The sequence below is a fragment of the Streptomyces sp. NPDC047917 genome (assembly GCF_043204345.1).
Lineage (GTDB): Bacteria > Actinomycetota > Actinomycetes > Streptomycetales > Streptomycetaceae > Streptomyces > Streptomyces sanglieri.
In genome coordinates this window covers 349,037-462,815 of record NZ_JBIDCA010000002.1, presented here as the reverse complement: position 1 = coordinate 462,815, position 113,779 = coordinate 349,037, and the positions used below count along the sequence as shown (strand labels likewise).

Here is a 113,779-nt window from a genome sequence, read left to right as displayed (position 1 = left end):
GTCGATCGGCAGTCGGACGGACACCGCGAAGCCGCCCTCCGGGCGGGGGCCCGCATCGAAGCTGCCCCCGTACATCATGGCCCGTTCCCGCATCCCCAACAGGCCGTGCCCGCCGGGCAGTTCGCTTCCGGGCCGCCTGCGGCCCGCCGGTGGGCCCTCATCGACGACATCGATACGGACCTCGCGCGCGTCCGCCGCGACCGTGACCCGGCAGCGGGTCGGGGAGGCGTGCCGTACGACGTTGGTGACGGATTCCTGGACGATCCGGTGGACGGTCGCCCGCACCCCCTCGGCCAACCCCTCCGTACCGTGGACCGCGAAGCTGATGTCCGTCCCCGCCCGCCCGGCCTCGACGCCCAGCTCGTCCAGGCTGCCGAGGTCAGGAACCGGGCCGAGCGGCGCGTCCGGCCCGGGAGACGCGCCCCGGCCGGGAGACGCGCCCCGGCCGGGAGACGCGCCCCGGCCGGGAGTCGCATCCGCTCCGAAAGGCGCTCCCTGGCCGCGCAGTACGCCTAGTGTGCGCCGCATCTCGGCCAGCGCGGATCGGCTCGTCTCCTCGATGATCTTCAGCGCGTCCTTCGCCTCCTGCGGATCGGCGTCCGCGACATGTCCGGCGACACCCGCCTTGACGGCTATGAGGCTCAGGTTGTGCGAGACGATGTCGTGCAGCTCACGGGCGATCCTGAGCCGTTCCTCCTCCACAGCGCGCTCCGAGCGGCGCCGCTCGTGCCGCAGGGCCTCCGCCCGGCGCCCGCGCATCGTGGAGCCCGCGCCCCAGGAACCGCCGATCACCAGCACCACCAGCCCGGCCACTCCCACGGCCCCCCACGGGCCCTCGGCCGGGGTGACCACCGCTTCGCCGAGGTAGACGGCGCCGCCCGCCACCGTCAGCGCGACGGCCAGCGCGGGTACGGAGCGCCGGGCGGGTTCGGCCAGGCCGACCAGGTAGGCGGCGAATCCGGCCGCCGCGTACGGCTCCCGGACGATGTCCAGGAGTGAGGCGGCGGCCAGCGCGGCGACGACGACGGCCAGCACGAGGAGCGGGCGGCGACGGCGTACGGCTACGGGCAGGCCCACCGCGGCGGCGATCAGGTACCCCGTCCAGAGCGGCCCGGCGTAGTGCGCCTGACCGTCGCCGGGGCCCATCCGCACGAAGCCGGCATAGACGGCGGTCAGCGACAACGCCACGGCGAAGTCTACGAGTTGGAGTTGCAGACGGCGGCGGCCGGCCGTGGTGATCATGGTTCGACGGTATCCGTACGGGCACACTCAGCCGGCCTGTCCGATCAGCGCCATGGACACGATCGTCACCGCCGTCAGCCCGGCCCAGCGCAGCACCACCGCCGGGCCCGGCCGCGGCGCCTCGCGCAGCAGGCCGAGACCGGACGGCACCAGCGCGACGCACAGCCCGGCCAGGGCCACCAGCGACATCGGCGTGGTGCCCTTGAGAACACCCAGCGGCAGCGCCGCCGTCAGGCCGAGGGCGACCGCCCGCACCGGCCCGAGCACCCCGGTGCGCCACGCGCCGAGCGCGAGTACGACCCAGCCCGCGAGTACGGCGAGGTTCAGCGCGGCGAAGACGTGGAAGGCGCCGTAGCCGGCGGTCACGGCCTCGGTGGCGGCATCGGCGCCACGGGAGCGCACCAGTTGGAAGGCCAGGTGGTCCACCCCCGCGTGGAAGGCACGGGCGAACAGCCCGAGGACGACCAGGACTCCGCCCCACAGACCCCATCCCGGGCTGCGGCTCCCGATCCGGGTGGCGAGCACGGCCACGGCGGGCCAGAGCAGCACGCCCCCGGCGGCGAACAGCCCGTACGCCGTGGCCATCAGTGCGGGGTGCCGTTCGTACGCGGCGAGTTGGTCGGGGTAGAAGAAGTGGAAGCGGACGCGCAGCAGCGCTCCGGCCAGCATCAGGACCGGGCCGAGCACCATGGCGGCGCCGCCCGTCCAGCGTCCGGTGAATCCGGCTGTGCCCATCGGCTCCACCGGCAGCAGGGCGCGCAGCCGGGAGTCGACGGCGGTTGCGGTTGCGGTTTCGGCTGCGGCTGCGGCTGCGGCTGCGGTTTCGGCTGCGGGGGTGCTTCTGTGGGCCGTTCGGTTCGTCATGCCCCGACGATGCCGCCCCTCCCCCGGTGGGGGCATCGGACCAGGACCCGGACCTCGGGGTCGGACCTGGGTATGACATCCGGACGAAAGACCCAGGTGTGCGGTGCAGCCGTGTCGCCGAGGCGATTTCGAGCCATCCACAGGGACCATATGAAGTCGGCCGACACCCGCCCCCCTTGGGTTACCCCCAGTACAGCGATGAGTTCTCGGGATGGGGTCGGTCGGTATGGGTGGACCTGCGCAGGCGACGGGGCTGCGTACACGAGGGGAGACAGCGATGACCACCGAGGGCTTCACCACATGTCTGTGGTTCGACGGACAGGCAGAGGAGGCGGCGGAGTACTACGTCTCGGTCTTCAAGAACTCCCGCCTCGGCGGGATCGCCCGCTACAACGAGGCGGGGCCGGGGCCCGCCGGATCCGTGATGACGGTCGAGTTCGAGCTCAACGGCCAGAAGTTCGTCGGGCTGAACGGCGGTCCGGAGTTCACGTTCGACGAGGCCGTCTCGTTCCAGATCCGCTGCGCGGACCAGGCCGAGGTGGACTACTACTGGGGCGCTCTCACCGACGGGGGCGAGGAGGGGCCCTGCGGCTGGGTGAAGGACCGGTACGGCCTCTCCTGGCAGGTCGTACCCGAGGTGCTGCTGGCACTGGCCACCGATCCGGACGGGACGAAGGCCGCCAGGACCACGCGGGCGATGCTGACCATGAAGAAGCTGGACATCGCCGCGCTGCGCAAGGCCCACGACGAGGGCTGAGACACGCTGGGAAGCGGAGAACGGGGATACGGGAGTTGCGGGGGATACGGGAAATACGGGGATACGGGAAGCAGGACGCGGGACGCGGGCAGCGGTGATGCCGGGCAGGGGGTCCGTCGGATCCCTGCCCAGCATCACCGCTGCCCGTTGCCCGGCATCACCGCTGCCCGGCATCACCACTGCCCGTTGCCCGGCATCACCACTGCCCGTTGCCCGGCATCACCGCTTCCCGCGCGCCGTTCCTCACCGGGGCGTCCCTGCCCCCGCCCGCCGCGGCCCGAGGAAGGCGCCCGCGAGCAGCGCGCCGGCCAGGACCAGCGCCGAGTTGACCAGGATCGCGACCGAGACCCCCGAGAGAACACCCTCGGGTCCGGCGTCGCCGAGTGCGGACATCCGGGCGGTGGCGACGGCGCTCATGATCGGGATGCCCATGGTGATGCCGACCTGCTGGGTCATGGTGGCGAGGCCGGTGGCCAGGCCCTGTTCCTCGTCGGGAAGGCCGGAGGTCGCGGTGACCATGAAGCCGACGATCATCAGCATGTTGCCGATGCCGCCGACGAAGGTGGCCACCAGCAGGAGCGCGATCCACTCCCCCGACGTTCCGAGCGCCACCAGGGACAGCGTGGCGACGGCCTGGACGACCCCGCCGGCGACGATGGTCCTGCGGTTCCCGAACCGGCCGACGGCACGGCCGCCGAGGGTGCCGCCGATCACGGTGCCGATGCCGAGGACTCCGAAGGCGAGACCGGTGGCGAGCGGTGAGTAGCCGAGGACTTCCTGAAGGTAGAGGGTGAGCAGGAAGACCAGCGAGGTCTCGGTGACGAAGGCGATCAGACCGGCGGTGTTGCCCCAGATGACGCTGCGCCGCTTCAGGATGTGCACGGGGACCAGCGGTGCCGCGGCCCGCTTCTCGACCGCCAGGAAGGCGACGAGGAGTACGAGCCCGGCGAGGAGCGCCGCCAGAGTGGTGGGCCCGGTCCAGCCGGACTCGCCGGCCTGCGTCAGCCCGTAGACGAGGAGGAGCAGACCGCCGGTGACGGTCACGGCGCCGGGGATGTCGAGCCGGGGGCGTACGGCGGGCCGCGAGTCGGTGATGACGGCCGGGGCGAGGAAGACGACCAGGGCGGCCACCGGCACGTTGATGAAGAACGCCCAGCGCCAGGAGAGCAGATCGGTGAGCAGGCCGCCGAGGATGGCCCCGGCGGTGAATCCGGCGGACATCAGTGCCCCGTTGAGCCCCAGGGCCCGATCCCGCAGGGGGCCCTCCTTGAAGGCCGTGGTCAGCAGCGCGAGCCCGGCCGGGGTGACGGCCGCCGTAGCCAGCCCCTGCAACACCCTTGCCACCAGCAGCACTTCGGGCGAGCCGGCGAGACCGCCGAGGGCGGAGGAAAGGCCCAGGACGACCATGCCGACGAGGAACAGCCGCTTGCGGCCGACGAGATCCGCGATGCGGCCGAAGAGCAGCGTGAAGCCGGCGGCGGCGAGCGCGAACGCGGTGGCGATCCACTGGAGATGGGAGAGGGAGAAGCCGAGGCCCGCGCCGACGACCGGCAGTGCGACATTCAGGATCGAGAAGTCCACGGCGATCATGAACTGGGCGCCGAGGAGGAGGGTCAGGACAAGTTTCTGCCGCCCGGTCATACGGATTCCGGACGGGGTGGCGGCGGGAGCGGCGGCCGTGCCGCTCGGAGCCGGGGCCTGGCTGGGTGCGGACATGATGAGGGCCTCCATAGAGAGGTTCTAACGGGACGGTGGTTCCGTTAAGATGGAGTCACCGTAGCAGGGGAAGGGCCATTAATGGAACTGGAGACCCGTTATGACTTCTGAGGGTTCTGAGGGTGCGGAGCCCGGCAACGCGGAGCCCGGCCGCGTGCGGCCCGGTGGCCGTACCGCCCGGGTCCGTGAGTCGGTCCTGCGGGCGGCGGGCGACGCCCTGGCCGAGCACGGCTTCGACCGGCTGGACCTCGCCGATGTCGCACGCCGCGCGGAGGTCGGCAAGACAACCGTCTATCGACGCTGGTCCACCCCCACCGGCCTGATCGCGGACCTGCTCGACGACATGGCCGAACGGTCCTCGCCCCGTACCGCGACGGGCTCGCTGACCGAGGACCTCAGGGCCAACGCCCGGCTGGTGGCCACGACCCTCGCCGACCCGCGGCAGGGCGCGCTCTTCAGGTCCGTGATCGCCGCGGCCACCTGCGATCCGCGCACCGCCGAGGCGCTGCACCGGTTCTACGCGATCCGCATCAAGGAGTGGTCCGGCTGCGTCACCGAGGCCGTCGAGCGGGGCGAACTGCCCGCGGGCACCGACGCCGACGAGGTGATCCGCGCCGTGTCGGCGCCGCTCTACTACCGGCTGCTGGCCAGCGGCCACCCGGTCGACGAGGCGGCGGCGGACCGGGCCGCGGGCGCCGCCGAGGCGGCGGCACGCGCGGGCGCGTACGTGAACTGACGCGCGATCCGGCCGTCCCCGCCCGGCCGTCCCCGCCCGGCGGTTCGCGCCCGGCGGTTCGCGCCCGGCGGTTCGCGCCCGATCAGATCGCCGGGTGGGCGCGCAGGCGGACCGCCCACTGGTGACCGGCGCCCTCGGCCAGGGCGAGGGCCCCGGTCAGCCAGGCACGCTGGTCCGCGTCGAGGACCGGCAGCGCCTCGGCGAAGTCCTGCTCGTCCTTGGGGCGCGGGGTCCCCGCCTTGTACAGGAGCTGCACCTCGGGGCAGAGGTACGGAACGCCGTCCGCGGTGAGGCGGCCGAGCCGGTCCAGCGGCAGGCGGACGCGGGGATCGCGGCGGAACAGCCAGTCGTCGCCCTCCGTGTCGTCGAGCATGAGCTGGATGCGCCAGGGCTCGGCGGGGCCGGGGCGGCACCAGATGTCGTGCACCTGTGGCGGCAGGACCTCGCCCCGGAGCCAGGGGCGCAGGGTGCCCGGCGGGTCCGCGGCCCACCACTCCCAGCCCGCCAGGAGTCGCTGGGCGGCGAGCTGGTCGCGGCGGAGCAGCAGGACGTCGATGTCGGCGTGGTCCCGGAAGGCATGGCCCACGGCGAACTCGACGGCGTGTCCCCCGGCGATCCACCAGGGGACACGCAGCGGCGCGAAGAGGCGGGCGACCTCGTCCGGCGGGGCCGGATCCCAGGGGCCCCACGGAGTCCTGGTACGCATGACCACGCGCCTCTCTTCCTCTCCGGCACCACCCGCCACGGGGTCGGTCCGTCCCGGGCGGTCCACCGATCGAAGCCGGCCCACCGGAGTCAGCCGGTCGATGCCGGCCCGCCGGGTCAGCCGGTCGGGGGCAGTCCGCCGGGGTCGGTCCGCCGAAGCCGGCCCATCGGGGTCAGCCGGTCGTCAGCAGATGCCGGTAGCAGTCCGGGTGTTCCCGCAGGAACGTGGCCAGGCTCGTCGCCGGGTGCCCGGTGAGGTCCGGTACGGCGTCCGAGACCGTGGCCATCTCGCCGGTGGCGATGGCCTCGTACGACGTCACCCAGCCCGCCACCTCCCAGTCCTCGGCGCCGTACTGGGCCCGGGAGGCGTAGGCCTCCTCCCGGGTCTCCGCCACGTAGCTGATGGTCCGGCCGGTGACCCGGCCGAGCTCCTCGGCGGCCTCGGCGAGGGTGAACGCCTCGGGACCGGTGAGGTCGTAGGTGATCCCGTCGTAGCGGGTGTCGGCGCTCTCGGTGTCGGCCAGCAGGACGGCGACCGCGGCGTCCGCGATGTCGTCGTGCGCCACCGCCGCCACCCGGCCGTCGCCACCGGGGCCGCGCAGCACCCCGTCGGCACCGGTCATCGCCGGGATCCCGGCCAGGTACAGGCTGTCGCGCAGGAAGGTGTACCGGACATCGGCGGCACGGATGTGCGCCTCGGTGTGCCAGTGGTCCCGGGCGAAGGTGAACGTGGCGTCCGGCGCGGCGCCCTGGAACGAGACGTACACGATGCGTTCGACGCCCACGGCGACCGCCGCGTCCACGGCCGTCGTGTGCTCACGCACCCGGTACGGGCTCTCGTGCGCCGAGACGAGGAACAGCGTGTGCGCCCCGGCCAGGGCGCGGCGCATCGCCTCGCCGTCGCCGTACGGGGCCGGCGGTGCGGCGACGGCGCCGGGCAGTTCGGGCAGCCGGGACGGGTCGCGACCGAGGAGCCGCACGGGCACGCCGGCCCGCGCCAGACGCTGTGCGACCCGGCCGCCGACGGCGCCGCTCGCACCGGTGACGGCGACGATGGGGGCCTCCGGGGCGGTGGGGGGTGGGTTGTTCATGCGGGATCGCCTTCCTTGCGCAGCCAGGGGCGTACTTCCACGACCGCGTCCACCGGGACGGGGCCGTAGATGTGCGGGAACTCCTCGCCACCGGGCACGACGGGCTCGTACCGTACGGGCGCCGGGAGCCGGTCGGGATCGATGACGAGGACCACGAGTTCCTGGTCGCCGGCCCCGGCCCCGCTCCCGGCGCCGTACAGCATCTCGGCCACGCCGGGGAGCTGGTGCGGCAGCGAGCAGTGGATGAAGCCCTCTTCGTGCAGGGTGCGGCCGCGGGTGGACATCTCGTACGTCCCGATCCCGCGGGCCGCCTCCCACAGGGGGCCTTCGGTGAGGTGCAGCAGCAGTTCGGCCATGGGCCAAAACTAACCGCGCCGGCGGGCCCTCCGGGCCATCAGCGTGGCCGCCGCTCCGACCACGAGCAGAGTGGCGGCGATACCGCCGAGAATCCACTCACCGCCGCGCACGCCCGTGTGCGGGAGCTCCCCTCCGGGACGGGGCTTGTCCGGCCAGGTGCGGGGCGGTGTGGGCTCCGGTCCCGGCGAGTGGCCCGGAGTGGGGTCCGGCGTGCCCGTCGGAGTCGGGGTGGGGGTAGCCGGGCCCGTCGGAGTCGGAGTCGGCGTGGGCGTGTCCGTCGGGGTCGGAGTCGGCATGGGGGTCTCCGTCGGGGTCGGGGTGGGGGTCGGCGTGTCCGTCGGTGTCGGCGTCGGTGTCGGTGTCGGCTCCTCGTCGCAGGCCGGCAGGTCACCGTCGAAGGGGTATGCGTGCAGCTCCTGGCCGCCCGACTGGCCCGCCGAGGTGTGGGTCAGCGAACCGGCCGTGTAGAAACGGCCGTTGGTGCCGCTCATGTCCAGGGTGGCGGTACTGGACCGCCGGCCGATCAGCACGCTGCCCTGGAACTGCCCGGTGCCGTGCAGCCCGACCTCGGTGGCGTCCGGGAAGTTCCACAACAGGTGCTCGCGGAGTCCGGCCTGCGGCAGCGAACCCATCAGCGTGCTGATCTCGCGGCTGCTCCCGTAGACGTTGACGAGCACCGTCGCGCCGTCCGGAATCGCGTGGAACGTGATGTCCTGCTGGCCGCCCCGGGCCGAGACCAGATCGGCGTCCACGGCGAACACCTGGAGCGGCGAGGTGCCGTCACCGGTGAAGACGGTGCCGGAACCGGAGTCGACCACGGTGCCCGTGGCGGGGCGGCGGTGGTCCTGATTGTCGTCGTACGCGTAGCAGCGGCTGGCCGCGGTCAGCGCGTCACGCAGTGCCGTGTACGGGCCGGTGGCGTCCGGGTCGTGGACAGGCGCCGGGATCACCGTTCCGCCGACGGACACGGCGTACTTGACCACACCGTGGTTCGTCCCCTCCTCGGCGAGCAGCCGCTGTCCGTTCGCGACGGTCAGCGGTCCGCCCACGGTCAGGTAGTCGGAGTCGCCGGGAGGCGGCACCCGTGAACCCACGCCCGCCACGCCGACGTTGTAGATCTGCGAGGCGCCCTCGCGCTTGTTCATGTCGAACCGTCCGAGGGTGACGATCTTCCCCTCGGCCTCGGCGGCGGCCTCCCGGACCAGGAAGTCTCCGCCGACGAAGACATTGATGTTGCTGTCGTGATGAGTCACCGGCCCGTTGTTCGGATCGGGCCAGGTCGTCGGGCAGTCGCCGCCCGGACACGGGCCGAGCCCGCCGGGCAGTGGGTCGGCGAGAGCGGTGGACGCCATCGCGCCCACCATCGCCGCGGCGGCCGTCATCGCCACCGTCGCCCGGATACCGTTTCCACGCTTGCGCGCACGTGTTGCCATAAAGGGCAATATGCAGCTTTACCTACTAAATGACAGGAATGCCACGCCCGAAACACCCGGACGGCCCCGAATACGCGGGGCGGCACCGGGGCGGCGCGTCAGCGACGGCCCTGGCGGCGCGTCAGATCTCGCCCGCCAGCAGCTCCGCCTCCTTCGCCGGATCCAGGCCGACCGCGGGCCGGTCCGGCCGCTGCGGGGCCACTCCGCCCAGCTCCTCCAGCCACTTCCAGGTGTCGGCGACGGTCTCCTCGACCGGGCGGCAGCGCAGTCCGGTCGCGCACGCCCTGCTGACGTCGCCCCCGTGGATCGCCTCGTACAGCTCGCCCGGCGGCAGCCAGACCGGCAGATCGGTCCATGGCTCCACGCCGGCCGCGAGGATCTTCTCCGCGGGGGTCCAGCGCAGTTCGGCGTCGGATCCGGTGGCACGTACACAGGCGTCCAGCAGTTGCCCCATGGTGGCGTGGCCCGCCCGGCCGACCAGGTCGTACGGCCCGTGCAGACCGCTGCCGGCCGCGTCCAGCAGCCAGTTCGCGAGGTCGCGGGCGTCGATGTACTGAAGCGCCACGTCCGGTGTGCCCGGGGCGAGTACGGGTCCGCCGCGGGCGATCCGCCCCAGCCACCAGGGCAGCCTGCCGATGTTCTCCCAGGGGCCCAGGATCAGCCCCGCGCGGGCGAACAGGGCCCGGTCGCCGAAGGCGTCGAGCGCGGCCAGCTCACCGCCGCGCTTGGCCAGCGGGTACGAGACCTCCCCGCCCGCGTCGGGCGAGGCACCGGCCACCAGCCGGTCCTCCTCCGCGGCACCGGCCGGGACCGAGTGGTCGTACACGGAGCGGCTGGAGACGTACGCGTACCGGGCGGCCCGGTCCACCAGCAGACGGGCCGCGTCGCGTACGGCCGAGGGGGCACCGCTCCAGGTGTCGACCACCAGGTCCCAGGCGTACCCGCCGCCAGGGACCTCACCGGGGCCGGCCAGCGCGGCGAGACCGCCCTCGGTGGTGCGGTCGCCGAGGAGCTCCGCCGCCCCCGGCAAAGGAGCGTGCCGGCCGCGGTGGAACACCGTGACCTCCCAGCCCCGCGCCAGCGCCGCCTCGGTGACCGCACGCCCCACGAACTCCGTACCGCCCAGCATCAGAAGCCTCATGTGCCCGACTCTGCCCGCCGGGCGGCCCTCTGGGAACCGGTACTCGCTCTCGGCGGAATCGGGAACCCGGGCCTTCAGGGGGTGCGGGCGAGCGGGCTGCGGTTGCGCAGCAGCCACTGGTGGTACCCGGCCGCGCGCCGGGCCGCCTCCCGGTAGGCCGCCTCCAGCTCCTCGTACACCGTCGCCACGTCGGCGCCCGGCCGGGACACCAGCAGCAGCCGTACGGCCAGGGGGTCGTCGCGCAGCGGGCGGATCGCCATGTCGTCGCGCGGCCCGGAAGTGGGCTGGCAGGGGGCGACCGCCTCGCCGAGCACGACGAGGGAGGCGGCGGTGAGGTAGTCGCCGTGCAGGACGGTCGGCGCGAGTCCGGCCTCGCCGAACACCCGGCGCAGCCCGTCCCATTCGCCGTCCACCGTGGGGTCGACCATCCACCGGTCGCCGGCCAGATCGACCAGGTCGACGACGGGCCGGACGGCGGCCGGATGATCCCTGGCCATGGAGATGAACTGCGGTTCACGGTCCAGGAGTACGCGCTGTTCCAGACCGTCCGGGACGGCCAGCGGGCAGCCCTCGACCTCGTGGACGAAAGCGACGTCGAGCCCGCCCGTCGCGATGTCGCGCAGCAGGGCGCGGGCCGAGACGTCGACCCGCAGCGAGATGTCGGTGCCGGGCAGCCGGAGCCGCAGCCTGCGCAGCCAGCCGCCGATGACCCGGCTCGCGGTGCAGCCGATGCGCAACCGCGACCCGGAGGCCCGGACCGCGTCGGCCTCCGCCTTCGCGTCGCTGACCAGCGCGGTCATTCCGTCGACCAGGGGGCGGGCCCGGCTGAGGACGGCGCGGCCGAGCAACGTCGGGCGGCAGCCGGTCCGTTCGCGGCTGAACAGTTCGGCGCCCAGGGTGTTCTCGATCCGGCGCAGCTGGGTGGTCAGGGAGGGCTGGCTCACGCCCAGCCGACGGGCGGCTTGGTGCAGGCTGCCCGAGTCCGCGATGGCGCACAGCGCCCTGAGGTGTCTCACCTCAAGCTCCATGCGGTCGAGCGTAGGGCGGCGGACGACTGTCGCACCAGACTCCCCAATCGCATCAAAGTCCGTTAATTCACCTGGAGTTGGCGGATGCTTCGTCGGCAGTACCGAAGGTGGCGATAGGGCGGTGTTATCGCCGGTTGACATCATCCGCCACGGCTTCCGCTCCCCGACACTCTCTGCGTACCGCACCCGTCCGAGTCCGATCATCGGACGGGTTCATCGGACCGGTTACCGGCAGGAGACCCCCCCATGAAGCACCCCAGGACCGTCATGTCGGCCGTGCTCGGCCTCGGCTTCGGCCTCGCGGCCGCGCTCGGCACGGCACCCGCGATCGCCGCCTCCTCGGCCCCCGCCGCAGCACCCGCCAGCACGGCTTCCGAGGCGCGGGCGGGGTACACCGCCTACGCCGGCTCGCACGAGAACGCCGCCGCGAACAAGGCGTTCTTCGAAGCGGTCGCCAAGTCCGTTGCGGAGAAGCGGGCGGCCAACCCCGGCGCCCAGTCGGTCACCGTCGTCTACAGCACGGCCAACGCGCCGAGCTTCCGTACCCAGATATCCAACAGCGCGCAGATCTGGAACAGCTCCGTATCCACCGTCCGGCTCCAGGAGGGCTCGAACGCCGACTTCACCTACTACGAGGGCAATGACTCCAGGGGCTCGTACGCGAGCACCGACGGGCACGGCAACGGGTACATCTTCCTGGACTACGCGCAGAACCAGCAGTACGACTCGACCCGCGTCACCACGCACGAGACCGGGCACGTGCTCGGCCTTCCGGACACCTACTCCGGCCCGTGCAGCCAGCTGATGTCGGGCGGCGGCCCCGGCCCGTCCTGCACCAACCCGTACCCCGACGCGAACGAGCGCAGCCAGGTCAACTACCTGTGGCAGTACGGCTTCGCGGCCAAGCTCGCGCACAGCGCCTCCTGACCCCCACGGTCCGGAAGCACCGCGCCGAAGGGGCCACCTCGTAGGACGGGGTGGCCCTTTCGGGTCGACCTGCGGGCTGCGGGCCTTCGGTCTCCGAGGCAGCTTACGGACCAACCGGCCTACCGGCCTACCGGTTCGGTACGGGTCAGGGTCAGGCGCAGTCCGACGAACAGCTGGAGTGCGGCGAGCGCGAGCAGTACGGCCAGGGGAAGCACCCAGCCACCGGTGGCCGAGCGCAGCAGCCCGATGCCCAGGGGGCCCACCGAGGCGAGAAGATAGCCGGTGCTCTGCGAGAAGGTCGACAGCGCCGCGGTCTCCTGCGCACTCCGGCCGCTCGCCCCGATGATGGCCAGGACCAGCGGAAACGCGCCCAGCCCGAAGCCGGTCAGCACGGCCCAGAGGACGGGCATGGCCAACGGGGCGCAGAGCAGGCCGAGATATCCGGCCGCCAGCGCGACGCCGACCATGACGAACGCCGACCGCAGCCGCGCCGCCGTCCTGGTGAGCGGCATCAGGACGAAGGTCGAGGGGACGCCCACGATCAGCGCCAGCCCCAGCATGACCCCGGCCCGGTCGGGGCTCATCCCGTGGTCGGACAGGACGGTGGGCAGCCAGCCGATGACCGCGTAGCTGTTGAGGGACTGCAGGGCGAAGAACGCGGTCACCAGCAGCCCGAAGCGGGTGCGCCCGGCGCTCCACGCCGAGACCGTGCCGCGGTCCGCACGCCACGCCGCGGCCCGCCAGGAGTCCGGCCGCAGCGCCCATACGGCCAGGGCGAGCACGGCGGGCAGCGCCCAGGCCGCCAGCCCCGCCGAGGCTCCGCCCGCCAGGTCGGCGACGGGGACCGCAGCGGCAGCCGCGACGGCCGAGCCGAGCGCCATGGTGGTGGTGTACACCCCGGTCATCAGGGCGACCCGGGCAGGAAAGTGCGCCTTGACCACCGCGGGCAGCAGGACGTTGCACAGAGCCAGCCCCGCCGCACCCAGCAGGGTGCCGGCCAGCAGCGCCCCAGTCCGGGGCACCGCGCGCACGGCCAGGCCGGCGGACAGCACCACCAGCGCCAGCAGGACGGCACGCTCGGTGCCCACGCGCCGGGCCAGCATGGCGCTGGTCGCGCCGACCGCCGCGAAACACAGCGTGGGCAGCGCCGGGACCAGGGACGCGACGAGCGGCCCGAATCCCAGCTCGGCCCGGAGCTGTTCCAGCAGCGCGGACGTACTGCTGATGCCGAGCCGCAGATTGAGGGCGATCAGGACGACACCGACGGCGGTCAGCCAGGTCGCGGAGGCACGGGACATCGGTCGGGCGCCACGGGACATCGGCCGGACGGAGGCCGGACGGGGGGCGGTGTTCGGGGGACGGCGGGTGAACAGCATGGAGGAAACATAAAACGTCTGACCTTTAACGTCCAACCTTTAAGGGTTACGATTGCCTCCTGCTCGCTGTCCGGACCGGACCCGCTCTCCATCAGGAAGGACCATCCGTGGCTCTCCCCTCCGTCCGCCGTTCGGTGCTGGTCGACGACGTCATCCAGCGACTGCGCGACGAGATCACCTCGGGAAGATGGCCGGTGGGGGCCCGCATCCCGACCGAGACGGCACTCATCGAGGAGCTCGGGATCGCCCGCGGAACGCTCCGCGAGGCCACTCGCGCACTCATCCACGCGGGGCTTCTGCAGGCACGGCAGGGCGACGGCACCTATGTGCGCGCCACCAGCGAGCTGTCCGGTGCCATCCAGCGCCTCGGCAGCGAACTGGAAGAGGTCCTGGAGGTCCGCCAGGGGCTGGACGCCCAGGCCGCCCGGCTGGCCGCCGCCCGCATCACCCCTGAGGGGCTGGACGGTCTCGACGCACTGCTCGCCCGGCGCGCCACCGCCTGGCGGCAGCGCGACCGGGAGGCGTGGATCGAGGCCGATCACGGCTTCCACCAGGCGGTCGCCGCCGGTGGTGGCAACAGCCTGCTGAACGACCTCTACGCCGCCCTCGGTCCGGCCCTGCGCCGTTCCATGGCGGCCCACTGGGAGGACCCCGGCTTCGACGGCGCGGACCCCCGCGGGCACGAGGACCTCCTCGACGCACTGCGCGCCGGTGACGCCGGCCGCGCTGCCCTCAGCGCCACCTCCAACATCGACGCCACCGGTGACTGGCACGCCACCACGCCGCCCTCCCGGCCCGGAACCTCCCTGCCGGAACCGGGCTGAGCAGGGAGGACGGGGCCGAGGAGAACGCTCAGGCGTGCTGCCCGGGCGGGATGCCCCAGGCGTGCTGCCCGGGCAGTCGGCTCAGGCGTGCTACCCGGGCAGTCGGCTCAGGCGTGCTACCCGGGCAGTCGGCCCAAGCGTGCTACCCGGGCAGTCGGCTCAGGCGTGTTCCAGTGGGAAGGCGCCTCGGTGTCCGGTGCCCGCGCCGGTGTCCGGGCGGGGCTCGTACTCGCGGCAGCTCCAGATCTCCTGGACGAACCCGGTGCGCCGGTCCCACAGCTCCCGGACATCACCCTCGCCTGCCGCCCCACGGTAGGCGTCCTTGGCACCCCGGAAGCAGGCGAGGCCGCCGGACAGTCCGCGCACCGTGGCCGGGGCCGGGAAGTAGTCCGAGAAGGCGCAGGCGATGCAGGTCTGGAGACGTACGCCGGGCGGCAGCGCGCGCTGGATGGTGGCCAGCGCGGACGCGAAGTCGCTCTCGGCACGGTGGGACGCGTAGGCCGCGCCACCGAACTGCAGCTCCAGGCTGAGATGCGAATCGGGCCGGCGCAGCGACAACAGGCAGCTGAGCGTGGCCTGGTGGACGGCTCCGTCCCAGACGACCGGGAGCGGCAGGTCCCACTCCAGGACGCAGTCGCTCAGCGCCCCGTCCACCAGGACGAACCGGTCGTCGGCCGGCGGTGTGCCGACGGCCGGGGTGAGGCCGTCGAAGCTCGCGCCCTCGAAGTCGATGCCCCTTGTCCGGAGGCGTAGTTGCTGTCCATCGGTGGTGAGGACGACGGCGTCGGAACCTTGTCGGTCCCGGTACCACCCTGCCCATGACTCATCTGTCATGGGCACGGACTGTAGCCCGTGCCCCCGACAGTCGCCCGGTCGCCCTCCGTTTCCTGCCACGGGCCTTGTGACCTCGGCACCTCGTTCCCTTCTCCTCGTTCCGTTTGCCTGGCTCCGTTTGCCTGGCTCCGTTCTCCTCGTTCCGATTCCCTTCCTCCGCCCCCTCCCCCCTTCGCCGCTCCGCTCCCTTCGCCGCTCGCGGTCGCCCGTGGTCAGTGCGTGCGCCGGGTGACGAACTCCGCCAGAGTCAGGAGGTCGCCCGCCCGGCCCAGGTCGGGAACCGCCCGGGACAGGTGGTTGACGGCGCGGGCCATCCGGTCGGCCGCACAGATCTGCGCCCAGTCCCGGCCGCCGGCCCGTTCGACCGCGTCGGCGGCGCGGCTCACCTCGCCCGGGGTGTTCATCGATCCCCGGTAGAGCGCGGCGAGTTCGGCCGCGGCCGGGGTGCCGGAGGTCAGCGCGGCGACCACGGGCAGGGACTTCTTGTGGGCGACGAGATCCGCCCCGACCGGCTTCCCGGTCCGTACCGGGTCTCCCCAGATGCCGATCAGGTCGTCGATGAGCTGGAAGGCGAGTCCCGCCTCCCGGCCGAAGCCGTCCATCCCGCGGACCGCCCGCTCCTCGGCGCCCGCGTACAGCGCCCCCAGCGCGCAGGCACAGCCGAGCAGTGCGCCGGTCTTGGCGGTGGCCATGGTCAGGCACTCGTCGAGCGTGACCTCCTCCGGGCCCCGGTCCTCGAAGGCACAGTCGGCCTGCTGGCCCGCGCACAGCTCGATGATGCAGGTGGAGAGCCGCGCCGAGGCACGGGCCGAGGCGGGGTCCGGGTCCTCGGCGAGCAGTCGCTGGGCGAGAGCGAGCACGGCGTCGCCCGCGACGACCGCGTCGGGGATGCCGAAGACCGCCCAGGCCGTGGGCCGGTGACGACGGGTCCGGTCCTCGTCGATGACGTCGTCGTGCAGCAGCGTGAAGTTGTGCGCCAGCTCCACGGCGACGGCCGCCCGCACCGCCCGTACCGGATCGCCGCCCAGTGCGCGGGCGGCGGCGAGGACCAGGGCGGGCCGGATCGCCTTGCCGGCCGGCCCCGAGGACGGGCTGCCGTCGGCCTCCAGCCAGCCGAAGTGGTACATCGCGACGCGGCGGATCGAGCCCGGCAAGGACTCGACGGCGGCGCGCAGTTGAGGATCGACGAGGGCCCGGGTCTCTTCGAGAAGAACCTCGGCCTCCCGGCCCTGCGCCGAAGGGGTGTCCGGACAGATTTCCGGACAGATTTCCGGACGGGTGTCCGGACGGGTGTCCGGACGGGTGTCCGGGCAGGTGCCTGGGCGGGTGTCCAGGCGGGCACCCGGGGCGTCGGCACCCGGTGTCACGGGGGCGGCCGGGGCCTCGTCGCCCGGGGGCCGGGGTGTGGGTGGTTGGGGTGCGTGGTGGGTCTTCACTGGGGCGTCCTCCCTAGGCCGCCCCGGGCGCGGCTGCCCGGTGGCGGAGGTTGACGGGGCCCGGACATCGTCGTCCGAGCCCCCGCAGGGCTACCGCCAGCGGCTGACCTCGACGTTTTCCAGTACGCCCAGGGCGTCCGGCACGAGGATCGCCGCGGAGTAGTAGGCCGTCACCAGGTAGGAGATGATCGCCTGTTCGTCGATCCCCATGAAGCGGACCGAGAGGCTCGGCTCGATCTCGTCGGGGATGCCGGTCTGCTGGAGTCCGATGACGCCCTGCTCGGCCTCACCCGTCCTCATGCAGATGATCGACGTGGTCCGCGCGTCGGTGACCGGGATCTTGTTGCACGGGAAGATCGGCACCCCGCGCCAGGCCGGCATGTGGTGCCCGCCGATGTCGACGCTCTCCGGCGCCAGACCGCGCTTGTTGCACTCGCGGCCGAACGCGGCGATGGCCCTCGGGTGGGCGAGGAAGAGCTTCGAACCGCGGCGGCGCGAGAGCAGTTCGTCCATGTCGTCGGGGCTGGGCGCACCGTCGTGCGGCTGGATGCGCTGCCCGTAGTCGCAGTTGTTGAGCAGCCCGAACTCGCGGTGGTTGATCAGCTCGTGCTCCTGGCGCTCGCGCAGCGCCTCGACCGTGAGCCGCAACTGCTGCTCGGTCTGGTTCATCGGCTGGTTGTAGAGGTCGGCGACCCGGCTGTGGACCTTCAGCACGGTCTGGGCGACGCTCAGTTCGTACTCGCGGGGCGCCGCGTCGTAGTCCACGTACGTGTGCGGGACGACGGCCTCGCCGACATGGCCGGCGGAGAGGTCGATCGCGGCCTCGCCGTACTTGTTGGTGCGCTGGTGCGGGATTTCGAGCAGCCCGGCGAGGTGTTCGCGGAGCGAGTCCGCGCGATCGGCCAGGTTCAGCACATCGGCCCGGCTCAGCGTCAGCACCGTACAGGCGGTGACGGCACGGGCGGTGTAGTCCCAGACGGCCTCGCCGTCGACCAGCGCCCGGTCGCCGAAGTAGGCCCCGTCGGCGTGGACCCCGAGCACCGTCTCGTCCCCGTAGGGACCGGTGCCGATCTTCTCGACCTTGCCGTGCGCCAGCAGATAGACGCTGTCCGCCGCGTCCCCCGAAGCGGCCAGCACCTGTCCCGCCGCGACCTCGCGCTGCTCACACCGCCGGGCGAGCTCGCTCAATACCTCCTCGTCGCCGAAGTCCCTCAGGGCGGGGAGCTCACCGAGCTCGGCGGGAATGACCGCGACCCGGTCACCGGTCTGCACGAAGGTCACCCTGCCGTCCCCGACCGAGTAGCTCAGTCGGCGGTTCACCCGGTAGGTACCACCTTGCACCTGCACCCACGGCAGCGTCTTCAGCAGCCACCGCGAGGTGATCTCCTGCATCTGCGGTGCGGACTTGGTGGTCGTCGCGAGGTTCCGCGCCGCTGCCGTCCCCAGACTCTGCTGCGGCGGCAACGACGCGTTCTGAACCTCTTCACCAACGGACATCTGTCGTCCTCTCGATCCTTCGGCTGACCTTCGAGCAGAAGCCTTTCAGCACGGAGAGCGGTCGCACCATTACACAAAAGAGTGTGACTAATCGGCTTTGGGCTGGGCACAACGCTCAGCGATTTTTTCCGCCCGCACCTTAAGTTGCATCTTCGATGCAACTTATCTACGGTGATTGTCATGCGGCTGACGAGATTCACCGACGTGGCGCTGCGCGTACTGATGCGCCTCGCCGTCGTGGAGAACGAGGATCCGCCGACCACCCGGGAGGTGGCGGCCACCATGCAGGTGCCGTACACCCACGCCGCGAAGGTCGTCGCCAAGCTCCAGCACCTCGGACTCATCGAGGCGCGACGGGGGCGCGGCGGCGGACTCAGCCTCACCGGAGCGGGCCGCTCCGCCTCGATCGGCGGGCTCGTCCGGGAGCTCGAAGGCCCCGGCGACGTCGTCGACTGCGAGGGGACCACCCCCTGCCCCCTGCGCTCGGCCTGCCGGCTGCGCGGCGCGCTGCGCCACGCGGAGGAGGCCTTCTACGCCTCGCTCGATCCGCTCACCGTCACCGAACTCGTCGCGTCCCCCACCGGACCGCTGCTGATCGGCATCAGCAGCGGCCGCCCGGACACCGGCTGAGCCGCCGCACACCGCACACCACGCGAAGCACCACGGGCCCACCCGCCCGGCTTCGCGCTGCCCAAAAATACGAATCTGAAATACCAATTTAACCGCAAGGAGTCCCGATGCTCTCCGAGACGTCGACCGCCACCGTCCGCGCCACCCTCCCCGCCGTGGGCGCGGCCGTCGGGGACATCGCCGATCTCTTCTACCGCAAGCTCTTCGACGCCCACCCCGAGCTGCTGCGCGACCTCTTCAACCGCGGCAACCAGGCGTCCGGCGCCCAGCGGCAGGCCCTCGCGGGCTCCATCGCCGCCTTCGCCACCCAGTTGGTCGAGCACCCGGACTCCCGCCCCGACGTGATGCTCGGCCGGATCGCCCACAAGCACGCCTCGCTCGGCGTCACCCCCGCCCAGTACGAGATCGTGCACACCCATCTCTTCGCCGCCATCGCCGAGGTGCTCGGCGACGCGGTCACCCCGGAGGTCGCCGCCGCCTGGGACGAGGTCTACTGGCTGATGGCCGGCGCCCTGATCTCGATCGAGCAGCGGCTCTACGCGCAGCAGGGCGTCGTCGCCGGTGACGTGTGGCGCGACTGGGAGGTGGTCACCCGGATCGAGGAGACCGCCGACGTCGCCACCTTCCAGCTCCGCCCGGCCGACGGCGCGCCCGCGCCCGCCTTCCGGCCCGGCCAGTACGTCTCCGTACAGGTGGAACTCCCCGACGGGGCCCGGCAGATACGCCAGTACAGCCTCTCCAGCGCCCCCGGCTCGCGGCTCCGCTCGATCACCGTCAAGCGGGTGCGGGACGCCGGCTCGCCCGACGGCGAGGTCTCGCGCCACCTGCACACCGAGGTGGAGGCCGGCGACGTCGTGCGCGTCTCCGCCCCGTACGGCGACCTGGTGCTCGACTCCGCCGACGCACCGCTGCTGCTCGCCTCCGCGGGCATCGGCTGCACCCCGATGCTCTCGATGCTGGAGGACCTCGCGGCGACCGGCCACCGCGCCCCGGTCACCGTCGTGCACGGCGACCGCTCCCCCGACACCCACGCGATGCGCACCGACCACGCCCTGCTCACCGGCAAGCTCCCCGACGCCGCCGCCCACTTCTGGTACGAGGACCCCGAGCCCGGCCACCCCGCCGACCGCACCGGCCGGGTCGACCTGAGCGGCCTCACCGTCGCCCCCGGCACCCACGCCTACCTCTGCGGACCGCTGCCCTTCATGCGCTCCGTACGCACCCAGCTGCTGGCCAAGGGCGTCCCGGCGACCGACATCCACTACGAGGTGTTCGGCCCCGACATGTGGCTGGCGCAGGACTGAACCGGCAGGTGGCCGATGCGGGGCTGAATCCGGCCCCCTGCTCGCGGATGTGACCGGTTCGGATCGCACACCGCCCGAACAACCACCGAAGGCATGGCCCGGAGAGCGACATTCCGGTACAAGCGGATCAAGGCCCGTTCCCCCCACGTACGAAGGAGACGGCCATGTCCTCGCCCATGTCCGCGAGCAGGTTCCTGGAAGTCCTGATGAACGAGGGGCTCACCGTCGTCCAGGTCGGCGACTGGCGCGCCCACAACCGCAACCACAAGGGCCCCTGGGGCCCCGTCAACGGCGTGATGATCCATCACACCGTGACCAGCGGCACCGCCGCCACCGTGCGCATCTGCCGCGACGGTTACCCGGATCTGCCCGGCCCGCTCTGCCACGGCGTGATCGCCAAGGACGGCCGGGTCCACCTGGTCGGCCACGGCCGCGCCAACCACGCCGGACTCGGCGACGACGACGTACTGCGCGCCGTCGTCGCCGAGAAGCGCCTGCCGGGCGACAACGAGGCCAACACCGACGGGAACAGGCACTTCTACGGCTTCGAGTGCGAGAACCTCGGCGACGGCAAGGACCCCTGGCCCGACGCCCAGCTCGAAGCCGTCGAGAAGGCCGCCGCCGCGATCTGCCGCCACCACGACTGGAACTCCCGCTCGGTGATCGGCCACAAGGAGTGGCAGCCGGGCAAGACCGACCCGCGCGGCTTCACGATGGACTCGATGCGGGCCCGCGTCCACGACCGCCTCAAGTGACCGGCGCCGCTCCGGTGCGGCGACAATTGCGCCATGCCCTCAGAAGCACCCGACCTCTCCCGGCTGCAGCCGGTGCTGCCCTCGCCCCTGCAACCGGTGGACGACGAGCGCTTCGCCCGCCACGGCGTCCGGCTGCTGCTCAAGCGTGACGATCTGATCCACCCGGATCTGCCGGGCAACAAATGGCGCAAGCTCTCCCCCAATCTGCGGGCGGCCGCCGGGCGCACCGTGCTCACCTTCGGCGGTGCCTACTCGAACCATCTGCGGGCCACCGCCGCCGCCGGGCGGCTGCTCGGTTTCCCCACCGTCGGGGTGGTGCGCGGGGAGGAACTGGCCGACCGGCCGCTGAACCCCTCGCTCGCCCGGTGCGCCGCCGACGGGATGACCCTGCACTTCATGGACCGTGCGACCTACCGCGCGAAGGACGGTCCGGAGGTCCTGGCGGGGCTGCGACGCCTCTTCGGGGAGTGCTGTGTCGTCCCGGAGGGCGGCAGCAACGCCCTGGCCGCACAGGGGTGCGCGGAGCTGGGGCGGGAGCTGCGCGGCCGGGCCGCCACGGTCGCGGTGGCCTGCGGCACCGGGGGCACCCTCGCCGGCCTCGCGGCCGGGCTGGCCCCGGGGCAGCGCGCCCTCGGCGTCCCGGTGCTGCGCGGCGGCTTCCTGGGGGACGCGGTGCGGGGGCTCCAGGAGGAGGCCTTCGGCGGTCCGGCCGGGGCATGGTCGCTGGACGAGCGTTTCCACTTCGGCGGCTACGCCCGTACGACCCCGGCGCTGCACGCCTTCGCCGACGATTTCGAGCGGCGGCACGGCCTGCCCGTGGAGCGGCTCTACGTCGCCAAGCTGCTGTACGCGCTCACCGAACTGGCCGGGGAGGGCGCGTTCCCCGCGGGCAGCGCGGTCGCCGCGGTCGTCACGGGCAGCCCTCAGGGGGCGTCCGACTCCTCCCGGTAGGCGGCCGCCTCCTCCAGGTCGAGCCGTCTGAGCAGCGTCCGCAGCATCTCGTCGTCGATCCGCCGCTCGTCCCGCAGCGTCACAAAGACCTCCCGCTCGGCTTCGATCATCTCCCTGGCCAGGCGCCGGTAGGTGTCGTCCGCCGACTCCCCGGTCACCGGATTGGCCGCGCCCAGCCGCTCCCAGACGGCGTTGCGGCGGCGTTCCAGTACGGTGCGCAGCCGGTCGGCGAGAGGGCCCGGCAGGCGATTTCGCCGGTCGGCGAGGAGTTCCTCCAGCCGCGCCTCGGCGGCCGCCGAGGCCTCGCTCTGGGCCTGTGCCTCGGCCAGCGTCTCGGCCTTCGCGTCCCGGCCGGGGAGCTTCAGCACCCGCACCAGCAGCGGCAGGCTGAGCCCCTGCACGACCAGGGTGCCGATGACCGTGGTGAACGTCAGGAAGAGCACCAGGTTGCGGGCCGGGAAGGGGCTGCCGTCGGTCGTCAGGAACGGGATGGAGAAGGCGATGGCGAGCGAGACGACCCCACGCATCCCGGCCCAGCCGACGATCAGCGGCGCGGTCCAGTTGGTGTCCGGCTCGCGTTCCCTGATCCGGCGCGACAGCCACCGGGGCAGATACGTCGCCGGATAGACCCAGACGAAGCGGACCACGACGACGGCGAGGAACACGATCACCGCGTACCGGACCGCGTCGCCGACCGCGTACGCGCCGAGCCCCTTCAGCACGAAGGGCAGCTGGAGCCCGATCAGCGCGAAGACCGCGGACTCCAGGATGAACGCGACCATCTTCCAGACGGCCTCCTCCTGGAGCCGGGTCGCGAAGTCGACCTGCCAGGACCGGTGGCCCAGGTAGAGCGCCACCACGACCACGGCGAGCACCCCGGAGGCGTGTACGCGCTCGGCCGCCGCGTACGCCACGAAGGGGATCAGCAACGACAGCGTGTTCTGCAGCAGCGATTCCCTGAGATGGGTACGGAGCCAGTGCAGCGGCACCATCAGCGCCAGGCCGACCACCACTCCGCCGACGGCGGCCAGGAAGAACTCGCCGATCCCCGCGCCCCAGCTCATGCCCTCGCCCACGGCCGCGGCGATCGCCACCTTGTAGGCGGTGATGGCCGTGGCGTCGTTCACCAGGGACTCACCCTGAAGGATCGTCGTGACCCGGCCGGGCAGCCCGACCCGGCGCGCGATCGCCGCGGCCGTGACCGCGTCCGGCGGGGCCACGACCGCGCCGAGCACCAGCGCGGCGGTCAGCGGCAGACCGGGCACCAGCAGGTACGCAAGCCAGCCGACCGCGACGGTCGCGAACAGGACGTAGCCGATCGAGAGCAGCGCGACCGGCCGGAGGTTGGCCCGCAGATCGAGGTACGAGCTGTCGACGGCCGCCGTGTAGAGCAACGGCGGCAGCAGCAGGGGCAGCACGATGTGCGCGTCCAGGGTGTACGTGGGCACCCCCGGCAGATAGGAGGCGATCAGCCCCACCGTGACCAGCAGCAGAGGGGCCGGCACGGGGGTGCGGCGGGCGGCGCCCGCGACCGCCGCACTGGCCGCGACCAGTCCCACCAGCGGCAATACGTCCATTCCACGGTCCTCGCATCCGCAATTCACGGGCCACGTATCCGTCGTAACCTGACAATCATGAGTGACTGCCCACACGTGTCCGCACTGCCGCGCCCCGAACCGGTCCCGCTGGACGTGACCTGTCCGGGCTGTCTGGCGGCGGGCACCCACCCCGTGCAGCTGCGGCTCTGCCTGGTCTGCGGCCACGTCGGCTGCTGCGATTCGTCACCCCTCCAGCACGCCACGGAACACTTCAAGGAGACCGGTCACCCGGTGATGCGGAGCTTCGAACCGGGCGAAAGCTGGCGCTGGTGCTTCGAGGACGGTTCGATCGTCTGACGTCTGGGTACGTCAAACCGGCGCCGGTTGTTCGTAATTGACCGCCGCAGACCTCTACCCACTGTGTGTGCTCATGGGCTTACCATGAGTGACAGTCATGGGCTGGGGCTCTGGCGACACGGCATCATGGATCGCGATAGCGTCGCGGACCAGAACCGAAGACGTACCACATGGCTCCGGGGCACCCTTCCCGGATCCTCGAAAGAGTTTGTGCCACCTTGGAGGTGAGGGTGTCCCAGATCGCAGGCGAGCCCGGGAATCAGGACTTCGTAGAGGTCCGGCTGCCCGCTGCGGGTGCCTACCTGTCAGTGCTGCGTACGGCCACGGCCGGTCTCGCAGCGCGCTTGGACTTCACTCTCGACGAGATCGAGGATCTTCGCATCGCGGTCGACGAGGCCTGCGCGATCCTGCTTCAGCAGGCCGTGCCGGGCTCCGTCCTCAGCTGCGTCTTCCGGCTCGTCGAGGATTCCCTTGAGGTGACGGTGGCCGCCCCGACGACGGACGGCCGGGCACCGGAGCGCGACACCTTCGCCTGGACGGTGCTCTCCGCACTGGCCGGCAAGGTCGACTCCTCGGTGGCCGACGACCGTACGGTCAGCATCAGCCTCTACAAACAGCGCGGCGCGGGACCCGGGCCGGCGTGAGCAACGGGAACGGGGACGGTCCTGTGCGGGACGAAACGATGCGACCAGGGGTGGTGCGCGCAGCAGGCATCCCGGAACAGCAGGCCCTGCCCCATCCGGTGGACGGGGCGGACGGGCCGGTGGGCCGTACGGTCGCGGTGAAGCAGTCGCAGGCGGAGCGGGCAGGCCAGATGAGCGAGCACGGGCACCACGATCCACACGACCGCAGCGGGGCGCGGGCGCTGTTCATCGAACTGCGCGCGCTTCCCGACGGGTCACCCGAGAAGGCGGAGCTGCGCAATCGGCTGGTGCGGATGCATCTGCCGCTGGTGGAGCACCTGGCCCGCCGGTTCCGCAACCGCGGCGAGCCGCTGGACGACCTGACCCAGGTCGCCACGATCGGCCTGATCAAGTCGGTGGACCGGTTCGACCCGGACCGCGGCGTGGAGTTCTCGACGTACGCGACCCCCACGGTCGTGGGCGAGATCAAGCGCCACTTCCGAGACAAGGGCTGGGCGGTCCGGGTGCCGCGCCGGCTCCAGGAGCTGCGGCTCTCGCTGACCACGGCGACCGCCGAGCTGTCCCAGCAGCACGGCCGCTCGCCGACGGTCCACGAGCTGGCGGAGCGGCTGGGCATCTCCGAGGAAGAGGTCCTGGAGGGCCTGGAATCGGCCAATGCGTACAGCACGCTCTCGCTGGACGTGCCGGACACGGACGACGAGTCCCCCGCGGTCGCGGACACACTGGGTTCCGAGGACGAGGCGCTGGAGGGCGTCGAGTACCGGGAGTCGCTCAAGCCGCTGCTGGAGGATCTGCCGCCGCGCGAGAAGCGGATTCTGCTGCTGCGCTTCTTCGGCAACATGACCCAGTCGCAGATCGCGCAGGAGGTCGGCATCTCGCAGATGCACGTCTCGCGGCTGCTGGCCCGCACGCTGGCACAGCTGCGCGAGCGGCTGCTCGTCGAGGAGTAGCCGAGGGGCGGAGGAGTAGCCGAGGGGCGAGGGCGGTGGGCAGCGGGCGGGGCCGCTCGCGGCGCCGCCCCGTCCCCGCACCACGCCCGCAGGCTCAGCCCTCCGGCGTGGTGCCCGGCCGGCGGATGCCGAGTGCCTCGACCGTCGTCGGCCTGACCAGCTGGTAGAGCGCCGTCAGGGTCACCGCGGCGAGGACGATCCCGGCCGGGATCAGCACGCCCTGCGACCTCAGCAGCGTCCACGCCACCGGGAGCGCGATGATCTGCGTGATGAGCGCGGGGCCCCGGCTCCAGCTGCGCCGCCGCAGCAGACCGCGGGCGGCGGCCAGCGGGATCGCGGCGAGCGCGAGCAGCGTCAGCCCGCCCATCTCCGCCTGCTGGGGGCTCTCGGGGCGTCCGAGCAGACCCATCACCAGCATGTAGATCCCGCCGACGGCGAGCGCCGCCCCTTCCAGGGCGGTGAGTCCGGCAACGAGAGTGATCCTGCTCGGCTTCGCCGGTTCGAGCCTCGGCGCGGGCGACGAGTCGGGCGTGTTCTGCTGAGTACTCACCCTTGCAGGTTGGCATCCCGGCGCCACGAAAGCGAAGCCGGGGTCGGAATCGGCAGTGGACCGTCACCGTGCGTAAAGGTCATGGGGCGGGACTTCAGAGTGATACCGCGCGGTAGGTAGTCTGGCGGTCATGCGCGCACTCCTCGTGGTCAATCCAGCTGCTACCACCACCAGTGCGCGGACCCGTGACGTGCTCATCCACGCGCTGGCCAGCGAGATGAAGCTGGAGGCCGTGACCACGGAGTACCGCGGCCACGCCCGGGACCTGGGGCGACGGGCCGCGGACTCCGACGACATCGATCTGGTGGTCGCCCTGGGCGGCGACGGCACGGTCAACGAGGTCGTCAACGGTCTGCTCCACAACGGCCCCGACCCGGAGGGCCTGCCGAGCCTCGCCGTCGTTCCCGGCGGCTCCACCAATGTGTTCGCGCGCGCCCTGGGGCTGCCCAACGACGCGGTGGAGGCGACCGGCGCGATCCTGGACGCGCTCGCCAACCGGACCGAACGCACGGTCGGCCTCGGACTCGCGGCCGGCACCCCCGGCACGGAGGACGAGTCGGTCCCGGAGCGCTGGTTCACCTTCTGCGCCGGACTCGGATTCGACGCGGGCGTGGTCGGCCGGGTCGAACAGCAGCGCGAACGCGGAAAGCGTTCGACACACGCCCTTTATGTACGCCAGGTGGTCCGGCAGTTCATCGACGAGCCGCACCGCAGGCAAGGCGTGATGACATTGGAAACCCCGGGGCAGGATCCGGTCACCGATCTGGCGCTGTCCATAATTTCCAACACCGCCCCCTGGTCCTACCTGGGCAACCGTCCGTTGTACGCGTCCCCGAAGGCCACCTTCGACACCGGACTGGACGTGCTCGGACTGAAGCGGCTCTCCACTCCGGCGGTCGCCCGGTACGGCACCCAGCTGCTCACTTCGAGCCCGGAGAAGGGCCCGTCCGGCAAGCACGCTGTTTCACTTCACGACCTCACGGACTTCACCTTGCATTCAAAGGTTCCACTGCCCTTCCAGATGGATGGCGACCACCTGGGAGTGCGCACAAGTGTGACGTTCACAGGCGTACGCCGTGCACTGCGTGTGATTGTGTGAGTGGAAGGGACCAAAGTCCTTTAACTCGAACGTTTGGGCTGGGCTCCACCCCATAGAAGTACGGCTGTGACCTAGTCGACACCGAGGAATCAAAAAAAAGTTTCCAGAAGGGGTTGTATCCGCCGCTGAGGTTTGCGAATCTCTACATGGCGATCGGGACGGCCCGCAACACCGGCCTCCACTGAGAGCCAGAACCCCTCCTCACTTCACAGGACCACAACCAGTTCATCTGGGCGTCGGCCCGTCATCTGCGGGGGGATTCGTGAAAGCGTTCACATTCACAAGCAACAGTATGTAATATCAAGGAGAGGTAGCAGCCATGGACTGGCGTCACAACGCCGTTTGTCGTGAGGAAGACCCCGAGCTGTTCTTCCCCATCGGCAACACCGGTCCTGCGCTGCTGCAGATCGAGGAAGCCAAGGCCGTCTGCCGTCGCTGCCCCGTCATGGAGCAGTGCCTGCAGTGGGCGCTCGAGTCCGGCCAGGACTCCGGCGTCTGGGGTGGCCTCAGCGAGGACGAGCGCCGCGCGATGAAGCGCCGCGCCGCTCGCAACCGGGCGCGTAACGCAAGCGCCTGACCGACGCCACCGCTACGAGCCTCAGCCAGGCGGCGCGTACAGAGCGTACGCACAACCCCGCCCCCCGAGTCGCAGCGCGCAGTACCCCCGAAGCGCATGCATGACCAGTGAGCCCGGACCGTGAACAACGGTCCGGGCTCACTGCTGTGTCAGGGGCGCCCCGCCCGTACCGGGAGGGGGACGAGGGCTACTTCTCGGACCGGACCGGGATGTCGAGCACCACCTGGGTGCCGCGCTCGGGGGCCGGGACCATGCCGAAGGTCCCGCCCAACTCGCCCTCCACCAGCGTCCTGACGATCTGGAGCCCCAGATTGCCGGCGCGCTGCGGGTCGAAGCCCTCCGGCAGACCGCATCCGTCGTCCTGGACCGTGATCAGCAGCCGCGTCCCGGCGGAGGAACCGCCACGCACGGCGGACACCTCGACGGTGCCGGACTCGGCGAGGGTGAAGGCGTGTTCCAGGGCGTTCTGCAGTACTTCCGTGAGCACCATCGCCAGCGGAGTGGCCACTTCGGCGTCGAGGATGCCGAAACGTCCCGTCCGGCGGCAGGTGACCTTGCCCGGCGAGATCTCGGCGACCATCGCGATGACACGGTCGGCGATCTCGTCGAACTCCACCCGCTCGTCCAGATTCTGGGACAGCGTCTCATGGACGATGGCGATCGAACCGACGCGCCGTACCGCCTCGTTGAGCGCCTCGCGGCCGCGCACCGAGTCCATCCGCCGGGCCTGGAGCCGCAACAGGGCGGCAACGGTCTGGAGGTTGTTCTTCACCCGGTGGTGGATCTCCCGGATGGTGGCGTCCTTGGTGATCAACTCGCGTTCGCGGCGGCGGAGTTCGGTGACGTCACGGAGCAGGACCAGGGAGCCGATGCGCACGCCCTTGGGCTTGAGCGGGATCGCCCGGAGCTGGATCACCCCGCCCGCGCACTCGACTTCGAACTCCCGGGGCGCGTAGCCGCTGGCCAGCTTCTCCAGGGCCTCGTCCACCGGGCCCCGGGAGGGGGCGAGTTCGGCGGTGATGCCGCCCAGGTGCTGGCCGACCAGATCGGAGGCGAGGCCGAGGCGGTGGTAGGCGGAGAGGCCGTTGGGGCTGGCGTACTGCACGACCCCGTCGGCGTCGAGCCTGATCAGCCCGTCGCCGACGCGCGGCGAGGCGTCCATGTCGACCTGCTGCCCGGGGAAGGGGAAGGACCCCGCGGCGATCATCTGGGCCAGGTCGGAGGCCGACTGGAGGTAGGTGAGCTCCAGCCTGGACGGGGTGCGGACGGTGAGCAGGTTGGTGTTGCGGGCGATCACCCCGAGGACCCGGCCCTCCCTGCGTACGGGGATCGACTCGACCCGTACCGGCACCTCCTCGCGCCACTCCGGGTCGCCCTCGCGCACGATCCGGCCCTCGTCCAGCGCCGCGTCCAGCAGCGGGCGGCGGCCGCGCGGCACCAGGTGTCCGACCATGTCGTCCTGGTAGGAGGTGGGGCCGGTGTTGGGGCGCATCTGGGCCACCGACACATAGCGGGTGCCGTCGCGGGTGGGCACCCAGAGCACGAGGTCGGCGAAGGACAGGTCGGAGAGCAGCTGCCACTCCGAGACCAGCAGGTGCAGCCACTCCAGGTCGGTGTCACCGAGGGCTGTGTGCTGGCGGACGAGGTCGTTCATGGAGGGCACGTGTGCGAGCGTACCCGCGGACGGGCATTGGTTCCGAACCGAACGACCGGACCGTACGTGCAAGGTGGGGAGCCCGGAAAATTACGGCGCTCCGATGGATGGACACGGCGAATGGTCTAGTCCACAATGCTCAAGACAGAGCTTCCGCTCTCCCCGCACAGGAGGGCGGATCGAGGTACCGCGCTCTCTGCCCTGACCGCGTCGGTACCTCTCCCCCGGCCGGGGGCACCGCACACCGCCGGCCGGCCCGACCGGCCGTGACGGCCGGTCTTACTCCGGGCTGCGGTGCCGGACGGGCCGAGGGTCCCGTCCCGGCGCCGTGGCCCGCGGGTGTTCCCGGGGGCCGCTCAGCAGGTCCCGGTGACCTCGACCGGCGCGCGCGGCGCGTCCGGGACCCGGCCGCGGGCGATCGTCACCCCGTACGCCGGCATCCGCGGCGGCAGGATCTCCAGCACCGGCCGGCCCTCCTCGGCCACCCCTGCGGTCGGCAGCGCGAAACCCGGGCGGCCACGTCGACCCGGGGCTGCGGGCCAGGATCTCCCGGCCCGGCTCCGACAGGACGGCGCCGGCCGGGCCCCGGTGCGTCGGCAACACCCTTCGGACCGGCCGGCCGCGGACCCCGGGCGGCCGCCGGTGCATCGCGGCCGGACCGGGTGCGTCCGGCCGTGCCCGCGTTACCGGGTTCTGCTAGATTGGAACCCTATTGGTCTATACCACCTGACTCCACTCTTCAGATCGGCAGGCCCAGCGTGGAAGTTGTCATCGTCCCGGACGCCAAGGCAGGCGGCGAACTCATCGCGGAGGCCATCGGTGCCCTGCTGAGCCGCAAGCCCGACGCACTTCTCGGCGTTGCCACCGGCTCGACCCCGCTGCCCATCTACCAGGCGCTGGCGGCCAAGGTCCGCTCCGGCGCCGTCGACGCCTCGCGGGCGCGCATCTGCCAGCTCGACGAGTACGTCGGGCTGCCCGCGGGCCACCCCGAGTCCTACCGCTCGGTGGTGCTGCGCGAGGTCGTCGAACCGCTCGGCCTGTCCGAGGCGTCCTTCATGGGCCCCGACGGCTCCGCCGAGGACGTCCGGGCCGCCTGCCTGGCGTACGACAACGCGCTGGCCGAGGCCGGCGGCGTGGACCTCCAGCTCCTCGGCATCGGCACCGACGGCCACATCGGCTTCAACGAGCCGTGCTCCTCGCTCGCCTCCCGTACCAGGATCAAGACGCTCACCGAGCAGACCCGGATCGACAACGCGCGCTTCTTCGACAACGACATCTCGCAGGTCCCGCACCACGTGATCACCCAGGGCATCGGCACCATCCTGGAGTCCCGCCACCCGATCCTGCTCGCCACCGGTGAGGGCAAGGCGGACGCCGTGGCGCAGACGGTGGAGGGGCCGGTCGCCTCGGTCGTGCCCGCCTCGGCGCTCCAGCTGCACCCGCACGCGACGGTGGTGGTCGACGAGGCCGCCGCGTCGAAGCTGAAACTGGCGGACTACTTCCGCGCCACGTACGCGGCCAAGCCGTCGTGGCAGGGGCTGTAGGACTCCCGGACGCATACGAGAGGGCCGGGGCACCCACGCTGGGTGCCCCGGCCCTCTCGTATGCCACTACGTGCCCGGCCGGGCGTGATGCGGCCCCCGGCCCGCATCACGCCCCGCGCTCAGACCGCCGGGCCCTCCGTGCCCCTGACGACGATCTCCGCCGCCGCGAGGCCGCAGACGCGGGCCGCGCCGTGGGTGGCGATGTGCAGGGCGCCCCTGGGGGCCGCCTGCGGTACGCCCATCTCGACGACGACCGTGCCGGGACGCTCGGCCACCAGGGCGTCGAGTGCCTCGCCCATCCAGGCGTGGCGGTGGACGTCGCGGACCACGACGACGATGCGCCGCTCCCCCGCCGCCCGCAGCACCGCGGCGGCGGGCGCCTCGGTCTCGCTGCTGTACGTGTCGGTCTCCGTGCCCGGCAGCAGCCGGCCCAGCTCCGCGGCGACGCCCCAGGGGGTCTCGTCGCCGACGGCGATGTTCGACGCGGAGGTGAACGCGGCGACGTACGCGGGCTCGGTCAGCGGGGCGGCGGATCCGGTCGTCAGAACCGCCCGGCGGGCGGCGACCAGACCGATGTCGGAACCGATTCCGGCGCCGGGCGCGATCCCCTCCTGCGTTGCCGCACCCGGCCCCGAACCGGTCCCCGCGGCCCCCCGCGTCCACGAAGCGAGGGCACGTACCCGTGCGGCGGCGTCCGCGAGCCGCTCCTCGGGGAGTTCACCGCTGCGCACCGCCCGGACCAGCGCGTCGCGCAGCCGGAGCACCGTGCCGTCGTCCTCCAGACCGCCGCCGACGCAGAGCGCGTCGGCCCCCGCGGCGATCGCCAGGACGGAGCCCTGCTCGATGCCGTACGTCGCGGCGATGGCCTGCATCTCCACGGCGTCGGTGACGATCAGGCCGTCGTAGCCCAGCTCCTGGCGCAGCAGCCCGGTGAGGATCCGCGGGCTCACCGTGGCGGGGCGGTCCGGGTCGAGCGCGGGCAGCAGGATGTGCGCGCTCATCACGCACTTGGAGCCCGCCGCGATGGCGGCCCGGAAGGGCACCAGCTCACGGGCGTGCAGGGTCTCCAGGTCCACGTCGATGCGCGGCATCGCGTGGTGCGAGTCGATCGCGGTGTCGCCGTGCCCCGGGAAGTGCTTGGTGCAGGCGGCGACACCGGCGGCCTGGAGGCCCTCGATGTACGCGGCGGTGTGCCGGGCCACGAGTGCGGTGTCGGCGCCGAAGGACCGTACGCCGATGATCGGGTTGCCCGGGTTGGAGTTGACGTCGGCGGACGGCGCCCAGTTGAGGTTGACGCCGCACTCGGCGAGCCGGCGGCCGAGCTCCTGGGCGACCGCGCGGGTCAGGGCGAGGTCGTCGACGTGCCCGAGGGCGAGGTTGCCGGGGAACGAGGAACCGGTGCGCACCTCCAGGCGGGTGACGTCACCGCCCTCCTCGTCGATCGCGACGAGGAGGTCCTCGCGCTCGGCCCTGAGCTGGGCGGTGAGCGCGGTGACCTGCTCGGGCGTGCGGATGTTGCGGCCGAACAGGGCGACGGAGGCGAGCCCTTCGTCGACCCGGCGCAGCACCCAGTCCGGGGCGGTGGTGCCGGTGAATCCGGGCTGCAGGACGGCGAGCGCGTCGCGGGTGACGGTGTCCGTGGCGGATATGAGGGTGGTCATGGGCTGTGTTATCCCTTCACGGCACCGTCGGTGAGGCCGCTGACGGCCTTGCGCTGCAGGAAGACGAACAGGATGAGGATCGGGATGGCGAAGATCGAGGCCGCCGCCATGGTGGCGCCCCAGTCGTCGCCGAACTGGCTCTGGAACTGGGAGAGCCAGAGCGGGAGCGTCTTGGCCTCGGGGTCCTTGTTGAGGATCAGGACCAGGGGGAATTCGTTCCACGCGGTGATGAAGCCGAAGAGCGAGGTGGCCATCAGGCCGGGCGCGAGCAGCGGCAGGATCACCTTGACGAACGCCTGCGGGCGGGTACAGCCGTCGACCATGGCGGACTCCTCCAGTTCCTTGGGCACCGCGGCAACGTAGCCGCGAAGCGTCAGGACCGTGAAGGGGAGCACCATCACCATGTAGAAGAGCGTCAGCGGGACCAGGCTGTTGAGCATGTCCGCGTCGCGGACCAGCATGTAGATCGCGATGACCATGACTTCCCACGGCGCCATCTGGGCGATCATGAAGACCAGGATCAGGCCCTTGCGGCCCTTGAACCGCATCCGGGCCAGCGCGAACGACGCGAAGAGCGCGATGATCAGCGAGAAGGTCACGGCGAGCAGGGTGACGGTGAGCGAATTGCCGACCAGCTTCAGGAAGTCCGGCGCGTGGTACGCCGTCTTGAAGTGCTCGAACGTCACGTCGGTCGGCAACCAGACCGGCTTCTCGGTGATGATGTCGCCGGTCGGCTTGAACGCCGTGCTGAACATCCAGTAGACGGGGAAGACCAGGCCGGCGAAGAGGATGATCGCCGTCGCGTTGGGCCAGATGCGGCCGAACAGTGAGCGCTTCACAGCTCGTCCTCCTCTTGCTTGAGAACGATGCGGAGGTAGTACGAGGTGAGCCCCAGCATGATCAGGATGGTCAGCAGCGAGATCGCCGCGCCCATGCCGTAGTGCTGGTTGCCGACGCCCTCGACGAAGGCGTAGACCGGCAGCGTCTCGGTGAGGCGGTTGGGGCCGCCCTCACTGATGGTGAAGATCTGCGGGAACGCCTTGAAGACCCAGATGACTTCGAGGAAGGTCGTGGCGTAGAGGAAGGGCCGCAGGAACGGGAACGTCACCGAGGTGAAGCTCTTCCAGACGCCGGCGCCGTCGAGCGAGGCGGCCTCGTAGAGCTCCTTGGCGATCGTCGTGGTCGCCGCGTACAGGTTGATCGCCACGAACGGGATGGACTGCCAGACGATCAGCAGGGTGACCACGAAGAACGTGGAGAACTGCGAGCCGGTCCAGTTGTAGTCGGCCATCGAGTGCCAGCCGAGGTGGTCCAGCACGTAGTTGACCACGCCGAAGCGCGAGGCGAACAGCCACTGGAACACGGTGGAGGCGGCCACGACCGGCATCGCCCAGGCGAGCACCAGGCCGATCATCAGCGTGAACCGCATCCGCTTGCCGAGGCGGGCGAGCAGCAGACCGATCAGGGTGCCGAAGACCATGATCAGGACGACGTTGACGCCGGTGAACACGATCGTGCGGAGCGTGACTCTCCAGAAGTCCTCACCGGTGAGGATCTCCTGGTAGTTCTTGAAGCCGTTCCACTCGGTGACATGCTGGATCAGCTGTCCCATATTGAGGTTCTGGAACGACAGCAGGACGTTCTTCACCAGGGGGTACCCGAGGAAGAGCGCCGTCACCGCTAGTGCGGGGACCATCAACAGGTACGGCGCTGCGCCGATGCCCGGTTTCCGCTTGCTGCCCCCGTGCTGCCCGACGGGTGGTTTCCCGTCCTGCCCGCGGGCTGCGGCCGTCTTGGCCACATCCGAGGGTTCGGTCTGCACTGCCATGCTCGCCATCTCTTCCAACAAAGCCCTACACGGAACGGTGCGTACAGCCGGGGCGGCGGGTCGGGACCCGCCGCCCCGGCGCGGGACGCGCTTCTGCGACTACTGCTGCTGGCTGAGGCGCTTGTTGAGCTCGCCCTCGACCTGCTTGGCGGCGTCGGCCGGCGACTTGCCCTGCAGGACCAGCGTCATGTAGGTCTTGATCGGGTTCGGCGGGTTCTCGACCGGCGCCCACTCCGGGATCAGCGGCGTGGTGCCACCGGACTTGGCGGCGGCCGGACCGGCGGCCTCGGCGGCGGGCTGGCCGACGGTGTACTTCTGCATGGCGTCGTTCTTGGGAGACCAGCCGGCCTCCTTGATGAGCGCGCCGTCGTTCTGCTCGGAGAGCGCGATCTTCAGGAACTCCTTGGCCAGGTCCTGGTTCTTGCTGCCCGCGGCCACGGCGAGGTTCGAGCCGCCGAGGAAGACGCCTTCGGGCTTGTCGGCGGTCTCACCGGGGATGGTGAAGAAGCCGATGTCGTCCTTGAGCTTCGGGTTGGCCTTGAGGGCGGTGCCGGCCTCGTAGCCCATCGCGATGATGGCGCCGGTCTTGCCCTTGGCGAAGACCTCGGCCTGCTGCGGGGTGGCCTCGTCCTTGTCCTTGGGAGCCTTGGAGAAGGCCTGGTACTGCTTGTAGACGTCCATGGCCTCGGCGACCTTCGGGTCGGCCAGGTTGGAGACGTACTTGTCGCCTTCCTTCTTGACCGGCGAGACGTCCTTGCCGACGAGCAGGCCGTCGAAGAAGTACCAGTTCTGGCCGGGCAGGTAGATCGGCTCGGCGTCGCCCTTCTTCTCGATGGCCTCGAAGGCCTTGAAGAGGTCGGCGCGGGTCTTCGGCGTCTCGGTGATACCGGCGTCCTTGAAGACCTTCTTGTTGTACATGACGACGCGGTTGCCCACGTACCACGGCAGGGCGTACTGCTTGCCGTCGTAGATGGAGGGCTGGTTGACGCCGTCGGCCCAGGCGGAGCCGATCTCCTTCTTCAGCTCACCGAGGTCGGCGAGGCCGCCGGTCTTGGCGTACGCCGGGGTCTGGGTGTTGCCGATCTCCAGGACGTCCGGCGGGTTGGACTCGGAGAGGGCGGTGGTGACCTTCTGCTGAATGCCGTTCCAGTCCTGGACCTCGATCTTCAGCTTGGCCTTGGTCTTCTTCTCGAACTCCTCGGTGACCGTCTTGGTCCAACCGTCCGGGTTCGAGCCGGACATCGTCCACACCGTCAGGGTCTGGCCCTTGTACGCGTCCGGACCGGCCTTCTTGCCACTGTCGCCGCCGTCGTCGGACCCACACGCCGCGAGGCCGATCATCATGCCCGCGACGCCGATCGCCGCGATGAGCTTGCGCTTCACGCCAAACCCTCCTCAGGGATACTGCAACCCCGCCCACCGCGAAGACATTCGACGAGTACTGCTGGGGCTGGACCTGGTCTTTAATGGTTTAGACCAGTACGGGGAGCTTGGCCTAGACCTTTAGGGGTGTCAAGGGTGTATAAGAAGTGCACTCGCGTCCGTTATAGGACCGACACCTAAGGGAGGGCGACCAGCCGTGACGGGACCGTGCCACCATGTGAGCCGCGACAGACGGAGGAGCCGGTGACGGCAGCAACGCAAGCGTCGGGAAGGCGGACCATGGGTGCCGACGGGGGCAGTACGGAGAACGAGACGGGCGCGGCCACACGGACGGCACGCGTCCCGAAGTACTACCGGCTGAAGCGACATCTGCTCGACATGACGGACACCATGCCGCCGGGCACTCCCGTGCCGCCGGAGCGGACCCTGGCCGCCGAGTTCGACACCTCGCGCACCACCGTGCGCCAGGCGCTCCAGGAGCTGGTCGTCGAGGGCCGGCTGGAACGCATCCAGGGCAAGGGCACCTTCGTGGCCAAGCCGAAGGTCTCACAGGCGCTGCAACTGACCTCGTACACCGAGGACATGCGCGCCCAGGGCCTGGAGCCGACGTCCCAGCTGCTGGACATCGGCTACGTGACGGCCGACGACACCCTCGCGGGGCTGCTCGACATCACCGCGGGCGGCCGGGTGCTGCGGATCGAGCGGCTGCGGCTCGCCAGCGGCGAGCCGATGGCGATCGAGACCACCCATCTTTCGGCCAAACGCTTTCCGGCGCTGCGCCGTTCGCTGGTGAAGTACACCTCCCTCTACACCGCGCTGGCGGAGGTGTACGACGTCCGGCTGGCCGAGGCGGAGGAGACCATCGAGACCTCGCTGGCCACGCCGCGCGAGGCCGGACTGCTCGGTACGGACGTGGGCCTGCCGATGCTGATGCTCTCCCGGCACTCGATCGACGGCCAGGGCGAACCGGTGGAGTGGGTGCGCTCGGTCTACCGCGGCGACCGGTACAAGTTCGTGGCGCGGCTGAAGCGGCCCACGGACTGAGTCCGCACCACCGGTCGGCCCCCGCGGAACGCATCGCTCCGCGGGGGCCTTTCGCGTGTCTTGGTACGGACCGACCATCGTATGTCCGGCCGGATTTCGAGCACGGATACCCACCTGGCCGACCGTTGCCGGACCGCAATGCGGACAGGGGGTGACGGTGACCGGAAGCCTCCCCTAGATTTCCTGCGCATTACAAGGTGCTCAGCGAGGGGACGGAGTCGCCACATGCCAGCAGAACCAGAAGGAAAACCACCCACCGTCACACCGGTGCGGGTGGTCATCGCCCTCTGTCTCGTCGCGCCGTTCGTGGCGATGCTCTGGGTGAGTTCGTACGCGAAGGTGGACCCCACCTTCATCGGTATTCCGTTCTTCTACTGGTACCAGATGCTCTGGGTGCTGATCTCCACCGCGCTCACGATGACCGCGTACAAGCTGTGGCAGCGTGACCAGCGCGCCCGCAAGGGGGGTGCGTCGGCATGAAGGACGGCGTGAACGGCGTCGCGCTCGGCGTCTTCATCTTCTTCTTCGTGGCCGTCACGGTCATGGGCTTCCTGGCCGCGCGCTGGCGCAAGGCCGAGAACGAGGCCAGCCTCGACGAATGGGGCCTGGGCGGACGGTCCTTCGGCACCTGGGTCACCTGGTTCCTGCTCGGCGGCGACCTGTACACCGCGTACACCTTCGTCGCCGTGCCCGCGCTGATCTACACCGCGGGCGCGGCGGGCTTCTTCGCCGTGCCGTACACGATCCTCGTGTACCCGCTGATCTTCACCTTCCTGCCGCGGCTGTGGTCGGTCTCGCACAAGCACGGGTACGTCACCACCTCGGACTTCGTCCGCGGGCGGTTCGGCTCGAAGGGCCTGTCGCTGGCGGTCGCGATCACCGGCATCCTCGCCACGATGCCGTACATCGCGCTCCAACTGGTCGGGATCCAGGCGGTGCTGGACGTGATGGGCGTCGGCGGCGGCGAGAACACCCACTGGTTCGTCAAGGACCTGCCGCTGCTGATCGCGTTCGCGGTGCTCGCCGCGTACACCTACTCGTCCGGGCTGCGCGCGCCCGCGCTGATCGCCTTCGTCAAGGACGGGCTGATCTACCTGGTCATCGCGGTGGCGATCATCTACATCCCGATCAAGCTCGGCGGCTTCGACGACATCTTCGCCAAGGCCGGCGAGGCGTTCTCGCAGAAGAACGCGGCGGCCGGCAAACCGGTGGCCGGACTCGCGCCGGGCGAGGCGGGCCACTGGGGTTACGCCACCCTGGCACTGGGCTCGGCGCTGGCGCTGTTCATGTACCCGCACTCGATCACGGCGACGCTCTCCAGCCGCAGCCGCAACGTGATCCGGCGCAACACCACGATCCTGCCGCTGTATTCGCTGATGCTGGGTCTGCTGGCGCTGCTCGGCTTCATGGCCATCGCCGCCGGGATCAAGGTGGACAACGGCCAGCTGGCCATTCCGCAGCTGTTCGAGAACATGTTCCCGGACTGGTTCGCGGGCGTCGCGTTCGCCGCCATCGGCATCGGCGCGCTGGTGCCCGCCGCGATCATGTCGATCGCCGCGGCCAACCTGTTCACCCGCAACATCTACAAGGACTTCCTGAAGCCGGACGCGACCCCGGAGCAGGAGACCAAGGTCTCCAAGCTGGTGTCGCTGCTGGTCAAGGTCGGCGCGCTGGCCTTCGTCCTCACCATGGACAAGACGGTCGCGATCAACTTCCAGCTGCTCGGCGGCATCTGGATCCTCCAGACCATGCCGGCCCTGGTCGGCGGCCTGTTCACCCGCTGGTTCCACCGCTGGGCGCTGCTCGCGGGCTGGGCGGTCGGCATGGTGTACGGGACGGTGGCCGCGTACGGGGTCGCCAGCCCGACCCAGGCGCACTTCGGCGGCTCGTCCAAGGAGATCCCGGGGATCGGCGAGATCGGCTACATCGGACTCACCGCGTTCGTGCTGAACGTGGTCGTGGCGGTGGTGCTGACCTTCGTCCTGAACGCCCTGAAGGCACCCGCCGGGATCGACGAGACCGCCCCGTCCGACTACACCGCCGACGCGGGCGACCCGGGTGTCGCCACCGAGCTCCCGCCGGCCACCGCGGGGGCTCCGGGCGGCCACTGACGACCGTCGCCCACGGCCTTCCGGCGGCCCGTCGAGCCCCCTGCAACGGGGCGCGGCGGGCCGTCGGCGTGATCCGGCCGGACGGTCCGGGAACGGGCCGCACGGCCCGTTCTGTGGGCCCGACTCGAACGCACGACACAACATGTGGGGGCTGCCTCATCGGGCAGCCCCCACATGTATGCTCGTCCTCGCTGTCGCCGCAGGGGAATCCGGTGCGAATCCGGAACTGTCCCGCAACGGTGTATTCAGTGCGCTTTTGTGCACCCCCGAGTCAGTCCGATGACCTGCCGGCAGCGCATCCGGCTCGACCGAACCGGATGCCCAGACGTCCGGGCCTCGCGGTTGGGCCGGTGGACGCCGTGCGGAGTGCTGCCCTGTCCCGGGTGTGCTCGCGCAGGGCTGCCCCGTTCCCCGCCGGCCCCGAGCCGAGCGAGGGAGAGCACCACGTGACCATCGCGCCAGCCGATCCGGCTTCAGTCGCCGTGTCCGCAGCAGCCGAGTCCGAGGCCGCCGCACAGGACGGACCGGGAACCGCACTGCTGCGGACCCTGACCGACCTGACCGCCGATCTGCCCGACACCGACCCCGGCCGGGTCGCCGCCGCCGCGCTGCGTGGCCGCAGCGCCCGCGCGGACGAGGCCGAGCTGCGGTCGCTGGCGACCGAGGCCGCCGCGGGGCTGATCTCCGAGGACCCCGCCTACTCCCGGCTCGCCGCCCGGCTGCTGACCCTCGCCATCGCGGACGAGGCGGCCGGCCAGGGCGCGGTCTCCTTCTCCGCCTCGGTCGCCGTCGGCCACCGCGAGGGCCTGATCGCGGACCGTACCGCCGCGTTCGTCGCCACCCACGCGGCCGCCCTCGACGCGCTGGTGGCACGCTCGCTCGCCGACGGCGCGGACGACCGCTTCGGCTACTTCGGGCTGCGGACCCTGCACAGCCGGTACCTGCTGCGCCACCCGCACACCCGTCAGGTCGTCGAGACGCCCCAGCACTTCATGCTGCGGGTCGCGGCCGGGCTGGCCGAGGACGAGTCGCAGCGGGCCGTGGACGAGGTGGCGGCGCTGTACGGGCTGATGAGCCGGCTCGACTACCTGCCGTCCTCCCCCACCCTCTTCAACTCCGGTACCCGGCACCCGCAGATGTCCTCCTGCTACCTGCTGGACTCCCCGCTGGACGAGCTCGACTCGATCTACGACCGCTACCACCAGGTGGCGCGGCTCTCGAAGCACGCGGGCGGCATCGGTCTGTCGTACTCCCGCATCCGCTCCCGCGGTTCGCTGATCCGGGGCACCAACGGGCACTCCAACGGCATCGTGCCGTTCCTGAAGACGCTCGACGCCTCCGTCGCCGCGGTCAACCAGGGGGGCCGCCGCAAGGGCGCCGCCGCCATCTACCTGGAGACCTGGCACGCGGACATCGAGGAGTTCCTGGAGCTGCGCGACAACACGGGTGAGGACCAGCGGCGTACCCACAACCTCAACCTGGCGCACTGGATCCCGGACGAGTTCATGCGCCGGGTCGACGCGGACGGCGACTGGTCGCTGTTCTCGCCCGCCGACGTGCCCGGGCTGGTCGACCTGTGGGGCGACGAGTTCGACGCCGCGTACCGGGCGGCCGAGGCCAGGGGCCTGGCCCGCAAGTCGATGCCGGCGCGCGAGCTGTACGGCCGGATGATGCGCACCCTCGCGCAGACCGGCCAGGGCTGGATGACGTTCAAGGACGCCTCCAACCGGACCGCGAACCAGACCGCCGAGCCGGGCAGCGTCGTCCACTCGTCGAATCTGTGCACCGAGATCCTCGAAGTCACCGACGACGGCGAGACGGCGGTCTGCAACCTGGGCTCGGTCAACCTCGGCGCGTTCGTCGCCGACGGCGGGATCGACTGGGAGCGGCTGGACGCCACCGTCCGCACCGCCGTGACCTTCCTCGACCGGGTCGTCGACATCAACTTCTACCCGACCGAGCAGGCCGGCCGCTCCAACGCGAAGTGGCGCCCCGTGGGCCTGGGCGCCATGGGCCTCCAGGACGTCTTCTTCCAGCTGCGGCTGCCCTTCGACTCCCCCGAGGCGCGGGCGCTGTCCACGAAGATCTCCGAGCGGATCATGCTCGCCGCGTACGAGGCGTCCTGCGAGCTCGCCGAGCGCTCGGGCCCGCTGCCGGCCTGGTCGCGGACGCGGGCGTCGCGCGGGGTGCTGCACCCCGACCACTACGACACCGCGCTGAACTGGCCGGAGCGCTGGGACGCGCTGCGCGCCCGGGTCGCGAAGAGCGGGATGCGCAACTCGCTGCTGCTGGCCATCGCGCCGACGGCGACGATCGCCTCGATCGCGGGCGTGTACGAGTGCATCGAGCCGCAGGTCTCCAACCTCTTCAAGCGCGAGACGCTCAGCGGTGAGTTCCTCCAGGTCAACGCCTATCTGGTGGACGAGCTGAAGAAGCTCGGCGTGTGGGACGCGCGCACCCGTGAGGCGCTGCGCGAGGCCAGCGGCTCGGTGCAGGGCTTCGCCTGGATCCCCGAGGACGTGCGGGCGCTGTACCGCACCGCGTGGGAGATCCCGCAGCGCGGCCTGATCGACATGGCGGCGGCCCGTACGCCGTTCCTGGACCAGAGCCAGTCGCTGAACCTGTTCCTGGAGACGCCGACGATCGGCAAGCTCTCCTCGATGTACGCGTACGCCTGGAAGCAGGGGCTGAAGACGACGTACTACCTGCGTTCACGCCCGGCGACCCGGATCGCCCGCGCCGCCTCCGGCCAGACCGCGGCCACCGCCCCCATTCCCGTACAGCAGGCGTCGGCGCCCGACGCGGACGCGATCGCCTGCTCCCTCGAAAACCCCGAGTCCTGCGAGGCCTGCCAGTAATGAGCACATCCGAGAACAAGAACCTGCTCGACCCGGGGTTCGAACTGACGCTGCGGCCGATGCGCTACCCGGACTTCTACGAGCGCTACCGGGACGCGATCAAGAACACCTGGACGGTGGAGGAGGTCGACCTGCACTCCGACGTCGCCGACCTCGCCAAGCTGTCCCCCGGCGAGCAGCACATGATCGGCCGGCTGGTCGCGTTCTTCGCGACGGGTGACTCGATCGTCTCCAACAACCTCGTGCTGACGCTGTACAAGCACATCAACTCCCCCGAGGCGCGGCTGTATCTGTCGCGGCAGCTCTTCGAGGAGGCCGTGCACGTCCAGTTCTATCTGACGCTGCTGGACACCTACCTGCCCGACCCGGACGACCGGGCGGCGGCGTTCGACGCGGTCGAGGAGATCCCGTCGATCCGTGAGAAGGCGCAGTTCTGCTTCAAGTGGATGGACTCGGTCGAGAAGATCGACCGGCTGGAGACGAAGGCCGACCGCCGCCGCTTCCTGCTGAACCTGATCTGCTTCGCGGCGTGCATCGAGGGGCTGTTCTTCTACGGCGCGTTCGCGTACGTCTACTGGTTCCGCTCGCGGGGTCTGCTGCACGGTCTCGCCACGGGCACCAACTGGGTCTTCCGTGACGAGACGATGCACATGAACTTCGCGTTCGAGGTCGTGGACACCGTCCGCAAGGAGGAGCCGGACCTCTTCGACGACGAGCTCCAGCAGCAGGTCACCGACATGCTCAAGGAGGCCGTGGCCGCGGAGCTGCAGTTCGGCCGCGATCTGTGCGGTGACGGGCTGCCCGGTATGAACACCGAGTCGATGCGGCAGTACCTGGAGTGCGTCGCCGACCAGCGGCTCACCCGCCTCGGCTTCCCGGCGGTCTACGGCTCGGAGAACCCGTTCTCGTTCATGGAGCTCCAGGGTGTCCAGGAGCTGACGAACTTCTTCGAGCGCCGGCCGTCCGCGTACCAGGTGGCGGTGGAGGGCTCGGTCGCCTTCGACGACGACTTCTAGATCCGGTTTCCGGGTCCGGAGGGCCTAGATCCTGGCCCAGCTTCCGAGGTGGGGGCGCCGCGCAGCCGTGACGGGCTGCGCGGCGCCCGTCGTTTGCGGGGGTCCGTCGCTCCGGGCCCGTTCCGCGGCCCGCAGCTCGCGGTCGATGCGGCGCTCACGGGCGAGTCCGGCGAGGGCAGGCAGCAGGACGAGGGCGATAAGTGCGGCTATGCCCAGGACGTTCGTGAATGTGTTCATGGCTCTACTCTCGCCCGCGCGGACACATTGCGGCAGTGGCAGGACTGTCATGGAACATCGAATTACTGCCACACTGTCTCCATGCTGAAAAATGTCGCCGCTCTGCTGCTCGACGAGGTCCACCCCTTCGAACTGGGCGTGCTGTGCGAGGTCTTCGGCCTCGACCGCAGTGACGTGGGCCTGCCGGTCCACGATTTCGCCGTGGTCTCCGCCGAGGGTCCGCAGCTGCGGACCCATGCCGGCTTCACCATCAGCACGCCGTACGGCCTCGACCGCCTGGAGGAGGCCGACCTCATCGCCGTACCGGCCGGCAGCCACTTCATGGACCGGGAGTACCCCGAGGAGGTCCTCGACGCGCTGCGCCGGGCCGTGGACCGGGGGGCCAGAGTCATGAGCGTCTGCTCCGGCGCGTACGTCCTCGGCGCGGCCGGGCTGCTGGACGGGCGCCGCTGCACCACCCACTGGCGCCACGCGGCGGAGCTGGCCCGCCGCTTCCCCCGGGCCGTCGTCGAACCCGACGTGCTGTACGTGGACGACGGCCAGGTCATCACCTCGGCGGGCACGGCGGCCGGGATCGACGCCTGTCTGCATCTGGTCCGGCAGGCGTACGGCCCCGACACCGCCAACGCGATCGCCCGCCGGATGGTGGTGCCGCCGCACCGGGACGGCGGCCAGGCGCAGTACATCGAGCGGCCGCTGCCCCGCACGCCCTGCGACACCGTCGGCGAGACGCTGGTCTGGATGGAGCGCCACCTCGACCAGGAGATGACCGTCGAGCGGCTCGCCGCCCAGGCCCACATGTCGCCGCGCACCTTCGCCCGCCGCTTCCAGCAGGAGACGGGCACCACTCCGTACCGCTGGTTGCTGCGCCAGCGGGTGCTGCTGGCGCAGCACCTGCTGGAGACATCCGATGAAACGGTGGACACGATCGCCGGGCGCACCGGTTTCGGCACCGCCGCCGCCCTGCGCCACCAGTTCGTACGCTCCTTGGGCACCACCCCGAACACGTATCGCCGTACCTTCCGCGGCCCGACCACGATGATCGGAGCGGCCTGACCCGCGCCCGCCAGTCACAGATCTGACGTCGGATCAATCGTCCAACCCTTCGGCACACCTGTCCATGGACCGTGACCCGGCGGAGCCCACAGGGTCGATGGCATGGACATGCAGATGACAAGACGAAGGACCATCGGGGCCGTGGTGGCCGCGCTCGCCGCCGCGCTGCTGCCCTGGCAGAGCGCTTCGGCCGGGGACACCGCCTCCGCCGCGCCCCCGCCCGAAGTACTGCCCTCGCTGCGGCAATGGCGGCCCGGGGAGGGCGAGTTCACGCTGGCCGACCGGGCCCGGATCGTGCTGGACGGGGTACGCGACAGCCGTACGACCGCCGACGCGCGCCGGTTCGCCGGTGAGCTGGCCACCGGCCGGGCCTCGGTGTCACGGGGCCCCGCGGCGGCCCGTACCGGCGACGTCGTGCTGCGCCAGGACCCGTCCCTGAAGGGCTCGCTGGGCGCGGAGGGCTACCGGCTCGACGTCGGCGACCGGGTCACCGTCACGGCCGCGACCTCCACCGGCGTCTTCTACGGCTCCCGGACCGTACTGCAACTGCTGAACGACGACGGCAGGGCCGCGCGCGGTTCGGCGACCGACGTTCCGGCCTACCGGGAGCGCGGCGTCGGCGTCTGCGCCTGCTACATCAACGTGTCGCTCCCGTGGTTCGAGCGGCTGATGAAGGACATGGCGTCCCAGAAGCTCAACCAGCTGTGGATCGAGGCCAAGGTCAGGAGCGACACCGACCCGGCGTCGGCGTTCTGGGGCTACTACACGAAGCCGCAGGTCCGCACCCTGGTCGCGCTGGCGAAGAAGTACCACGTCGAACTGGTGCCGGAGATCAACTCCCCCGGCCACATGGACACCTATCTGGAGAACCACCCGGAGCTCCAGCTCAAGGACAAGGACGGCGTCGCCTCCCCGCCCCGGCTCGACATCTCCCGGCCCGAGGCGCTCGCGTACTACACCTCGATGGTCGACGAGGCGCTGGAGGTGTGGGACACCCGTACCTGGCACATGGGTGCGGACGAGTACATGATCGGCTCCTCGTACCCGAACTATCCGCAGTTGCAGACCGCGGCGACCGCGAAGTTCGGCGCGGACGCCACCCCCGACGACCTCTTCGTCGACTTCATCAACCGGGTCGACGCGCACGTGACGGCCGGCGGCCGGTCGCTGCGGATCTGGAACGACGGTCTGGCGGGCAGGAACGGCGTGGTGCCGCTCGACCGTGACATCACCGTCGAGCACTGGCTGGGCGGTGGCGCCATCCAGAAGCCGTCCTCGCTGCTCGCCGAGGGCCGGCCGGTGATGAACTCCGCCTACGCGCTGTACCTGGTGCGCGGCGGCTACACCACGCAGACCCGGCAGCTCTACGAGAGCGACTGGACCCCGCTGCGCTTCGAGGGCGAGACCCTGCCCGCGAAGACGGCGAACCTCACCGGGGCCAAGATCAGTCTGTGGCCGGACAGCGCCGCGGCCGAGACCGAGAACGAGGTGGAGGCGAAGACCTTCATGCCGCTGCGCTTCCTGGCGCAGTCCGCCTGGGGCGGCCCGAAGCCGAGCCCGACGTACGACGGCTTCGAGGCAATGGCCCGGCGGATCGGCCACGCGCCGGGCTGGTCGAACACCGACCGCGCCCCGCTCGCCGACGGCACGTACCGGCTGACCGCCGGGGACCGGGCCCTCGCCCCCGGGGCGGACCCGGGCGTGGCCCTGGTCCGGGGCAGCACGGCCGCCTGGGAGCTGACGGCGACCGCCGACGGTTACTACACGGTGCGCTCGGCCGGCACGGGCCGGTGCCTGGACGCGGTGCGCGGCAAGAAGTACCTGGGCGCACCGCTGGAGGTGGGTGCGGAGCTGTCGCTCGGCGACTGCTCGGCGACCTCGCGCACCCAGCGCTGGCAGCTGGACCCCGGGGCCGGGGCGCTGATCCTGCGCAACGCCATCTCGCAGCTGCGGCTGACGGAGCGGGCGTCGGACGGCGCCGCGGTCCAGACGACGGCCGGTGCGCGGCTGACGGCGAAGTCCGCCTGACCGTCCCGCGCACGGGTGGGGCCCGCCGGCGCCGGCGGGCCCCACCCGTGTGTCAGATGCCGCAGTTGGGCGCGGACCAGAAGTGGCTGGGCCCCTGGTTCACATGGACGTGGTCGTTGTGGTCCGGGTAGCCAGGGCCGAGGATTCCGTTGAACCCGTGGTTGCGGGCCTGCTGGGCCAGGGTGCAGAAGGCGATCCCGCCCAGGTCGGCCGCGTCGCCGTACAGATGACGGCTGTTCGACGCCCCGCCGACCGCGCTGTTGCAGGGGGTGGAGCGGAAGCCGCTGTTGACGGTGATGGGCCGGTCACCGAGCGCGTGCCGCAGCGCCTCCAGCTTCCACATGGTGCTCAGCGCGTTGGCCTTGGCCGTTCCCGCGGCGACGGCACCACCGGCCCAGGTGCTGTTGCAGTGGTTGAGCTCGGCGTACGTGAAGTGCGCCGGGGTGCAGTCGTTGTCCTGGAGCTCGTAGATCTTGGCCTGGGTGGCCGGGCCCGCGATGCCGTCGGCGGCCAACCCGTAGGCGGCCTGGAAGCGTTTGACGGCGGCGGTGGTGGCCGGTCCGTAGGAGCCGTCGATGGCGAGTACGGAGTTGTAGCCGGGGTATCCGGCCACCCGGATCTGGAGCTGGACGACGTCGTTGCCGGTGGCACCGGGGGACATCGTGCGGGTCCAGGTGTAGCAGCCGTCGGCCTGGGCGGTGCCGGCGGTCACCACGGCACCACCCAAGGCGAAAGCCATGGTCATGACAAGACCGAGCAGGAGTCGTGCGGTTCGTCTGAGCATGTGGGGCTCCCCGCTGTGACGGAAGTGTGGTCAGAGAGCTTGTCGGACGAGTCGACGCGCGTCAACCACCCATGGATGAATGGCAGTTGACGTCCCTCGGGGAGCGAATGCGACGGGCCCGGACCCCTCGCGGGACGCGAGGAGGCCGGGCCCGTCGACAATGGCCGGGTGCGCGCTCAGTCGTTCGGCACGACCTCGTAGCGCGGCGTGTTCTCCGCCATCTGCCGCAGCGCGTCCTTGCGGTCCCGCTTCGAGAGCCGGTCGATGTACAGGTAGCCGTACAGGTGGTCCGTCTCGTGCTGGAGGCAGCGGGCGAAGTAGCCGCTGCCCCGGACCTTGACCGGGTTGCCCTTCGCGTCCTGACCGCGGACCACCGCGTAGTCCGGGCGGGCCAGCGAGGCGTACGCCGTCGGGACGGAGAGGCAGCCCTCGTTGGAGTCGTCCAGGATCCGGTCCTCGGGCGCCAGCTCTTCGAGCACCGGGTTGCAGATCGCGCCCGTGTGCCGCACACCGTCGTCGTCCGGGCAGTCGTAGACGAAGACCTTGAGGTCGACACCGATCTGGTTGGCGGCCAGGCCGACGCCCTCCGCCGTCCGCTGGCTCGCGAACATGTCGTCGATCAGCCGGCCCAGCTCGTCGCCGAACTCGGTGACGTCCTTGCACTCCGTGTGGAGCACCGGGTTGCCCACGACCGTGATCGGACGGGAGGTACCGCGCTCGCGATGTGCCTCCTCGCGCGCCTCACAGTCCTCGGTGTCCACGACGAAACCCTCGTCGTCGACGCTGATCTGCTCGTCCGTCTCCTGCTGCGCCATGTCCGCCGTACGCCTTCCTCAAAACCTGAAACCCGGCCCTGGGCCCGAAGCCCGGCCCTGCCTGAAGCCCGGCCGTCCGACGTGCTCCGGGGCACGGGCACCCGAGCACCGCGACCGGTGCCCGTACAGCCTACGGGCACCGGTCAGCAGACTTCTTCGAGATCCCGCCACTCACGGCTGTCCGGGCTGTCCGCCACCCAGCCGTCCAGCAGACCGCGCACCAGCCCGGCCGGTGCCGCTATCCCGCACTCCCGCTCGGGCACCCACAGCTCACCGGCGGTGCGGTGGCCCAGCGGGCCCGGATGCCCCGGCTCGCTGTGGTCGTGCGGGTCGAGGTGCTCGCCGTCGCCCTCGTCGCTCTCCATCCGGCTCTCCGAGCAGGCCCGGCAGAGCAGCCGTACGGAGGACGACCAGTCCTCGGCCGCGAACCCGGCGTCGGAGGCCAGCTGCTCCAGCGCGTCCCGGTCCTCCTCGGTGGCCGCTTCGAGCAGCACCACCCAGGTCGGCACCGGGGACGGCGCCCACAGCTCGATCTCGTCGAAGACGGGGTAGGAGGGCCCCGCCGCGGTGACCCGCTCGCCGTGCGGCACCCCGTCGTGCAGGACGACCTCGCCCCAGCGGCGGCCGGACGACGGCAGCGGGATGGAGAGCACCTCCATCCGGGCCGGATCGAGCCTGCGGCCCCAGACGACCTCGGCCTCGCCCTCCGGCGACAGCCGTACCGCGGCGCTGCCCAGCTCCATGCCGACCGGCTCGCTGTTGGCCGCCGAGGTGTGCTGACCGGCGCCCGGCACCTTCAGGCCGTACGCCTGCCAGGCCCGGCGGGCCAGCGGCCAGTCCTGGAGCGCGGTGGCGGCGATCCCGACGTTCCACCAGTCGGGAGCGCCGGACTCCTTGTCGAGCAGCGCGACGGCCCGCAGGCCGGCGGCTCTCGCCTGTTCCCAGTCATGCCGGAACTTGTGCAGCAGCGCCAGGTTGAACCACGACTCGGAGAGCCAGGGTTCCAGATCCGCCGCACGTGTCAGCAGTGCGCCCGCGTCCTCGTACCGGCCGTCGCCGATCAGCGTGAACGCGCGGTCCGTGGCCTGCCGCCAAGAGGCGGAGGGCCGATGCCGTACCTTCCCGAAGATCCTCACGATTCCCGCCTGTCCCGACTGGACACCCTCGTTTTCCGCTCTTCTTCGCATCCAACCATGCCGGACCGGACGCTCGCTCATTACCCATGGGTTACCCGGGCAGGACCGGGGCCGGACCGCCCCGGGCGAGGACCCTGGCCAGTGATTCCACGACTTCGGGCGAAAAGTCGTGGGCGGTACCGAGCCTGAGCTGTTCCAGCGCTCCCAGCGGCCCGATGAGACTTTCCCCGCACAGGTCGTCGTATGCGTTGACGGCCCTGACGATCCTGGCGGACAACGGCTGCTCGCGGTAGGGGTCGGCCTGCCGTTCCACGACGACGGCGACCTCGGGGTCCACCCCGGTCTGCCGGACCACCGCACCGCCGAGCAGCGCGATGCGGCGCTGCTCGGCGGCCGGCAGGGTGGCCGTCGCCCCGTCCGGGACCGGGTCGACGAGCGAGAGCTGGCCGATGTCGTGCATCAGGGCGGCGTGCTCCAGCACCGTCAGCCGGTTCCCGGAGAGCCCCAGCTCACGGCCGACGGCCCGGCAGAGCACCGCGACCCGGCGGGCGTGCCCGTGCGGGGTGTATCCGGCGATCTCGGTGGACCTGGCGAGCGAGGCGATCGTCTGCCGGTAGGTGGTGCGCACCGCGACGAACCGGCGGAACGAGACATGGGTCAGCAGCAGCGGCACGCACAGGACCGGCAGCGCCCACAGCCCGGCGACGGCCACCCCGAGGGCCATCACGACCCCGGTCGCGCAGACCGCCGATCCGATGCCGAGCAGCCCGCGCAGCTCGTCCCGCAGCAGCGGCGGATAGGGGTGGCGGGTGCGCGAGCGCAGCAGCAGGGCCGCGAGCACCGCGTCGCACAGCGCGGTCAGGACGAGGATCCCGAGCAGGACGAGCACGTAGTACGGGCCCTCGCCGGACCAGCTCGCGGTGCGGCTGCTGTTGTACAGCGGCTGGAAGCACACGGCGGCGAAGGTGACGGTCAGCACGCGGCGGGCCACCTGGTCCGGGGCGGGCCCCGTGCCACGGGCCACATGGGGCACACAGGCGACGAGGTGCGCCGCGACGAGCACGGCGACCACCTGGAGGGACCCGTGATGGGTGGGTTCGCCGCCGCTGCGACCGAGGAGGGCGTACGCGAGGGCCCCGGCGGCACCGAGCGGCGCGGGCTCCCGCTCGCCGGGCAGCGCGCCCCAGCGGGCCAGCTCGCCGACGGTGATGAGCACCCCGAAGGCAAGGGCGTGGCCGGGGTCGTGGACACCGGTCCGGAGGGTGTGGCCGAGCCCGGCGACGGCGAGCAGGGCCGCGGCCACACGGACGGTGAGGACGGCGGTCGGCAGCCGGGTCCCGCCCCCGGCTCCGGGCCCGCCTCCGGATCTGTCCACGCCGCCGGCGCCTGCACGGGTTCCGGCCCTGGCTCCGGTCCGGATCATCTTCGGCGGTCCGCGGGCGACTGCGGCGCGGACACCGGGGACTGCGGCGGCGGTACGTGGTCGAGCCCGCCGGACCGCCGCGGGCCCCCGGCCCGCGGCCCCGGGAGTCCGGGCTCGTCCGCCGCCCCGGCCGTCGTCACCGCCGACCAGCCGTGCCGTTCGAGTCCGCGCGCCAGCGCCCGGACCATCTGCGGGTCGAACTGCGTACCCGCGCAGCGCTTCAGCTCCTCCAGCGCGGCCGGCACCGGCCGCCCCCTCCGGTAGGACCGGGTCGAGGTCATCGCGTCGAAGGCGTCCGCCACCGCGACGACCCGGGCGAACTCCGGGATCTCGCGCCCGCTGAGCCCGTACGGGTAGCCGCTGCCGTCCAGGCGTTCGTGATGATGCAGGATCGCGGCCCGCGCCTCGCCAAGGAAGCCGATGCCGCGGACGATCTCGTGCCCGTACTCCGGATGCAGTTCGATCACCTGTCGTTCCTCCGGCGTGAGCGGACCGTCCTTGCGGAGCACCCGGGTCGGGACGCCCAGCTTGCCCACGTCGTGCAGGATGCCGGCGAACCGGACGACCTCCAGGCGGTCCTGGCCCATGCCCAGTTCACGGGCGATGAGGACGGAGGCCCGCCCGACCCGTTCACTGTGGCCCCGGGTGTAGGTGTCCTTGATGTCGACGGCCTGCACCAGCGCCCTGATCGTGGCGCGGTGCGCGGCGTGCTCACGGTGGTACTGGGCGAAGACCCAGCAGGAGATGTACATCGGCAGCAGGACGATCAGCGCGGACAGCGGGCCGTACGGGCCGCGCCACAGGACCGCCATCATCAGCCCCGCCAGACCGTGCACCAGATGCGGCCCCAGCGAGCGGGGCAGTAGCCCGCCCCAGGCCCGCCGCGGGGGCAGCCGTTCGGCCGCCACCAGGACGGCGCCGTCCAGCGCGGTCAGTACGAGGCTGAAGGCCAGGGCGGCGGCGCAGGCGGGCAGGATCGCGCAGGGCAGCTCGGGGAGAAGGCCGGGGCCGCCGAGCGTGGCGGTGCCGCCGAACAGTCCGTGGACGGACGAGGCGGCCCAGACCGTGAGGGCGAGCTGTGCGGCCCGCCAGACGCGCCGTGCGGTGAAGGGCGGCTGTTCGACCCGGCCGACGAGCGCTCCGGGCACCGCGACGAGTGCGGCTGCGGCGGGCGGCAGCAGGAACGCGGCGGCCAGCAGCAGGGGAAAGAACGATCCGGCACGGATCGGCACGGAGCTTCCGGAGAAGGGGCGGCGCCCGGGGAGTTCACAGGCGAGATAGAGCCCGGTGAGCAGTGCGACAGTGATCCAGGGGGCTCCCGCGCCGCCGCGCAGCGCTGGAAGCACACAGAGCAGGGCCACCAGCGCGACCGCCGCGATGAACGTGCGCGCCGCCCCGCGTGTGGCTCTCACCCGCCCGGCCCGCCCTCCGACATGGTCAATGGAGGCGCCACGCTAGCGAGTTGTGCGACCGGTCGAGCGTCAATGAGCCCGATTAGCACATTCGGGTGATTCGGTGGCGGCGGCCGGTACGGTCCGGCCGCCGGGTGTCACTCCTTGGCGGCTGTCGGCTGTCCGCTCTCGGCCGCCGTCACGTCCTGTTCGGGCACGGCCTGCCCCGAGCGGATCAGATCGATCCGGCCCATCACCTTGGACCGCAGGTCACTCGGCACGTCGTCCTGGCCGCAGCACCGCTTCACCAGCTTCTTGACGGCCTGTTCCAGGCCGTACTTCTCCAGGCACGGGGAGCACTCCTCGAAGTGCACCTCGAACTTGGTGCAGTCGCTGTCGGGCATCTCGTGGTCGAGGAACTCGTAGAGATGATCGAGGACTTCCGAGCAGTCCGTCTCGTGCGGCTCTCCGCAGCTCATGAGCCCGAGCCTTTCCGATCGTCCGACTCACCGGCACCGGCCGGGACGAGCCCGCGCTCACGGGCGTAGTCCTCCAGCATGCCGCGCAGCTGGCGGCGGCCCCGGTGCAGTCGGGACATCACCGTACCGATGGGAGTCCCCATGATGTCCGCGATCTCCTTGTAGGCAAAGCCCTCGACATCGGCCAGATACACGGCGATGCGGAACTCTTCGGGGATCGCCTGCAGAGCGGACTTCACGTCCGAGTCGGGCAGGTGGTCGAGCGCCTGCGACTCGGCGGAACGCAGACCGGTCGACATGTGCGACTCGGCGCGCGCCAGCTGCCAGTCCTCGATCTCCTCGGCGGCGCTGCGCTGGGGTTCGCGCTGCTTCTTGCGGTACGAGTTGATGAACGTATTGGTGAGGATGCGGTACATCCACGCCTTGAGGTTGGTGCCCTCACGGAACTGGTGGAAGGAGCCGTACGCCTTGGCATACGTCTCCTGGACCAGGTCCTCGGCGTCCGCGGGATTGCGCGTCATGCGCAGCGCGGCCGAGTACATCTGGTCGAGGAAACCGAGCGCGTCCCGCTCGAAGCGCGCGTTGCGCTCGGCGGACGTCTCCTGTGCGCGGCCGTCGTCGGTCCCTGTGTCGGTCCCAGTGACCGGACCCACCTCCTCCAACGCTGTGGCGGAGCCGAAACCGGACCCGCTCGAATCGGAGAATAGTCGACCTTGCTTCGAGACGGGCTGTCGATCCGATCCGCCCTGGGCCCGCTCGGGAGTGGTCCTGGCCGCATGCAGCACCGTCCACTCCAGGTCAGCGGCGTTCGAGCGGCGCGGGCAGATGGTCGAACCCATGCGACGGACTCCCTCTCCACGTACGACGTTGATGTACCGATGACACCGACAACAGTGGCCCCTCGCCCAACATTCCCGGGGCGTACATCACACGAGGACGGACAGCCGTCATGCGCGTCACACGAGGGCGGACAGCCATCCGGTCACCGCGCCGGTGAGGATCTCCATCGCCTCGTCCTGGCTCGGCCCGGCCTTCTTCGGGACGGCGAACCCGTGGTCGGCGTACGGAACTTCGGTCAGTCCGTACTCTCCCGGAGGGAATTCGGCGGGCCGCCCGAACGGATCGTGGCCGCCCTGCACGACGAGCGCCGGCACTCCGGCGCCGAGCAGTTCGTCCGCACGGGACTTCTCCGGCCTGCCCGGTGGGTGCAGCGGGAAGCTCAGCGCGAGCACGGCGTGGGCGCCGAGCTCCGCGGCGGTCCGGCAGGCCACCCGGGCCCCGGCGCTCCGCCCGCCCGCGACGACGGGCAGCCCGGCGGCGGTGAGCGCGGGCCACAGCCCCCGCCACCCGGTGTCCAGGGTCTTCGGGGCGGGCGCGAGCCGCTTCCCGGCGACCCGCCACGGCTGCTCCACCAGGGCGACGGTCACCCCGTGGGCGGGCAGCACGGCGGCCAGGGCCCGCAGGTCGCGGGCCTCGATGCCGCCGCCCGCACCATGGCCGAGGGCGAGCACCAGGCGGGCGCCCGCCGCCTTCGTCGTACCGGCCGCCGGGAACCAGGTGATCCTGGCCGGTCCGGCATCGGTGTCGGCAGTTTCGGCGGTCCCGGCCCCGCGGCCCGTCTCTTCAGTGGTCACGCGCCCCATCTTCCCCCCGCAGGGAGCTCAGAAGAGGGTGCCCACCTCCGGCGCGGCCAGTTCTTCCAGCAGTTCGGGCCCGTTGTTGCGGACGTTGCTGACGGCCGTGGCCACCGGGTAGGCCCGCATCAGCCCGCCCGGCGGCGGGGCGAGCAGCGCCTTCAGCTCCTCGACGTCGGTGCGGGACGGGTCGAGCCAGTCGTCCCAGCGGTCCGGCGTCAGCATCAGCGGCATCCGGGGGTGGATGTCGGCGAGCGCAGCCGGGCCGTCCGCGGGGGCGACGGCGAGCGGGGTGGTCTCCGCCTCGGTGGTGATCACCGTGCACGTCACCCACCAGGCCATCGGGTGGTCGTCGGGCAGGGTCCGGTCGCGCCAGAACTCGTACAGCCCGGCCATCGCGAAGACCGACCCGTCGGCGGGGGTCACGAAGTACGGCTGTTTGCGCGGGCGCTTCTTCCTCCCCTTCTCCTCCAGCTGCCGTTCGTCCGCGCCGGTGACCCACTCGTAATAGCCGTCGGCGGGCAGGATGCAGCGCCGGGAGACGAAGGGACGGCGGAAGGACGGCTTCTCGTGGACGGTCTCCGCGCGGGCGTTGATCATCCGCGCCGCCCCCTCCGGGGACTTCGCCCAGGACGGCACGAGTCCCCATTTCAGGGCGCGCATCTGGCGAACCGGACGCTGGTCGTCTGCGTCTTTCACAGGACGCTCCAGTACGGCGTAGACCTCCTTGGTGGGCGCCACGTTCCAATCGGGCGCCAGGGCCTCGGCCGGCTCCCACTTCTCGACCTGGAAGAGTCCGGTCAGGTCCTCGGGCCGCCGACTCGCTGAATACCGTCCGCACATGAGTGCCAGACTGCCACGACCGCCACACCGGCAGGACGCCGATACCGCAAGCCGACACCGCAAGGAGCCGCCCGCGCCATGGACAGCACCGAACTGGGCAATCTGTGGGACCGCGTGTTCGGCACCCAGCCCGCCCCCGAGCAGTGGCTGGTGGTGGTGACCGGCACGCTCGCGCTGATCGCCGTCGTGCCGAACCCGCTCTGGCGGCTGACCCGCAACGCGATCACCATCGCGCACGAGGGCGGCCACGGGCTGATCGCGCTGCTCACCGGCCGGCAGCTGTCCGGCATCCGGCTGCACTCGGACACCAGCGGCCTGACCGTCAGCCGTGGCAGACCGACCGGCATCGGCATGGTCCTCACCGCGGCCGCCGGCTACACCGCCCCGCCGCTGCTGGGGCTGGGCGGCGCGTGGCTGCTGGTCGACGGCCGGATCACGCTGCTGCTGTGGGTGGCCACCGCCCTGCTCGCGGCGATGCTGGTGATGATCCGCAACGTCTACGGGGCGCTGACGGTGATCCTCACCGGTTCGGCGTTCCTGCTGGTGTCCTGGCTGGCCTCACCCGCCTGGCAGTCGCTGTTCGCGTACACCGTGGTCTGGTTCCTGCTGCTCGGCGGCGTGCGCCCGGCCTTCGAGCTCCAGTCCAAGCGGCGGCACGGTGGAGCGCCGGACTCGGACGCGGACCAGTTGTCGCGGCTGACGGACGTACCGGCCGCGCTCTGGCTCTTCCTCTTCCACGCGGTGTCGCTCTGCTCGCTGATCGGCGGCGGGCGCTGGCTGCTCGGCATGTGAGACATACGGGGCGCGCGGCGGCCCGCGACGGCTCCGACCGCCCGCGTCGGGACCGTCGGGACCGCCCGGCAGCCGGGGGTGGACGAAGGAGCGACGCCGGGTGCGTGCGCCTGCGGGGCGGGCCGGGCACGGCGGAGCCGGGGTGGCAGACGGCAACGCCACGGATGCCCGCACCCGGTCCCGCGACGCCACTCCCCGATTGCCGGGCGGTCTAAAGTGAGATCCATGACCGAAAGCTCCGTGCACCCCGCTCTCTGGCCCGCCCCGCATGCAACCGGGGCGGTCGACGCGACCGTCACCGTGCCCGGATCGAAGTCGGTCACCAATCGCGCGCTGGTGCTCGCCGCGCTCGCCGCCGAGCCCGGCTGGCTGCGCCGCCCGCTGCGCTCCCGCGACACCCTGCTGATGGCCGAGGCGCTGCGTTCGATGGGCGTCGGCATCGAGGAGGGCGTCGGTCCGGACGGCTCCGGCGAGGCCTGGCGGGTCATCCCGGCCGGGCTGCACGGCCCCACCACCGTCGACGTCGGCAACGCCGGCACGGTCATGCGCTTCCTGCCGCCGGTCGCGGCCCTGGCCGACGGCCCGGTCCGCTTCGACGGCGACCCGCGTTCGTACGAGCGCCCGCTGACCGGGGTGATCGACGCGCTGCGGGTGCTCGGTGCCCGGATCGACGACGAAGGACGCGGCTCGCTCCCGATGACCGTGCACGGCAGCGGTGCGCTGGACGGCGGCCCGGTGGCGATCGACGCCTCCTCGTCCTCCCAGTTCGTCTCGGCGCTGCTGCTGTCGGCGCCGCGCTTCAACCAGGGGGTGGAGGTGCGTCACACCGGCGCCCGGCTCCCCTCCATGCCGCACATCCGGATGACCGTCGACATGCTGCGGGCGGTCGGCGCGCAGGTCGACGAGCCGGAGACGGGCGGCGAGCCGAACGTCTGGCGGGTCTCCCACTCCGCCCTGCTCGGCCGTGACCTGACCATCGAGCCCGACCTCTCCAACGCCCAGCCCTTCCTCGCGGCCGCGCTGGTCACCGGCGGCCGGGTCACCGTCCCGGACTGGCCCGAGCGCACCACCCAGCCCGGCGACGCGCTGCGGGAGATCTTCACCGCGATGGGCGGCAGCTGCGAGCTGACCGAGCGCGGTCTCACCTTCACCGGTTCGGGCCGGATCCACGGCATCGACGTCGATCTCGGCGAGGTCGGCGAGCTGACGCCGGGCATCGCGGCGGTCGCGGCCCTGGCCGATTCGCCGTCCACCCTGAGCGGGGTAGCCCACCTGCGGCTGCACGAGACGGACCGGCTGGCCGCGCTCACCAAGGAGATCAACGAGCTGGGCGGCGACGTCACCGAGACCGCCGACGGCCTCCACATCCGGCCCCGTCCGCTGCACGGCGGTACCTTCCATACGTACGACGACCACCGGATGGCGACCGCGGGGTCGATCATCGGCCTTGCCGTACCCGGAGTGGAGATCGAGAACGTGGCGACGACCGCCAAGACCCTGCCGGACTTCCCGCAGATGTGGACCGGAATGCTCGGGGCCTGAGACATGCGCCGCTACGGCAAGAACCCCGACGAGGACGACATCCGGTTCCGCCCCAACCCGAAGGGCAACCGGCCTCGCACCCATACCCGCCCGAAGCACGAGGACGCCGAGGAGGGCATGGTCCTCACCGTCGACCGGGGCCGCCTCACCTGTCTCGTCGACGGTCGTACGGTCATGGCGATGAAGGCCCGTGAGCTGGGCCGGAAGGCCGCCGTGGTGGGTGACACCGTCTCCATCGTCGGTGATCTCTCCGGCGACAAGGACACCCTCGCGCGCATCGTCCGCATCGGTACGCGCCGCTCGGTACTGCGCCGGACGGCGGACGACGACGATCCGTTCGAGCGGGTGGTCGTGGCCAACGCGGACCAGCTGGCGATCGTGACCGCCCTGGCCGATCCGGAGCCCCGGCCCAGGATGATCGACCGCTGCCTGGTCGCGGCGTACGACGGCGGGCTCTCCCCGCTCCTCGTCCTCACCAAGTCCGACCTGGCCTCCCCGGACAAGCTGCTGGAGGCGTACACCCCGCTGGGTGTTCCGTTCATCGTGACCAGCCGCGAGGAGCTGGAGAACGGCGACGCGGCGGAGCGGGTCCGCGAGCAGCTGAACGACCGGGTCACCGCCTTCGTCGGACACTCCGGCGTCGGCAAGACCACGCTGGTCAACGCGCTGGTGCCGAAGGACCGCCGGCGTACGACGGGCGTGGTCAACGCGGTCACCGGGCGCGGCCGGCACACCACCACATCGGCGCTGGCGCTGCCGCTGCCGGACTACCGGGGCTGGGTGATCGACACCCCCGGTGTGCGCTCCTTCGGGCTCAACCACATCGACCCGTCCCGGGTGATCCACGCGTTCCCGGACCTGGAGCCGGGCACCGAGGAGTGCCCGCGCGGCTGCACCCACGACAGCCAGGCACCGGAATGCGCCCTGGCCGCCTGGGTGGCGGACGGCCACGCCGATCCGGCCCGGCTGGACTCGCTGCACCGGTTGCTCTCCACCCGGGAGCGGCGCGAAGGCGACTGACCGGGACACGTTTGCGATCTGCTGTCACCGGTAAATGCATAATCACATTCAGTGTGGCAAGGCGGTCACCGACGTGGGAGGGCACTGACGATGGCGTGGCTGCTGGTCGTGGTCGCAGGACTTCTGGAGACCGGCTTCGCCGTCTGTCTGAAACTCTCGCACGGCTTCACCCGGCTCTGGCCGACCATCGCGTTCTGCGTCTTCGCCCTCGGCAGCTTCGGCCTGCTGACGATGTCGCTGAAGAAGCTCGACGTGGGCCCCGCCTATGCCGTGTGGACGGGCATCGGCGCGGCGGGCACCGCGATCTACGGCATGGTCTTCCTCGACGACGTGGTCTCCACGCTCAAGCTGGTGTCGATCTCCCTGGTGATCCTCGGGGTGATCGGGCTCCAGCTGTCGGGCTCGTCCCACTGACCGCGTCCGGCGCCCGCGCCACCACGTGGCGCACCAGCGGCGCCGGCTCTCCCCCGGTTCCCGACGGGGCGGGCACCAGCGCGTAGCTCAGGGCGAGCCGCAGCGCGATCTCGCAGGTCATGGCGAGGGCCTCCGGGTCGTGCGGCGGCCCTTCGCCGTCGAGGGCGGCCACCGCGCGCTCGCTGTCGAGGGCGGCCACCGCGCGTTCGCCGGCCCGGCGGAGCAGTTCGGCGGGGGTCGGCGGGCCGGGATCGGCGCTCCGGGGGCCGGGCAACGGGTCCGGGCAGCCGGCCACGAGGGGGCCCGGGCGGGGTAACCGCTCGTTCCAGCAGCCGGTGAGCAACGCCTTGACCAGCACGTTCGTCCGTACGGCCCGGACGGTCCAGGCGGCGGTGGCGGCCAGCCTGTCCGCTGTACCGCCGGCCGTTCCCAGCGCGCGCTCGACCCCGGCCAGATAGCCGTCGACGGCGTCCCGCACCAGGGCGCGGGCCAGGCCGTCCTTGCCGCCGAACTCGTTGTGGAGGGTCTGCCGGGAGACCCCGGCGGCGGAGGCCACGTCGACCATGCGCACCGACGTCCAGGGCAGGGTCGCCAGCGCCGAGAGGGCGGCGTCCAGCAGTACTTCCCGCGCTGTGGGCATCGTCGCCTCCCGCGCCGAGGGCTCCGCGTCCCAGCGTCGGCGCGGCCCCGGGGACTGTCAATGGTCCGCGTGGGTCCCGGCACGTGCGGCTCCCGGGGCGTGCGGCTCCTGGGCGTGCGGCTCCCGGGCGTGTGGCTCTGTTCACCTTCGGTCGATACTGTGACGGCATGCCCGATTACCACGATGATCTGCGCCTTGCCCATGTACTGGCGGACGCCGCCGACGCGGCGACGATGGACCGGTTCAAGGCCCTCGACCTCAAGGTCGAGACCAAGCCGGACATGACTCCGGTGAGCGAGGCCGACAAGGCCGCCGAGGAACTGATCCGCGGCCACCTCCATCGGGCCCGCCCGCGTGACGCGATTCTGGGCGAGGAGTTCGGTATTGAGGGAACCGGCCCGCGCCGCTGGGTCATCGACCCGATCGACGGCACCAAGAACTACGTGCGCGGCGTGCCCGTCTGGGCGACGCTGATCTCGCTGATGGAGGCCGGTGAGGACGGGTTCCAGCCGGTGGTCGGCGTGGTGTCGGCCCCCGCGCTGAACCGGCGCTGGTGGGCGGCCAAGGGCGCCGGCGCGTACACCGGCCGCAGTCTGACCTCCGCGACCCGGCTCCAGGTGTCGAAGGTGGAGCGGATCGCGGACTCCTCGTTCGCGTACGCCTCGCTGAGCGGCTGGGAGGAGCAGGGCCGCCTCGACGGGTTCCTGGACCTGACCCGGGCCTGCTGGCGCACTCGCGGGTACGGGGACTTCTGGCCGTACATGATGGTCGCCGAGGGCTCGGTGGACATCTGCGCGGAGCCGGAGCTCTCGCTCTGGGACATGGCCGCCAACGCGATCGTCGTCCAGGAGGCGGGCGGGAAGTTCACCAGCCTGGACGGGGTCTCCGGCCCCGGCGGCGGCAACGCGGCGGCCTCGAACGGACTGCTCCACCACGAGCTGCTCGGCTATCTGAACCAGCGCTACTGAGCCTGCGTTACTGAGCCGGCGCCACTGAGCCTGCGTTACTGAGCCGGTGCCACTGAACCGGCTCGCACGCCGGGATCGTGTTCCCCCCGGGGGCGTCGCGCGCCGTCGCGCTCCTGGGGGAGCTTCGTCCCCCCTTGTTCCGTCCCCGTATCGGTGCAACTCTGAGAGTCCCCCCGCTTGTGAATTTGTGAATCGACTCACACGGTCGTTTCACCAAGGAGGTGGCTCCCTTCATGCTCGTCCGTGACGCCATGAGCACGCTGGTCCTCACCATCGGGCCCGCCCATACGCTCCGCCAGGCCGCCCGGCTGATGTCGGTCCGCCATGTCGGGGCCGCGGTCGTACTCGACCAGGACGACAGCGGGCTCGGCATCCTCACCGAACGCGACGTACTCGACGCGGTCGGCTCCGGACAGGATCCGGACGTCGAGACCGTCGCCGGCCACACCACCACCGATGTGGTCTTCGCCGCGCCCACCTGGACCCTGGAGGAGGCCGCGGCGGCCATGACACACGGCGGGTTCCGGCATCTGATCGTGCTGGACGGCCACGGCCCCGTGGGCATCGTCTCCGTCCGCGACATCCTGCGCTGCTGGGCGCCCACCCGGCGCCGCCACCACGCCGAGCTCATCGGCTGAGCCCCCCGAACGACCGGTGGGCCGGCCTCCCCGGAGGAGAGACCGGCCCACCGCCGACGGCAGCCGTCCGGATCAGCCGCGAAGGGCCTGGACCGCGGCCTCCAGACGCTTGCCGAAGTCGCCGTCCGCCTGGCGGAAGTTGTTGATCGCGCGCTCGGCGATGTCGTCGCGCGAGACCTTGGCGATGAACCCGGCGAGGTTGTCGATCAGCCGGGCCTTCTCGTCCTCGGAGTAGAGCCGGTAGAGGTTTCCGGCCTGTACGAAGTCGTTGTCCTCGGCGTGGCTCGGGGCCGCGTGCGTGGCGACCTCGCCGGTGACGGTGGTGGGCTCCCACAGCGGGCGGTCGGTCTGGGCAGGACCGCCGAAGCTGTTCGGCTCGTAGTTCTTCGCGCCCTTGTGGCGGCCGTCGTACAGGTAGCCGTCCCGGCTGTTGGTACGCGCCTCGGTGGCGTGCGGGCGGTTCACCGGCAGGTGGTCGGCGTTGATGCCGACGCGGTAGCGGTGGGCGTCGCCGTACGCGAAGAGTCGGCCCTGGAGCATCTTGTCGGGGGACGGGCCGATGCCCGGTACGAAGTGCGCGGGGCTGAAGATCGACTGCTCGGTCTCCGCGAAGATGTTCTCCGGGTTCCGGTTGAGCTCCAGCTTCCCGATCTCGATCGGCGGGTAGTCCTCGTGCGGCCACACCTTGGTCAGGTCGAACGGGTTGAAGCGGTACGTGGCCGCCTCGGCCGCCGGCATGATCTGGACCTGCACCGTCCAGGACGGGAAGTCGCCGCGCTCGATCGCCTCGCGCAGATCGCGCTGGTGGCTGTCCGGGTCCTCACCCGCGAGCTTGTTGGCCTCGGCCTGGGTGAGGTTCTTGATGCCCTGGTCGGTCTTGAAGTGGTACTTGACCCAGAAGACCTCGCCGGCCTCGTTGTTCCACTGGTACGTGTGCGAGCCGTAGCCGTTCATGTGACGCAGGGTGGCCGGGATGCCCCGGTCGCCGAAGAGCCAGGTCACCTGGTGGGTGGACTCGGGCGACAGACCCCAGAAGTCCCAGACGTTGTCCGCCTCCTGCGAGCCGGTGTACGGGTCGCGCTTCTGGGTGTGGATGAAGTCGGGGAACTTGATGGCGTCCTTGATGAAGAACACCGGGGTGTTGTTGCCGACGAGGTCGTAGTTGCCCTCTTCGGTGTAGAACTTCAGCGCGAAACCGCGGGGGTCGCGCACCGCGTCGGCCGAGCCGAGGTTGCCCGCGACGGTCGAGAAGCGCAGGAAGGTCTCGGTCTGCTTGCCGACCTCGGAGAGGAACTTGGCCCGGGTCCACTGCGAGACGTCACGGGTCAGTGTGAACGTGCCGTACGCGCCGGCGCCGCGGGCGTGCACGATGCGCTCCGGAATGCGCTCGCGGTTGAAATGCGCGAGCTTCTCCAGCAGCGACTGGTCCTGCACCAGGACGGGACCGCCGACGCCCGCGGTCTGGCTGTTCTGGTTGTCGGCGACCGGCGCGCCGGCCTCCGTGGTGAGCGGTCCCTGCGTCACGTGCGCCTCCTGCGTCGTTCCTGCACATTCGTCTTGAACTGCACAGCCTGTCCCTTGGCGTATGCCGGTGCCGATCCTACAATGGACTTAGTCCAAGTCAAGCGAACATCCAAAGTCACACCCGTTCGGGACCTGGTCCCACCACTGTTAGGCTTGTTTCTATGAGTGACCTGTTGGAACGACTTCGCGGACGCGGCTGGCGCATGACTGCGCAGCGGCGCGTCGTGGCCGAGGTCCTCGACGGGGACCATGTGCACCTGACGGCCGACGAGGTCCACGCCCGGGCCGTGGCCAAGCTGCCCGAGATCTCCCGCGCCACCGTCTACAACACCCTCGGCGAGATGGTGACGCTCGGCGAGGTCATCGAGGTCTCCACGGACCGCCGCGCCAAGCGGTACGACCCGAACGCGCACCGGCCCCACCACCACCTGGTCTGCGCGAGCTGCGGCACGATCCGCGACGTGCACCCGGCCGGCGACCCCATGGCGGACCTGCCGAGCGACGAGCGCTTCGGCTTCACGGTCTCCGGCGTCGAGGTGACCTACCGCGGCATCTGCCCGAACTGCGCGGCGACGGGCTGAGCCGAGCCGCTCCTCACGACGAAGGCCCCGGTGCGAGCGTCATTCGCGCCGGGGCCTTTCGCGTGATCCCGCACGCAGGGCGACACACCTCCCCGCCACCGGCATGTGCGCACCCCCTTCCCGAATCTGACGGGTAGTCATATCGTCTGCGGCGATCACGTCCGCCCCGCGGCGGATCCGCACCTCGATACGCCCGAGGAGAGACCCGTGGGAGATCCGCACCCGACCCCACCCGCCACCGCAGCCACCCGTCCCAAACTCCACGCCGAAGCGCTCACCCGCTCGTTCGGGCGCGGCGCCAAGGCCCTGTCCGCCCTCGGTCCGCTCGATCTCTCCGTCGCGCCGGGCGAGTTCACCTGCGTCGTCGGCCCGTCCGGATGCGGCAAGTCCACCCTGCTCAGGATCGCCGCCGGGCTGCTCCGCCCCAGCTCCGGCGAGCTGTCCATCCGTACGGCCTCGCCCCGTCCGGCGGCGATGATCTTCCAGGACTACGGCATCTACGACTGGAAGACCGTGCTCGCCAATGTCCGGTTCGGTCTCGACATCCAGCGCACGCCACGCAAGGAGGCCGACGCCAGGGCCCGCGACTGGCTGGCCCGGATGGGGCTCTCCGACTTCGCGGGGGCGTACCCGGCCGCCCTCTCCGGCGGAATGCGGCAGCGGGTCGCGATCGCCCGCGCCCTCGCCGTCGAACCCGAGATCCTGCTGATGGACGAGCCGTTCGCGGCGCTCGACGCCCAGCTGCGCACCATCCTCCAGGACGAGCTGCTCGACCTCACCCAGACCACCCGTACCACCACCCTCTTCATCACCCACAGCCTCGAAGAGGCGATCGTGCTCGGGGACAGGGTGCTGGTGATGTCCGCCAGACCGGGGCGGATCATCGCCGAGCGCCGCCCGCCGTTCGGCCGGCCGCGCACCGGCACGGTCCGGTCGGCACCCGAATTCACCTCGCTGAAGAGCGAGTTGTGGGAACTCCTGCGTGGCGAGGTGCACCGGGAGGCGGTCCCGGCATGACCGTCACCGTGAACACGACGAAGCCCGACGAGGGCCTTCTGATCCGCAGGCCGGGCCCGCAGGAGCTGCGTCCGGCACGCACCCACCGCAGGCGCCGCGCCCTGGAGATCACGCTCGCCGTCGCCGTGCCGCTGCTCCTCGTGCTGCTCTGGCAGCTGGCCGCCGCGCAGTCCTGGATCGACGCCCGGGTCTACCCCGCCCCCTCCACCATCCTGGCGGACGGCCTGGACCGGGCGGGCGCCGGTGAACTGTGGCCGGACGTATGGGCCACGCTCAAGCGGGTCCTCGGCGGCTATGCGATCGGCACCGTCGCGGGATACGCGCTCGGGCTGCTGATGGGCTCGCTCTCCCTCGTACGGGCGGCTCTGGAACCGTTGCTCGACGCCCTGTACGTCGTGCCGAAGCTGGCCCTGCTGCCCGTCTTCCTCAACATGTTCGGCCTCGGCGAAGGGCCACAGATCGCCCTGGTCGCCGCGACCGTCTTCTTCTTCGTCTGGATCTCCACCATGGCGGCCGTGCTCGCCGTCCCGGCCGGGCACCGTGACGCCGGTCAGGTCTTCGGCGCCTCGCCCTGGCAGATGTTCCGCCATGTCCTGCTGCCCGCCTCGCTGCCCGCGGTACTGGTCGGGGCACGGATCGCGGCGGGAGTGGCGGTGCTCGTCATCGTCGCCTCCGAACAGATCGCCGCGGCCGACGGTCTCGGCCATCTGATCTTCGACTCCCGGGCACTGTTCCAGAACGACGTGATGTTCGTCGGCATCGTGTGCGTGGCCGTCCTCGGTGTCGTCTTCTCCGAAGTGGTGCGGATCGCCGGACGGCTGCTCACGCCGTGGGCCCCGCGCGACCGCGGCCGCGGCCGGTCCTGAACGGCTCCCCACGCTCTTCGTACGGAGGCACTGTGCGTATCCACACCCGCATCACCCGCACCGTCGTGCTCGTCACGGCATCCCTGCTCGGCGCCGCGGGCTGCGCCGGGCACGACTCCGGCGGCGACACCACCGCCGCCGCGCCGCGCGCCGTGAAACCCGTCGCGGGCTGCGGCACCGGGAGCTGGACCGACCCGGCCGACCTCGCCCCCGACCGGAAGGCGGCCCGCTGCGACAAGGGCGCCCCGGCGGCCCGGCCCCTGGCCGGGAAACGGAAGATCACCGTGGCCACCGGCACCCTGAGCGCGGAGTACGTCGCTCCGCTCCAGGTCGCGGTGGCGAAGGGCGAGTTCGCGAAGGAGGGCCTGGACGTCGAACTGAAGGTGCTGCCCACCCCGGACGCCCTGCCGCTGCTCGCCAGGGGCGACGTGGACGCCCAGTGGGCGGCCCCCGAGGCAGCCGTGATGAACGGCGTCAACGGCGGCTTCGACATCAAGTGGGTCGCGGGGAACTTCTCCCCCGACCCCACCTCCAAGAGCGGCCTGTGGGTGCGCCTCAAGGACGGCGAGAGCGCCGATCACGTCGAGATGGCGGGCCGGAAGCTGGGCACCATGATCGGCAAGGGCTCGGTCATCGCGTACCCGATGGACACCTCCCTGAAGAAGCACGGCGGCGGCCTCGACCGGATCAGTTTCCAGCAGCTCGGCTCCGCGGACGTGCTGACCGCACTGCAGAACGGCGGCGTGGACTCGGCCTGGCTGCTCGACCCGATCTGGCGCAAGGTGGACGGCGACAAGAAGTACGCGTTCCTGGGCGGCCAGCCCGTCGGCGAACCGCTCGGCGGCCTGCTCTTCGGTCCGACGCTGCTGAACGAGGACCCGGACGCGGGCGTCGCCTTCCTCCGCGCCTACATCCGGACGGTGAACACCTACTTCGCCGGCGACTACAAGTCCGATCCCGGCTTCGTGACCGAGCTGGCGAAACTGATGAAGACCGACGAGGCCACGCTGCGGTCGACCCCGTCGATGCGGATGGACTGGGAGATACGCAAGGGCACGACGGACCGGCTGCAGGAGGCGTACGCCGACTCGGGAGTGTCGAAGGGGGCCCCGGTGCCGGAGGCGAAGGCCGTGGACCGGGCGATGTATTCGGAGGCCGTGGGCCACAAGCTCTGACTCGCGCACAGCGCGTGCGCGGAAGACCGACGCATGCACAGAAGGCCGGATCCTCGAAAGGATCCGGCCTTCTGTCTTCAGTAGCGGGGACAGGATTTGAACCTGCGACCTCTGGGTTATGAGCCCAGCGAGCTACCGAGCTGCTCCACCCCGCGTCGTTGTGTTTAGAACTGTACGTCACCGCTGCCGACCAGCGCAAATCCGTTCCGGCGCCCCACGGGGGCGGGCACCGGGGCGCCGCTCGCACGACGCCCCGGACCGCTCGCGTCCTACGCGGTCAGCTCCTGGTGCAGCGCCTCCCGCAGCCGGGCAGCCCGTTCGGCGACCTCCGCCGGGCCCAGCTCCACCGCGCGCGCACACCAGCGCTGCCCCTCGGCCAGCTCGCCGCGGCGGGCGGCCAGCAGGGCGAGGCGCAGGGCGGCGCGGCCGTGCCCGTCGTTCGCCGCGCGGCTCCACCACAGGGCGGCCTCGCGCTCGCTGCCCTCCCGGGCGAGCAGCAGCCCGAGGTTGAAGGCGCCGTTGCGGCTGCCGGACTCGGCGGCCTCGCGGTACCAGCGGGCGGCGCTGTCCACGTCGCCGCGGGCCGCCGCGAGCATCCCGACCCGCACCTGGGCACGGCGGTGGCCCTGCTCGGCGGCCCGCTCGTACCACTCCTCGCACTCGGTCTTCTCCGGCATCGGCTCGCCGAGCGCCGGGGGGCCGGGCGGCGGCTGCCGCGAGTCCAGCACTCCGGCCAGCCGGAAGGCCGCCTCGGCGCTGCCGCCACCGGCCGCGCAGCGCAGATGACGCTCCGCCTCCTGCTCCTCGCCGTGGTGCAGCAGGGCCATGCCGACCTGGAGGGCGGCCTCGGTGTGCCCGGCCGCCGCGGCGCGCTCGTACCAGACGAACGCCATGCGGTCCTCGTCGCGCCCGGCGTACAGGATGCCGAGGTTGAACGCCGCGTCCACGCTGCCCGCCTCGGCCGCCTTGGAGAACCAGGGCTCGGCGCCGGTCGCGTCGCCCGCCTGGAGCAGGAGCACGGCGAGCGCGTTGGCGGCCTCACGGTGGCCCGCGTAGGCGGCCCGGCGGTACCACTGCTCGGCCTGCGGCGTACGGTCCTGGGCCGCGCAGAGCAGGCCGAGGTTGTAGGCGCCGTTGACGTCGCCCGCGTCCATGGCCGCGCGGTACCAGCGCTCGGCGGTCTGCTGCTCACCGCGGGCCGCGTGCAGGGCGCCCAGGGCGTTGGCGGCGTTCCCGTCGCCGTCCTGGGCGGCACGCAGCCACCACACGGCGGCGCTCTCCTCGTCGCCCGCGTCGCGCAGCAGGAAGCCGAGCGCACAGGCGGCGCGCGCCTCGCCCGCCTTCGCGGAGATGAGGTACCAGCGGCCGGCCTCCTTGGGCTCGCCGCGCTGTTCGAGGATGGCGCCGAGGTGCAGGGCGGCACGCCGGTGGCCGCGCGCGGCGGCCTGCCGGTACCACTGCTCGGCCTCCCCCACCCGCCCGGTCGCCGGACCCGCCACCGGGCCGTCGTCCTTGCGCGCCGCGGGCCGTTCGCTCCCCCCGGAGCGGTCGCCCGCGCCGGGGCCCAGCCCCGGGCGGCCGAAGGCGTCGTGCGGGTCGTCGCCGGCGTTGCGGTCCAGCATGCGCGCGAGGCGGTACGCGGCCTCCCGGTGCCCCTGCTCGGCGGCGGCGCGCAGCCAGCGCTCCGCGCCGACGTCGCTGCGGTGTTCCAGCAGGTCGGCCAGGGCGTACGCGCCCAGCGCGTGGCCCTGCTCGGCGGACTGCCTCAGCCAGTACTCGGCGCCGGGCTCGTCGCCCCGTTCGCGGTAGTGGCGGCCCAGCGCGTGCGCGGCGGCGGCGGACCCCGCGACGGCGGCGATGCGCCACCAGCCGGCCGCGTCGTCGGTGTATCCGCGCTGGTGGAGCAGGACACCCAGGTTGTTGGCCGCGGCCCGGTCGCCGTCCGCGGTGGCGCCCCGCAGATAGGGTTCGGCGCCGTCCAGGTCGCCGCGGCGCAGCAGCAGCGCGCCGAGAACGCTCATCGACGCGGTGTCCCCGGCGTCGGCGGCGCGACGGTGACGCGCCTCGCTCTCGGCGCTCTCCGGGCTCTCGGTGCCACCGGGAGTCTCCGTGGCCCCGACGATCCCGGTGGTCCGCTCGGCCCCGGCGCTTCCCGTGCTCTCTGTGAACTCCGTGCTCTCGACGGTCGCGGCACACCCCGCAGTCTCGGCTGTCTCGGTCGCCTTGATGATCTCAGGCGTCTCGGGTGTCTCAGGTGTGGCGGTGGTCTCGTTGTTCTCGGTGGCGGCAACGCCAAAAGCCGTATTCATCGCGTTGTCCGGACGATCAACGCGACGCTGTACAAACCGCCCTGTCTCCAACAGAGTTGCCCTGTCCCCCATAAATACCATCGTCGCACCGCCTGCCACCCGCGTACACCTGGTATAGCGCGGCCAGTTAGGTCACTTCAGCGTTTTGTCGACATGCCCACAGAGAGATAAGTCAAACACGTCCGGAGCCAACTCGTGCCCCGCGAACCGCACTTCACGCACCCTGCACAAGAAAGTCGCCGTGACACGACGAAGGCCCGGATCCTCGAAAGGATCCGGGCCTTGGTCTTTCAGTAGCGGGGACAGGATTTGAACCTGCGACCTCTGGGTTATGAGCCCAGCGAGCTACCGAGCTGCTCCACCCCGCGTCGTTGTGGTGAAACCGTACCACGACGCGGAGGTGAGCCTTTACCGGGTTACTCAGCCACCGCTGTCGGCGTTGACCGGCTTGTCTCTCTTGTCTGCGCTGTCGGCGCCGTCGGCCTTGTCTGCGCCGTCGGCCTTGTCGGCACCCGCCTTGTCGGCACCGTCCGACTTGTCCGAGCCGCCCGCGCCGTTCTCGCTGCCCGGCTTCGGCTGAGCGGCCGCCGCACGCTGGAGCGCGTCCTGCAGGTCCGCCTGGGCCTTGCCGTAGGCGGCCCAGTCCTGCTCCTTGAGGGCCGCCTCGCCCTCCGAGTAGGCCTTCTGCGCGTCAGCGATCGCCTTCTTCAGCGCCGCGTCACCGGTGGCCGGCGGCTGGGTGGTGCCCGGTGGCCTGGTGGTGTCCGGCGGCTGGGTGGTGCCGGAGTCCGTCACCCCGAAGACCGCGTTGAGCGCCTCCCCGAGACTGTTCTCGAAGACGGTCTTCGACCCGTACGAGGCGGCGACCTTGCGCAGCAGCGGATAGTTCTGCGTGCCACCGCGCGTGTACACCGGCTCGATGTAGAGGAAGCCACCCTCCAGCGGCACGGTCAGAAGATTGCCGTACTCGATGTCGGAGTCGGTCCCCTTCAGGTTCCTCACGAACTCGGCGACGTCGTCGTTGCCGTTGAGCTCACTCTGTACCTGTCCCGGGCCCTTCACCGTGGTGGTGACTCTCAGCAGCCTTATCGTGCCGTAGTCCTTGCTGGCCGCATCGGCGTCCACCGCCATGAACGCCCCGAGGTCGGGCCGCCCCTTCGGGGTGAAGGTCGTCGTCAGCGAGAACTTCTGAGCGTCCTGGTCCGGCATCTTTATGCTCAGGTAGTACGGCGGGACGGCGCCGGACTCCTTGTTGGTCGGGTCGTCCGGGACCTGCCACGCGTCACTGCCGCTGTAGAACTGCGCGGGGTTCGTGACGTGGTAGCGGGTCAGCAGTTCGCGCTGCACCTTGAACAGGTCCTGCGGGTAGCGCAGGTGGTCCATGAGCTGCTTCGGGATGTCCGCCTTGGGTTCCACGGTCCCCGGGAACGCCTTGCGCCAGGTCTTGAGGACCGGGTCCTCGGTGTCCCACTCGTAGAGCTTGACCTTGCCGTCGTAGGCGTCGACGGTGGCCTTCACCGAGTTGCGGATGTAGTTGACCTGGTTCTGCTGGGCGACGACCGCACGCTGGTTGGTGGTCAGCGAGTCGGCCGTGGTGTCACCGAGCGTCGTACGGGAGGCGTACGGGTAGCCGTTGGTGGTGGTGTACGCGTCGACGACCCACTGGATGCGGCCGTTCACCACGGCCGGGTAGGCGTCGCCGTCGATGGTCAGCCACGGGGCGACCGCCTCGACGCGCTCCTTGGGCGTGCGGTTGTAGAGAATCCGCGAGCCCTCGCCGATGGCTCCCGAGTAGAGGATCTGCGGCTCGCTGAACGAGACCGCGTACGCGGCGCGGTTGAACGCGTTGGAGAGACTGACCCCGCTGTCGCCCTTGTAGCTGGTGGTCTTCTCGCCGTCCTCCTCGTAGTCGAGCTCCTTCTGGGGCCCTCCGACGATGGAGTACTGCTCGGTCTTCTCGCCGTAGTAGATCTGCTGCTCGTACTCGGGGAACTCACCCGACGTCGGCAGCCCGGACTCGGTGAAGTCCGGGGAACCCTTCGGGTTCTTGCCCGTCGTCGTGCCCCGGGCCGCGATGGCGCCGTAGCCGTGGGTGTAGGTGAAGTGGTCGTTGATCCAGTTGCGCTTGGGGATGCCTTCGAGGTTGAGCTCGCGCAGACCGATGACCGTGTCCTGGTCCTTGCCTGCGGCGTCCTTGTAGCGGTCGACATCCAGTGTCTTGGGGAACTGGTAGTAGTTCCTCTTCTGCTGGAGCTGCTGGAAGGCCGGGGAGACGACGTTGGGGTCCATCACCCGGTAGCTGGCGGCGTCGTTCGCGCTGGCGCGCAGCTTGGTGTCGTCGTCCGTCGTGCTCTTGCCGGAGTAGTCGTCGACCTTGGCGTCGTCGATGTCGTACGCGTCACGCGTCGCTTCGATGTTCTTCCGGATGAACGGGGCTTCCTTGGCCTGCTCGTTCGGCTGGACCTGGAACTTCTGCACGATCGCGGGGTACAGCCCGCCGATCAGGATCGCCGAGAGCACCATCAGGCCGAAGCCGATGACCGGGAGCTGCCAGGTGCGGCGCCAGAGCGTCGCGAAGAACAGCACGGCGCAGATCGCGGCGATGCAGAACAGGATGGTCTTCGCCGGCAGGTAGGCGTTGGCGTCGACGTACCGCAGGCCCGTCCAGTTGTCCGTGGCCTTGAAGTCGCTGGACTTCACGGCCAGGCCGTACCGGTCGAGCCAGTACGCCACGGCCTTCAGCGAGACGAAGACGCCGAGCAGCACCGAAAGATGCCCGGTGGCCGCGCCCGTCGCGCGCGCTCCGGGGCTGGTGATGCGCAGCCCGCCGTACAGGTAGTGGGTCATCGCGGCGGCGATCAGCGAGAGCACCGTGGCCGCGAAGCCGAAGCCCAGCAGGAAGCGGTACCAGGGCAGATCGAAGGCGTAGAAGGACACGTCCAGGTGGAACTGGGGGTCCTTCTGCCCGAACGCCACGCCGTTCACGTACATCAGCCAGGTACGCCACTGGCCGGAGGCGGATGCTCCGGCGATCAGACCGACGAGCGCGGTGATCGCGAGCAGCACCCACTTCTTGTGCGGGGCGAGGCTCATCCGGTAGCGGTCCAGGCTCTGCTGTTCCAGCGACATCGCGCTCAGCGGCGGCCGGAGCCGGTGCGCGAGCCAGATGTTCAGGCCGACGGCGACGGCCATCAGCAGTCCGAAGACGAGGAACAGCCCGATCTTGGTCCACAGGGTGGTGGTGAAGACGGATGAATACGCGACCGACCGGTACCACAGCCAGTCAGTCCAGAACCCGGCGAACATGACGAACGCCATGGCGAGAACCGCCAGGACGCCCAATGTCATGAGCAGGGTACGGGCACGCCGGGACGGGCGGCCGACTCTGATCCGTGGCCCGGTCGGGCCTCCGCCGCGGTCCGGCATCTGGAAAGCCAACGTGCGCACCTCGAAGTTCGCGGGTCGTGTGGAGCGGGCCCAGCGATCGTAGAGCCCACCTATGCAACTTACTGAGGCTTTACCTAGTTCCCGTTCCCGGGGCGGAAGGAGGCAGGATATTGGCCATGTCCAACGTTTCCCCCTCAGGCCCCCCGATGGCCGCCAGTCCGCTCACCGTCGCCGTGCTCGAAATCGACGAGTACATCTCCGGCCTCGGCTGGGACCAGCCGGCCCGGCTCTTCGCCCTGGTCGACACCGCCAGGCTACGGGTCCAGGAGCCCGGTCTCGCCGCCCAGCTCGGCCTGGACAGCTCCGAATCCCCGACTGCCGCACTGACCCCCATCGAGCAGGACGAGCTGCCGCCGGGCACCGCCCTGGACGAGTTCCTCGCCACGATCGCCTGGCCCGACGCGGTGATCGGATGCGCGATGACGGTGGAGCGGCTGATGCTGCCGCCGTCCGCCGAGGCCTCCGTGCCCGAGGGGCTCAGCGACGCCCAGCTGACCAAGTGGGTCGCCAAGCACCCGGAGCGTCAGGAGGTGCGGATGACCGTGGCGGTCCTCCGGGACGGTACGCGTGAGTCGGCCGTACGGCTGCGCGCGAAGGACACCCCGAGCGAGGTGCGGACCGGCGCCGGTCTGGTACCCGGCCTGGCCGACGCGCTGGCCGCGACCTTCGAGGCCTGACCTCCCGGCGTCTCCCCCGCAGGGGGCGCGGTCAGCCTGCCGAGCAGCTCGGCAGTCCGGCCGTGTCCCCCGCCTTGATCTTCTCCAGCGACTTCTTCGCGTCGTCGATCGTCTTCACCCGCACCAGCGTGAGTCCGCTCGGGGTGTCGGAGGCGGCGGCCCTGCAGTTCTCGTCCGGCGTCAGGAAGTACCTGGCGCCCGCGTTGCGCGCGCCGACCAGCTTCATGTTGATGCCGCCGATCGGGCCGACCTTGCCCTTGTCGTCGATCGTGCCGGTGCCCGCGATGAACTTGCCGCCCGTGAGCTTGCCCGGGGTCAGCTTGTCGATGATGCCCAGCGAGAACATCAGACCGGCGCTCGGGCCGCCGACATCGGCGAGCTTGATGTCGATCCGGAACGGGAACGTGTGGTCCGTCCCGGCCTGGATGCCGACGATCGCGCGGTCCTCCTTGGGTGCCTTCGCCGTAGTGATGACGATCTTCCGGCTGCCCTCGGGCTCCTTGCCCGCCTTCTCGGCGGCCTCCGCCGTCTTGGCCGGGACGACCGTGAAGGTGACCTTCTGGCCGGGGTCGCGGCGGGTGACGAGCTTCGCGACGTCCTCGGGCTGCTCGACGGGCGCGCCGTCGACCTGCTTGATCACGTCGCCGGCGTGCAGCTTGCCCTGGGCGGGGCTGCCCTTGACGACCGTGGAGACCACGACGCGCGAGGTCACCGGGATCTTCAGCTCGGTCAGCGCGGCGACCTTGGCGCTCTCCTGGGACTGGCTGAACTCCTCGGCGTTCTCCTGCGTCGACTGCTGCTCGGTCTTGCCGTCCGGGTAGAGGGTGTCGTGCGGCACGACCAGGCTGTCGTGGGCCAGCCAGCCGTAGACGGACTCGACGAGATTCATGCTGTAGTCGGCACCGGTGACCCTGACCGTCGTCATGTTGAGGTTGCCGGAGGTCGGGTACGTCTTGTGCCCGGAAATCTGCAGGACGGGTTCGCCGCCGACCTCGCCGAGGGTGTTCACGGTCGGACCGGGAGACATCTCCGAATACGGCACTTTGATCAGCACGCCTGCGCAGAGCAGCGCGATGAGGACCAGTGTGGAGGCGAGCATCGTCGCGGTGCGGCGTGGCATGGAACGACAGTACGGGAAGGGTCTGTCAGTGCACCGCCGGGGCCGGTCCGTGCGAGGCGGGAATCCGGGCGCGGGCTGTGCCGGCAGCCGGAGCCACGATGCGGATCGGCGACTGCGTACGCGCGAGCAAACGTTCAGACGACGTCGGAACCGGAGTGCGGCTTCTCCATCGCCTCGCGGAACCTGGCATAGCCGGCGAGCTCGGAGACATCGCCGGTCGTTCGATTGCGGGTGGCCCAGCTTCCCCATATCGCGGCACCGAACGCAGCGAAAAGCGGAATCAGCAACCAGGCAAGTGCTGCCATTACGACCTCCCTACCCATGAGCGACCGCAACTGACCGATCAGCAGATTAACCGTCTGGACAACCAACGCTCACGGCAGGGGTGGGGTTACGCAAATCGGACCGGACGGCCTACCGGCCCGCTTGTGCTCAGCAGGCGCCGACCCATTCCTCGGTACCGTCCGAGAAGCGCTGGTGCTTCCAGATCGGGACCTCGTGCTTGAGGTCGTCGATGAGCTTCCGGCAGGCCGCGAACGCCTCGGCGCGGTGCGGGCAGGAGACGGCGACGATCACCGCGAGATCGCCCACTTGGAGGTCACCCACCCGGTGGACGGCGGCCAGCGCCCGGACCGGGAAATTCGCGACGACCTTCTCGGCCACCCGGCGCATCTCGTCCTGCGCCGAGGGGTGGCAGGAGTACCCGAGCGCGCCGACGTCCTGCCCTGAGTCGTGGTTGCGCACCGTACCGACGAAGAGCGCCGTGCCGCCCGCCGCGTCGTCCCCGACGGCCCGGAAGACCTCGTCGACGGAGAGCGGGGTGTCGCGAATCTCCAGCAGCCGGACGGGATCGCCCGCCGCCCGCTCGCCGGGGTGGTCATAGGTGGGAGCCATGAGACCCATGGTGCCGCACGGCGCAGACAAGGCGGAATTGCGTTTTCCACCGGCGGGCCGCCCCTGGCCTTGGAGCCTTCTACAGAAGCTCCCGCTCGGGCGGTCCCCGCCGGTCGGCCCTCAGATGCGGCGGCGGGCCTTGCGGGCGCGGCGGACCAGGGCGGCGGTGCCGAGCAGCGCCACGGTCGCACCGGCGGCACCGGCCGCGGTGGCGTCCTTGCGGCCGAGACGGCGTCCGGCGACGGTGTGCCTGCCCTCGACCTCTTCGAGGAGCGCGGCAAGCACTTCCTCGTTGGTCCACGCCGGGCGCCAGCCCACGTCGTGCAGCCGGCTCACGCTGACCACCCAGGGGTGCATCGTGTACGCCAGATCACCCGCCGGGGACGGGGTGAGGCCGATCCGGTGCAGCCTGGCGGCGGCGCCCAGGGCCACCGCGGAAGGCAGCTCCATCCGCCGTACGCCGCTGAGCTCCTCGACCTCCTCCTGCTCCAGCCAGCCGTCGCAGCCGACCGCGAACTCGCCGTCGATCTTCTCCAGTGCGGCGTACTCCAGGGCCGTGACCAGGTCGTCGACGTGGCAGAACTGCCAGGTCGGACGCGATCCGGCGACGACCAGGAGGCGCGGCGACTCGAAGTAGCGGGTCAGCGCGGTGTCCGTACCGCCGACCAGGACGGTGGGCCGGACCACGGTCACGTTGAGTCCGGGGTGGGCGCGGGGCGCGCGGCGGCCGAGTCGCTCGATCTCCAGGAGGTCGCCGACACCGGTGGCCTCCGCAGTGGCGCGCAGCTCGGCGTCCTCGGCGAGCGGGACGTCGTTGTCGGGCAGCGCCCCGTAGACCATCGCCGATGTGCACAGCACGACACGGTGGACGCCGACGGCCGCGGCGGCCGTCAGCACCGTCTGGGTGCCGCGCACGTTGTAGGCGGTGCGGGCGGCGGGGTCGGTCTCCAGGTCGAGATCGAGCGCGAGATGCACCACGACATCTGCGCCGCGCAGCTTCTCCGCGATGGCGGGGTCGCGTACGTCGAGGATGTGCCAGGTCGCCTCGGAGACCTCACCTCGGCGTTCATCGATGGCGATGACCTGCTTGATCTCCTCGGATGCCGCGAGGCGCGCGGTGAGCAGCTCGCCCACGCCCCCTGCCGCACCGGTGACCGCGACGACGGGGCCGCGGTTCTTGGAGCGGTTCTTTTCTGGTTTGTTCTCGGTCGAGGGGGCGGACAGGTTTCGCGCTGCGCGAACCTGAGGATCTGGGGAACTCACCGGGCGTCTCCAGCGGTTGTCTTCAGTACGTACCCGAATGACGCGTGCGTACCAGGTGGCGTCCATCCTGCCGCAGGCCGGGAGCCGGCGGAGCACTGAGGCCCTAAGCGGACTTTTGGTGTCTACGCTGGATGGTGATGTCGGGCAGTCGCCGTCGGTTCGAGCCGACGGCCCTACGAGCCGAGGAAACCCGTGAGTGACACCCCATTCGGATTCGGCCTTCCGCCGGAGGAGCCGGAGAACGGCGACGAGGGCAAGAAGAAGGACCCCACCGGAGGTGGGCAGGGTTCGGGCGGGCCTGCGAACCCGTTCGGCTTCGGGCCCGGCGCGGGCGGGGACAACCCGTTCGCGGCGATGTTCGGCACGATGAACCCCAATGACCTGGGCGCCGCCTTCCAGCAGCTCGGCCAGATGCTGAGCTACGAGGGCGGTCCCGTGAACTGGGACATGGCCAAGCAGATCGCCCGCCAGACGGTCTCGCAGGGCACACCGGACGGCACGAAGGACGCCAGCGTCGGCCCGTCCGAGCGGTCCGCGGTGGACGAGGCGCTGCGCCTGGCCGATCTCTGGCTGGACGGCGTGACGTCGCTGCCCTCCGGTTCGGTCTCGACCGTGGCGTGGAGCCGTGCGGAGTGGGTCGAGGCGTCCCTTCCCGCCTGGCAGAAGCTGGTCGACCCGGTGGCGGAGCGCGTCGGTCTCGCGATGGGCGATGTGCTGCCCGAGGAGATGCAGGCCATGGCGGGCCCGCTGATCGGCATGATGCGGTCGATGGGCGGCGCCATGTTCGGCCAGCAGATCGGGCAGGCCGTCGGGGTGCTGGCGGGCGAGGTGGTCGGTTCCACCGACATCGGCCTGCCGCTGGGCCCGGCGGGCAAGGCCGCGCTGCTGCCGCTGAACGTGGAGCGGTTCGGCAAGGACCTCAGCGTGCCGCAGGACGAGGTACGGCTGTACCTCGCGCTGCGCGAGGCCGCGCACCAGCGTCTCTTCGCCCACGTCCCGTGGCTGCGCTCGCATCTGTTCGGTGCCGTCGAGGGCTATGCGCGCGGCATCAAGGTCGACACCAGCAAGCTGGAGGACGTGGTCGGCCAGTTCGACCCGTCGCAGCCCGAGCAGCTCCAGGACGCCCTTCAGCAGGGCATGTTCCAGCCGGAGGACACCCCGGAGCAGAAGGCCGCCCTGGCCCGGCTGGAGACGGCTCTCGCGCTGGTCGAGGGCTGGGTGGACGCCGTGGTGCACGAGGCCGCGAAGTCCCGTCTGACCTCGGCGGACGCGCTGCGCGAGACGATGCGCAGGCGCCGTGCCTCCGGCGGTCCCGCCGAGCAGACCTTCGCCACGCTCATCGGTCTCCAGCTGCGCCCGCGGCGGCTGCGTGACGCCTCGCGCCTGTGGGCCTCGCTCACCGACGCCCGCGGTCTGGACGGGCGCGACGCCCTGTGGGAGCACCCCGACATGCTGCCCACGGCCCAGGACCTGGACGATCCGGACGGCTTCGTGCACCACGAGCAGCTGGACTTCTCCGAGCTGGACAAGATGCTCGGCGAGGCCGCGAAGGGCCCGCAGAAGCCCGCCGCGGACACGGACGACAAGGGCCCGGCCGACAGCGCGGAGACCGAGGACCGCAAGGACGACGGCAAGGGCGACAGCGACCGGTGAGCCTGTACGACGACGCCGTTCTCGTCCTGAAGGGGTACGAGAGCCCGGATCCGGCCCAGGGTGAGCTGCGCCAGGGCTATCTCGGCCATCTGGCACAGCACCCCGACGCCATGTGGAAGGCCTGCGGGGCCGGCCATCTGACGGCCAGCGCGCTGGTCGTCGACCCGGAGCGCGGCCGGGTGCTGCTCACCCTGCACCGCAAGCTTCGGATGTGGCTCCAGATGGGCGGTCACTGCGAGCCCCAGGACGAGTCGCTCGCCGACGCGGCGCTGCGGGAGGCGGCCGAGGAGTCCGGCATCACCGGCCTGACCCTGCTCGGTGGCGGCCCGGTGAGGCTGGACCGCCACCCGATCCCCGCGCCCTGCCACTGGCACCTGGACGTGCAGTACGCGGCGCTGGCACCCTCCGGGGCTACGGAGCAGATCAGCGAGGAGTCGCTGGACCTGCGCTGGTTCGCCTACGACGAGGTCGCCTCGGTGGCCGACACCTCGGTCGTACGGCTGATGGAGCGGACCCGTGCCGAGCTGGAGCGGCGCCGGTAGGAACCTCCCTGCGAACACGGGTGAGGGGCGGTCTCCGCGGAGACCGCCCCTCACCCGTGTTCGCTTGCCGCTGCGCGGTGGTTCAGTTCCAGGAGTTGTTCTGGTTCTGACCGTGGGCGCCCTGCTGGCCCATGCCGAACTGGGCGCGGACGCCCTGGCCGATCTCGTGGTTCTGCGGGGGCAGCACCTCGCTCGGCTGCACCAGGGCGAAGCCCTGGCCGAGGAAGCTGAGCTCCCAGCCCTCGCCGGTGTTCCCGCGCCGCCGCCAGACGCCCGAGGAGTGCGTCTGGGCCTGCATCTGCACCCGCAGCGAGCTGGACCAGGCGACGATCGCGTCGGCGTCGGCGTTGACGTACTTGTCGGGCGTGACCTGCATCATCAGCGGCTGGCCGGAGGTCATCAGGGCGACCTTGCCGGTGCCGGAGATGTTGAGCTGGTACTTCCCGGTGCCCGAGATACCGTACTGGCTGTCCACCGCGATGACCTCGGTGTGCAGCGAGGAGTCCAGTGCCAGTACATAGGCGCTGTCCACCGTGATGCCGTCGTGGTCGACGTCCACGACGTGGATGTACTGCGCGAGGTTGGCGAGGTAGACGGTGCCCTGCCCGGAGCAGCGCATCAGGTCGAGGCCCTCACCGGTGCTCGCGCGGGCGCGGCGCTGTCCGTGCGACTGGTACTCGCCGTCGAACTCCATCAGCCCCTGGTACGCGACCATGGCGCCCTTGCGGGCGAGGACGTCGTCGTGGCCGGTCAGCGAGACCCGCAGGAGCTGCGGGTTCTGGACGGTGTACCGGTCCTGGGACTGCTGTTCGGTGTAGCTGAAGAGCGGACTCTGCATGGTGTGTTCTCCTCCCCCGTCAGTTCCGGACGCGCAGGCGGTCGGTACTGTCCTCGCTCGGCTGTACGACGACGATGCCCTGGCCGGAGAACGCCATCTGGTACGCCTCGCCGCTGCCCCGCCCTATGAGCGAGGAGGCCTTGAAGCTGCGCTTGCCCTTCACCTTGAGGTTCGGGGACCACGCCACGAGGGCGTCCGGGTCGACGTAGGTCTCGTCCTCGCCGCGTCCGCAGTCGACGACGATCGGTGTGCCGCGCGAGGTGATCGCGACCCAGCCGGTGCCCGAGATGCAGACGTTCCACAGGCCCTGGCCGGCGAACTTGGCGAGGCCCTTGACCCGCTCCACGCCCCAGGTGAGATGACCGTCGAAGGCCAGGACATTGGTGCCGTTGACCGAGAGGGAGTCGTTGTTGAGGTTGATGACGACCACATCGGCGCCGTAGTCGGCGAGGTAGAGCAGCCCGTCGCCGGAGCACTTCATGATCGGTGCGCCCTCGCCGGTGATCCACTGGGAGGCGATCTGCCGGACGGCGGGCGGGTTGGGTTCGTACTGGATGAAGCCCTCGTACGCGACCATCGAGCCGGTACGTGCGTAGAGGTCCTGGCCGGTGGCCATGGCGACCTTGAGCATCGTGCGGCCGTGGTTCTCCATACGGGCCGTGACGGGGGTCGGGGCGTAGCCCGCGAGCTGCTGGTTCATGACGGACTCCCTCAGACCTCGTAGGGCTGGACGACGATGAAGTTGCCGGGAGCGCCCCGGAACTGGAGGTTCACGGTCTCCCCGCTGTGTCCCGGGTACGCGTTGCGGCGCAGCCGGACCTGGCTGGAGATGATCACCTGGGACGCGGCCGACCAGGCCACGACGGCGTTGCAGTCGGCGAAGGTGGTCGGCGTGACCGGCAGGACGACGGGGACGCCGTGGGTCTTGACGATGACCGTGCCGGTGCCCTGGAACTGCATGGTGAACAGGGCGCCGCCGGGGATGCCGTGGCCCTCGATCCGGCGGACCTCGTGCTGCAGCGACTCGTCGAAGGCGAGGACGTTCTCCGCCGAGACGCAGATGCCGTCGCCCTGGAGCTCGATGGCGTGCAGATGGGAGCCGTCCTCGGCGAGGAAGACCTGTCCGCGGCCACTGCAGCGCATCAGCTGCATCTCCTGGCCGGTGGCGTTGCCGACGATACGGCCGGCGAAACCGGCGCCCTTGTATCCGAAGTCGACCTTGCCCTGATACATCACCATGCTGCCCTGGCGGGCGAGCACCGGCGTACCGCCCATGGTGAGGTCGACCCGCATGAGCTGCTGGTTCTGCGGGGTCCAGCGCTGACCGGTGGGCGTCTCCTTGTACGGCTGGAGCGCCGCCTGGAGACCGGCACCGGCCTGCGGAACACCTTGCGGCACGCCCTGGGGCATACCGGGCGGCTGCATCCCCGGCGGCTGCATGCCGGGGGGCTGCATGCCGGGGGGCTGCTGACCGTACGGAGCCGGGGCCTGCTGACCGTACGGGCCGGGGGGCTGCTGACCGTACGGGGCGGCGGCGGGGACCTGGCCGGGGACCTGCCCGAACTGCGGCTGCTGGGGCGGCTGCCCGTAAGGAGCGGGGGCGGGGGCGGGCGGCGGCACCATGCCGCCCTGCGGTGCCAGCGGCGCCGCCATCGTCGGCGCGGCGTGCATCTGCTGCTGCGGCGTGGGCGGCGGGGCCGGGGCGGACGGAGCACCGAAGGACGGAGCCGGCTGCGGGGGCTGGGGCGCCTGCGGCGCGGGCGGGGCCCCGAAGGACGGGGCGGGGGCCGGTGCGGATGCCTGCGCCGGCGGGGCGAACGAGGGCGCCGCGGCCTGCGGCTGAGGTGCGGCGGGCTCCTCCTCGGCGACCTCGCCGCCGAAGTTCTTCAGCAGCGCGTCGAGGCCGCCGTCGAAGCCCTGACCGACCGCGGCGAACCGCCAGACGTCCTTCAGGTAGAAGTCGCCCAGCATCACCGCGCGCTCGGTGGTGAACTCCGAACCGTTGAAGGCGTACCTGACGACTTCCTCGCCACCCGCGACGATCCGGATGTATCCGGGGCCGACCTGGGACATCTGTCCGGCCCCGTCGACCGTCGCGGTGAACGACAGCTTGTGGATGTGCGCCGGAACGCGGTCCAGGGTGACGCGGAACGACTCGGTGTCGCCGGCCTGGGCACCGAGGAGCTGAATGGACTCCTCGGGTGATTTAGGCTGATTGAAGAAGATGAAATACCGGTCGTCGGAGAGCTGCTCATTGGCGTCGAGGCCGAAGCAGCTGATGTCAAAGGTCAGTCCCTGACCGGCGATCTGCACACCTACGTACAGATCCGTCCCCGGCGTGAGATCGCTGATCTTGGCCTTGTGGCCGCGTTGGAATTCCCTGGCCATGCGTAACGACCGTCCCCCATCCCGAATGTGAATGCGTCGCGCCAGGCTAACCGCAAACTCCGACATCGAGCTAAGTCGGTACACACCCGGTACAGAATCGGTGGACGTCACTCACCGCGCGCGGCGGGCAGCTGGGGCAGCCGGTCGGCCGCCACCACTCCCTCCAGGTAGCCACGCGCCCGCTCGGTACGCGGGTACGCCTCCAGCAGCCGCCAGAAGCGCGGGCCGTGACCGGGAACCAGCAGGTGGGCCAGCTCGTGGACCAGCACGTAGTCGACGACGTACTCGGGCATGCCCTGCAAGCGGTGCGACAGACGGATGCTGCCCTCCGCCGGTGTGCAGGACCCCCAGCGGGTGTTCTGGTTGGTCACCCACCGCACCGATGCGGGCCTGGCCCGGCCCTCGAAGTACTGGGCGGACAACCGCTCGGCGCGCTCGGCGAGTTCGCTGTCGCCGAAGACGCGTCTGCTCTCCTGCGCCGCGAGCTTGTCGAGCATCACGTTCACCCAGCGCTGCTCCTCGGCCTCCGACATCCGGGCCGGGATGAGCACGATGGTGCGGTCGCCCTCCCGGTACGCGGAGACCGTTCTGCTGCGGCGGTTGCTCCTGCGGACCTCGACCGCGCTCGTTGCCGAGGCGCGGGGCGGACGGTCCGTCGCGCTGCGCTGCTGGGTTCCGGCACTGCGCGCGGGGGTCTCCCCGGCGATTCCGGGGGACGGGTCGGCGGGCACGCCACGACGTTACCCGGTGGCGGCGGGGGAAGTCCCGTCTCCGGACGGTTCACGCTTGATCCAGTCCATGGCATGCACCATTTGAACGACTAATACCCCATGCCTGTGGATAACTTTCTGCACGCTTCGGCGCGGGACTGCATTCTGGCAACGGATCTCCCGACGATCACGGGCAGCGGCCCGCGAGCGGGGATCAGGGAACCGCGAAGATCAAGGAACTCAGACCGGGGGTCGCCGTGCATCCGATGTTGAAGCCCGCACTGCGCCGCGCATGGCGCGGCCAGGGCACCGTGCAATTCGGCGTGACTCGCGCCCATGCCGTGAAGTTCGGCCCACTGGATATCGCCACGGGCTGTTTTCTGGAACTGCTCGACGGAACACGCGGTCTCCCACTGCTGCGCGAGGAGGCCCGCGCACTGGACCTGTCGGGCCATCAAGTGGAGATCTTGGTGCACAGGTTGATGAACGCGGGACTGATCGACGACGTACGGGCCGCCGGTCCGGAGGCCGACGCGTTACGGAACAGGCCGGGCGCCCTGGACCGGCACCGCCCCGATCTGGCATCGCTCTCCGTCGTCCATCCCGAACCGGGCGGCGGTATGCGGCGGCTGGCGGCCCGTCGGGCGATGCGGGTCCAGGTGCGGGGTGCGGGACGGGTCGGTGCCGCGATCGCGGCGGTGCTGTCCGGGTCCGGGGTGGGCCGGGTGGAGGTTCTGGACGGCGGGCACACCGAGCCGTGCGACATCTCACCCGGCGGGCTTCCGCCGGCGTCCGTCGGGGAGCGCAGGGACACCGCCGCCCGGCAGTTGGTGCGCAGATCCGCCGCAGGGCCGGCTCCCCGGGCGGCGGAGACCGCGGGCTCCCCGGCCGGTGGCGAGCCGGGTCTGTCGCTGATCGTGATGGCCCCTCGCGACGGCTTCACCGCCTACGTCCCCGACCCCCGTGCGGCCGACCCGTGGATCGCGTCGGGAACGCCTCATCTGTACGCCGGAGTGATGGAGGCGACGGGGTTCGTCGGCCCCCTGGTCCTGCCCGGGGGTACGGCCTGCGCCGGATGCCTGGCGCTGGACCGCGCGGCCGGGGACGAGGACTGGACGAGGATGCTGTCCCAGTGGCAGTCCGGGCGGCGAACTGCCGTGCAGGCCTGTGACCTGGGGCTGGCGACGGCGGTCGCGGGGCTCGCGGCGGCCCATGCGCTGTCCTTCCTGGACGGCGAACTGCCCGCGAGCACGGGGACCCGCTGGGAGGCCGCACTGCCGCTGTTGGACTGGCGGGCCGAGCGGTTGAGGCCTCACCTCGGCTGTTCCTGTGGAGCGGCTGGGCACACTGACCGGGAGGGCTCCTCCGGGACCGGAGCGAAGCAGGACACAATGGCCGGGTAACCGCCGCACGCGGTACGGCAGTCTGGGATTTGGAGGGGCTCATGTCTGATCTACCCCGGAAAGCGGTCACCCGCACCGCCAAGTTGGCCGCCCTGCCTCTGGGCTTCGCCGGCCGTGCCACGTGGGGTCTGGGCAAGCGGATCGGCGGGAGATCGGCGGAGCTGGTCGCCAGGGAGGTGCAGCAGCGCACCGCGGACCAGTTGTTCAAGGTCCTCGGCGAGCTGAAAGGCGGGGCGATGAAGCTCGGGCAGGCCCTGTCCGTCTTCGAGTCGGCCCTGCCCGAGGAGGTCGCCGGACCGTACCGCGCGGCGCTCACCAAGCTCCAGGAAGCCGCACCGCCCATGCCCAGCGGTACCGTGCACACGGTGCTGGCGGAGCGGCTGGGTGAGGACTGGCGGGAGTTGTTCCTCGAATTCGAGGACAAGCCGTCGGCCGCCGCCTCGATCGGCCAGGTGCACCGGGCGGTCTGGCACGACGGTCGCGACGTCGCGGTGAAGGTGCAGTATCCGGGCGCGGGCGAGGCACTTCTCTCGGACCTGACCCAACTCAGCAGATTCGCCCGCCTGCTCGGCCCGCTGATTCCCGGGATGGACATCAAACCGCTCATCACGGAGCTGCGCGACCGGGTCTCGGAGGAACTGGACTACGAGCAGGAGGCGGGCTCGCAACGGGATCATGCCGAGGAGTTCGCGGACGATCCGGACGTCGTGATCCCCGGCGTGGTGCACCAGTCCGACCAGGTGCTGGTGACGGAGTGGATGGACGGTGTCCCGCTGTCCGAGGTGATCACGGAGGGCACACCGGAGCAGCGGGACCGGGCGGGGCAGCTGCTGGCGCGCTTCCTCTTCTCGGGGCCCGCGCGCACCGGCCTGCTGCACGCGGACCCCCATCCGGGCAACTTCCGGCTGCTGCCTCCGGACGAGGGGACCGGCGAGGACGGTCAGTGGCGGCTCGGAGTGCTGGACTTCGGGACGGTCGACCGGCTGCCGGGCGGTCTGCCGCAGACCATCGGGGACTCACTGCGGCTGACGCTGGCGGGCGAGGCGGAGGCGGTGTACGAGCTGTTGCGCGAGGAGGGGTTCGTCAAGGACACGATCGACCTCGACCCGGACGCGGTGCTCGGCTATCTCCTTCCGATCATCGAGCCGGCGCAGGTGGAGGAGTTCACGTTCACCCGGAGCTGGATGCGCAATCAGGCGGCGCGTATCGCGGATCCCCGCTCCCCCGCCCACCAGCTCGGCAAGCAGCTGAATCTGCCGCCCGCCTATCTGCTGATACACCGGGTGACGTTGAGCACGATCGGCGTGCTGTGCCAGCTGGGTGCGACGGTGCGGCTGCGCGACGAGCTCGAATCCTGGTTGCCGGGCTTTCTGCCGGAGGACGAGCAGGTGCAGGAGCCCGCCTTGCGGGAATGCAAGGTGCGGGAGCCCGCGGTCCGGGAACCCGAGATGCAGGAGGCCGCGGTCCGGGAACCCGAGATGCAGGGGCCCGCGGTGCAGGAATTGGCGGGAGACGCGTCTCTGGGAGCGTAGGTCCGGAGTTGCGTGGCCGGGGGTCCTGGCTCCGGGCAGGTCACCACCAGGCGGAGTCCAGCCTGCTCTCGATCGACCTGATGTGGGTGCGGGCGCACTCTTCGCAGAAGTACTGGCGTCTGCCGTTCTCCACGGAGCAGATCCAGGTCGGCGGTGCGGTCTCGCTCTCGGCGGAGCTGCCGCACAGGGTGCAGGTGACGACCGCGGCGTCGCTCTGCGCGGGTCGCCGGATCCGGTGCTGGGTCTCCTCGTCCACCTCGTGACGATAACTCCGTCGCCGCCGCTTCGCTCGGCGCCACCGCACAGCACGACCGCGGGGCCGGTCCGTTTCGGACCGGCCCCGCGGAAGGGGTACTGACTGTGGGTACTGGGTGCTGCCGGGCAGAGCGGCTGCCCGGCAGCGGGTACTGCTGGTGTGCGGCCCGGCTCAGTGCATGACGGCCATGGCCAGCGCCCGGCGGGCGCGCATCGAAGCGCGCTCGGCCCGGCGCTGCATACGGCGCGCGTTGACCAGGCGTACCGCCAGGCGCTCCGTGTCGGCCTCCCTCATGCGGTCGTGCATATGAGCACGAGCCAGGGCTTCTGGGATGAGTTGCATCTCGCGGGTCCTGTTCTGACGCGAGTCGTTCGCGCCGATGATCTTGACGTTCGGTGTTGCGGAGCCGACGGGCTCATTCGTGGGGACGGACATTGCTGCCTGATTTCGGGGATCGTGGGTGTGGGGACGGTCGATGGTGCCGATGCGCTTCATGGGTTTGGGGGCCGTGGCCCCCAGTCCGGCGATCACGCCGCGACCGGGTTCTTGCGCGGACGACCACGCGGCCGCTTGCGAGCGACGACGACGCCCTGGATGAAGAGCTCACCGCCCCAGACGCCCCACGGCTCGCGACGCTCCTTGGCGCCGGCGAGGCAGGCCTCGACGAGCGGGCAGGTGCGGCAGAGGGACTTGGCGTACTCGACGTCGGCGGGCGACTCCGCGAAGAAGACCTCCGGGTCGTAGGAGCGGCACGGGACGGGCACGCCGAGGTTCTCGATGGCGTCGTCGAGTGCGGTGAGCGCAGTGAGGGGGAACAAGGTGGAGTCCTCCGTGAGGCCGGGCGGCGGGATCGTGTCGGAAGGCGGTACGGACGGGGCGTGCGCTTCGAGTTGCACGGTGGGTGGTGTCCTCGTCTGGTCGTTCCGGCCTGTTGGCCGGGTGGCGGCTGGTACCGGGTGTTGCTTGTCCCGAGGCTCCTTCGCGCTGTCTCGTCCGTTCGGACAAAACAAAAGGGCCGCGGATCCCGAGTGGGGTTCCGCGGCCCTGAAGGCGCCGGCCTGATGGTGAATCAGGCTGGATCACTCCAGGGTTCAGGCCCACGGAAGGCCCACATCGTGTGGTGCTGCATCGTCTGCTTCTTGGCGCCGGATTCCGCTCCCGCACCGACGGCCGCAAAGGCATAGGCCTGGGCCTGTCCCTTCGCTACTGCTGCTGCCGGTGCCTGAGCCGGTCGCTCATTGCGCTCCCGCACGGGGAGGCTCGCCGGGGACAGCGGACGTGCGGCAGAGATGCCGGACAGACCGGTGCCACGGAGCGAGGACTCGGAAGAGCGGGTGAGGCCGAGCGAGCAGGCGGAGACGACCGAGAGATCGGTCATTTTGTTGGTCTCGATGATGCTGATCACTTCAATCGCCTCCTCTCGGCGTCTCGGGCGGACCGGCGGGCCGGTCCTACGTATTCGGATAAGTACAGCACAGGACCAGGGCTTCAGAGAAGTCGCTGTTCCCGTGGTTAAGAACCTATGGTGATGACTGGGGCAGGCGCAAACTATTTTTTCGACGAGTTCTTCTCACATCTCGTCAGCTGCCTGTCCGAGCACCTCCTCAACCGTCTCACCTGCGCAAATGGCCAGGACGGCGGTACCGAACCGGCCCAGCTTCCGCGCGCCGACGCCGGAAATCACCGCCAGTTCGCCCTCGCTGCCCGGTACGGCCTCGGCGATCGCCATCAGCGTCTTGTCCGTGAACACGCAGAAGGCGGGCTGGCCGATCTCCTTCGCCCTGACCTCACGCCAGTCGCGCAGCCGCTCGTACAGCGCCTCGTCCATGTCGGAGGGGCAGTCCTCGCAGCGCATCAGCTTCATCTCGCCGGCGTCGGTGAGGGTCCTGCCGCAGACCCGGCACCGGGCGGGGCCGCGACGGCCGCGCTTGGCGACCGGTCCCGCCGCGCCCCGCTCGATCCCGCCGCCGCCGGCCGTGCCGCGCGCACCGAGGGGTGCCGAGCCGGGGCGCAGACCGTTGAGGAAGCGGCTCGGGCGCCGTCCGGCGCGGCCGCCGGGCGAACGGGACAGCGACCACGACAGCGAGAGGTGGAGGCGGGCCCGGGTGACGCCGACGTACAGCAGCCGGCGCTCCTCCTCGATCTGCTCGTCGGTCCTGGCGTAGGTGATCGGCATCATGCCCTCGGTCAGGCCGACCAGGAACACGGCGTCCCACTCCAGGCCCTTCGCGGAGTGGAGCGAGGCGAGGGTGACGCCCTGGACCGTGGGGGCGTGCTGGGCGGCGGCCCGCTCGTCGAGCTCCGCCACCAGGTCGGAGAGGGTCGCGCCCGGCTTGGCCCGTTCGAAGTCCTCGGCGAGCCGGACCAGGGCGGCCAGCGACTCCCAGCGGTCGCGCACCGCTCCCGAACCCGCGGGGGGCTCCTGGGTCCAGCCCTTGGTGGAGAGCACCGCGCGCACCTCCGCGGGCAGCCCCTCCGCGTCGTCGAGCAGGGAGTCGTTGCCCCCGGCGCGGGCGGCGCCGCGCAGGGCGACTCCGGCCTCGCGCACCTCGGCCCGTTCGAAGAACCGCTCCGCGCCCCGCAGCTGGTACGGCACGCCCGCGTCCGCCAGGGCCTGCTCGTAGACCTCGGACTGGGAGTTGATCCGGTAGAGCACGGCGATCTCGCCGGCCGGGACTCCCGCGGCGATCAGATCGCGGATCCGGCGGGCGGTGCCCTCGGCCTCCGAGGGCTCGTCCGCGTACTCCGTGTAGGCGGGCTCGGGGCCGGGCTCGCGCTGCGAGACCAGTTCGAGCCGGTGCTCGGCGGCGCGGCCGCGGGCCTGGCCGAGCAGACCGTTGGCCAGGTGGACGACCTGGGGGGTGGAGCGGTAGTCCCGGACCAGCTTGACCACGGTCGCGCCGGGGTGGCGGGTGCGGAAGTTCAGCAGGTGGTCGGGGGTGGCTCCGGTGAAGGAGTAGATCGTCTGGCTGGCGTCGCCGACGACACACAGGGTGTCCCGGTCGCCGAGCCAGAGGTCCAGCAGCCGCTGCTGGAGCGGGCTGACGTCCTGGTACTCGTCGACGACGAAGTGCTGGTACTGGCGGCGGACGTGGTCGGCGATGTCGTGGCGGTCCTGGAGGATGGCGACGGTGAGGAGCAGCACGTCCTCGAAGTCGATCACCGACCGGTCGCGCTTCAGCTCCTCGTACGTCGCGTAGATCTGGGAGATCTCGGCCGGATCGCGCGGGGCGTCGCGCTGGGTCTTCGCGACCACGGCCGGGTAGTCGCCGGGCACGGTCTGGGTGACCTTGGACCACTCGATCTCGCTGGTGACGTCGCGCAGCTCGTTGCGGTCGAGGCGGATGCGGCAGCGGGCCGCGGCCTCGGCGACCAGCTGGACCTTGCGCTCCAGCAGCCGGGGCAGGTCGCCGCCGACCGCTTTCGGCCAGAAGTACTGGAGCTGGCGCAGGGCAGCGGAGTGGAACGTCCGGGCCTGGACCCCTCCCGCGCCGAGCTGGCGCAGCCGTCCGCGCATCTCACCGGCGGCCCGGTTGGTGAACGTGACGGCGAGCACACTCGTGGGCTGGAGTATCCCGGCGCGCACCCCGTACGCGATGCGATGGGTGATCGCGCGCGTCTTGCCCGTACCGGCTCCGGCCAGCACACACACCGGGCCGTGCAGGGCCGTGGCGACCTCGCGCTGCTCGGGGTCCAGGCCGCCGAGCACGGCGTCGGCCGACTCGGGGACCTGAGGGAAGCGGGAGGAATGCGTTGCTGCTGTCACCCCGCCATGCTGCCAGGTCGGGCGAGGCGGACGCGGAGGTTGTCCACAGGGGAGGCGTATCTGTCGTACTAATCCGCGGTGACCTCGGCCTGCTCCGCGGTGACCTGGGCATCCACCCGCGAACCGGCTCCCGGTCGGCCGGGACGTCGGCGGTACGGGGCGATTCCGGTGCGGGACGGCGACGGTCCGGACAGCGGTACGGGACGGCGGCGGTACGGGCCGATGCCCGATGCGGAACGGCGACGCGCGGGACGACGGCGGTGCCGGTGCCGTTCCGGGCGGCGGTGGCGGGAATGGTGGTTGCCTCGCGTACGTTCCTCTTCCGTGCGGTGACGCACGGTCCGGCTTGTCCGCGTGACGGATGTCTCCGCGTGCCGGATGAGACGGACAGGGTCGGACGGGTTCGGACGGGTTCGGACGAGACCGGGAAGACCGACGAGACAGACGAGACAGAGGAGCGCCTAGACATGTCGGGCACTGTGACGATGTACAGCACCACGTGGTGCGGCTACTGCCGCCGGCTCAAGGGCCAGATGGACCGCGAGGGCATCGCGTACACCGAGATCAACATCGAGCAGGACCCGCAGTCCGCGGCCTTCGTCGAGAAGGCCAACGGGGGCAACCAGACCGTTCCCACCGTTCTCGTGGTCGGTGACACGGGTGCCGAGGCCGTCATGACGAACCCGTCGCTGGCTCAGGTGAAGCAGGCGCTCGCCGCCTGATCCCCGGCGCTCCCGCGTACGGCGACGCCCCCTCCGGTCGAGCACCGGAGGGGGCGTCCGCGTACGGGCCGGGGTCGTCGGCCCACTCGGGCGTCAGCCGACGCTGCCCGGCTTCGGGAGCGGCTTGCCGTACCAGAGCTCGATCAGGCGCGCCGCGATCGAGATGCCGTACGGGGGCAGGATCTCGCCCGATTCGAAGGCGGCCTTCAGGTCCTCGCGGGAGAACCAGCGGGCCTCCTCGATCTCCTCGCCGTCCACATTGATCTCGGACGAGGTGGCCCGGGCCATGAAGCCGAGCATCAGGCTCGACGGGAACGGCCAGGGCTGGCTGGCGATGTACTCGACCTCGCCGACCGTGACCCCCGCCTCCTCGAACACCTCGCGCGCCACGGACTGCTCGATCGACTCCCCCGGCTCGACGAAGCCGGCGAGCGTCGAGAAGCGGCCCTCGGGCCAGTGCACCTGGCGGCCCAGCAGGGCGCGGTCCTGGTCGTCGGTCACGAGCATGATCACCGCGGGGTCGGTGCGCGGGTAGTGCTCGGCGCCGCAGGCCGGGCAGCGGCGGATGTGGCCGGCCGCCGCGATGACCGTGCGTTCGCCGCAGCGGGAGCAGAAGCGGTGCAGGCGCTGCCAGTTCTCCAGGGCCACCGCGTGCACCATCAGCCCCGCGTCGCGCGGGCCGAGCAGCAGACCGGCCTCGCGCAGCCCGGCCGGGCGGGCCGGCTGGTCCATGCGGCCGGGCAGGGAGTCCTTCTGGAGCGCGAAGTAACTGACGCCGTCCTCGTCGGTGCCGAGGAAGTAGCGGTGGGTCTCGGTGACCGGGGCCTCGAAGGCCGGGGTCATGACGATCTCCGTGCCGCCGTCGGCGGTGTCGTCGATCAGCACCTGGCCGCCGGAGACGACGAACACGCGGGTGGTCGGGTGGCTCCACGCGGCGGACAGCCATGCCTCGTCGAGGCGGTGGTGCGCGGCGCGGTCGATGCCGCTGGGCGCGGTGAGACCGATGGGCCGGTCTGCGGTGGCGTTGTCGAAGGTGCTCACAGGTGCTTCCTACTCCCCCGGGATGGATCGGGTGTTCAGAGGATTCAGCGGAGTGCGGCGGCCAGCTCGCCCCAGAGGTGCGCGGTCGTCTCCACGCCCTTGAACAGAAGGTCCAGCTCGACCTTCTCGTCGGGGGCGTGCCAGCCGTCGGACGGTACGGAGATGCCCAGGAAGAGGACGGGTGCGCCGAGCACGTCCTGGAGGTCGGCGGCGGGCCCCGAGCCTCCTTCGCGGGTGAAGAGGATCTTCTGGCCGAAGGCCCGTCCCATGGCGCGGGCCACGGCCTGCAGGGCGGGGTGGTCCAGCGGGGTCAGGCAGGGGCGGGTGGCCGGGGCGAAGGTGATCCGGTGCCCGACACCGGCCGGGATCCGTGCTTCCGCCCAGGCCCGGACCACGTCCTGGATCCGGTCGGGGTCCTGGCCCGCGACCAGCCGGAAGCTGATCTTCACCAGCGCGGAGGACGGGATGATGGTCTTGCTTCCGGCGCCCTGGTAGCCGCCGCCGATGCCGTTGACCTCGGCGGTGGGGCGGGCCCAGACGCGTTCCAGCGTGGAATATCCGGCCTCGCCCGATGCCGCCCGGGACTTGGCGGTGCGCAGCCAGGTGGCCTCGTCGAAGGGCAGCTCGGCGAAGAGCGCCCGCTCGGTGTCGGTGAGCTCGGCCACACCGTCGTAGAAGCCGGGGATCGCGACCCGGCCGTCCGCGTCGTGCAGTGCGGCCACGAGCCGGGCCACGGCGGTCGCCGGGTTGGGGACCGCGCCGCCGAACGAACCGGAGTGGATGTCCTGCTCGGGGCCGTACAGCTCGATCTCGCACTCGGCGAGGCCGCGCATGCCGGTGCAGACCGTGGGGGTCGACTCGTCCCACATGCCGGTGTCGGAGACGATCACCGCGTCGGCGGTGAGCCGCTCGGCCCGCTCCTCGACCAGGGCGCGGAAGTTCGGCGAACCGGACTCCTCCTCACCCTCGATCAGCAGCTTGAGGTTGACGGCGGGGGCGGTGCGACCGGTGGTGGCCAGGTGGGCCCGGACGCCGAGGGTGTGGAAGAACACCTGCCCCTTGTCGTCGGCGGCGCCCCGCCCGTACATCCGGCCGTCTCGGATCACCGGCTCGAACGGGTCGGTGTCCCAGCCGTCCTCGCGGGCGGCGGGCTGTACGTCGTGGTGCCCGTAGACCAGGACGGTCGGGGCGTCCGGCTCGTCGGAGGGCCAGTGGGCGAAGACCGCCGGGGCGCCGGGCGTCTCCCAGATCTCGGTGACCGGGAAACCGGTCTCCTTGAGCTTGGCGGACAGCCACTCGGCGCTGCGCCGTACGTCCCCGTCGTGCTCCGGCTGGGCGGATACGGAGGGGATGCGCAGCCAGTCGGCGAGGTCGTCCAGGAAGGCTGTGCGGTGCTGCTCGGTGTACGTACGGACGGCGCTGTCCGGGGTGTCGCTCATGGCCTTGAGCCTAGTGCCTCGCCCGGCGGGGTCCTCCCGCCCGAGGTTCCCGGCCCTTACCGCACCGCTGTGGCCGGATACCTGTCGGTGGCGCCGCTCCTCCAGTTGAATGGCCTCCTGAATGGCCCAGCGGGGCGGTGCCCGTCCCGGGCGGCGGGGGGAGAGGGAGTTGAGCGGTTCAGGTGCGGGTACGCCGCCGGGCCGGCGGTCCGGGGAGACGGCCGCGTGGGTCTCGGCGGTCACCGCTGTCGTCGGTCTGCTGCTGGCGGTGCTGGGGATCCCGCTCGTCGGCGGCTCCTCGGTCAACCGGACCGTCGCCGACCATGCCGGTGCTCCGGCCGCCCCGGCCTCGTCCACACCGGATCGGCCCGGTTCCCCGGGTGCGACCGACGGGCCCGGCGCCGTGCCCTCGGGGCCGTCGCGGTCCGGCCCGCCTCCGGTGCCCGAGGGGTGGCGCCGGGTCGAAGAGCGCGGTCTCACGGTCGTCTTCGCCGTGCCGGACGGCTGGACCCGGAAGGAGAGAAACGCCATCCAGAGCAACTGGATGTCCCCGGACGGTGCCCATGACATGAGCGTCAAGCGGGACACGTCGTACGGAGCGACCGCCCAGGACGCCTCCGCCGGGCAGCTCGCCTGGTACCGCGACACGGCCAGGTCGTCGATGGCCGGGCTGAAGGCCAGGACCCACACCACCCGGCAGAACGGCCGGAGCGCGCTCTGGCTGGAGATCGACTACCACTGGGCGGGCCAGAGCGAACCCCGCAAGCGCGTCGAGGTCTTCGTCCCGGGCGAGGCCGGCCAGGTCTATCAGCTGCTCCTCGACACCGCCGCCACCCCCGGCAGGCTCGCCACGCAGCGGCGGCTGTTCACGACCGCCCGCGCGCAGCTGCTGATCGACCGGCCTGCGCGGTCCTAGGCCGGACACGGCCCAGGGCGGCACGGCCCAAGGCGGCACGGCCCAAGGCGGCACGGCCCGGGGGCCGGTCCTAGTCCGGCTGTTCGTCCAGCAGGATGCGTTCCAGCTCCGCCCGGCCCGGCAGGCGCTCGGGGTGGACGGTCTCGCCGCTGCGCACGTACAGGAAGGTGGCGGTCACGTCGGCGAGCGGCAGGTCGTGCAGTTCCGCCCAGGCCAGGCGGTAGACCGCGAGCTGGAGGGGGTCGGCGGTGTTGGCGCGGGTGGTCTTCCAGTCGACGATCTCGTACGTGTCGCCGGTGCGGTACACCGCGTCGATGCGCCCCCGGATGATCCGGCCGGCCAGGGTGATCTGGAACGGCGTCTCGACGCGGTACGGGGTGCGGCGGGCGTACGGGGTGCGCTCGAAGGCCTCCTTGAGTGCGGCGAGATCGCGCTCGTCGGCGATCTCGGCGTCGCTCCCGTCGCCGCCGGGCAGCTCGTCGGGCCCGAGCATGGGCAGCGGCAGCTCCTCGAAGCGGGACTCCACCCAGGCGTGGAAACGGGTGCCCCGGCGGGCCGCGGGCTGCGGTGGCCGTGGCATCGGACGGGCCAGCTCCTGGGCGAAGCCGTCGGGGTCGTCGGCGAGGCGCAGCAGCTGGGTGGCGGAGAGCGACGCGGGTACGAGGACGTCGCGCACGGTGGCGCGGGCGCGGCGCAGCTCGCCGGCCAGGGCGTCGAGGTCGCGGTCCCAGGAGGCGAGGGTGCGGGCTTCCTCGGGGGTGAGGCGGTGCGGCCCGGGGTGCTGCTCCCCGGGGTGCTGCTCCCCGGCGGGCTTGGGGGTACGGGCGGCCGGGACGTGCGGCCGGGGGGCGGGCGGCGCGGAGGCGGGGGCCGCGGGGGGCTCCGTCGACAGCGTGTCCCAGTCACCGGCCCCTACGCCGGCCTCATCGGGGAACGGGGCGTCGTACCCGTCGTCGTACGGTTCGTCGAACCCGTCGTCGTACGGCTCGTCGTGCGGCCCCGGGGCATCGGGCAGCGCCTCGTACACGTCCGGCACGCCCCCCGCCGTGGCCAGGGCCTCCAGGTGTGCCAGCACCGTGTCCGCGGCGGTGCGGCGGCGGATCAGCGCGGTGTCGTCCAGCGGCAGCGGCCACGCGCGGTCGGCGGCCTTCGCGTCGAGCGCCGGGTTCTCCTCGTCCTCGGCCGGCTCGTCGGCCCAGATCTCGATCTCGCCGTGTCCGGCCGCGCAGTGCTCGTACAGCGCGTGCAGGAAGCCGGACGGGCCGCGCGGCTTCTTCTGGGACGGGCCCCACCAGTGGCCGGAGCCGAGCAGCAGGGTGCGGGGCCTGGTGAAGGTGACGTATCCCAGGCGGAGTTCCTCGGTGTGCTGGTGCTCCTTCATCTCCTCCTTGAACGCCTTGAGCCCCTTGGCGTCCCAGGAGTGGACGTCGGGGAGGGTCGCCCGGTCCCCGCGCAGGGCGTGCGGGAGGACCTTCGACTGGGCGGTCCAGGCGTCGCGGGACTGGCCGCTGGGGAACTGGCCGGCGACCAGGCCGGGCACGGCGACGACGTCCCACTCCAGGCCCTTGGACTTGTGGGCGGTGAGGACCTTGACGGTGTTCTCGCCGCCGGGCAGGGCGTTGTCCAGGCCCTTCTCGTACTGGACGGCGGTGCGCAGGAAGCCGAGGAAGGCGAGGAGGGTGGCGTCGCCGTCGGCGGCGGCGAAGCGGGCGGCGACGTCGAGGAAGTTGGCGAGGGTGTCGCGGCGGCGGGCGGCCAGGGCCTGCGGCGACGCGGACAGCTCGACCTCCAGCCCGGTGGTGGCCAGAACCCGGTGCAGCACGTCCATCAGCGGGTCGGCCAGCGAGCGGCGCAGGTCGCGCAGTTCGGCGGCGAGGCGGGCGAAGCGGATGCGGGCCTCGGTGGAGAACGGAAGCCCGTCGTCCTCCTCGCCGCCCGATTCGAGGAAGGTGTCCAGCGCGTCGGCGAGCGAGATCACTTCGGCCGGGTCGATGCCCTCGACGGCCTCGGCGAGCCGGCGGTCCGGGTCGAAGTCCTCGTCGTCGCCGTGGGCCGCGCGGTGCACGAGGAGCCGGGCCCGGCGGCCGAGCAGGGCCAGGTCGCGGGGGCCGATCCGCCAGCGGGGGCCGGTGAGCAGGCGGACCAGGGAGGCGTTGGCACCGGGGTCCTGGAGCACCTCGCAGACCGCGACGAGGTCGGCGACCTCGGGCAGGTGCAGCAGCCCGGACAGGCCGACGACCTCGACCGGGATGTCGCGGGCCACCAGCGCTGCCTGGATCTCCGGGAAGTCGCCCGCGGTACGGCACAGGACGGCGATCTCACCGGGTGCCCTGCCGGTCCGCACCAGGTGGGCGATCGAGTCGGCGAGCCAGTCGATCTCCTCGGCGTGGGTGCGGAGCAGGGCGCAGCGGACGATGCCGTCGCGCTCGGCGCCCGGGGCGGGGCGCAGCGCCTCGACGCCCTCGTGCATGGCGCGCAGGGGTTCGGCGAGCCCGTTGGCCAGGTGCAGGAGCCGGCCGCCGCTGCGGCGGTTCTCGCTGAGGGAGTGGCGGGTGGCGGGGGTGCCGTCGGTGTGCGGGAAGTGCAGCGGGAAGTCGTCGAGGTTGGCCACGGAGGCGCCGCGCCAGCCGTAGATCGCCTGGCAGGGGTCACCGACGGCGGTGACGGCGTGCCCGGTCGTTCCCTCGGGGCCGCTACCGAAGAGGGCGGAGAGCAGCAGCCGCTGGGCGACGGAGGTGTCCTGGTACTCGTCGAGCAGCACCACCCGGAATTCGTCGCGCAGGATCGTGCCGACCTCGGGGCGGGTGAGCGCGAGCTCGGCGGAGAGCGCGATCTGGTCGCCGAAGTCGAGGAGGTCGCGGCTCTTCTTGGCCTCGCGGTAGCGCCGGGTCAGCCGGAGCAGTTCACGGCGGGCCTCGGCGGTCTCGGGGATTTTGCGCAGCTCGGCGTTGCTGAGCCGGGCCGATTCGAGCGCGGCCAGGAGGCCGGTGTCGTACTCGGCGAGCTGTTCGGGGCGTACCAGGTGTTCGGCGAGCTCGGCGTCGAGCGCCAGCAGATCGCTGACCAGGGTGGGGAACGACCTGGTCAGGGCCGGGTACGGGCCGGGGGCCTCGCGCATCACACGGGCGGCGAGCTGGTAGCGGGTGGCGTCGGCGAGGAGGCGGGTGGTGGGTTCGAGGCCGATCCGCAGCCCGTGCTCGGTGAGGAGCCGGCCGGCGAACGCGTGGTACGTGGAGATGCTGGGCTCGCCCGGGGGGTTGTCCGGGTCGATGGCGTCGGGATCGGTGACGCCTGCCGCGATCAGGGCCTTGCGGACGCGCTCGGCGAGCTCACCGGCGGCCTTGTTGGTGAACGTCAGTCCGAGGACCTGCTCGGGGGCGACCTGGCCGGTGCCCACCAGCCACACCACGCGGGCCGCCATCACCGTGGTCTTCCCCGACCCGGCTCCGGCCACGATCACCTGCGGGGCGGGCGGCGCGGTGATGCAGGCCGTCTGCTCCGGGGTGAACGGGATCCCGAGGAGCTCCTTGAGCTGGTCGGGATCGGTGATACGTGAGGACACCCCAGAAAGGCTAACCGGCCGCACCGACAACCGGCGGTGCCGAAGAACCTCCGCCCAACCGGCGGCGCCGAGGAACCTCCGTCCCCGCTCACTCGCCCGCCCGCCTGCTCACCCGCACGCCTGCTGCCGCCTGCTCACCCGCCCACCCGCTCACTCCAGGACGTGGCGGCCCTCCGGCTGGGCGCTGCACGAGGCCCGGAAGGAGCAGTGCGTGCAGTGCTGGCCGGTGGTGGGGGTGAAGCGTTCGTCCAGGACCCGGCCGGCCGCGGTGGCCAGCAGGTCGGAGACCCATTCACCGGCGAGCGGTTCCTGTGCCTGCACCTTGGGCAGGGCGTCTCCGCCTTCCTTCTTGGGGGCGGGCTGGCGCAGCTGTACGAGTTCGGCGCCGCCGGGCTCGGGGCGCCTGCCGTCGAAGACGTCGTCGACCGCGCCTTCCCGGACGGCCAGCTGGTACACGGCGAGCTGGGGGTGGCGGGCGACCTCGTCCTTGGTCGGGGACTGTTTGCCGGTCTTGAAGTCGACGACGTAGGCGCGGCCCTCGGTGTCCTGTTCGACGCGGTCCATGGAGCCCCGGATGCGCACCTGGTACTCCCCCGCCCCCAGCGTCACGTCGAAGTCGTGCTCGCTCGCGGCGGGGGTGCGGGCGGCGCGGTCCATGACGTGCCAGCGCAGGAAGCGTTCGAGAGCGGCCCGTGCCTGTTCCTTCTCCTGCCGGGACTTCCAGGGGGCGTCGAAGACGAGTCCGTCCCAGACCGAGTCCAGCCGCTCCATCAGGACGGCGAGGTCGGCGGGGGTGCGTCCGGAGGCCACCTCGTCGGCGAGTACGTGGACCACGTTGCCGAAGCCCTGCGCGGCCGTCGCCGGGGCGTCCGCCTTGACCTCGCGCCCCAGGAACCACTGGAGCGCGCAGGTGTTGGCGAGCTGGTCGAGCGCGCTGCCGGAGAGGGCCACGGGCTGGTCCCGGTCGCGGAGCGGGACGGTGGAGCGGGTCGGTTCGTACAGGCCCCACCAGCGGTACGGATGGGCCGCGGGTACGAGCGGCTGGCCCTCGTCGTCGGTGAGCGCGGCGAGCCGGGCGAGGCGGCGGGCGGCCTCCTCGCGCAGGGCGTCGGAGGCTTCGGGGTCGACCGTGGTGGCGCGGAGCTCGGCGACCAGCGCGGCGACGGCGAGCGGGCGGCGGGGCCGGCCGGTGACGTCGCGCGGCTCGGTGCCCAGCTCGGTGAGGAAGCGGGACGGCTGGTCGCCGTCGTCGGCGGGCGCCTTGACCGCGGTGACGACGAGCCGTTCGCGGGCGCGGGTCGCCGCGACGTAGAAGAGCCGGCGTTCCTCGGCGAGGAGGGCGCCGGGGGTGAGCGGTTCGGCCAGGCCGTCGCGGCCGATCCGGTCCGCCTCCAGCAGCGAACCGCGGCGGCGCAGGTCCGGCCAGAGCCCCTCCTGCACGCCCGCGACGACGACGAGGCGCCACTCAAGGCCCTTGGAACGGTGCGCGGTCATCAGCCGTACGGCGTCGGGGCGCACCGCTCGACGGGAGAGGGTGTCGGCGGCGATGTCCTGGGCGTCGACCTCCTCCAGGAAGTTGAGCGCCCCTCGCCCGCCGGTGCGCTCCTCGGCGCGGGCCGCGGTGTCGAAGAGCGCGCAGACGGCGTCGAGGTCACGGTCGGCGTTGCGGCCGCCCGCTCCGCCGCGCAGCGCGGCGCGCTCCAGCCGGCCCGGCCACGGGGTGCCGGACCACAGGGCCCACAGGGCCTCCTCCGCGGTGCCGCCGCCTTCGAGGAGTTCTCGCGCCTTGCGCAGCAGTGCGCCGAGGCGCTGGGCGCCGCGGGCGTACGCCGGATCGTGCGCGACGAGCCGTTCGGGCTCGGCGAGCGCCCGCGCCAGCAGGTCGCCGGAGGGCGCCGGCAGGCGGTTCCCGGCGGCCCGCTCCTCGTCGCGCAGGGCCCGGCCGAGGCGGCGCAGGTCGGCCGCGTCCATGGAGCCGAGGGGGGAGGCGAGCAGGGCCAGGGCGGTCTCGGTGTCCAGCCAGGAGGACGCCTCCGCGTCCTCGCCGCCCACCGGTTCCACACCCGTGGTCTCCGCGCCCACCGCTTCCACACTCGTGGTCTCTGAGCCCTCGGCCTCCGAAGCCCCCGCCTCGGCGCTCTCTGCCTCCGAAGCCCCCGCCCCCGCGTCCTCCGCGCCCTCTGCGTCCTCCGCGCCCGGCGCACCCCGGCGCAGGGCCGCGGTCGCGACTGTGCGCAGGGCTGTCAGGAGCGGGGCCACGGCCGGTTCATGGCGCAGGGGAAGGTCGTCGCCGTCGACCTCCAGGGGCACGCCGGCCGATGTCAGGGCCCGGCGCAGCGAGGGGAGCGTGCGGCCGCCGGCCCGTACGAGCACCGCCATCTCGTTCCACGGGACGCCGTCCTCCAGATGCGCACGGCGCAGCAGATCGGCGATGTTCTCCAGCTCGGTGGACGCGGTCGGGTAGGTGTACACCTCCACGGTGCCGCCCTCGCGGACCGCGGCCAGTTCGCGGTGGGCGCGGACCTTGGCCGCGGGCAGCCGGGTCAGCGGCATCCGGCGGGTGAGCAGCCGGGTGGCGGCCAGCAGCTGTCCGCCGGAACGCCGCGAGGTGGTGAGCACACCGACCGGAGCCGGGGCGCCGTCCGCCCGCCGGAACGTCTCCGGGAAGTCGAGGATGCCGTTCACATCGGCGCCCCGGAACGCGTAGATCGACTGGTCCGGGTCACCGAAGGCGATCAGGTCCCGGCCGCCCCCCGCACCCCGGGCGCTCCCCCGGTTGCCGGCCAGCGCGTGCAGCAGCCGTACCTGCGCCGGGTCCGTGTCCTGGTACTCGTCGACGAACACCGCGTCGTACTGCCCCGCGAGCAGCGCCGACACCTCCGGGCGCTCCGCGAGCAGCACGGCCCGGTGCACCAGCTCCGCGTAGTCCAGCACCCCCTGCGCGTCCAGCACGTCCAGGTACTCGGCCAGGAACTCTGCGGCGGCGCCCCAGTCGGGGCGGCCGGTGCGGCGGGCGAAGGCGGCCAGCGCGTCCGGGCCCAGGCCCAATTCGCGGCTGCGGGCCAGCACCGCTCGTACCTCGTCGGCGAAGCCGCGCGTGGTCAGGCAGGCCCTCAGCTCGTCGGGCCAGCGGATGTGCGCGAAGCCGTCCCGCTCCAGTTCGAGCTGCCCGGCGAGCAGGTCTCGGACGGTGACGTCCTGCTCCGGACCGGACAGCAGCCGCATCGGTTCGGCGAAGAGGTCGGCGTCCTGGTGGGCGCGGACCAGCGCGTAACAGAAGGAGTGGAACGTGGTGGCCTGTGGTCCGCGGGCGGCGCCCAGCCGGGCGGCCATCCGGTCGCGCAGCTCCACGGCGGCCTTGCGGCTGAAGGTGAGGACCAGGACGCGGGCCGGGTCGCCGCCCCGCGCGATGCGTGCGGCGACCGCCTCGACGAGCGTGGTCGTCTTGCCGGTGCCGGGGCCCGCGAGGACCAGGAGCGGTCCCCCGGGGTGATCAACCACGGCGCGTTGTGCTGCGTCCAGGAGAGGAGGGTCCACGGAGCCCGGAGGAGTGCGCACCAGCCGGTACGCGCCCGCGGCCCGCTGCCGTGTCTGGCGGTGCGGACTGTGCCGGGTGAAGGAGGAGGAGCTCACGTGGTTCGCCGGTCCTGGTGGGTGTGCTGATGCCGAGGGTGCGGTGCGTGCCGCGAACTTACGAAGCTACGCCAGCGGAGGCACGATCCGGGACGAGAGCGCTGCGTGCCTCGTCACGTTCCGGGGCGCGGGTGCGGTCGTGGGTCGGCTCCGGGGCTCGGGTGCGGTCGTGGGTCGGCTCCGGGGCTCGGATGCGGTCGTGGGTCGGCTCCGGGGCTCGGATGCCCTCGCGGGTCCCGTCCGGAGCGCGGACCCCTTCGCCGGGCGGCTCCGGGGTACGGGTGCCGTCACCGGCCCCGTCCCGCGCCGCGTGGCGGGTGCTGTCGAGCTCCTCGGCACCACTGAACTCCGCACCACTGAACTCCGCACCGCCGAGCCCCGCACCGCCGAGGCTCGCGTCACCGAGGCCCGCGTCACATCGCCCCGAGTCACGGCGCCCCACCGCGCGATTCGCCTGCCGGATCGCGTCCTGCCGTACGCCACGGCTCCCGGACCGGGCCACTTCCCGCATCTCGTACGGCCCCGGCGCCGCCCGCCGTGCCGCCGGATGGCCGAAGCTGTCAGGTGTGAGCACCTCCGCCCTTGTCCCGGTCCGCGCCGCCGCCCGCGGTGACGCCGTCCCACCGCGCCCGCTTCATGTCGAGGCGCGGCAGATGGCCCTCCACGACGCGCGACGCCTCGCGCAGCGGGGTGCCCTCCGCGCGGTACTGGTCCAGCGCCCGCAGTTCGTGGCCGGGGAGCAGCGACCCGTCGGCGCGCACCACGCGCCACCACGGCACCGCGGCCCCGTACAGCGACATGACCCGGCCGACCTGGCGCGGCCCGCCCTCGCCCAGCCACTCGGCGACATCGCCGTACGTCATGACGCGGCCGGGCGGGATCAGGTCGGCGACATCGAGGACCCGCTCCACGTACTCCGGCAATGCGTGGCTCATCGGGTCGCCGCCCGCTCCGTCGCCGCTCGTCCGGTGTTGGCTCATCCGCCCCATCCTGCCGTACGCCACCGACATCCCGGCCGGGCCCGTGTGCGCCCGATCACAGGGCGTGCGCGCGGCGGCAAAGGGGCGTATCTTGCGCTTCGCGTGTCCGTGCAGTGCACCCTGATGCCCCCCTCCGTCGCCGGGCCGTGCCACCATCGTGCGGGCGGTGACCGGTGATACGAGAACACGAAGACCAATCAGAGGCGACGAAGGAGCAGGGCGTGCAGCCACCGAAGGCGGCGGACGCCCCTGACGCCGAGCCCCACCCGGACGAGACCACCGCACCCTCCGGGAAGCCCGGTGCCGGCCGGGACGAGGCCGGGGAGACCCCCGGGCGACTGGCCGGCTCGACGCTCTCGGCCGTCGCGGAGGAACAGGCCGAGCGCGTCTCGGGCGACGAACCGCTGCTTCCCGCCCGGGTGCACCGCCCCTCCGATCTCATGCGGCTCCTCATCGGGGTCCTGGCGGTCGTCGTCCTGTTCTCGATCGCCGCGTTCGCCCATGGCACCACGACCGGTCTCGAACAGGACATCAACAAGGGCACCGGCCAGGCACCCGACGTACTGATCAAGATGGCGGGCCTGGTCTCCAGCATCGCCGTGCTGCTGGTCCCGGTCGCCTTCGCCATCGAGCGGCTGATCAAACGCGACGGGCTGCGGATCGCCGACGGGGTGCTCGCCGCCGTACTGGCACACGGCGTCACGCTCGCCGCCGACCTCTGGGTCGCCAAGTCCGCCCCCGGCACCATCCAGGACGCCCTGACCCAGCCGCAGCCGGGTGACGCGCTCACCGACCCCGTGCACGGCTATCTCGCACCGGTGATCGCGTACATGACGGCGGTCGGCATGGCGAGACGGCCGCGCTGGCGGGTCGTGCTGTGGGTGGTGCTGCTGCTCGACGCGTTCGCGATGCTGGTGGGCGGCTACACGACCCCGTTCTCGATCATCCTCACCGTGCTGATCGGCTGGACCGTCGCGTACGGCACGCTGTACGCGGTCGGCTCGCCGAACGTGCGGCCGACCGGTCAGCACCTGATGGCCGGTCTGCGCCATGTCGGCTTCCGCCCGGTCAGCGCGATGCGCGCCGACGACGCCCCGGACTCGGGCGACCAGAGCGACCGGGGACGGCGCTATCTGGTCTCCCTGGAGGACGGGCCACCGCTCGATGTCACGGTCGTCGACCGTGAGCAGCAGGCCCACGGCTTCTTCTACCGGGTGTGGCGCAGGCTCACTCTGCGCGGCATCACCCAGCGCCGCTCCATCCAGTCGCTGCGCCAGGCCCTGGAGCAGGAGGCACTGCTCGCCTACGCGGCGATCGCCGCCGGGGCCAACGCGCCCAAGCTGATCGCCACCTCCGAGCTCGGCCCCGACGCCGTGATGCTGGTGTACGAGCACATCGGCGGCCGTTCGCTGGACGCGCTGGAGGACGCGGAGATCACCGACGAGCTGCTGCACGGCGCCTGGCGTCAGGTGAAGGCGCTCCAGTCGCGGCGGATCGCGCACCGCAGGCTCACCGGCGACGCCATCCTGGTGGATCGTTCCGGCAAGGTGTTCGTCACCGATCTGCGCGGCGGCGAGATCGCGGCCGGTGATCTGGTGCTGCGGATGGACGTCGCCCAGCTGCTGACCACGACCGGTCTGCGGGTGGGTGCCGAGCGGGCCGTCGCCGGTGCGCTGGCGGTGCTCGGACCCGACGCCGTCGCGGACTGCCTGCCGCTGCTCCAGCCGATCGCGCTGAGCCGCTCCACCCGCGCGGCGCTGCGCCGGCTCGCCCGGGAGCGCTCGCAGCGGGAGCGCGAAGCGGTGCTGGAGGCTTCGGACGCGGCCAAGCGGGCCAGGGCGCACGAGCACGGAGCCGCGTCCGGGACGCCGGACGACGACGCCGAGCGCAAGGCCGACCGCAAGACGCTCCGCAACCAGAAGCAGGCCGAGAAGCGCGCCCTGGACGACGCCCTGGAGGGGGCCCGCGAGGAGGACCTGCTCTCCCAGATGCGGCAGCAGGTGCTGCTGATCCGCCCGCAGGCCCCGGTCGAGCCGGTGCGGCTGGAGCGCATCAAGGCGCGCACCCTGCTCAGCTGCATCGCCGGCGCGATCGCCGCGTACTTCCTCATCTCCCAGGTCACCCAGGCCGACTTCGGAACCGTCGTCGAACAGGCGGAATGGGGCTGGGTGGCGGCCGCGGTCGGCTTCTCCGCGCTCACCTACGTGGCGGCGGCGATGAGCCTGCTGGGCTTCGTGCCCGAGCGGGTGTCGTTCGGCAGGACGGTGCTGGCCCAGGTCGCCGGCTCCTTCGTGAAGATCGTCGCCCCGGCCGCGGTCGGCGGCGTGGCGCTGAACACCCGCTTCCTCCAGCGGGCCGGGGTACGTCCGGGGCTCGCCGTGGCGAGCGTCGGCGCCTCGCAGCTGTTCGGCCTCGGCTGCCACATCCTGCTGCTGGCGGCCTTCGGCTATCTGACCGGTACGGAGAAGACCCCGTCCTCGCTCACCCCGTCCAGGACGGTGATCGCCGGGCTGCTGACCGTCGCCGTGCTGGTGCTGGTGGTGACGGCGGTCCCGTTCCTGCGGAAGTTCGTGGTGACCCGGGTGCGGTCGCTGTTCGCCGGAGTCGTGCCGCGCATGCTCGACGTGGTGCAGCGGCCGCAGAAGCTGCTGACCGGCATTGGCGGAATGCTGCTGCTGACCGGCCTGTTCGTGATGTGTCTGGACGCTTCGGTACGGGCGTTCAGCGGCCCCGACGTGCCGCAGCTCAGCTACGCCAGCATCGCGGTGGTCTTCCTCGCCGGCAACGCGCTGGGGTCGGCCGCGCCCACACCGGGCGGAATGGGTGCGGTCGAGGGCGCGCTGACGCTCGGTCTGATCGCGGTCGGTCTGCCGAAGGAGGTCGCGGCGCCCGCCGTGGTGCTGTACCGCCTGCTGACGCTCTGGCTGCCGGTGCTTCCCGGCTGGCTCTGCTTCACCCGCCTGACCCGCAGGGGCGAGCTCTGATGACCTGCGAGGGCGAGCCCTGGCCCACCTCGCAGGAGCGAGCTCCGACCACCCGCAGGAGCGAGCCCGACCACCCGCAGGGGCGAGCTCTGACGGCCCGTCGGGCCGGGTACTGACTCCCCCTCAGCCGCCATACGGGGCAGCCCGCAAGGCCAGTCGGGGGACGGCCGCGGGGGTCCGCCACCCGCTTGGACCGGTGCCCCGTGCAGCGACCGGGTTCCCACCGCACCATGGGGCCATGAGGACCTCCCCTGCCCTGCGCGCCGCGGCACTGGCCGCCGCCGTCACCGTGCTCCTGCCCATCACCGCCTGCTCGGAGAGCGGCGACAAGGAAGGCCCGGACGGGCCGCTCGCGGCGAACGCCGCCGAGGCGAGCAACTCCGGCGACCTCGCTTCCCAGCAGCTGACGTGGAAGCCCTGCCCCGCCCCGTCCACGGCGCAGGGCGGCGGAAAGGCGCCGACCCCGCTGCCCGGCGGGACCCCCTGGGAGTGCTCCTCCATGAGGGCCCCGCTCGACTACGCGAAGCCCGGGGGCGGGACGATCGAGCTGGCCCTGATCCGGGCCGCGGCCAAGAGCCAGGACAAGCGGATCGGTTCCCTCATCTTCAACTTCGGCGGCCCCGGCGCCTCCGGCGTCGCCACCCTGCCCGCCTTCGGCACCGAGTACGACAAGCTCCGTGCCCGCTACGACCTGGTCAGCTTCGACCCGCGCGGCGTGGGCCGCAGCGACGGCGTGGAGTGCGAGACCGACAAGCAGCTCGACGCCCGCTTCGAGACCGACGGCACCCCGGACACCAGCGCCGAGGTGGACGCCTTCGTCAAGGACACCAAGACGTTCGCGCGGGCCTGCGAGAAGAACTCCGGCAGGCAGCTCCCCTACGTCGGCACCACCGACGCGGCCCGCGACATGGATCTGATGCGCCAGGTGCTCGGCGACAAGAAGCTGTACTACTTCGGCATCTCGTACGGCACCGAACTGGGCGGTGTCTACGCCCACTTGTTCCCGAAGAACGTCGGCAGGGCGGTGCTGGACGCGGTGGTCGACCCGACGCAGGACTCCGAGCAGTCCTCGCTCGGCCAGACCAAGGGCTTCCAGCTCGCGCTGGACAACTTCACCCAGGACTGCGTCGACCGAGGCGCCGAGTGCAAGCTTCCCGGTTCCACCTCGAAGGAGGTCGAGCAGGGGATCGCCGACCTGCTCGCGAAGCTGGAGAAGAAGCCGATCCAGGGGCTCGGTTCGCGTCGGCTGACGGAGACGCTGGCGACCACCGGCATCGCCGCCGCCCTCTACTCCAAGCAGACCTGGTCGCTGCTGGAACAGGGGCTGGACGAGGCCGACGGCGGCAACGGCGCGCTGCTCCTCGCCCTCGCCGACTCGCTGAACGGCCGTTCCGACAACGGTCGGTACGACAACTCGATGGCCGCCAACACCGCGATCAACTGCGCCGACTCCAAGCAGCGGTTCACCGCGGACCAGACCGAGGCCAAGCTCCCCGAGTTCCGCTCCGCCTCGAAGATCTTCGGCAACTACCTGGGCTGGTCCCTGATGGCCTGCACCGGCTGGCCGGTGCAGGGCGCCTGGAACACCCCCGACGTCAGCGCCCCGGGCGCGGCCCCCATCCTCGTCGTCGGCAACACCGGCGACCCGGCGACGCCGTACAAGGGCGCCGAGGCGATGGCCGACGCGCTGGGCAAGGGCGTCGGCGTCAAGATGACGTACAAGGGCCAGGGGCACGGCGCGTACAACAGCGGCAACGCCTGCGTGCAGAAGGAGGTGGGCGGCTACCTGCTGGACGGCAGGGTCCCGGCGGCCGGAACCGTCTGCAAGTAGCGCTGCGCGCCCGGCGGAACCCCCTAACATGAGCGGACTTTCTGTACGTCGCAGGTACGGGCACATCTGTACGTCGTGAGTACAGGCACATCGGGGAGGACGCACACGTGGTCGCACACGCACGAGCCGGGGCTCTGGCCGGCGCCGCACTTCTGCTGACGGGGCTGCTCGCCGGCTGCGGCGGGGGTACGGACGACAAGCCGGCCGAGGGAGCGGACCGCGATCCCGCGTCCTCGGCCGGCCGTCCGTCCACCGGGCCGAGCGGGGAGCCGGGCACCCCCCGGCTGCCCGCTGCCCTCACCTCCCAGCGACTGGACTGGAAGGGCTGCGAGGCCCGCGCGGGCGAGAGCGCGCCCGGTTCCGAGTGGCGCTGCTCGACGGTACGGGTGCCGCTGGACTACGCGAGGCCCGACGGCGAGACGATCGGGATCGCGCTGATCCGCAAGAAGGCCGGGAACACGGGCCGGCGCCTCGGCTCGATGCTGTTCAACTTCGGCGGCCCCGGTGGTTCGGGCGTCTCCATACTGCCGCGCGCCGCCGGCTCGTACGACAACCTCAACTCCCGCTACGACCTGGTGGGCTTCGACCCGCGCGGGGTCGCCGGCAGCGAAGGGGTGAGCTGCCGCACCGACAAGGAGCAGGAGACCGCCTACCGGAAGGTCGACATGACCCCGGACACGGCGGCCGAGGAGACGGCGTTCATGAAGGACGGCGCGGACTTCGGCGCCGGCTGCGAGCGCCGCTCCGGCAAGGTCCTGCCCCACGTCGGCACGACGAACGCCGCCCGGGACATGGACCTGATCCGTGCGGTGCTCGGCGACAAGAAGCTCACGTACTTCGGGATGTCGTACGGCACCGAGCTCGGCGGCACCTACGCGCACCTCTTCCCCTCGAACGTCGGACGCACCGTGCTGGACGCCGTCGTCGACCCGACCGCGGACACCATCGGGCACGCCCGCAACCAGGCGACCGGCTTCCAGCGGGCGCTGGAGAACTACCTCAAGGACCGGGGCCAGGACCCGAAGGCGGGCACGCGGCGGATCACGAAGCTGCTGGAGCGGATCGACAAGAAGCCGCTGCCGACCACCTCGGGCCGCGAACTCAACGAGTCGCTGGCCGTCACCGGCATCGTCATGCCGCTCTATTCCAAGAGCAACTGGCCGTATCTGACAAAGGCACTGGACGAGGCGGAGAAGAGCGGCACCGGGAACATGCTGCTCCAGCTGGCCGACTCGTACAACGGGCGGGACGAGAAGGGGCACTACGACACCCAGAACCACTCGCAGCGCGCCATCTCCTGCGCGGACAGCAAGCTACGGCCGACGGCGGACGAGGCCAGGGCGCTGCTGCCGGAGTTCCGGAAGCTGTCCCCGGTGTTCGGCCCGTTCCTGGCATGGGACACCGCCGGCTGGTGCGCGCAGTGGCCGGTGGAGGGTGAGCACGACACCCCCGAGACGAGCGCTCCGGGCGCCGGTCCGGTCCTGGTCGTCGGGACGACCGGTGACCCCGCGACGCCGTACGAGGGCGCCCGGAAGATGGCGGACGAGCTCGGCAAGGGCGTGGGCGTGCTGCTCACCAACAAGGGCGAGGGGCACGGCGCGTACGGCGGGAGCTCCTGTGTGACCTCGGCCGTGGACGCGTACTTCCTGGACGGGATGGTCCCGGAGGACGGCAAGACCTGCTCGTAGCTCCGGCCCGGGGCGCACGACGAAGGGGCCGGTCCGCGGTTGCGGACCGGCCCCTTCGAAGCGTTCGTGCCGAGCGTTCGTCCTAGTAGACCGGCTTCTCGGGCTCGATCTGGTTGACCCAGCCGATCACGCCGCCGCCCACGTGCACCGCGTCGGCGAAGCCCGCCGACTTGAGGACCGCGAGGACCTCGGCGCTGCGGACGCCCGTCTTGCAGTGCAGGACGATGCGCTTGTCCTGCGGGAGGTCCTGGAGGGCGCTGCCCATCAGGAACTCGTTCTTCGGGATCAGCTTCGCGCCCGGGATCGAGACGATCTCGTACTCGTTCGGCTCACGGACGTCGATGATCTCGATCTTCTCGTCCGCGTCGATCCACTCCTTGAGCTGCTTGGGAGTGATCGTGGAGCCGAGCGCCGCCTCCTGGGCCTCCTCGGACACGACGCCGCAGAAGGCCTCGTAGTCGATGAGCTCGGTGACGGTGGGATTCTCTCCGCAGACCGCGCAGTCGGGGTCCTTGCGAACCTTGACCTGGCGGTACTGCATCTCCAGGGCGTCGTAGATCATCAGTCGGCCGACCAGCGGGTCGCCGATGCCGGCGAGCAGCTTGATGGCCTCGGTGACCTGGATGGAGCCGACGGACGCGCAGAGCACGCCCAGCACACCGCCCTCGGCGCAGGACGGAACCATGCCCGGCGGGGGCGGCTCCGGGTAGAGGCAGCGGTAGCAGGGGCCGTGCTCGGACCAGAAGACGGACGCCTGGCCGTCGAACCGGTAGATCGAGCCCCAGATGTACGGCTTGTTCAGCAGTACGGCCGCGTCGTTGACCAGATAGCGGGTGGCGAAGTTGTCCGTGCCGTCCACGATCAGGTCGTACTGGGCGAAGATGTCCATCACGTTGTCGGCTTCGAGCCGCTCCTCGTGAAGGACCACGTTGACGTACGGGTTGATGCCCAGCACCGAGTCCTTGGCGGACTCGGCCTTGGAACGCCCGATGTCGGACTGGCTGTGGATGATCTGGCGCTGCAGGTTCGACTCGTCGACCTCGTCGAACTCCACGATGCCGAGCGTGCCGACACCGGCCGCGGCCAGGTACATCAGGGCCGGCGACCCGAGACCACCGGCGCCGACACAGAGCACCTTCGCGTTCTTCAGCCGCTTCTGTCCGTCCATCCCGACATCCGGGATGATCAGGTGGCGGGAGTACCTGCGGACCTCGTCGACGGTGAGCTCAGCAGCTGGCTCGACCAGGGGTGGCAGCGACACAGGAACCTCAACAATGCAGGTGGTCGGTTTCTACGTACTTCGGCTACGTACGGTTGTTCTTGCCGTAACACTGCCACGCCCCTTCTCATTCCGAGATACCAGGTCCGATCCGCGAGACGATTTCGTCCCAGTACCTGGGCAGTGCCGCGAATGGATCGGTTTGTCCCTGCTGGCCGTCTCGATCCGTGAAGAAGATCGTGCCCGCGCCCTGCCAGCGGGCGATGCGCATGGCCTCGTCCAGGTGGGTGCGCGGAACGCCGTGGACGAAGTGCGCGAACCGCTCCGGCGGGTAGGAGGCGGTCCACTCCGCCACCTGCGACCAGCGGTAGTCCGTCCACGGTCCGCAGAAGGTGACCAGCTGGTCGGCGGCCTCGGCGTAGCCGGGGTGCGGATGGGTGCCGAGACCGAGCACCAGCTGCCCGCTCCCCTCCCCGTACGGGGGCTCGCCGTGCTCCAGGAGCGTGGCGAGCGTGGCGGTGAGACGGCGCACCGCCGGGAGCTCGGGGCGCCCGGCCGGGCAGCGGCCGAGATAGAAGCCGTCGACGCGGTACCAGTCGAGGAAGGACTGCGCGTCGGCGATCAGTTCCCCGAAGGGGCGGCTGCCGTAGGCCAGATCGAGATGGCCGAGCAGCCGGCCGCCCGCCGCGCGGGCCGAGTCCCGCGGGTCCTCGCCGTGCACGGCCCGCTCCCGCGCGTTGCGGAGCCGGCCCGCGGCCTCCAGGCAGTGCGGATCGGGGCGGGCGCCGGGGCCGTCGTCGATGTTGAGGACGGCCCAGTGCAGCGGGGTTCCGGGGCGGGCCAGCTCGGCCCATTCGGTCGGGGCGAGCAGCGGATGCGCGTAGCCGGGCACACCGAAGCCGAGCTGCTCGGCGCCGCCGGTCCGGCGGGCCGTTCCGGTGCTGGTCAGATACGGCACGCCGCCTCCATCCAGATGTCGGCGAGGGACTCCTCCAGATTGATCCGGGGGCGCCAGCCGAGCCGGTCCCTGGCGGTGCGGACGTCGGCCTGCTGCCAGGCGCCGCAGCCGTCCGGGTAGGGGGACGGGGTCGCCGAGAGGTGCTCGATGACCGACTCGGTCGAGGTGCGCGGGGCGCCGATGGGCAGCCGGGGCGGGGGCGCGTCGAGTTCGTGGAGCGCTCCGGCGTATCCGGCGACCCGGGCGAGTACGGCGGCCGCGTCCCGCAGGCGCACGGCACGGCCGGTGCCGATGTTGACGACGCCCTGCGCGGCGGAGAGCGAGGCCGCGTGCACGGCTCGGGCGACATCGCGGACGTCCACGAAGTCGCGCTGCACGCCGAGGCCGCTGAGCTTCAGCTCGCCGTCGCCGGACTGCATGGCCCGGCGCATCGCCTCGGCGAGCCTGCCGAGCGGGGATCCGGCCGGGGTGCCCGGGCCGACCGGGGAGAAGACCCGCAGCACGACCGCGTCGAGGCCGGAGCCGAGGACGAGTTCGGTGGCGGCGAGCTTGCTGACGCCGTACGGGCCGCCGGGGCGCGGGACGGCGTCCTCGGCGGTGGACGAACCGGGCTGCGAGGGCCCGTACTCCGAGGAGCAGCCGACCTGGACGAGCCGGGCCGTGCAGCCGCTGCGCCGCATCGCCTCGCAGACCGTGGCGACGGCGACGGTGTTGTGGCGGGTGAGGTCGCGGGCCCCGCCGCGGGTGGCGCCCGCGCAGTTGACGACCACTCCGGGGTGCACGGCGTCCAGGAAGCGGGTCAGCGCTCCGGGGCTGCCGCTGGCCAGGTCGAACCGTACGTCGGCGTCGTCGCCGCGGCCGAGCGCCGTGAGGTGCACGGCGGGGTCGGCGAGCAGGCGGTCGGCCACGAACCGGCCGAGGAATCCGTTGGCTCCGAGCAGCAGCACCCTCATCGCGCGCCCCCTCGGCGCCGACGGCGAGCTGCCGGTGAAGGGGATTGGGGGGTCATGTCCGGTGTCTCCTTGAGAAGTGAGGTGCGGTTGGGCAATGACCCGCGGCGTCGGCTCCGCGGGGCGTGCGATGGCAGTGGTGAGGCTGTGGTTACGCGGCGACCGGGCCTTCGTCGACCGGCCGGGCGGTGGTGTGGGCGGACGCCCGGGAGAGGACGACGGTGGCTGCGACGAGCAGCCCGAGCGCGGCTCCTCCGCACGCGATGGCGGGTACGGATCCGGTGCCGGACGTCATGACGAGAAGGTCGACGGGGCGGGCGAGGAAGTGCAGGCCGGGCAGCCGCCCGGCCAGGACCAGCGCGGGGGCCAGTGCCTCGGTCACGCAGGCGAGGGCGAGTCCGCCGGTCGCGAGTCCGGGGAACCCGTGCACGGTCAGCAGCCGGGCCAGCAGGAGCAGTACCCCGAGTGCGGCCGCCCCGGCGAACGCCCCGCCGCCCCCGTACCCCAGGTGCGCGAGGTACAGCAGACCGGCGAGGGCGCACAGATGAAGCGCGACCGCCCCGAACAGCAGGGGGCGCACGCCCGCGGCGAACTCCTCCAGTGCGCGGCTGCCGATGAGTCTGCGCTGTGCGTGCACGGAGAAGAGGTGGGCGCACCAGGTGGCCGGGGCGAGCGCGAGGGCCAGGCCCAGCAGCGGCGCGGGGGTGAGGTCCCAGGGGCCCTCGGGGCCTCCGCTGAGCACCTGGTCGAGCAGCGGTTCGCCGTACAGGACGTAGCCGAGGAGCCAGCAGCCGTACACGCGGGCGGCGCCCGAGGAACGGCCCTCGGCGTGCAGGGGGCCGCTGCGCAGCGCGAGCGCGAGCGCGGCGGCGGCGAGGAGCGCCCCGGCCAGGGCGACCGCGAGCCGGGCCGGGCCGTCGAGCGTTCCCTCGGTGAGTCCGAGTGCGCCGACGGTCGCGATGCAGGCGGCGCCCGGCAGCAGCGCGCGGAGCGACCAGGCGGCGCGGGTCGCGATGGCGTGCTCCGGCGCTTCGGGGCCGGTCGCGGTGTCCGCGGCCACGCCGGGTACCCGTGCGAACAGTTCCTCGGCGAGCGAGAAGACGTCGCGGTGCCGGTAGCGGGCGGCGGTGCGGTCGGTGACGCCGTGGGCTTCGAGCCCGGCGGCGACCTCCAGCGGATCGACGGCCCGCTCGCACAGCTCGCGGTGCCGGTGCATCAGTGACTTCACCGGGTCGGCGGGTCCGCGGCGCGAGGCACTGGGCCGGCGCGCGGACGCGGTGCGGGCGATCTCGGGGGCGCGGGCGGGGGGCCCGGAAGGACCAGCGGCGCCCACCGGGTCCACACAGGCAGAAGGCCCGGAAGAACCAGCAGCACCCACCGGGTCCACACAGGCAGAAGGCCCGGAAGAACCAGCAGCACCCACCGGGTCCACCGGCGCCCGCTGCGGCCCCGGTTCCGGCTCTCCGGAGGCGGACGGCCCGGAGACCAGGGCCCGGGAGCGGAGGTCCCAGCTTCCGCCGGTGCTCGGTGCGGCGGGTGCGTCGGACACCTCGGTCGGGCGGCCCATGGTGGTTCCTCCGTGATCGTCGTCGGCCGCTTCGGACCGCTCGGGTCCGCCGCGTCCCGGCCCGGTCTGCCCCTGTTCCTGTTCACTCATCGCCGCCACCCGCTCCCCGCGCTCCCGCGCAGACGGTCCGGGGTCCGGCGGCGGCCCAGCTGGGGGTGCGGCCGGCCGGGGCGGCGCCCGGGGTGGTCCACGGGCCCAGGACGTGCGCCTCGGGCGGGGTGGCGAACGGACGCGGTCCGCCGTCGGCGTCCACCGCTTCGGCCTCCCTGCGCGCCGGGGCCTGTGCGATCAGCTCCAGGTAGATGCCGCGGAATGCCGCGAGGTTCTGTTCGACGGTGAAGAGTTCGAGTGCGCGGGCGCGCGCCGCCGCTCCGAGCCGTGCCCGGCGCTCGGGGTCCCGCAGCAGCGCGAGACAGGCGTCGGCCAGCGCCCGGGGGTTGCGCGGGGGCACCACGAGCCCGGTGCCGCCGATGACCTCGACGACCGCGCCGACGTCCGTGGACACGGTGGCCCGGCCGCAGAACATCGCCTCGACGAGACCGGTCGGAAAGCCCTCCATCGCGCTGGAGAGGACGACGACCCCGCCCGCCGCGTAGGCGTCCGGCAGTTCGGGCACCTCGGCCCCGCCGATGTCCTCGAAGGAGACCGGGTTGTCGCCGACGGCGTGCGCGTCCGCGGCCTCGTCGGGGAAGAGCTGGACGGCGAGCGCCCGGCAGTGTGCGAGGTAGGTGGCGCCCTCCGGTCCCGGTACCGGTGCGCCGATGATCCTCAGCCGGGTGTCCGGCTCGGCCTTCCGCACCTCGGCGAAGGCGTGCAGCAGCGCGATCAGGTCCTTGGCGGGCTCGATCCGGCCGACCCAGACCAGGGTGTCGCCGGGGCCGCTGTCGCCGCTCTCCCCGAGCGCCGTGAAGCGCTCGGACTCCATGCCGGGGTGGACGGTGCGCAGCTTCTCCCGCTCGGCGCCGCACCGCTCCTGCCAGCGGCGGGCGTGGGTGTTGCCCGGGGTGACGACGGCGGCCTGCCGGTACACCTCGGTGGCGAGCCGCCCGTGGAAGCCGGCGAGCAGGGCGCGTACCGGCGCGTTCAGCTCGGCTCCGGTCGCCGCGAGGTAGTGCGCCCGCAGCTGTACGCCGTGCTCGGTGACCAGCAGCGGCACGCCGAAGAAGCGTTTGGCCAGCAGTCCCGGCAGAGCGGCGGCCCCGCCGGACGTCGCATGACAGAGGTCGACCGCGCCGAGGCCCTCCTCGTCGTACCAGTCCAGGGAGAGCGGGCGGAGCACCCGGGCGAGCTCCCGGGCGAAGGCGAGGAGGTCGGGGACGGTGGCGGACTGGACGGTGCGCCCGGTGCCGGGGGCGCGACAGGCCGCTTCGAGCACCCGCACGGCGGTCTCGGAGCGGAGGGCCGCGGTGAGTCCGCCGCGCTCACGGGCGAGTTCGGCGAGGCCGTACAGGCCCTGGGTGAACCGCGCGTCGGTGGCCGCGGACGTACGCCCGCAGTCGGCCGCGCCCCCACGTGCGTCCCCGCCCGCGGCGTCGTCCTCGCCGCCGGCCGCGCCCGCCGCGCAGACCGAGGCCGCGAGGGCCGTGAAGTGGGCCGTGAAGCACTGCCGTTCGCGCCGCCCGTACGGGCGGGCGTGGCCACCGGTCACCATCCGGGCGAGCAGCCCCCTGGCGGCCCGGGTGCCCGGCCCGTCCTCGTCGGCCGTCCAGAGCGGCGCCGTCCGCACCCGGCCGACCCGCATCGGGAGCGGCACCCAGCCCCGCTCCTCCTGTTCGGCGGAGCGGCAGAGCGCGAAGAGATCGAACTCGTGCTGTGCGAGTCCGCGCACCAGACGGTCGCACCAGAGCCCGGACTCACCGTTCGCATACGGGTATCCACCGTCGGTGAGCAGTCCGATCCGCACGAGTACACCCCCGATCTCCCTTGTGGGCGGCCGCCGTTGGAATGGCGGCTCACAGCGGGACGACCGTAAGCGGATACGCCGGTGGGGGGGGGGGGGGGGGGGGGGGGGGGGGGGGGGGGGGGGGGGGGGGGGGGGGCGACCGGGGAAAGACCAAACCCGACCAAAAA

General features: G+C 71.6%; 99 protein-coding genes, 2 tRNA genes and 1 riboswitch (1 of these 102 only partly in view). Of the genes, 41 read left to right on the top strand and 60 right to left on the bottom strand.

Annotation, left to right across the window (positions count from 1 at the left end; genetic code table 11):
* Nucleotides 1–1,242, bottom strand: the 5' portion of a protein-coding gene (locus ACGF8B_RS05770; RefSeq protein WP_392735093.1) for a sensor histidine kinase. Its footprint begins 18 nt before the window's first position; the window shows 1,242 of its 1,260 coding nt (coding positions 1–1,242); its start codon is at nt 1,240–1,242; its stop codon lies off the left edge, out of view.
* A 27-nt stretch (nt 1,243–1,269) separates the two neighbouring features.
* Nucleotides 1,270–2,106, bottom strand: coding sequence for a hypothetical protein (locus ACGF8B_RS05765; RefSeq protein WP_392735091.1), 837 nt, complete (start codon nt 2,104–2,106; stop codon nt 1,270–1,272).
* Between the two features lie 277 nt (nt 2,107–2,383).
* Here ACGF8B_RS05765 and ACGF8B_RS05760 point away from each other — a divergent pair, with 277 nt between their 5' ends.
* On the top strand, nt 2,384–2,863 hold the full coding sequence (locus ACGF8B_RS05760) for a VOC family protein (protein WP_392735090.1): 480 nt from the start codon (nt 2,384–2,386) through the stop codon (nt 2,861–2,863).
* Nucleotides 2,864–3,106: 243 nt separating this feature from the next.
* Here the strand turns inward: ACGF8B_RS05760 and ACGF8B_RS05755 are convergent, their stop codons facing one another.
* On the bottom strand, nt 3,107–4,579 hold the full coding sequence (locus ACGF8B_RS05755; protein WP_392735087.1) for an MFS transporter: 1,473 nt from the start codon (nt 4,577–4,579) through the stop codon (nt 3,107–3,109).
* 100 nt (nt 4,580–4,679) lie between these two features.
* Between ACGF8B_RS05755 and ACGF8B_RS05750 the strand changes: the two genes are divergently transcribed.
* A complete protein-coding gene (locus tag ACGF8B_RS05750) occupies nt 4,680–5,315 on the top strand; it encodes a TetR/AcrR family transcriptional regulator (protein ID WP_392735086.1) in 636 nt (211 codons plus the stop codon).
* Between the two features lie 82 nt (nt 5,316–5,397).
* Here ACGF8B_RS05750 and ACGF8B_RS05745 read toward each other — a convergent pair whose 3' ends face one another.
* The 6 genes from ACGF8B_RS05745 to ACGF8B_RS05720 form a co-directional block, all read right to left on the bottom strand.
* Nucleotides 5,398–6,021 carry a nucleotidyltransferase domain-containing protein gene (locus ACGF8B_RS05745; protein ID WP_392735084.1) on the bottom strand — a complete coding sequence of 208 codons (624 nt, stop codon included), beginning with the start codon at nt 6,019–6,021 and terminating at the stop codon, nt 5,398–5,400.
* Between the two features lie 172 nt (nt 6,022–6,193).
* Nucleotides 6,194–7,111: an NAD(P)H-binding protein gene (locus ACGF8B_RS05740; protein WP_392735082.1), complete on the bottom strand. Its 918-nt coding sequence runs from the start codon at nt 7,109–7,111 to the stop codon at nt 6,194–6,196.
* Nucleotides 7,108–7,467: a DUF952 domain-containing protein gene (locus ACGF8B_RS05735; RefSeq protein ID WP_392735080.1), complete on the bottom strand. Its 360-nt coding sequence runs from the start codon at nt 7,465–7,467 to the stop codon at nt 7,108–7,110. Before ACGF8B_RS05735 ends, ACGF8B_RS05740 begins: the two co-directional genes overlap by 4 nt.
* A gap of 9 nt (nt 7,468–7,476) precedes the next feature.
* A complete protein-coding gene (locus ACGF8B_RS05730) occupies nt 7,477–8,901 on the bottom strand; it encodes a choice-of-anchor A family protein (protein WP_392735079.1) in 1,425 nt (474 codons plus the stop codon).
* A gap of 121 nt (nt 8,902–9,022) precedes the next feature.
* Entirely contained in the window at nt 9,023–10,030 is a 1,008-nt protein-coding gene (locus ACGF8B_RS05725) for a reductase (protein WP_392735490.1), read from the bottom strand.
* A gap of 86 nt (nt 10,031–10,116) precedes the next feature.
* Complete coding sequence (locus ACGF8B_RS05720) at nt 10,117–11,070, bottom strand: LysR family transcriptional regulator (RefSeq protein WP_392735078.1); 954 nt, start codon at nt 11,068–11,070, stop codon at nt 10,117–10,119.
* 246 nt (nt 11,071–11,316) lie between these two features.
* Here ACGF8B_RS05720 and snpA point away from each other — a divergent pair, with 246 nt between their 5' ends.
* Nucleotides 11,317–11,997, top strand: coding sequence for a snapalysin (snpA, locus tag ACGF8B_RS05715; RefSeq protein WP_392735076.1), 681 nt, complete (start codon nt 11,317–11,319; stop codon nt 11,995–11,997).
* 119 nt (nt 11,998–12,116) lie between these two features.
* On the opposite strand, the gene ACGF8B_RS05710 is transcribed toward snpA, so the two are convergent.
* Entirely contained in the window at nt 12,117–13,295 is a 1,179-nt protein-coding gene (locus ACGF8B_RS05710; RefSeq protein WP_392735075.1) for an MFS transporter, read from the bottom strand.
* A 185-nt stretch (nt 13,296–13,480) separates the two neighbouring features.
* Between ACGF8B_RS05710 and ACGF8B_RS05705 the strand changes: the two genes are divergently transcribed.
* Entirely contained in the window at nt 13,481–14,197 is a 717-nt protein-coding gene (locus tag ACGF8B_RS05705; RefSeq protein ID WP_392735072.1) for a FadR/GntR family transcriptional regulator, read from the top strand.
* A 159-nt stretch (nt 14,198–14,356) separates the two neighbouring features.
* On the opposite strand, the gene ACGF8B_RS05700 is transcribed toward ACGF8B_RS05705, so the two are convergent.
* The 3 genes from ACGF8B_RS05700 to ACGF8B_RS05690 all read right to left on the bottom strand — a co-directional run bounded on the left by ACGF8B_RS05700 (nt 14,357) and on the right by ACGF8B_RS05690 (nt 17,964).
* The gene (locus ACGF8B_RS05700) at nt 14,357–15,031 is read right to left on the bottom strand and encodes a DUF6304 family protein (protein ID WP_392735070.1); all 675 of its coding nucleotides are present in this window, start codon (nt 15,029–15,031) and stop codon (nt 14,357–14,359) included.
* 212 nt (nt 15,032–15,243) lie between these two features.
* Nucleotides 15,244–16,287 carry a family 2 encapsulin nanocompartment cargo protein polyprenyl transferase gene (locus ACGF8B_RS05695; protein ID WP_392735488.1) on the bottom strand — a complete coding sequence of 348 codons (1,044 nt, stop codon included), beginning with the start codon at nt 16,285–16,287 and terminating at the stop codon, nt 15,244–15,246.
* A gap of 270 nt (nt 16,288–16,557) precedes the next feature.
* Entirely contained in the window at nt 16,558–17,964 is a 1,407-nt protein-coding gene (locus tag ACGF8B_RS05690; RefSeq protein WP_392735068.1) for a family 2B encapsulin nanocompartment shell protein, read from the bottom strand.
* A gap of 180 nt (nt 17,965–18,144) precedes the next feature.
* Between ACGF8B_RS05690 and ACGF8B_RS05685 the strand changes: the two genes are divergently transcribed.
* The 4 genes from ACGF8B_RS05685 (at nt 18,145) to ACGF8B_RS05670 (ending at nt 21,604) form a co-directional block, all read left to right on the top strand.
* Nucleotides 18,145–18,594, top strand: coding sequence for an Rrf2 family transcriptional regulator (locus ACGF8B_RS05685; protein ID WP_350980505.1), 450 nt, complete (start codon nt 18,145–18,147; stop codon nt 18,592–18,594).
* 107 nt (nt 18,595–18,701) lie between these two features.
* Nucleotides 18,702–19,898 (top strand): globin domain-containing protein, encoded by a 1,197-nt coding sequence (locus ACGF8B_RS05680; protein ID WP_392735066.1) that lies wholly within the window; start codon nt 18,702–18,704, stop codon nt 19,896–19,898.
* Nucleotides 19,899–20,062: 164 nt separating this feature from the next.
* Entirely contained in the window at nt 20,063–20,653 is a 591-nt protein-coding gene (locus ACGF8B_RS05675) for an N-acetylmuramoyl-L-alanine amidase (RefSeq protein WP_392735064.1), read from the top strand.
* A 33-nt stretch (nt 20,654–20,686) separates the two neighbouring features.
* Nucleotides 20,687–21,604, top strand: coding sequence for a 1-aminocyclopropane-1-carboxylate deaminase/D-cysteine desulfhydrase (locus tag ACGF8B_RS05670; RefSeq protein ID WP_392735062.1), 918 nt, complete (start codon nt 20,687–20,689; stop codon nt 21,602–21,604).
* Here ACGF8B_RS05670 and ACGF8B_RS05665 read toward each other — a convergent pair.
* Nucleotides 21,577–23,181: a Na+/H+ antiporter gene (locus ACGF8B_RS05665; protein WP_392735060.1), complete on the bottom strand. Its 1,605-nt coding sequence runs from the start codon at nt 23,179–23,181 to the stop codon at nt 21,577–21,579. The two genes, ACGF8B_RS05670 and ACGF8B_RS05665, sit on opposite strands and share 28 nt — an antisense overlap.
* Nucleotides 23,182–23,238: 57 nt before the next feature.
* Here ACGF8B_RS05665 and ACGF8B_RS05660 point away from each other — a divergent pair, with 57 nt between their 5' ends.
* From ACGF8B_RS05660 to ACGF8B_RS05650, 3 genes are all read left to right on the top strand, one after another.
* Entirely contained in the window at nt 23,239–23,499 is a 261-nt protein-coding gene (locus ACGF8B_RS05660) for a UBP-type zinc finger domain-containing protein (protein WP_392735058.1), read from the top strand.
* Nucleotides 23,500–23,729: 230 nt separating this feature from the next.
* Nucleotides 23,730–24,143 (top strand): anti-sigma regulatory factor, encoded by a 414-nt coding sequence (locus tag ACGF8B_RS05655; protein ID WP_072483809.1) that lies wholly within the window; start codon nt 23,730–23,732, stop codon nt 24,141–24,143.
* Nucleotides 24,140–25,093: an RNA polymerase sigma factor SigF gene (locus tag ACGF8B_RS05650; RefSeq protein WP_392735056.1), complete on the top strand. Its 954-nt coding sequence runs from the start codon at nt 24,140–24,142 to the stop codon at nt 25,091–25,093. Before ACGF8B_RS05655 ends, ACGF8B_RS05650 begins: the two co-directional genes overlap by 4 nt.
* A 94-nt stretch (nt 25,094–25,187) precedes the next feature.
* Here ACGF8B_RS05650 and ACGF8B_RS05645 read toward each other — a convergent pair whose 3' ends face one another.
* Nucleotides 25,188–25,643: a hypothetical protein gene (locus ACGF8B_RS05645; RefSeq protein WP_342280712.1), complete on the bottom strand. Its 456-nt coding sequence runs from the start codon at nt 25,641–25,643 to the stop codon at nt 25,188–25,190.
* Between the two features lie 130 nt (nt 25,644–25,773).
* Here ACGF8B_RS05645 and ACGF8B_RS05640 point away from each other — a divergent pair, with 130 nt between their 5' ends.
* Together ACGF8B_RS05640 and ACGF8B_RS05635 are read left to right on the top strand one after the other, a co-directional pair.
* The gene (locus ACGF8B_RS05640; RefSeq protein WP_342280713.1) at nt 25,774–26,742 is read left to right on the top strand and encodes a diacylglycerol kinase family protein; all 969 of its coding nucleotides are present in this window, start codon (nt 25,774–25,776) and stop codon (nt 26,740–26,742) included.
* A gap of 319 nt (nt 26,743–27,061) precedes the next feature.
* The gene (locus ACGF8B_RS05635; protein WP_003953983.1) at nt 27,062–27,319 is read left to right on the top strand and encodes a WhiB family transcriptional regulator; all 258 of its coding nucleotides are present in this window, start codon (nt 27,062–27,064) and stop codon (nt 27,317–27,319) included.
* 187 nt (nt 27,320–27,506) lie between these two features.
* Here the strand turns inward: ACGF8B_RS05635 and ACGF8B_RS05630 are convergent, their stop codons facing one another.
* Complete coding sequence (locus tag ACGF8B_RS05630; protein WP_124717378.1) at nt 27,507–28,973, bottom strand: PAS domain-containing sensor histidine kinase; 1,467 nt, start codon at nt 28,971–28,973, stop codon at nt 27,507–27,509.
* 758 nt (nt 28,974–29,731) lie between these two features.
* Here ACGF8B_RS05630 and nagB point away from each other — a divergent pair.
* Nucleotides 29,732–30,517, top strand: coding sequence for a glucosamine-6-phosphate deaminase (gene nagB, locus ACGF8B_RS05625; protein WP_392735053.1), 786 nt, complete (start codon nt 29,732–29,734; stop codon nt 30,515–30,517).
* 119 nt (nt 30,518–30,636) lie between these two features.
* Here nagB and ACGF8B_RS05620 read toward each other — a convergent pair whose 3' ends face one another.
* The 4 genes from ACGF8B_RS05620 to ACGF8B_RS05605 all read right to left on the bottom strand — a co-directional run bounded on the left by ACGF8B_RS05620 (nt 30,637) and on the right by ACGF8B_RS05605 (nt 35,389).
* Nucleotides 30,637–32,178: a glycoside hydrolase family 3 protein gene (locus ACGF8B_RS05620; RefSeq protein WP_392735052.1), complete on the bottom strand. Its 1,542-nt coding sequence runs from the start codon at nt 32,176–32,178 to the stop codon at nt 30,637–30,639.
* An 8-nt stretch (nt 32,179–32,186) separates the two neighbouring features.
* A complete protein-coding gene (locus ACGF8B_RS05615) occupies nt 32,187–33,017 on the bottom strand; it encodes a carbohydrate ABC transporter permease (RefSeq protein ID WP_392735050.1) in 831 nt (276 codons plus the stop codon).
* The gene (locus ACGF8B_RS05610) at nt 33,014–34,006 is read right to left on the bottom strand and encodes a carbohydrate ABC transporter permease (protein WP_392735048.1); all 993 of its coding nucleotides are present in this window, start codon (nt 34,004–34,006) and stop codon (nt 33,014–33,016) included. The genes ACGF8B_RS05615 and ACGF8B_RS05610 overlap by 4 nt, the downstream gene beginning before the upstream one ends.
* Nucleotides 34,007–34,105: 99 nt before the next feature.
* Nucleotides 34,106–35,389 (bottom strand): extracellular solute-binding protein, encoded by a 1,284-nt coding sequence (locus ACGF8B_RS05605; RefSeq protein WP_392735046.1) that lies wholly within the window; start codon nt 35,387–35,389, stop codon nt 34,106–34,108.
* A 279-nt stretch (nt 35,390–35,668) separates the two neighbouring features.
* On the opposite strand from ACGF8B_RS05605, the gene ACGF8B_RS05600 reads away from it, so the two are divergent.
* The 5 genes from ACGF8B_RS05600 to ACGF8B_RS05580 all read left to right on the top strand — a co-directional run bounded on the left by ACGF8B_RS05600 (nt 35,669) and on the right by ACGF8B_RS05580 (nt 42,418).
* Nucleotides 35,669–36,433, top strand: coding sequence for a GntR family transcriptional regulator (locus ACGF8B_RS05600; RefSeq protein ID WP_259928736.1), 765 nt, complete (start codon nt 35,669–35,671; stop codon nt 36,431–36,433).
* Nucleotides 36,434–36,658: 225 nt separating this feature from the next.
* Complete coding sequence (locus ACGF8B_RS05595) at nt 36,659–36,913, top strand: DUF3311 domain-containing protein (RefSeq protein WP_392735044.1); 255 nt, start codon at nt 36,659–36,661, stop codon at nt 36,911–36,913.
* The gene (gene mctP, locus ACGF8B_RS05590; protein WP_392735042.1) at nt 36,910–38,544 is read left to right on the top strand and encodes a monocarboxylate uptake permease MctP; all 1,635 of its coding nucleotides are present in this window, start codon (nt 36,910–36,912) and stop codon (nt 38,542–38,544) included. Before ACGF8B_RS05595 ends, mctP begins: the two co-directional genes overlap by 4 nt.
* Before the next feature lie 165 nt (nt 38,545–38,709).
* Nucleotides 38,710–38,851: riboswitch (cobalamin riboswitch) on the top strand.
* A 139-nt stretch (nt 38,852–38,990) separates the two neighbouring features.
* Complete coding sequence (locus ACGF8B_RS05585; protein ID WP_392735041.1) at nt 38,991–41,402, top strand: ribonucleoside-diphosphate reductase subunit alpha; 2,412 nt, start codon at nt 38,991–38,993, stop codon at nt 41,400–41,402.
* On the top strand, nt 41,402–42,418 hold the full coding sequence (locus ACGF8B_RS05580; protein WP_383765144.1) for a ribonucleotide-diphosphate reductase subunit beta: 1,017 nt from the start codon (nt 41,402–41,404) through the stop codon (nt 42,416–42,418). Before ACGF8B_RS05585 ends, ACGF8B_RS05580 begins: the two co-directional genes overlap by 1 nt.
* Nucleotides 42,419–42,442: 24 nt before the next feature.
* Here the strand turns inward: ACGF8B_RS05580 and ACGF8B_RS05575 are convergent, their stop codons facing one another.
* A complete protein-coding gene (locus ACGF8B_RS05575; protein WP_392735039.1) occupies nt 42,443–42,655 on the bottom strand; it encodes a hypothetical protein in 213 nt (70 codons plus the stop codon).
* Between the two features lie 81 nt (nt 42,656–42,736).
* Here ACGF8B_RS05575 and ACGF8B_RS05570 point away from each other — a divergent pair, with 81 nt between their 5' ends.
* Nucleotides 42,737–43,711, top strand: coding sequence for a GlxA family transcriptional regulator (locus tag ACGF8B_RS05570; protein ID WP_392735037.1), 975 nt, complete (start codon nt 42,737–42,739; stop codon nt 43,709–43,711).
* Nucleotides 43,712–43,825: 114 nt separating this feature from the next.
* A complete protein-coding gene (locus tag ACGF8B_RS05565) occupies nt 43,826–45,739 on the top strand; it encodes a family 20 glycosylhydrolase (RefSeq protein WP_392735035.1) in 1,914 nt (637 codons plus the stop codon).
* Nucleotides 45,740–45,791: 52 nt separating this feature from the next.
* Here ACGF8B_RS05565 and ACGF8B_RS05560 read toward each other — a convergent pair whose 3' ends face one another.
* The 9 genes from ACGF8B_RS05560 to ACGF8B_RS05520 form a co-directional block, all read right to left on the bottom strand.
* Nucleotides 45,792–46,523, bottom strand: coding sequence for a D-Ala-D-Ala carboxypeptidase family metallohydrolase (locus ACGF8B_RS05560; RefSeq protein ID WP_392735032.1), 732 nt, complete (start codon nt 46,521–46,523; stop codon nt 45,792–45,794).
* Nucleotides 46,524–46,699: 176 nt separating this feature from the next.
* Nucleotides 46,700–47,338 (bottom strand): peptide deformylase, encoded by a 639-nt coding sequence (def, locus tag ACGF8B_RS05555; protein WP_392735029.1) that lies wholly within the window; start codon nt 47,336–47,338, stop codon nt 46,700–46,702.
* 143 nt (nt 47,339–47,481) lie between these two features.
* Nucleotides 47,482–48,474, bottom strand: coding sequence for a hypothetical protein (locus ACGF8B_RS05550; protein WP_266729803.1), 993 nt, complete (start codon nt 48,472–48,474; stop codon nt 47,482–47,484).
* Between the two features lie 91 nt (nt 48,475–48,565).
* Nucleotides 48,566–49,897, bottom strand: a complete 1,332-nt coding sequence (locus ACGF8B_RS05545; protein ID WP_392735028.1) for an HD-GYP domain-containing protein — start codon at nt 49,895–49,897, stop codon at nt 48,566–48,568.
* Nucleotides 49,894–51,309: an HD-GYP domain-containing protein gene (locus tag ACGF8B_RS05540; protein ID WP_392735026.1), complete on the bottom strand. Its 1,416-nt coding sequence runs from the start codon at nt 51,307–51,309 to the stop codon at nt 49,894–49,896. The genes ACGF8B_RS05545 and ACGF8B_RS05540 overlap by 4 nt, the downstream gene beginning before the upstream one ends.
* A gap of 137 nt (nt 51,310–51,446) precedes the next feature.
* Complete coding sequence (rsrA, locus tag ACGF8B_RS05535) at nt 51,447–51,767, bottom strand: mycothiol system anti-sigma-R factor (RefSeq protein WP_124716484.1); 321 nt, start codon at nt 51,765–51,767, stop codon at nt 51,447–51,449.
* Complete coding sequence (locus ACGF8B_RS05530) at nt 51,764–52,420, bottom strand: sigma-70 family RNA polymerase sigma factor (RefSeq protein WP_266729806.1); 657 nt, start codon at nt 52,418–52,420, stop codon at nt 51,764–51,766. Before ACGF8B_RS05530 ends, rsrA begins: the two co-directional genes overlap by 4 nt.
* 303 nt (nt 52,421–52,723) lie before the next feature.
* Complete coding sequence (locus tag ACGF8B_RS05525) at nt 52,724–53,410, bottom strand: alpha/beta family hydrolase (RefSeq protein ID WP_392735024.1); 687 nt, start codon at nt 53,408–53,410, stop codon at nt 52,724–52,726.
* An 18-nt stretch (nt 53,411–53,428) separates the two neighbouring features.
* Nucleotides 53,429–54,244: an SOS response-associated peptidase gene (locus tag ACGF8B_RS05520; protein WP_392735022.1), complete on the bottom strand. Its 816-nt coding sequence runs from the start codon at nt 54,242–54,244 to the stop codon at nt 53,429–53,431.
* 78 nt (nt 54,245–54,322) lie between these two features.
* Here ACGF8B_RS05520 and ACGF8B_RS05515 point away from each other — a divergent pair, with 78 nt between their 5' ends.
* The 4 genes from ACGF8B_RS05515 (at nt 54,323) to ACGF8B_RS05500 (ending at nt 58,012) form a co-directional block, all read left to right on the top strand.
* Nucleotides 54,323–55,036 carry a M50 family metallopeptidase gene (locus ACGF8B_RS05515; protein ID WP_392735020.1) on the top strand — a complete coding sequence of 238 codons (714 nt, stop codon included), beginning with the start codon at nt 54,323–54,325 and terminating at the stop codon, nt 55,034–55,036.
* A gap of 225 nt (nt 55,037–55,261) precedes the next feature.
* Entirely contained in the window at nt 55,262–56,578 is a 1,317-nt protein-coding gene (gene aroA, locus ACGF8B_RS05510; RefSeq protein ID WP_259928747.1) for a 3-phosphoshikimate 1-carboxyvinyltransferase, read from the top strand.
* A gap of 3 nt (nt 56,579–56,581) precedes the next feature.
* Nucleotides 56,582–57,598, top strand: a complete 1,017-nt coding sequence (rsgA, locus tag ACGF8B_RS05505) for a ribosome small subunit-dependent GTPase A (protein ID WP_392735018.1) — start codon at nt 56,582–56,584, stop codon at nt 57,596–57,598.
* Nucleotides 57,599–57,688: 90 nt separating this feature from the next.
* Complete coding sequence (locus ACGF8B_RS05500; protein WP_266414540.1) at nt 57,689–58,012, top strand: multidrug efflux SMR transporter; 324 nt, start codon at nt 57,689–57,691, stop codon at nt 58,010–58,012.
* Here ACGF8B_RS05500 and ACGF8B_RS05495 read toward each other — a convergent pair.
* The gene (locus ACGF8B_RS05495; RefSeq protein WP_392735016.1) at nt 57,942–58,652 is read right to left on the bottom strand and encodes a TetR/AcrR family transcriptional regulator; all 711 of its coding nucleotides are present in this window, start codon (nt 58,650–58,652) and stop codon (nt 57,942–57,944) included. The two genes, ACGF8B_RS05500 and ACGF8B_RS05495, sit on opposite strands and share 71 nt — an antisense overlap.
* Nucleotides 58,653–58,819: 167 nt before the next feature.
* Here ACGF8B_RS05495 and hisN point away from each other — a divergent pair, with 167 nt between their 5' ends.
* Nucleotides 58,820–59,620, top strand: coding sequence for a histidinol-phosphatase (hisN, locus tag ACGF8B_RS05490; RefSeq protein ID WP_266912402.1), 801 nt, complete (start codon nt 58,820–58,822; stop codon nt 59,618–59,620).
* A 233-nt stretch (nt 59,621–59,853) separates the two neighbouring features.
* Entirely contained in the window at nt 59,854–60,258 is a 405-nt protein-coding gene (locus tag ACGF8B_RS05485; protein ID WP_392735014.1) for a cyclic nucleotide-binding/CBS domain-containing protein, read from the top strand.
* A gap of 72 nt (nt 60,259–60,330) precedes the next feature.
* Here the strand turns inward: ACGF8B_RS05485 and ACGF8B_RS05480 are convergent, their stop codons facing one another.
* A complete protein-coding gene (locus ACGF8B_RS05480; protein WP_392735012.1) occupies nt 60,331–61,782 on the bottom strand; it encodes a catalase in 1,452 nt (483 codons plus the stop codon).
* 161 nt (nt 61,783–61,943) lie between these two features.
* Between ACGF8B_RS05480 and ACGF8B_RS05475 the strand changes: the two genes are divergently transcribed.
* The 4 genes from ACGF8B_RS05475 to ACGF8B_RS05460 all read left to right on the top strand — a co-directional run bounded on the left by ACGF8B_RS05475 (nt 61,944) and on the right by ACGF8B_RS05460 (nt 65,421).
* Nucleotides 61,944–62,363, top strand: coding sequence for a Fur family transcriptional regulator (locus tag ACGF8B_RS05475; RefSeq protein ID WP_266912408.1), 420 nt, complete (start codon nt 61,944–61,946; stop codon nt 62,361–62,363).
* 207 nt (nt 62,364–62,570) lie between these two features.
* The gene (locus ACGF8B_RS05470) at nt 62,571–63,380 is read left to right on the top strand and encodes an ABC transporter ATP-binding protein (protein ID WP_392735010.1); all 810 of its coding nucleotides are present in this window, start codon (nt 62,571–62,573) and stop codon (nt 63,378–63,380) included.
* Nucleotides 63,377–64,246 (top strand): ABC transporter permease, encoded by an 870-nt coding sequence (locus ACGF8B_RS05465; RefSeq protein ID WP_392735008.1) that lies wholly within the window; start codon nt 63,377–63,379, stop codon nt 64,244–64,246. The genes ACGF8B_RS05470 and ACGF8B_RS05465 overlap by 4 nt, the downstream gene beginning before the upstream one ends.
* 32 nt (nt 64,247–64,278) lie before the next feature.
* The gene (locus tag ACGF8B_RS05460) at nt 64,279–65,421 is read left to right on the top strand and encodes an ABC transporter substrate-binding protein (protein ID WP_392735006.1); all 1,143 of its coding nucleotides are present in this window, start codon (nt 64,279–64,281) and stop codon (nt 65,419–65,421) included.
* An 81-nt stretch (nt 65,422–65,502) separates the two neighbouring features.
* On the opposite strand, the gene ACGF8B_RS05455 is transcribed toward ACGF8B_RS05460, so the two are convergent.
* The 4 genes from ACGF8B_RS05455 to ACGF8B_RS05440 form a co-directional block, all read right to left on the bottom strand.
* A tRNA-Met gene (locus tag ACGF8B_RS05455) sits at nt 65,503–65,576 on the bottom strand.
* 114 nt (nt 65,577–65,690) lie between these two features.
* Complete coding sequence (locus ACGF8B_RS05450) at nt 65,691–67,811, bottom strand: tetratricopeptide repeat protein (protein ID WP_392735004.1); 2,121 nt, start codon at nt 67,809–67,811, stop codon at nt 65,691–65,693.
* A 213-nt stretch (nt 67,812–68,024) separates the two neighbouring features.
* Nucleotides 68,025–68,098 (bottom strand) — tRNA-Met (locus ACGF8B_RS05445).
* 52 nt (nt 68,099–68,150) lie between these two features.
* Complete coding sequence (locus tag ACGF8B_RS05440) at nt 68,151–71,156, bottom strand: UPF0182 family protein (RefSeq protein WP_392735486.1); 3,006 nt, start codon at nt 71,154–71,156, stop codon at nt 68,151–68,153.
* A 137-nt stretch (nt 71,157–71,293) separates the two neighbouring features.
* Between ACGF8B_RS05440 and ACGF8B_RS05435 the strand changes: the two genes are divergently transcribed.
* Nucleotides 71,294–71,854: a PPA1309 family protein gene (locus ACGF8B_RS05435; protein WP_392735002.1), complete on the top strand. Its 561-nt coding sequence runs from the start codon at nt 71,294–71,296 to the stop codon at nt 71,852–71,854.
* Nucleotides 71,855–71,885: 31 nt separating this feature from the next.
* Here ACGF8B_RS05435 and ACGF8B_RS05430 read toward each other — a convergent pair whose 3' ends face one another.
* From ACGF8B_RS05430 to ACGF8B_RS05415, 4 genes are all read right to left on the bottom strand, one after another.
* Nucleotides 71,886–72,974 carry a PDZ domain-containing protein gene (locus ACGF8B_RS05430; protein ID WP_392735000.1) on the bottom strand — a complete coding sequence of 363 codons (1,089 nt, stop codon included), beginning with the start codon at nt 72,972–72,974 and terminating at the stop codon, nt 71,886–71,888.
* A gap of 134 nt (nt 72,975–73,108) precedes the next feature.
* A complete protein-coding gene (locus tag ACGF8B_RS05425) occupies nt 73,109–73,279 on the bottom strand; it encodes a hypothetical protein (protein WP_266912420.1) in 171 nt (56 codons plus the stop codon).
* A gap of 127 nt (nt 73,280–73,406) precedes the next feature.
* A complete protein-coding gene (locus tag ACGF8B_RS05420) occupies nt 73,407–73,868 on the bottom strand; it encodes a molybdenum cofactor biosynthesis protein MoaE (protein WP_392734999.1) in 462 nt (153 codons plus the stop codon).
* Between the two features lie 120 nt (nt 73,869–73,988).
* Nucleotides 73,989–75,131 (bottom strand): SDR family oxidoreductase, encoded by a 1,143-nt coding sequence (locus ACGF8B_RS05415; RefSeq protein ID WP_392734997.1) that lies wholly within the window; start codon nt 75,129–75,131, stop codon nt 73,989–73,991.
* 192 nt (nt 75,132–75,323) lie between these two features.
* On the opposite strand from ACGF8B_RS05415, the gene ACGF8B_RS05410 reads away from it, so the two are divergent.
* Together ACGF8B_RS05410 and ACGF8B_RS05405 are read left to right on the top strand one after the other, a co-directional pair.
* On the top strand, nt 75,324–76,784 hold the full coding sequence (locus ACGF8B_RS05410) for a zinc-dependent metalloprotease (protein WP_392734995.1): 1,461 nt from the start codon (nt 75,324–75,326) through the stop codon (nt 76,782–76,784).
* Complete coding sequence (locus tag ACGF8B_RS05405) at nt 76,781–77,326, top strand: NUDIX hydrolase (protein ID WP_392734994.1); 546 nt, start codon at nt 76,781–76,783, stop codon at nt 77,324–77,326. Before ACGF8B_RS05410 ends, ACGF8B_RS05405 begins: the two co-directional genes overlap by 4 nt.
* Before the next feature lie 82 nt (nt 77,327–77,408).
* On the opposite strand, the gene ACGF8B_RS05400 is transcribed toward ACGF8B_RS05405, so the two are convergent.
* The 4 genes from ACGF8B_RS05400 to ACGF8B_RS05385 form a co-directional block, all read right to left on the bottom strand.
* The gene (locus ACGF8B_RS05400; RefSeq protein WP_259928763.1) at nt 77,409–78,164 is read right to left on the bottom strand and encodes an AIM24 family protein; all 756 of its coding nucleotides are present in this window, start codon (nt 78,162–78,164) and stop codon (nt 77,409–77,411) included.
* Nucleotides 78,165–78,183: 19 nt separating this feature from the next.
* Nucleotides 78,184–78,864 carry an AIM24 family protein gene (locus ACGF8B_RS05395; RefSeq protein WP_189273532.1) on the bottom strand — a complete coding sequence of 227 codons (681 nt, stop codon included), beginning with the start codon at nt 78,862–78,864 and terminating at the stop codon, nt 78,184–78,186.
* Between the two features lie 11 nt (nt 78,865–78,875).
* Nucleotides 78,876–80,552 carry a TerD family protein gene (locus tag ACGF8B_RS05390; protein WP_392734992.1) on the bottom strand — a complete coding sequence of 559 codons (1,677 nt, stop codon included), beginning with the start codon at nt 80,550–80,552 and terminating at the stop codon, nt 78,876–78,878.
* A 107-nt stretch (nt 80,553–80,659) separates the two neighbouring features.
* On the bottom strand, nt 80,660–81,283 hold the full coding sequence (locus tag ACGF8B_RS05385) for a M48 family metallopeptidase (RefSeq protein WP_259928766.1): 624 nt from the start codon (nt 81,281–81,283) through the stop codon (nt 80,660–80,662).
* A 236-nt stretch (nt 81,284–81,519) separates the two neighbouring features.
* On the opposite strand from ACGF8B_RS05385, the gene ACGF8B_RS05380 reads away from it, so the two are divergent.
* Nucleotides 81,520–82,665, top strand: coding sequence for a ThiF family adenylyltransferase (locus ACGF8B_RS05380; protein ID WP_392734991.1), 1,146 nt, complete (start codon nt 81,520–81,522; stop codon nt 82,663–82,665).
* Nucleotides 82,666–82,706: 41 nt separating this feature from the next.
* Entirely contained in the window at nt 82,707–84,197 is a 1,491-nt protein-coding gene (locus ACGF8B_RS05375) for an ABC1 kinase family protein (RefSeq protein ID WP_392734989.1), read from the top strand.
* Nucleotides 84,198–84,237: 40 nt separating this feature from the next.
* Here the strand turns inward: ACGF8B_RS05375 and ACGF8B_RS05370 are convergent, their stop codons facing one another.
* The 5 genes from ACGF8B_RS05370 to ACGF8B_RS05350 form a co-directional block, all read right to left on the bottom strand.
* Nucleotides 84,238–84,453, bottom strand: coding sequence for a hypothetical protein (locus ACGF8B_RS05370; protein WP_392734986.1), 216 nt, complete (start codon nt 84,451–84,453; stop codon nt 84,238–84,240).
* A gap of 171 nt (nt 84,454–84,624) precedes the next feature.
* Complete coding sequence (locus ACGF8B_RS05365) at nt 84,625–84,948, bottom strand: hypothetical protein (RefSeq protein ID WP_392734985.1); 324 nt, start codon at nt 84,946–84,948, stop codon at nt 84,625–84,627.
* A 32-nt stretch (nt 84,949–84,980) separates the two neighbouring features.
* Complete coding sequence (locus ACGF8B_RS05360) at nt 84,981–85,349, bottom strand: WhiB family transcriptional regulator (protein ID WP_124716511.1); 369 nt, start codon at nt 85,347–85,349, stop codon at nt 84,981–84,983.
* Nucleotides 85,350–85,522: 173 nt separating this feature from the next.
* Nucleotides 85,523–85,858, bottom strand: coding sequence for a hypothetical protein (locus ACGF8B_RS05355; protein WP_392734983.1), 336 nt, complete (start codon nt 85,856–85,858; stop codon nt 85,523–85,525).
* Between the two features lie 165 nt (nt 85,859–86,023).
* A complete protein-coding gene (locus ACGF8B_RS05350; protein ID WP_392734981.1) occupies nt 86,024–88,219 on the bottom strand; it encodes an ATP-dependent DNA helicase UvrD2 in 2,196 nt (731 codons plus the stop codon).
* 467 nt (nt 88,220–88,686) lie between these two features.
* On the opposite strand from ACGF8B_RS05350, the gene ACGF8B_RS05345 reads away from it, so the two are divergent.
* Nucleotides 88,687–88,941, top strand: coding sequence for a mycoredoxin (locus tag ACGF8B_RS05345; protein WP_124716514.1), 255 nt, complete (start codon nt 88,687–88,689; stop codon nt 88,939–88,941).
* Between the two features lie 93 nt (nt 88,942–89,034).
* Here the strand turns inward: ACGF8B_RS05345 and nudC are convergent, their stop codons facing one another.
* Together nudC and ACGF8B_RS05335 are read right to left on the bottom strand one after the other, a co-directional pair.
* On the bottom strand, nt 89,035–89,982 hold the full coding sequence (gene nudC / locus ACGF8B_RS05340; protein WP_259928770.1) for an NAD(+) diphosphatase: 948 nt from the start codon (nt 89,980–89,982) through the stop codon (nt 89,035–89,037).
* Nucleotides 89,983–90,026: 44 nt separating this feature from the next.
* Nucleotides 90,027–91,421 (bottom strand): dipeptidase, encoded by a 1,395-nt coding sequence (locus tag ACGF8B_RS05335; protein ID WP_392734979.1) that lies wholly within the window; start codon nt 91,419–91,421, stop codon nt 90,027–90,029.
* A 169-nt stretch (nt 91,422–91,590) separates the two neighbouring features.
* Here ACGF8B_RS05335 and ACGF8B_RS05330 point away from each other — a divergent pair, with 169 nt between their 5' ends.
* Nucleotides 91,591–92,337, top strand: a complete 747-nt coding sequence (locus tag ACGF8B_RS05330; protein ID WP_392734977.1) for a hypothetical protein — start codon at nt 91,591–91,593, stop codon at nt 92,335–92,337.
* A 70-nt stretch (nt 92,338–92,407) separates the two neighbouring features.
* Here ACGF8B_RS05330 and ACGF8B_RS05325 read toward each other — a convergent pair whose 3' ends face one another.
* The 4 genes from ACGF8B_RS05325 to ACGF8B_RS05310 form a co-directional block, all read right to left on the bottom strand.
* On the bottom strand, nt 92,408–95,899 hold the full coding sequence (locus ACGF8B_RS05325) for a UvrD-helicase domain-containing protein (RefSeq protein WP_392734975.1): 3,492 nt from the start codon (nt 95,897–95,899) through the stop codon (nt 92,408–92,410).
* 150 nt (nt 95,900–96,049) lie between these two features.
* Nucleotides 96,050–99,532: an ATP-dependent helicase gene (locus tag ACGF8B_RS05320; RefSeq protein WP_392734974.1), complete on the bottom strand. Its 3,483-nt coding sequence runs from the start codon at nt 99,530–99,532 to the stop codon at nt 96,050–96,052.
* A gap of 58 nt (nt 99,533–99,590) precedes the next feature.
* Nucleotides 99,591–100,106: a hypothetical protein gene (locus ACGF8B_RS05315; protein WP_392734972.1), complete on the bottom strand. Its 516-nt coding sequence runs from the start codon at nt 100,104–100,106 to the stop codon at nt 99,591–99,593.
* Nucleotides 100,093–100,512, bottom strand: a complete 420-nt coding sequence (locus ACGF8B_RS05310) for an MGMT family protein (protein ID WP_392734970.1) — start codon at nt 100,510–100,512, stop codon at nt 100,093–100,095. The genes ACGF8B_RS05315 and ACGF8B_RS05310 overlap by 14 nt, the downstream gene beginning before the upstream one ends.
* Before the next feature lie 221 nt (nt 100,513–100,733).
* Between ACGF8B_RS05310 and ACGF8B_RS05305 the strand changes: the two genes are divergently transcribed.
* From ACGF8B_RS05305 to ACGF8B_RS05295, 3 genes are all read left to right on the top strand, one after another.
* On the top strand, nt 100,734–103,496 hold the full coding sequence (locus ACGF8B_RS05305; protein WP_392734968.1) for a lysylphosphatidylglycerol synthase domain-containing protein: 2,763 nt from the start codon (nt 100,734–100,736) through the stop codon (nt 103,494–103,496).
* A 238-nt stretch (nt 103,497–103,734) separates the two neighbouring features.
* Nucleotides 103,735–105,327: an alpha/beta hydrolase gene (locus ACGF8B_RS05300; RefSeq protein ID WP_392734966.1), complete on the top strand. Its 1,593-nt coding sequence runs from the start codon at nt 103,735–103,737 to the stop codon at nt 105,325–105,327.
* A 107-nt stretch (nt 105,328–105,434) separates the two neighbouring features.
* Nucleotides 105,435–107,015 carry an alpha/beta hydrolase gene (locus tag ACGF8B_RS05295; RefSeq protein WP_392734964.1) on the top strand — a complete coding sequence of 527 codons (1,581 nt, stop codon included), beginning with the start codon at nt 105,435–105,437 and terminating at the stop codon, nt 107,013–107,015.
* Between the two features lie 82 nt (nt 107,016–107,097).
* Here the strand turns inward: ACGF8B_RS05295 and moeZ are convergent, their stop codons facing one another.
* The 5 genes from moeZ to ACGF8B_RS05270 all read right to left on the bottom strand — a co-directional run bounded on the left by moeZ (nt 107,098) and on the right by ACGF8B_RS05270 (nt 113,612).
* Nucleotides 107,098–108,276 (bottom strand): adenylyltransferase/sulfurtransferase MoeZ, encoded by a 1,179-nt coding sequence (gene moeZ, locus ACGF8B_RS05290; RefSeq protein WP_124716524.1) that lies wholly within the window; start codon nt 108,274–108,276, stop codon nt 107,098–107,100.
* Between the two features lie 85 nt (nt 108,277–108,361).
* Nucleotides 108,362–109,192, bottom strand: coding sequence for a spherulation-specific family 4 protein (locus ACGF8B_RS05285; protein WP_392734962.1), 831 nt, complete (start codon nt 109,190–109,192; stop codon nt 108,362–108,364).
* Nucleotides 109,180–110,145, bottom strand: coding sequence for an NAD(P)-dependent oxidoreductase (locus ACGF8B_RS05280; protein WP_124716526.1), 966 nt, complete (start codon nt 110,143–110,145; stop codon nt 109,180–109,182). Before ACGF8B_RS05280 ends, ACGF8B_RS05285 begins: the two co-directional genes overlap by 13 nt.
* Before the next feature lie 148 nt (nt 110,146–110,293).
* Nucleotides 110,294–111,799: a hypothetical protein gene (locus ACGF8B_RS05275; protein WP_392734960.1), complete on the bottom strand. Its 1,506-nt coding sequence runs from the start codon at nt 111,797–111,799 to the stop codon at nt 110,294–110,296.
* Nucleotides 111,792–113,612, bottom strand: a complete 1,821-nt coding sequence (locus ACGF8B_RS05270; protein WP_392734959.1) for a DUF3492 domain-containing protein — start codon at nt 113,610–113,612, stop codon at nt 111,792–111,794. The genes ACGF8B_RS05275 and ACGF8B_RS05270 overlap by 8 nt, the downstream gene beginning before the upstream one ends.
* Between the last annotated feature and the right edge of the window lie 167 nt (nt 113,613–113,779).

Bases quoted from the DNA above. Each gene is read 5' to 3' on its own strand.
- ACGF8B_RS05560 (WP_392735032.1), bottom strand. From the start codon at position 46,523: ATGCTCAGACGAACCGCACGACTCCTGCTCGGTCTTGTCATGACCATG.
- ACGF8B_RS05275 (WP_392734960.1), bottom strand. From the start codon at position 111,799: ATGAGTGAACAGGAACAGGGGCAGACCGGGCCGGGACGCGGCGGACCC.
- ACGF8B_RS05740 (WP_392735082.1), bottom strand. From the start codon at position 7,111: ATGAACAACCCACCCCCCACCGCCCCGGAGGCCCCCATCGTCGCCGTC.
- snpA (WP_392735076.1), top strand. From the start codon at position 11,317: ATGAAGCACCCCAGGACCGTCATGTCGGCCGTGCTCGGCCTCGGCTTC.
- ACGF8B_RS05280 (WP_124716526.1), bottom strand. From the start codon at position 110,145: ATGAGGGTGCTGCTGCTCGGAGCCAACGGATTCCTCGGCCGGTTCGTG.
- rsgA (WP_392735018.1), top strand. From the start codon at position 56,582: ATGCGCCGCTACGGCAAGAACCCCGACGAGGACGACATCCGGTTCCGC.
- ACGF8B_RS05375 (WP_392734989.1), top strand. From the start codon at position 82,707: ATGTCTGATCTACCCCGGAAAGCGGTCACCCGCACCGCCAAGTTGGCC.
- ACGF8B_RS05600 (WP_259928736.1), top strand. From the start codon at position 35,669: ATGGGTGCCGACGGGGGCAGTACGGAGAACGAGACGGGCGCGGCCACA.
- ACGF8B_RS05635 (WP_003953983.1), top strand. From the start codon at position 27,062: ATGGACTGGCGTCACAACGCCGTTTGTCGTGAGGAAGACCCCGAGCTG.
- ACGF8B_RS05725 (WP_392735490.1), bottom strand. From the start codon at position 10,030: ATGCTGGGCGGTACGGAGTTCGTGGGGCGTGCGGTCACCGAGGCGGCG.
- aroA (WP_259928747.1), top strand. From the start codon at position 55,262: ATGACCGAAAGCTCCGTGCACCCCGCTCTCTGGCCCGCCCCGCATGCA.
- ACGF8B_RS05465 (WP_392735008.1), top strand. From the start codon at position 63,377: ATGACCGTCACCGTGAACACGACGAAGCCCGACGAGGGCCTTCTGATC.
- ACGF8B_RS05720 (WP_392735078.1), bottom strand. From the start codon at position 11,070: ATGGAGCTTGAGGTGAGACACCTCAGGGCGCTGTGCGCCATCGCGGAC.
- ACGF8B_RS05520 (WP_392735022.1), bottom strand. From the start codon at position 54,244: ATGTGCGGACGGTATTCAGCGAGTCGGCGGCCCGAGGACCTGACCGGA.
- ACGF8B_RS05760 (WP_392735090.1), top strand. From the start codon at position 2,384: ATGACCACCGAGGGCTTCACCACATGTCTGTGGTTCGACGGACAGGCA.
- ACGF8B_RS05515 (WP_392735020.1), top strand. From the start codon at position 54,323: ATGGACAGCACCGAACTGGGCAATCTGTGGGACCGCGTGTTCGGCACC.
- ACGF8B_RS05755 (WP_392735087.1), bottom strand. From the start codon at position 4,579: ATGTCCGCACCCAGCCAGGCCCCGGCTCCGAGCGGCACGGCCGCCGCT.
- ACGF8B_RS05300 (WP_392734966.1), top strand. From the start codon at position 103,735: ATGAGGACCTCCCCTGCCCTGCGCGCCGCGGCACTGGCCGCCGCCGTC.
- ACGF8B_RS05745 (WP_392735084.1), bottom strand. From the start codon at position 6,021: ATGCGTACCAGGACTCCGTGGGGCCCCTGGGATCCGGCCCCGCCGGAC.
- ACGF8B_RS05700 (WP_392735070.1), bottom strand. From the start codon at position 15,031: ATGACAGATGAGTCATGGGCAGGGTGGTACCGGGACCGACAAGGTTCC.
- ACGF8B_RS05525 (WP_392735024.1), bottom strand. From the start codon at position 53,410: ATGGGGCGCGTGACCACTGAAGAGACGGGCCGCGGGGCCGGGACCGCC.
- ACGF8B_RS05420 (WP_392734999.1), bottom strand. From the start codon at position 73,868: ATGGCTCCCACCTATGACCACCCCGGCGAGCGGGCGGCGGGCGATCCC.
- ACGF8B_RS05450 (WP_392735004.1), bottom strand. From the start codon at position 67,811: ATGGTATTTATGGGGGACAGGGCAACTCTGTTGGAGACAGGGCGGTTT.
- ACGF8B_RS05750 (WP_392735086.1), top strand. From the start codon at position 4,680: ATGACTTCTGAGGGTTCTGAGGGTGCGGAGCCCGGCAACGCGGAGCCC.
- ACGF8B_RS05425 (WP_266912420.1), bottom strand. From the start codon at position 73,279: ATGGCAGCACTTGCCTGGTTGCTGATTCCGCTTTTCGCTGCGTTCGGT.
- ACGF8B_RS05435 (WP_392735002.1), top strand. From the start codon at position 71,294: ATGTCCAACGTTTCCCCCTCAGGCCCCCCGATGGCCGCCAGTCCGCTC.
- ACGF8B_RS05685 (WP_350980505.1), top strand. From the start codon at position 18,145: ATGCGGCTGACGAGATTCACCGACGTGGCGCTGCGCGTACTGATGCGC.
- ACGF8B_RS05675 (WP_392735064.1), top strand. From the start codon at position 20,063: ATGTCCTCGCCCATGTCCGCGAGCAGGTTCCTGGAAGTCCTGATGAAC.
- def (WP_392735029.1), bottom strand. From the start codon at position 47,338: ATGGCGCAGCAGGAGACGGACGAGCAGATCAGCGTCGACGACGAGGGT.
- ACGF8B_RS05475 (WP_266912408.1), top strand. From the start codon at position 61,944: ATGAGTGACCTGTTGGAACGACTTCGCGGACGCGGCTGGCGCATGACT.
- ACGF8B_RS05310 (WP_392734970.1), bottom strand. From the start codon at position 100,512: ATGAGCCAACACCGGACGAGCGGCGACGGAGCGGGCGGCGACCCGATG.
- ACGF8B_RS05670 (WP_392735062.1), top strand. From the start codon at position 20,687: ATGCCCTCAGAAGCACCCGACCTCTCCCGGCTGCAGCCGGTGCTGCCC.
- ACGF8B_RS05660 (WP_392735058.1), top strand. From the start codon at position 23,239: ATGAGTGACTGCCCACACGTGTCCGCACTGCCGCGCCCCGAACCGGTC.
- hisN (WP_266912402.1), top strand. From the start codon at position 58,820: ATGCCCGATTACCACGATGATCTGCGCCTTGCCCATGTACTGGCGGAC.
- ACGF8B_RS05390 (WP_392734992.1), bottom strand. From the start codon at position 80,552: ATGGCCAGGGAATTCCAACGCGGCCACAAGGCCAAGATCAGCGATCTC.
- rsrA (WP_124716484.1), bottom strand. From the start codon at position 51,767: ATGAGCTGCGGAGAGCCGCACGAGACGGACTGCTCGGAAGTCCTCGAT.
- ACGF8B_RS05395 (WP_189273532.1), bottom strand. From the start codon at position 78,864: ATGAACCAGCAGCTCGCGGGCTACGCCCCGACCCCCGTCACGGCCCGT.
- ACGF8B_RS05730 (WP_392735079.1), bottom strand. From the start codon at position 8,901: ATGGCAACACGTGCGCGCAAGCGTGGAAACGGTATCCGGGCGACGGTG.
- ACGF8B_RS05680 (WP_392735066.1), top strand. From the start codon at position 18,702: ATGCTCTCCGAGACGTCGACCGCCACCGTCCGCGCCACCCTCCCCGCC.
- ACGF8B_RS05595 (WP_392735044.1), top strand. From the start codon at position 36,659: ATGCCAGCAGAACCAGAAGGAAAACCACCCACCGTCACACCGGTGCGG.
- ACGF8B_RS05335 (WP_392734979.1), bottom strand. From the start codon at position 91,421: ATGAGCGACACCCCGGACAGCGCCGTCCGTACGTACACCGAGCAGCAC.
- ACGF8B_RS05690 (WP_392735068.1), bottom strand. From the start codon at position 17,964: ATGTCCGTTGGTGAAGAGGTTCAGAACGCGTCGTTGCCGCCGCAGCAG.
- ACGF8B_RS05565 (WP_392735035.1), top strand. From the start codon at position 43,826: ATGACAAGACGAAGGACCATCGGGGCCGTGGTGGCCGCGCTCGCCGCC.
- ACGF8B_RS05365 (WP_392734985.1), bottom strand. From the start codon at position 84,948: ATGAAGCGCATCGGCACCATCGACCGTCCCCACACCCACGATCCCCGA.
- ACGF8B_RS05545 (WP_392735028.1), bottom strand. From the start codon at position 49,897: ATGATCCGGACCGGAGCCAGGGCCGGAACCCGTGCAGGCGCCGGCGGC.
- ACGF8B_RS05735 (WP_392735080.1), bottom strand. From the start codon at position 7,467: ATGGCCGAACTGCTGCTGCACCTCACCGAAGGCCCCCTGTGGGAGGCG.
- ACGF8B_RS05500 (WP_266414540.1), top strand. From the start codon at position 57,689: ATGGCGTGGCTGCTGGTCGTGGTCGCAGGACTTCTGGAGACCGGCTTC.
- ACGF8B_RS05765 (WP_392735091.1), bottom strand. From the start codon at position 2,106: ATGACGAACCGAACGGCCCACAGAAGCACCCCCGCAGCCGAAACCGCA.
- ACGF8B_RS05610 (WP_392735048.1), bottom strand. From the start codon at position 34,006: ATGGCAGTGCAGACCGAACCCTCGGATGTGGCCAAGACGGCCGCAGCC.
- ACGF8B_RS05710 (WP_392735075.1), bottom strand. From the start codon at position 13,295: ATGTCCCGTGCCTCCGCGACCTGGCTGACCGCCGTCGGTGTCGTCCTG.
- ACGF8B_RS05570 (WP_392735037.1), top strand. From the start codon at position 42,737: ATGCTGAAAAATGTCGCCGCTCTGCTGCTCGACGAGGTCCACCCCTTC.
- ACGF8B_RS05665 (WP_392735060.1), bottom strand. From the start codon at position 23,181: ATGGACGTATTGCCGCTGGTGGGACTGGTCGCGGCCAGTGCGGCGGTC.
- ACGF8B_RS05400 (WP_259928763.1), bottom strand. From the start codon at position 78,164: ATGCAGAGTCCGCTCTTCAGCTACACCGAACAGCAGTCCCAGGACCGG.
- ACGF8B_RS05345 (WP_124716514.1), top strand. From the start codon at position 88,687: ATGTCGGGCACTGTGACGATGTACAGCACCACGTGGTGCGGCTACTGC.
- ACGF8B_RS05620 (WP_392735052.1), bottom strand. From the start codon at position 32,178: ATGACCACCCTCATATCCGCCACGGACACCGTCACCCGCGACGCGCTC.
- ACGF8B_RS05495 (WP_392735016.1), bottom strand. From the start codon at position 58,652: ATGCCCACAGCGCGGGAAGTACTGCTGGACGCCGCCCTCTCGGCGCTG.
- ACGF8B_RS05575 (WP_392735039.1), bottom strand. From the start codon at position 42,655: ATGAACACATTCACGAACGTCCTGGGCATAGCCGCACTTATCGCCCTC.
- ACGF8B_RS05485 (WP_392735014.1), top strand. From the start codon at position 59,854: ATGCTCGTCCGTGACGCCATGAGCACGCTGGTCCTCACCATCGGGCCC.
- ACGF8B_RS05630 (WP_124717378.1), bottom strand. From the start codon at position 28,973: ATGAACGACCTCGTCCGCCAGCACACAGCCCTCGGTGACACCGACCTG.
- ACGF8B_RS05640 (WP_342280713.1), top strand. From the start codon at position 25,774: ATGCGCGCACTCCTCGTGGTCAATCCAGCTGCTACCACCACCAGTGCG.
- mctP (WP_392735042.1), top strand. From the start codon at position 36,910: ATGAAGGACGGCGTGAACGGCGTCGCGCTCGGCGTCTTCATCTTCTTC.
- ACGF8B_RS05440 (WP_392735486.1), bottom strand. From the start codon at position 71,156: ATGCCGGACCGCGGCGGAGGCCCGACCGGGCCACGGATCAGAGTCGGC.
- ACGF8B_RS05430 (WP_392735000.1), bottom strand. From the start codon at position 72,974: ATGCCACGCCGCACCGCGACGATGCTCGCCTCCACACTGGTCCTCATC.
- ACGF8B_RS05580 (WP_383765144.1), top strand. From the start codon at position 41,402: ATGAGCACATCCGAGAACAAGAACCTGCTCGACCCGGGGTTCGAACTG.